Raw genomic sequence first — 115,053 nt, 5'->3', positions numbered from 1 at the left:
AGGTAGGCGAGGTGGACGAGATGACCGCACCCGTGATCGAGGTGAGCACCGCCTGGCGCGAAATCGTAACCATGTGGCAGGGATTGGACGTGCCCGAAGGCTGGCGCGCCGAGTTCGACGGAGAGAACATCACGATGTCGCCGCCACTCGCGCACCAGCACGAATTGATCGCGGACGACGTCCATTGGCAGCTGCGCCGGGCCGCTCCCGCCGGATGCGGCGCGTTTCAGCATCTCGGTGTGGAGATCATGTCGGTTGGTCGCCCGTGTGTTCCCGACCTGGTGGTGATGGCTCGGGAAGACGTGGCCACGCCGACACCGGCGCATCGGATTCTTCTCGTCGCCGAGATCACCTCCCCGAGCAATGCGAGCATCAACCGCGTCGACAAGCTGCGGGCGTACGCACACGGACCGATTCCGCTCTACCTGCTTGTCGATCGGTGGGACAAGGACGGCCCGGCGGCAACGCTGTACTCCGAGCCCGACGGCAAGGTCTATCAGCGGGTGCAACGTGTCGATTTCGGCGGCTCGGTCGTCATCCCCGATCCCTTCGGGATCGAGTTGGACACCTCAGGCTTCCCGCCGCGGTGATATTCGCCGGCATCGCCGGCCGCTCGCTCGTAGGCTCGTGAGGCGACTTCGGGAACTACGTGTTCCTTCTGTCTTGGCGTACAAGCGCTTTTGGGGTGCTTGGGGTTCGAATCCCTATCCGGGACCCGTGACCTGCCCGAAGTCGCGCGCCATCGCACCCGGGGAACTGCGTGTTCGTACAGTGCCGTTTCCGATGGGTTGGAAGCGGTCCCGGCTACGTACCGAGATCGACACCGGACCCGCGACCTGCCCCGGGTGCCCACGGGGGAGCCCATTTCGATGACCGAGACCGAGATCGTGCGCGCGCTCAGCGCCGACAACCCCGCCCGTGCCGAGGCCGCCGCCACCGTCGTGCGTTTCCTGGACGTCGCCGTGGCCGCCACCGGACGGGCCTCCTTCTACAACACCCGCGACGCGCAGCTCGCCCTCGAAGAGGACGCGCACCGCGCGATGGCCGCGCTGGACCGGCGGCTGTACGCGGGCCTGGTGTGCTCCCCCGGGGCCACCGACCGCAGCCGGCAGCTCGGCGTGTTGCACCTGCTCGGCACGCCCGCGCACGAGCACGACGGCGACGCCATCCGCGCCGCGGTCGCCGCGCTGACCGTGCCGCGCCGGCTCAAGCTGTTCGCCATGCTGACCGAGCGGCGGCTGAACAACGCGCGGGTGCGCCGACTGATCCTGCGCACCGTGCTCGGCTCCACCTCCCTGGAACTGTGGTCGGTGCGCTACCGGGACAAGCTGGCCGCCGCCCTGCGGCACGCGTGGGGTCTGCGGCTGAGCGGCATCCTGCGCGCGATCCTGACCAAGCGACTCGCCGGAGGCGAACTCGACTCGAAGGAACACCGCATCCTCGCCCGCGAGATCGACCGCTGGGCCGCCGACCGGGCCGATCCCGCCGCGGTGCGCGAGTGTGTCGCGTTCGTGCTCGGCGCCGAGGGTCCGTACACGCTGCCGCTCCCGGTCGCGTATCGGGCCGCCCGCACCGACCTGGACGCGGGCGCCGCGCTGCCGCTCGAAACCCTGGAGGGGCTGCGCGGCCGTTACCACCCGCACGAGAAGCCGGCCCGCGTCCTGGAGCTGACCGCCGCCCGGCTCACCGTCGGACAGCGGCTGGCCGGACAGCGGCAGGCCGCTCGGACGGGCGTGGCGGTCGACGTCGACCTCGACCGCTACGACGCGGTCCGGCTCTACCTGTACGCGTTCGCCGAGGGCATGACCGCCGAGGTCGCCGCCGCGCTCGACCGGCGCGCCGCGCGCACCGCGGCCGGACTCGACCTGGCCGGCCGCCGGGTCGCCCTCGTCCTGGACGGTTCCGCCTCCCTGGGCGGCGGCACCGACCAGCCGCTGCGGCCGATCGCCGCCGTGCTCGCCCTGCGCGACGCACTGCGGGCGGCGGCGGGCACCTGCCACGACGTGTGGATCGGCGGCGTCCCGGACGGCCGGCTGGTCCACCCCGCCGGCCCGACCGCCGCCGCCGAAGCCCTGGTCGCCGCGCTGCGTACCGGCGCGGAGCTGATCGTGGTGGTCGGCGACGGCTACGAGAACGCGCCCGCCGGCCGGTTCGCCCAGGTGCTCGACGCGGCGCGCACCCTCGGCGTCGCGGTGCCGGTGGTCCAGCTCTCCCCCGTCCTGGCCGCCGAGGCGGGCGGCCTGCGCGGCTACGCGCCGGACCTGCCGCTCGCCCCCGTCCACCGTCCCGAAGCCCTCGAACTGGCCTGGTGTCGACTGATGCTGGCCGCCGACCCGATCGCCGCCATACCCGCGCTGCTGCGCCTGGCCCACCCGGAGGTGACCGCATGACCACCCTCGCCCACGACACGCTGCCGATCGGCGACCTGCTGGCCGACTGCACCCTCGGGCGGGTGCAGAGCGTCGGTCGGATGCAGGTGCTGCCGCTGCTCGGCGACACCGTCGACGCGCCGACCGTCACCGTGCCCACCGATCTGTGGATCGGCACCAGCGGCTACGGCACGCTCACCTTCGTCAACCACAGCCCGCATGTCGCGCTGGTCCCGTGTCACCTCGCGGTGCTCGTCGAGCGCAGCGCGCAAGACCACGCGATGCCCCGGGCCGCGCTGGTCGAGCCCTCGGGCGAGCTGGCGTTCGACGCGGCGATGTGCGTGCAGCAGACCCAGCCCGGACTGATCCCGGCGGGGCCGCAGCCGCTCGCCGTGTTGCCGCTCACGCTGCGTGCCGCCGCCTCGGCGAGTGCCGACGCGGACGGGTACAGCCGGCTGTGGCCGGCCGTACAGCGGTTCAACGCCTCCGCCGGCCTCGCCGAGACCGGCAACCTGGCGCTGTTCACGAAGCACTACGCCCTCGAACTGGAGCGCTTCGTCGCCGAGTTCGAGTGCGTGCCGGACCAGGTCGGCGCGGTGGTGCTGCTCGACGGCGAGGTCGCCGGGATCGAGCGGGCGCCCTCGCGGGCGTACTGGTCGGCGATGTGGGCGCCGCTGATCCGGTTCTGCTACGGCGCGGAGGCGATCCGCCACGGCCTGCACGACCCGGGCGACCCGCCGCCGAGTCGGACCGTCCTGACCCTGCCCGGCGGCGACGGCGCGGCGGTCGGCGACCCGTACGACGTGCTCGCCGAGGCACTGCGGGCCGCCGACGCCGAGGAGCAGCGGCGGGCCGAGGCGGCCCTGGGCGCCGGCGCCGACCAGGTGGTGACCACGACCCGGGAGGTCGCCCACGCCGGGGTCACCGTGGGTCGGGCCGAGGGCGAGGGCTGGGTCGGCGCGTACGCGGTATGCGCCGACCGGCCGATCTACACGTCCTTGACCGCGCGCTCGTTCGGCGGCTGAGCCGAGGTCAGCGCGCCGAGCGGGGCGATCACGGTGCCGGCCCGCTCGCAGACCCAGTGCGGGTCCTCGCCGAGTTCGGGTTCGAGGTAGAGCGGGTGGTCGTCGTGCAGCGGGCACGGCGGCCACACCCGGCCCTGCTCGGCAAGCGCCTCCTGCACGTCCTGGCCGATCAGGCCGGGCACGTAGGCGGCGCCGTCGGGCCACTGCTCGACCCACCACTTGCGCTCGACCAGGGCGTGCTCGACGACGGTCACCGTCTCGGGGGTCTCGGCGCCGTGCGTGCGCAGGTCGGCCAGGACCAGGGCGCGGGCGGTCAGCAGGGCGACGTCGGTGGGATCCTTGCTCATATGCCCAGTGTGGGTGATCACGGCGGGTCCGGCGGGCGCCCGATCACGGCGGAGCCGAATGTGTACGAGAATCGAGCGCGTGGCTCTTCTCATCGATCCCCCGGCCTGGCCCGGGCGCGGGCGGCTGTGGTCGCACCTGGTCAGTGATGTCTCGCATGCCGAACTGCACGAGTTCGCGCGCGAACTCGGCGCGCCGGAACGCGCGTTCGACCGGGACCACTACGACGTGCCGGCCGATCTGTACGCCCGCGCGCTGGAGCGGGGAGCCGAGCCGGTCTCCAGCCGGGAGCTGGTGGTCCGGCTGACCCGCGCGGGGTTGCGGCGGCGCAAGCGGTACAGCCCGCGCTGACCCCAGGCCGGGCGCGCCGCGGGTCCCGGGCGCCGAGCCGGGGCTCGGGACGGGATCCGGCGGGCCGGGTTCAGGACTGCTGGCGCGGGATGCTGCCTTCCAGGCGCTCCAGTTCGGCACGCATGTTGAAGCGGGCCGCCTCCTCGTAGCGCGCCGCGCCCAGGCGGGTGTGGAACAGCCGGGGCAGCGACATCAGGTCGCGCAGTACGGCGGCCCGGGCGGCGCGGAACGCCTCGTCCGGGACGAACGCGTACTCCTCGCGCACCGCCGCGGTGTACGCCTCGTAGCGCTCCCGGTCGGCGGCCAGGATGGCCAGGTCGGCATCGCACAACACGTGGGCGTTGTGGTCGTGCTCGCCGGGCGCGTGCTCGGCGGTCACCCGGACCAGGCGCGCCGTCTCGGCCACCAGGGCCGGCGCCACGCCCGCCTCGCGCAGCCCGCGCTCGGCGAGCCGCGCGCTGCGCTCCTCGTTGTCCGCCCGGGCCGGATCGTAGACCGCGTCGTGGAACCACGCGGCGAGCATGACCGCGTCGGCGTCGTCGGCCTCGTAGGCCAGTTCGCCGATCAGGTCGAGCACGGTGCGCAAATGGTCGGTGTCGTGATAGCGGCGGTGCGGCTCGGCGTAGCGCGCCAGCAGGCTCTCGACGACGGCGCCGGCTTCGGCGTGCTCACCGACGAGCCGGGCCCACTGGTCCCGCAGCGTCACGGTCGCGGACTCCTGGATGCGTTCCACTTGGCCAGCATGGCAGAACGAGCGAGCGAAGCCGACCACCAACCGGTTCGACACACGCGGTTCACTCGTTTTGTTGGGCGCTTCGCGCCGGCTCGCGAGGCACCGCTTTTCTGCTCCCCCGCTTCGCTCCTCCGCAGAAAAGCGGCCCCTCGCTCGGGGCTGGGTGCCCCTCCGCTTCGCTCCGGGTCACCCAGCCCAAGTTCTGCGGCTCCGCCGCTCTCCGCGCTTCGCGCGTCGATCTCCAGGGTCGGCCCGGGGCGTGGGCGCTGACGCGCCACGGGGTGGGCGGGTCGGGGGCCTGTGTGCCGGCGGGAGGCGGCGGGCGGCGGTTCCGGGCGTGGGGGGTGGGGGGTGGGGGTGGGGCTATGGAGTTGTCAGGGGGGTGGGCAAGGGGGCTGCGTGTAGGACGATCAGGCCGGAGACCGCGCGGGTGAGTACCACGTAGAGGCGGCGCAGGCCCTGGGCTTCGGCGGCGACGATTTCGGCCGGTTCGGTGACCGCTACATGGTCGAACTCCAGGCCCTTGGCGAGCGATGCCGGGACCACGCTGATTCGGGCCGTGTCGATGTCGTCGTCCGTGCCCAGGACGCGGTGTGCGACGTCGGTCGCCCGCAGGGCTGCGGCGACCTCGGGGACCCGTGCGTCCGCGCAGATCAGGCCGATCGAGCCCTCGTGGTCGAGCAGTTGGACGGCCGCCTCGGCGGACCGCGCGGCCAACTCGTCCGGCTCGACCGCGCGCAGTTCCAGGGCGCCCGCCGCCTGCCGGACCGAGGACGCCGGCGCCAGGCCGGGGGCGATCAGCGGCAGCAACCGGCTCGCGAACTCCAGGATCTGCAGCGGCACCCGAAAGCCCCGGGTCAGTTCCTCGATCCTGGCTCCCTCGTGTCCGAGGTGGCGCAGCGTCTCGGCCCAGCCGGGGGTGGCCCACGGGGTGGTGCCCTGCGCGATGTCGCCGAGCACGGTGGCCGAGCCGGTGGGGCAGCGCCGGCCGACCGCGCGCAGCTGCATCGGGGACAGGTCCTGCGCCTCGTCGATCACCACGTGCCCGTAGCCGCCGGTGCGGTGGAGCAGGTCGGCGGTCTCGTCCACGAGCACCGCGTCGGCCACGGTCCAGCGCGCGGCGCCCGCCGAGCGCGGGGGTTTGGCCCAGCCGATAGCGGCCTGTTCGTCGGCGGTCAGGATGCCGTCCGCGCAGGCGGCCAGGAACGCGGGTTCGCTCAGCAGCCGGAAGACCAGCTTGAGCGGGTCCACCGCCGGCCAGATCGTATCCACCGCCGCCTTGACCGGCCGGCTGCGCGCGACCGCGTCCTGCACCCGGTCGTCGGGGGATTCGCCGCGCTCCTCCATCTTGGTCAACAACGCGTGCGCCATCCGCTGCCGGAGCATGTCGCGCGCGGCGCCGTAGCGCACGTCGCGCCCGCGCAGCGCGGTGACCAGTTCCTCGACCTCGTACACCGCGAGCCGCCAGGTGCGCGAGTCGCGGACCACGGCCACCGACTCGCGCGGTTCGCTCAGGCCGGACCAGACCGCGCGGCGCAGCACCTCGGCCATCCGCGCGTCACCCTTGATCGTGCCGGGCACCGCCTCGTCGAGGGCCCGGACCTTGATCTTGGAGGTGCGGGTGACCAGGTCCTCGACGGTGGTCTGGCCGACCTCGACCTCGCCGAGCGCGGGCAGTACCTGCTGGATGTAGTCGAGGAAGGAGCGGTTCGGGCCGACCACGAGGGTGCCGCTGCGGGCGAGGCGGTCGCGGTAGGCGTAGAGCAGCCAGGCCACGCGGTGCAGGCCGACGGCGGTCTTGCCGGTGCCGGGCGCGCCCTGGACGCAGAGCGTGTGGCCGAGGTCGGAGCGTACGATCTCGTCCTGCTCGGGCTGGATGGTGGCGACGATGTCGCGCATCGGGCCGACGCGGGGACGCTCGATCTCGGCCGCGAGGATCCCACTGGCGCTCTCCGCCTCGTCGGGGTCGGTCAGGTGCTCGTCCTCGAACGCGGTCAGCTCGCCGGCGGTCCAGCCGAACCGGCGGCGCAGGTCGACGCCCAGCGGATCGGCCCGGTTGGCCCGGTAGAACGACCGCGACAGCGGGGCGCGCCAGTCCACCACCATCGGGTCGCCGAGTTCGTCGTGCACGTGCCGGCGGCCGATCCAGAACGACTCGACGGCCTTGTCCGGGTCGGCGGTGACCTCGATCGGCTCGACACCCTCGACGCCGTCGGCGAAGCGGCCGTCGATCCGGCCGAAGAACAGCGGGGATCCGGCGTGGTCGCCGAGCGCGGCGAGCCGCTTGGCGATCAGGTGCCGGGCGGTCTCGGTGGCGACGGCGGTGGCGCCGACGTCGCGCAGGTCCAGTGCCTCGGTCTCCTCGCGCATGCGGCGCAGGGCGGCGCGGGAGGCGTCCAGGTAGGCCCGTTCGACGGCGAGCGCGTCGGCGCCGGGGTTCGCCTCTGCCCGGTCGGCGGTCGGGGTGGGGTCGGGGACGGCGGCGGGCGCGGACATGACTGTCTCCGATTCGTGGCGCTGACATATCGGAGCCCGGCCGGGCTCGGTGGCCCGTCCTGGTGCGCCCCTGCGAGGGCACGGGCCGGCTGCCCGATTCGGGTGGCGGCCCGCGCGGCCCACCGGTGCCGGGCACCGATCACGGCTCCCGATCACTGCACTGGGTGGGACAGCGGAATCAGCGAGCCTAGGCCAGTCGGGCTCTGCCATCAACTCCCTTTGTCGGGCCATGCTCGGTGTCCCCGGGTGCGCGCTTCCCGCTGTTCCGGGTGTGCAATTCGGGCAAGTCCCGCAGGGGTCGGGGGACTTGCGTGTGGGAGGGGACGGTGGTGCACGGATGAGGGCGTGGCGGACGTGGACGACGCGCGCGGCGAGATCGATGCTTCTGGTGGCGCTGGTGGCGGGCGTCGCGCTGGGCCCGGCGCCCGCGAGCGGCGGTCGCGGCGGCCGGACCACGACGGGGTTCGAGCGTCGCGGCGGCCTGTCCTGGACCACCCCGGCGGAGGAGCGGGATCTCCTGCGCGAGCTGATCGCGGCGGCGCCGGGCCCCGATCGTGCCGGGTGGGCGCCGGCGCGGGTGACGGTGACCCGGGTGGGCGGCAGCGCGCGCGGCCGGGACGTGGAGCTGATCACGGTGTCCGGGGCGCGTACGGTGCCCGAGCCGATCCGGGTGTTGTTCGTCTGCGGCCAGCACGGTGACGAGCCGGCCGGCCGCGAGGCGTGCCTGAAGCTGGTCCGGGACCTGGCCGACGACCGCTCGGCCGCCGGTCGCCGACTCCTGGAGCGGGTCACCGTTTTGGTGCTGCCCACGCCCAACCCCGACGGCCTGGCGGCGGGCACCCGGGCGACGGCCGAGGGGGTGGACCTCAACCGCGACCACTTGGCGGTGGCCTCGCCCGAGGCGCGGGCCGTCCGTCGGGTGCTGCGCGAGACGCGTCCGCACATCGTGCACGACCTGCACGAGTTCGACACGCCGGCGGACGCCTACGTCGCGCCGACCCTGTACCTGTGGCCGCGCAATCTCAACGTGGACCCCGAACTGCGCGGACTGGCCACAGAGTTGGCGCGCGATCGCATCGGTTCGGCGCTGCGCGCGGCGGGGTGGGCGTCGGACGTGTACAGCGTGGACCCGACGGGTCGCCGACTCGGCGGCGACGGGGACGAACGCCTGCTGCGCAACGCGGCGGCCCTCGACCACGCGGTCGCGGTCCTGGTCGAGGTCGACGCCAACCCCACGTCGGCCCTGGAGCGGGCCGACGCGGCCCTGCTCCACCGTCGTCGGGTGGGGGCGCACCTGGTGGCCGCCCGCGCCACGCTCCGCATGGCGGCCGAACGCGGCGAGGCCATCGCGTCGGCGGTCCGCGCCTCGCGCGCCCGATCCGAGCACGGCCCGGAGCGGGTCTACCTGGACGGCGCAGACAACCTGCCCGCGACCTGGGCGGCGCCGCTCGAACCACCCTGCGCCTACCGCCTGACCCCGGCCCAATACGCGACGGCGCGCGCGACGCTGACCGAACACGGGATCCGGGTCTCCCCGGACCTGAGCGTGCGTACGGCCCAACCGGAGGGCGTGAAGGCCACGTTGCTGCTCGACCCGAGGGCCCGCTTCGCGATCGTGGACGGTACACCGGAGACGTGCGGGGAGGGGGATGCGTAAAGGGGGCTCTACCGGCCCTCCACCGCGTCGGCGAGCGCGCCGAGCAGTTCGGCGATTCCCTCCGGGCCGGCCACGACCAGGTCGGCGCGTTCGGCGAGGGCGTGCACCTCGGCCGAGCCGCTGCACACGGTGAGCCCGGCCACGCCCTGTCCGCGCAGGTCCTCGACGGCCTCGAAGGCGGCGATGTCCCCGAGGTCGTCCCCGGCGAACAACACCGTCGCGGCCCGGCGTTCGGCGAGGAAGCCGGTCAGCGCGCGCCCCTTGTCCATCCCCCGTGGGCGCAACTCCAGTACGTAGCGACCGGGTTCGACGACCAGGTCGTGCCGCTTCGCCAGTTCGCCGAGCGGGCCGCGCAGCAGGTCGAGGGTGGCCTGCGGGTCCGGGGCGCGGCGGGTGTGCACGGCGAGCGCGCTGCCCTTGTCCTCGGTCCACGTGGTGCTCCACGCGTCGAGCGAGCGCAGCAGGTCGGGCAGTTCGAGCCGCACCTCGTGCACCCCACGCGGCGGCTCCGGGGCGCTGACCCGACCGGTCGCCGCGTCCCAGCGCTCCAGGCCGTAGTGGCCGAGCACGACGAGGTTCTCCAGTCCGGCGACCCCGCGAAAACGGCCGTACTCCACCGCGACCGCGGCGGGCCGCCCGGTGACGATCACCACCGCGGCCAGATGCGGGGTCAGTCGGGACAGCGCCAGGACCGCGCGCGTATCGGCGCGGGCATGCTCCGGATCGTCGACGATCGGGGCGAGCGTGCCGTCGAAATCGAGCGCGACGACCGCCTGGGCGGGTGCGTCGAGCAGCGCGGCGAGGCCGACCCGGCCGGCCGGCGTGGTGGGTTCGGGCAGCGTGGGCCGGTTCGAGGTCATGCCGTCAAACCTAACCCGCCGGCGAAGTGCGACGCGGATTCCCGGCCACGCGGCCGGGCCGGCCCGCTTGGGCACCGTGCTCCCTACGAGCCCCGCGGGCACCACTTTCCTCCCGCGCCCCTTCGCTACCGCGTGGTCAGCGACCCCAACATCCGATCCGCCAACGGGACCACCTGGTCGTCGACCACGATCACCGTCAGCCGGTGCCGCGGGATGCCGGCGAAGGCGGGCTTGACGCGGCTGATGCCCGGGAGGTCGGCGGCCAGGGCTCGGGCCTGGGGCGCCAAGTCGGCGGGATGGTAGACGGTGGTCGCCGGGACGGCGCCGCGGAAGGTGTCGGTTCCGGTCACCTCCCAGCCGGCCGCCTCCAGGCGGCGGGCCATGCGCTTGGCCAGTGCCGGGACCTTGGTCTGGTCGAGCAGGACGACCTTGCCTCGGCTTCCCCGCGGGACCGGGGGCGCGTGGGCGGGCGGTACCGGGCGGGCGGACGCGGGCGCGGGGACCGAGGCGGGCGCTGCCGCCGGAGTGTGCCGGCCCGCCCGACCCGCCGCCACCCGCGTCGCGGGTTCCTCCCCGGCGATGGCGAGCGCGCCCGCCAGGGCCAGGGCCGCCAGTACGGCCACCGGCACGATCAGGCTTCGCCGGGACCGGGTCGGCCCGGGCGAGTCGTCGACCCGCAGGCCGCCGATCAGGTCGCGCCCGGACTCGTCGCGCCTGGACTCCTCCTCGGCCTCCCCGGGGGCGGCCTGCTCCGGGTCGGGTGCTCCGGCGTCCTCGTTGGTCCAGATCAGGCCGTAGCGGCCGAAGCCGTCGAAGACGTCGTACTCGTCCTTGCGGCGCGTGAACACCCGGGCCTCTCAGTGCCCGGTACGACGCACGGTGGAGCGGGCCTGCTGGCGGGCCTCGCGCAGCCGACGCAGCCGCTGGACCAGCATCGGGTCGTGTTCGAGCGCCTCGGGCCGGTCGAGCAGGGTGTTCAGTACCTGGAAGTAGCGGGTCGCGGAGAAGCCGAAGCGGTCGCGCACGGCACGTTCCTTGGCGCCGGCGTGCTTCCACCACTGGCGCTCGAATTCGAGGATGTCCCGGTCCCGCTCGGACAGGCCGCCGGCCGGGGTCGCGTCGGGTGCGGTCGCCGCGGCGCCCTGCCCGGGAATCACCGGCGGCTCCGGCCGCACGTCGTGCTCCTCACCCATCGGTCTTCCCTTCGGTGCCTCGGGCGGGCCCGTCGACCCGCTCTCGGGCATTGTGCCCGCCGATACCGACGCAGGACCGCACCGGCACGGTGATTCGCCGGAAAAGCCCACGAATCACCCGCGAGAGGCGGCCGTCCGGTTGGCCTATATGCTCCGCCGCATGTCTACTTTTGCCGTCCATGTCCCCGCCGCCGAACTCGAAGCCGACCCGCTCGACCCGGCGCAGATCGTCTCCGGCACGCCCGAGGTCTCGGGCAAGGTCCTGTGGGAGTCCGAGGACGGCAGGCAGATCCGCGGCATCTGGCAGATCACCCCCGGCGTGGTGACCGACACCGAGGCCAACGAGCTGTTCGTGGTGGTCTCCGGCCGCGCCACGATCGAGATCCGCGGCGGCGCGACCATCGAGGTCGGCCCCGGCGACGCGTGCGTGCTCCAGGAGGGCGACGAGACGGTGTGGACCGTGCACGAGACGCTGCGCAAGGCGTACCACATCACCCTGCCGTAACCGCCCCGCCCGGACCCGCGCCCGAACACGCCGAAGCCCACAGGCCCCCGAGACCTGTGGGCTTCGCGTCGTCCGGGGTCGACCACGACCGCCCGAAACGACCGGGCGACCGCATTCGACCTACTTCACCGACCCCGCCGTCAACCCCGACACGACGTGCTTCTCGATGTACGCGAACAGGATCACCACCGGCACGATCGCCACCACCGACCCGGCGAACAGGTACTGCCATTCGACCCGGTAGGCGCCGAGGAAGCTGTTGATCCCGACCGTCAACGGCTGCTTGTCCGGAGTGGTCACCAAGACCAGCGCGACGGTGAACTCGTTCCACGCCGCGATGAAGGTGAAGATGACCGCGGTGACGATGCCCGGCATCGCCAGCGGCAGCGTGACCCGACGCAGTGCCCCGAGACGGGAGGCACCGTCGATCATCGCGGCCTCTTCCAGCTCGACCGGGATCGCGCTGAAGTAGGCGGTCAGGATCCACACCGAGAAGGCCAGGTTGAACGCGCCGTTGACCAGCACGAGCGCCCAGTACGAGTCGAGCAGATCCAGGATGTAGAACTCGCGGTACAGGCCCACCAGGAGCGAGGTCGGCTGGAACATCTGGGTGACCAGTACCAGCATCAGGAAGACGCCCCGGCCGCGGAACCGTTTGCGCGCGGTGTAGTAGGCCGCGGGCAGCGAGACCACCAGCACGAGCAGCGTCGACATGCCCGCGACCAGCAACGAGACCTTGAGGTTGTCGCCGAGCGTGGACTTGTCCCAGACGTCGACGAAGTTGGCCCACTCGAACTTCGACGGCACGTAGCCGTCGCTGGTCAACTCGTCCTTCGGCCGCAGGGCGGTGATCGCCATCTCGATGTACGGCGCCACGAACACGATCGCGATCACCCACGCGAGCGCGCCGAACCACAGCTGCTTTTGGCTGTACTTCGAGCCCCCGAGTACGGGCTTCCCGCGCCTGCTCCCCTTGCCGCCGGCCACGCCCGCGGGTCCTTGCGGAGCGCCGGCGTCCGGCTCGGCGGTCACGACGGTGCTCATCGGTCGGTCTCCTTGTTCCCACGGCTGACGACGAGGAAGAACGCGACCAGGATGATGATCATCGCGAAGTTGGCCACGGACATCGCCGCGCTCTCGCCGATGTCCGACGCCTTGAGCTGATACATGAACACCGTGGTCGTCGCGGTCTCGTAGCCCGGACCACCGTTGGTCATCGCCCAGATGATCGGGAACGAGTTGAACACGTTGATCAGGTTGATCACGACCGCGACCAGGATCGCGGGCTTGAGCAGCGGCAGGGTGATCGACAGGTAGGTGCGCCACGTGGACGCGCCGTCGATCCGGGCCGCCTCGTACACCTCACCGGGCACCGTCTGCAGCCCCGCGAGCAGGGTGTAGGTGGTGAACGGCAGCGAGACGAAGACGGCGACCGCCATCATCCACGGCATCGCGGTGGACGGCCTGCCCAGCCAGTCCTTGCCCGCGTCCATCAGGTGCAGGTCGACCATCAGCGTGTTGATCACGCCGTGGGTCTCGTGCAGCATCCACTTGAACACGACGGCGGTCATGAAGACCGACGCCGCCCACGGCACGATCATCGCCCAGCGGGCGAAGCGTCGGCCCGGGAAGTGCTGGTTGAACAGCTGGGCCAGGAACAGCGACAACACGAGCGTGATGGCGACCACCACCAGCACCCAGACCACGGTGTTCCACAACACGGCCACGAAGTCCGGTTCGTCGAACAGCTTGGTGTAGTTGTCGGTGCCGTTGGGTCCCACCACGATGCCGGTGCGGCGGATGCGCTGGAAGGAGCTCCAGACCATCACGACCACGGGCCACAGGACCACGAGACCGATCAGGAGGACGGCCGGGCCGATCCACGGCAGCGGGGCGAGCGCCTTCTTGACTCTGGTGCCCACGGAAGGCGCTCTGCGTACGGCGGTTTCGGCCACGGGGCCGTCCTCCTCGTTCGGTGCGCGGACTTGTCCGGTGAGGCGTCAGCTCTTCTGCTGGGCGACGGCCGACTCGGCTTCCTTCTGGAGCTGGTCGAGCACGTCCTTGGGGGACTTCCCGGAGACCGCGCTGCCGAGCTGCTCCTTGATCTTGGGCGAGAGCACGTCCCACGCGACGTCGTTGAGCGGGTAGAACTTCGCCTTCGGCAGCAGGTCGATGTACGGCTTGAGACCGGCGTTGGCGGGGTTGGCCGTCATCTTGGCCATCACCGACTTGGTCACCGGCGGGAAGCTGTACTGCTCCTGGAACTTGATCTGCTGCTCGGTGCTGAACGCGTGGTCCACGAACGCCTTGATCTGGTCCTTGTGGCCGTTCTTCTTGAACGCCATCATCCAGTCGCAGACACCCAGCGTCTCGTTCAGCGGGCCGGTCTTGCCCGGGATGGGCGCCGTCGCGTACTTGAGGTTCGGGTAGTCCTTCTTCAGCGTGGCGATCATGGTGGGGTTGCTGTTCACCATGCCGACGCTGCCACCGTAGAAGTCGGTGTAGACGTCCTTGCGGTTCTTGGTGCCGGGGTTGGACTCGGTCAGTCCGGTCTTGACCAGGTTGTCGTTGACCCAGTTCAGCGCCTCGACGTTGGCCGGGCTGTTGACCGTGTACTTGCCGTTGGTCTGGTAGCCGCCGCCGTTGCCGAGCGCCCAGTTCATGAACTCGCCCTGGGCCTCCTCCTTGCCGAGCGGCAGGCCGAAGGGGGTCGCCACACCGGCGGCCTTGAGCTTGGTCGCGGCGGCCTTGAGCTCGTCCCAGGTCTTCGGCGGCTCGGTGATGCCGGCCTTGGTGAACAGATCCGTGTTGTAGATCAATTGCCGGGTGCTGGAGGTGAAGGGAATGCCGTACTGCTTGCCCTTCACGGTCGCGGCCGGGGTGAAGGACTCCACGAAGTCGGCCTTGGTGTCGGGCGACATGATGTCGTCGACCGGGTAGAGCAGGTCGTCGACGACCTTGTCCGCATAACCGCCGGTCTGCAGCAGGTCGGGCATCTCGTTGTTCTGGACCATGGTCGCGACCTGCTTGTCGATGTCATCCCAGTTGATGACCTGCAGGTTCACCTTGATCCCGGGGTACTTCGCGTTGAAGCTCGAAATCACCCCGTTCCAATACTTCTGCATGCTGCCGTCGCCGCTGCCGTAGTCCGCCACGACCAACTTGATCGTGCCGTCCTTCGGGGCGCCGGCGGGAGCGCCGGGCGCGGAGGCGCCGGGGGTCGCCCCCTTGCTGTCGTCGCTGTCGTCGTCCGACCCACCACACGCTGACAGAAGCAGTGCGGCCGACAGTCCTGTCGCCGCCAATGCCATCTGGTGCCGCTTCATCGCAGAACCGCCTTCATGCCTTCGGGAAAACAGGACCGTTGGGCAGGGTTTCGTGGCACTAAACCCCATGCGTGCACATGCGCAAAACTGTTCGCAACACGGATTTGGAGAAAACTCTTGAGCAGCATCGAGCATTTTGCGGACTCGCCGTGTCGGCAGTCAACACCTCGCCGGAAGAAAGGTCTACACCAATCCTGCGATTGGTTGGAGAGGTCGCGGCAGTTTGCCGGGCAATTCGTTACCCGTCCGGGCGCGGATGCGGAGAACCGGCGCGGAGGACGCCTATTGGATCTTGAAGTGGTCCATCGACGCTTCTTCGAATGATCCATTCCGGTTGTGCACGAATTTTGCATCGCGCAGGCCGGAGGGTTGGTTGGAGAAACGATTCGGCAGCACTGACAGGCGGCAATGCCCGGAGTTTCGGCCGGAATTTGGTGAGTCTCGGACCTGAACGACCCGAACAACCCCAACGGGCCCGAACGGACCCGAAGGACCCGCGGGTCAGACCCGGATGACCCGCACGCCCGCGTCCACGAACGCCGCGGTGGCCTCCTCGGGGGCGGCGGTGTCGGTCACGAGCACGCCGACCCGGTCCAGCGGGCAGATCCGGGCGAACGCGCGGCGGCCCAGCTTGGACGAGTCGGCGGCCACCACGACCCGACCGGCGCCGGCGGCCATCAACTGGTTGATGCTCGCCTCGCCCTCGTGGTGCGCGCTCGCGCCGTGCTCGACGTCGATCGCGTCGACGCCCAGGATGGCCACGTCCAGGGCCACCTCGCGCAGGATCCCGGTGGCGAGCGGGCCGATCAGCTCGTACGACTGCGGGCGCGCCACCCCGCCGGTGAGCACGATCTTCACGTGTCGCCGCACGGCGAGTTCGCCCGCGATGTTGAGCGCGTTGGTAACGATGGTGAACGCCTGCGCGTTCGAGTCGCCCTCGGTGTACAGATCGGCCCGGGCCACCAGCGCGCGGGCCACCTCGGTCATCGTGGTGCCACCGTTGATCCCGACCGTCTCCCCCGGCTTGACCAGGGCCGCCACCGCCTGCGCGATGCGCTGCTTCTCGGACGCGTGTCGGGCGGTCTTGTAGCGCAGCGGCAGGTCGTAGGAGACCGCGTGCGCGACCGCGCCGCCCCGGGTGCGGGTCAACATCTGCTGCTGCGCGAGCTGGTCCAGGTCGCGGCGGATCGTGGCGGGCGAGACGTCCAGCTCCGAGGCCACGTCCTCGACCTCCAGCCGGCCGTGCTTGGCCAGCAATTCGAGGAGTGCACCCCACCGCTCGTAACGACTCACTCGCGACCTCCCGCCAGGTCCGACAGCCCGCCCGACTCGTGTCGGATCGTTGCGACCATCCTCCCCGGCCACCCGCGCGTCACGCGTCGGGGGTTTCGGTGAGGTTGCGCTCACTCAACGATGCTGTTGCATGTTCATGTTTTCAACTGCTATCCAGTGAGCACAAACGCGCATTCTCGGATCCACCCGCCCTCGGGCCGACAATCTGCCCCATCTACCAGACTTGAGACGCCGATGCCGCACGTGAACATCACGCCGTCCGACCTGTCCGGCGCGGACTGCGTCGTCGCACTCGACGTCGGCGGCACCGACATCAAGGGCGGCGTCGTGGACGCGAACGGCGGCCTGGTCTACTCCGAGCGGCGCCCGACCGGACGCACCGACGGCCCCAACGCGGTGGTCGCGGGGATCGTCGACTTCGCCGAGGCACTGCGCGATCGCGCGGTCGAACTCGGAGGGGTGCCGCGCGCGGCGGGTGTGGTGGTGCCGGGCATCGTGGACGACGCGGCGGGCGTCGCGGTGTGGTCGGCCAGCATCCAGTGGCGCGAGGTGCCGCTGCGCTCGCTGGTCGCCGACCGGCTGGGGCTACCGGCGGCTTTGAGCCACGACGTGCGTACCGGCGCGCTCGCCGAGGGCCGGTTGGGCGCGGGGCGCGACTGCGACAATTTCCTGTTCGTGGCGATCGGCACCGGGCTCGCCTCGGTGCTGGTGCTCAACGGACGCCCCTACCCGGGCGCGCACGGGCAGGCCGGCGAGATCGGGCACATCACGGTGCGCCCCGGCGGGGGTAAATGTACGTGTGGGGCGGTCGGTTGTCTGGAGGCGCACTTCTCCGGACCCGCGATCGCGCACGCGTTCGCCGAGGCCGCGCCGGGCGACGACCCGCCGCTGAGCGCGGCCCAGGTGGTCGCCCGGGTCGCCGCGGGCGACCGGGTCGCGGCCGCGGTGTGGGGTCAGGGGTTGTCCGCGTTCGCGGACGGCCTGCTCACCGGACTCGCCCTGTACGACCCGAAGTTGCTGGTCATCGGCGGCGGACTCTCGCTCGCCGGGGAGCAGTTGTTCAGCCCCTTGCGGACGCTGCTCGCCGAGCGCGCCGTGGTCCAACACGTGCCGCCGCTGGTCACCGCGGCACTCGGAGACGAGGCCGGTTGCCGAGGCGCCGGACTGATCGCGTGGGACACCTTGGAGGTGCGCGGGTGACGGTGCTCGGCAATGCGCGCGTGGTGCTGCCCTCCGGGGTGGTCGACGGCGCTTCGGTGCACGTGGTGGGTGAACGGATCGCCTTCGCCGGCCCCGGTCGGCCGAACGGCTCGGAACCGGTGGTCGACCTCGCGGGCGGCTGGATCGTGCCCGGTTTCGTGGACATGCACGTGCACGGCGGCGGGGGTGGTTCGTACACCTCCGGCGATCCCGACGAGGCGCTGCGGGTGGCCGAATTCCATCGCTCGCACGGGACCACGACCACGGTCGCCAGCCTGGTCACCGCGTCCCCGGCGGACCTGCTGCGGATCGTGACCACGCTTTCCCCGCTCGTGCACGACGGCCTGCTGGCGGGGCTGCACCTGGAGGGCCCCTATCTGAGTGCGGCCCGCTGCGGCGCGCACGACCCGACCCAGTTGCGCGCGCCGGATCGGGACGAGGTCGGCACGCTGCTCAAGGTGGCGAACGGCGCGATTCGCATGGTCACCCTGGCCCCGGAGCTGCCGGGCGGGGTCGACCTGGTGCGCCGGCTCGCCGACGAGGGGGTGATCGCGGCGGTCGGGCACACCGACGGCACGCACCGGCAGACCCACGCGGCGCTGGCCGCGGGCGCGAGTGTGGCCACCCACCTGTTCAACGCGATGCGCAGCGTGCACCACCGCGAGCCGGGGCCGGTCACCGCGCTGCTCCAGGACAGCGACGCGGTGGTCGAGTTGATCAACGACGGCGTGCACCTGCACCCCAGCGTGGTCAACCTGGCGTACGCGAGCGCGGGCCCGGACCGGGTCGCCTTCATCACCGACGCGATGGGCGCGGCGGGCATGCCGGACGGCGTCTACCCGCTGGGCGTGATGACCGTGGACGTGGTGGACGGGGTGGCCCGGCTCGCCGGCGGCGACTCGATCGCGGGCAGCACGCTCACCCTGGACGGCGCGCTGCGCAACGGTGTCGCGGGCGGCCTGCCGATCGCCGACGTGGTGCGCTCGCTCTCGGCCACGCCCGCGCGGGCGCTCGGCCTGGCCGACCGGATCGGCGCCCTTGAGCCGGGCAAGCAGGCCGACCTGGTGGTCCTGGACGACGCGCTCCAGGTGCGCGCGGTGATGGTCGCGGGCGCGTGGGTGGACGAGCGCCGACCCTGATCGGGGCGATCCGGCCGCCGCGGGCGATGCCCGGGGCGGCCGGCGCTCAGGTCGGCGGGTAGCGCCGGGTCCAGCTCGTGTCCCCCGCCTCGGGGCCGTGCAGCGTGGTGCCCTGGGTCATCTCCATCGCGAAGTCGTCGGCCAGTTGCAGGATCGCACCGCGGCCCTCGAGTTCGGCGACCAGGTCGGCGGGCAGCACGGTGTCGCCGTGCATCGCGCCGAGCAGGTTGCCGCAGATCGACCCGGTCGAGTCGCTGTCCCCGCCGTGGTTGACCGCGAGCAGCAGTCCGGTGCGCATGTCGGGGGCCACCAGGGCGCAGTACAACCCGATCGACAGCGCCTCCTCGGCGGTCCAGCCCTGGCCCAGCTCCTCGACCCGCTCGGCCGAGGGCACCCCTGCGCGCACCGCGGTCAGCGCCGCCTCGATCGCCCGCGCCGTCTCGGCGTGCTCCGGACGGGACTTCACCAGCTCCAGGGCGATCCGTACGCCCTCCTCCAACGGCGCGCCCTGCATGACCGCGTGCACGATCACCGCGAACGCGCCCGCCGCGAGGTAGCCGGTGGGGTGTCCGTGGGTCAACACCGCGCATTCCACGGCGAGTTGGAAGACCAGTTCGGGCCGCCAGCCGACCAGCAGGCCGAACGGCGCGGAGCGCATGACCGCGCCGCAGCCCTTGGAGTCGGGGTTCTTGGGCCGCTCCAGCGTGCCCATCACGCTCTCGTCCTCCAGCCCGCGCAGGCACGCGGACCCGGGCGCGCGCGAGCTGTACAGCCACTCCTCGCGGACCAGCCAGCCCTCGTCCTTGCGCTCGTCGGGGCCCCATTCGCTCTGGGTGGCCTTCCAGCGCAGGTAGGCGCCGTGCAGGTCGGTCGGCGGATGCCAGGCCCCGGTGTCCCGGCGCACGTGCGCGCGGATCAGCCCCTCCACCGTGAACAGGGTCATCTGCGTGTCGTCGGTGATCGCGCCGCGTCGGTGGTACGCCGTCACGTAGCCGGCGACCCCGTCGGGTCCGTGCTGTTCGCGGATTTCCGCGAGACTCAGGAACTCGATCCCGGCACCGAGCGCGTCCCCGATCGCGCCGCCGACGAGAGCGCCCCGTACACGTGCCCGAAAGTCCTGCAAACGGTCTCTGGACCACAGTGCGGCCATGTGTGTTCTCCCTCCCCCGAAGCCCCACCGCAGCGTACCGGCGCGGGCCCGCCGGGGGGTCGCACACGCATCCGAGAGCACGTCGCCGGTGCCCGACCGCTCCTGCCCGGATGATCGTGGGGCGGGATAGGCTGCCGTTCCGAGGTGCAGGGCCTCGACGATTCCGATGGCCGCTACCCCGGCCCGATCGATCTCGGCACCCGGCTTGCCTCGCTGCTCGAGTCAGTCGATCCGGAAGTCGGCGCAGCCCTCCCGGATCCCATCGAACGGAACCGCTTGGTGGACGTCATGTCGGACCATCCCGCGCACGGCGCGGCGCTCTCTCCCGCGTCCGGATCCGCAGCCGGCCCGCGTGCGAGCGGCGACCGATCCGAACGCCGGGCGCGGACGATCATCGCCGAGCTGTGCTGTGCGGCGGTGGTGGCGATCGCGACGAGTCTGCCGATCCAGTACCTGGTCACCCACGCCGGGATGCCCAAGCCCAGGGTCATGATCGGGCCGGACAAGTCGGAGACGCTGTCCAAGTCGCTGATCCCGATCGAGTACGCGGCGCTCGGCGCCGCCGTGCTGCTCGGCCTGGTCGCGTTCCTGGTCGTGCGCGCCCGCGGCCGAGGACTCCTGGGGACCGTACTGTCCTGGATCCTGGTCACCGCGCTGCCCACGCTCGTGCTGGCGCTGCCGCTGTACGCGACGAAGTGGTACTACGGCGGGCTCGCGGGCGACAACTCCTTCCGCAGTCAGTACCTGACCCGGATGACCGACTCCCCGCGGCTGTCCGACATGAACTACGAGAACACCCCGCCGCTCTACCCCACCGGCTGGTTCTGGCTCGGCGGACGCTTCGCGAATCTGTTCGGCCTGGCCGGCTGGGAGGCGTACAAGCCGTTCACGATCCTGACCGCGGGGGTCACGGCCGCACTGGCGTTCACGTTGTGGAGCGCCATCGTCTCGCGCCGGATGGCCGTGGCGCTGAGCACTACGACCACGTTGGTGGGCCTGTCCGGGGCGTCGCCCGCGGTCAACGAGGGCTATGCCTGGGTGATCACCGGGCTGACCCCGCCGGTGATCGTCGCCGTCGCGTACATGCTGGCCCGGGGCACCCGGGACGAGCGCCCGGGTCGGCGCCCGAACAACCTCGCGGTGTTGCTCGGGATCGGCGTCTTCCTCGGCCTCTCCGCGCTCTTCTACACCCTGATCACCGGCTTCCTCACGTTGGTGATCGTGGGGTCGGCCGTCGTGGGGCTGCTGATCGCGCGCAAGCGGGAGGCCCACGACCCCGGCGCGGCTCCGTCCGGGTACACCCTGGGGACGGTGCTCGGCCGACTGCTCCCGATCGCGGGGGCGGCGGCGGTGCTCATCCTCCCGGTGTGGGTGCCGTATCTGCTCAAGTCGTTCGACCTCGGCATGCCCAAGAACGCGGCGCAGCACTACCTCTTCCCGGAGGGCGCGGCGTTCGCCACCCCGATGCTGGAGTTCACCCCCATCGGGGTGTTGTGCCTGATCGGCCTGGTCTGGCTGCTGTGGGCGGTCGGGTCGGGGGACATCATCGCGCGCGGGCTCGTGATCGGCGTCGCCGCTTGTTACGTGTGGTCGGTCCTGTCGTTCGTGGCGGGCGTCGCCGAGACCACCCTGCTGACCTTCCGGATGACCCCGATCCTCGAACTGTGCCTGGCCTGTGGCGGGGTGTTCGGGCTCGCCGCGGCGCTCGGGGCGCTCCGCCGCCGGGCGATGGAGCCCAGGATCGCGCGTACCGCGCTCGCCGTGGTCACCGTGCTCGCGGTGGCGTCGGGCGTGGTGGTGGCGCAGCAGTTCGTACGCTCCGACCACGGCTCGTTGGACCAGGCCCTCGGCGAGCCCTACCCGGACGGCAAGGGGCCGCGGATCCGGGACGAACCGGCGACCGGGGACACGCTGGCGGCGCTGGAGTTGGACGGCAAGTTGTTCAAGGCCATCTCGGCCGGCACCAAGCACAAGGCGCCCAACAAGACGATCCTGCTCACCGACAACTATCGGCTTCTCGCGATCAAGCCGTACTGGGGCTTCCTGGCCTATACGCCGCAATACTCGAACCCGCTGGGCGAGTTGGAGGCGCGGCAGAAGGAGGTCGCCCGCTGGGCCGCCGCCGGGTCGGCGCAGGATCTGGTCGAGCGCATGAAGGCGAGTCCGTGGCGGGCCCCGGACGCGATGCTCCTGCGCGCGCAGCCGGACGGGTATCACGCGACGATGGTCGTCGACTCGTTCCCGATGTCGCCGGAGAACCAGCAGCGCGACGTGGTTTTCCGCAAGCAGCTCCTGGACCCCAAGGTGTTCAACCTCGCCGTCGTCGGGCCGTACACCGTCGTGACGCTGCGCTGATCCGTCGGCTGCGTCCGCCCGCCGGCCCTCCCGGGGAAGGGGAGTCGGCGGGCGGACGTACGCGTGCTCAGCCCAGGATCGGCAGCATGATCCGGTCGACGTCCTCGTCGTGGCGGCGCGCGACGGCCTGCCGCTCGGCGTCCACCTCGCCGTAGGTGGTGGTGCGCTGCCGGGCGCGGCGGCCGAGCGAGGCGGCCATCGCCTCCAGTTCGGCGATCGACTTCTTCGAGCCGTTGTCGGCGCCGGCCATCCGGGAGATGGTCTCCTCCATGAGCGTGCCGCCCATGTCGTTGGCGCCGCCTTCGAGCATCAGGTTGGTGCCCTCGACGCCGAGCTTGACCCAGCTGGTCTGGATGTTGTCGATCTTGCCGTGCAGCAGGATGCGGGCCATCGCGTGCACGGCCCGGTTGTCCCGCAGGGTCGGGCCGGGGCGGGCGATGCCGGCCAGGTACACCGGCGCGTTCGTGTGCACGAAGGGCAGCGTGACGAACTCGGTGAAGCCACCGGTCTCGTCCTGGATCCGGCCGAGCAAGCGCAGGTGGCCGAGCCAGTGCGCGGGAGTGTCCACGTGGCCGTACATCATCGTCGAGGAGCTGCGGATGCCCAGTTCGTGCGCCGTCTTGACCACCTCGACCCAGGTCGCGGCGGGCAGCTTGCCCTTGGTCAGGATCCAGCGCACGTCGTCGTCCAGGATCTCGGCGGCGGTGCCGGGGATGGTGTCCAGGCCCGCCTCCTTGGCTGCGGTCAGCCAGTCGCGGATGGACATCCCGGTGCGGGTCGCGCCGTTGACCACCTCCATCGGCGAGAAGGCGTGCACGTGCATCCCCGGGACCCGCTTCTTGACCTCGCGGGCGATGTCGAAGTAGGCGGTGCCGGGCAGGTCGGGGTGGATGCCGCCCTGCATGCAGACCTCGGTCGCGCCGACCGCCCACGCCTGTTCGGCCCGCTCGCCCACCTGGTCCAGGGAGAGGGTGTACGCGTCGGCGTCGGTGCGCCGCTGGGCGAACGCGCAGAACCGGCAGCCGGTGTAGCAGACGTTGGTGAAGTTGATGTTGCGGTTGACGATGTAGGTGATCTCGTCGCCGTTCACCTCGCGTCGCAAGTCGTCGGCGATCCGGGCGAGTTCATCCATGGCGGGGCCGTCGCAGTGGAACAGCGCGAGGGCTTGGTCGTCGGTCAGCCGGGTCGGGTCGGCGGCGGCCTGGGCCAGTGCCTCGCGCACCTCCGAGTCGAGCCGGACCACCGCCCCGGTGGGGCCGGCGGCGACCTGCTCGCGCAGCGCGTCCCAGTCGCCGTAGACGTTGTCGAAGTCGTCGCGCCGGTCGGTGGTGCGGCCGGTGGTGTCGATCGTCTCGTGCAGGTCGGTGCGGCCTGACGCGGCGGCGAAGATGTCCTCGGGTTCCTGCCAGGGCAGGCCCTCGGGATTGCGGCCCTCGATTGCGAGACCGGTCTCCGGGTCGGACAGCGCGCGCACGTGCGGCAACACCCGGGGGTCCACCCACGGTTCGCCGCGCAGGATCACCTCGGGGTACACGTTCAGCCGCTCGTGCAGCGTGAAGCCCGCCTCGGCGGTGCGCGCCGCCAGGAACTCGATCTGCGGCCAGGCGAGTTCGGGATTGACGTGGTCGGGCGTGAGCGGCGAGACCCCGCCCCAGTCGTCGATGCCGGCCGCGATCATCCGCGCGTACTCGTCGCCGATCAGGTTCGGCGGCGCCTGGACGCGCATCTTCGGCCCGAGCACGATCCGCGAGACGGCGATCGCGGCGGCCAACTCGACCAGGTCGGCGTCGGGGGTGGCGCGCATCGCGGTGTCCGGCTTGGCGCGGAAGTTCTGCAGGATGACTTCCTGGATCGAGCCGTACTGCCGGGCGATCCTGCGCATCGCGAAGATCGACTCGGCCCGCTCGGTCATCGTCTCGCCGATGCCGATCAGCAGGCCGGTGGTGAACGGCACGTTGGAACGCCCGGCGTCCTCCAACACCCGCAGCCGCACGGCCGGTTCCTTGTCGGGCGAGCCGTAGTGCGGGCCGGAGGGCTCGGACCACAGCCGGGTCGCGGTGGTCTCCAGCATCATCCCCATCGACGCGCTGACCGGCTTGAGTCGTTGGAAGTCGGTCCAGGAGAGCACCCCGGGGTTCAGGTGCGGCAGCAGGCCGGTCTCCTCCAGGACCCGGATCGACATCGCCCGCACATAGGCGAGCGTGTCGTCGTATCCGTGCGCGTCCAGCCACTCGCGGGCCTCGGGCCAGCGGTCCTCGGGCCGGTCGCCGAGGGTGAACAGGGCTTCCTTGCAGCCGAGCGCGGCGCCGTCGCGGGCGATCTTGAGCACCTCGTCGGGGCTGAGGAACATCCCGTGGCCCTCGCGCCGGAGCTTGCCCGGGACGGTCACGAAGGTGCAGTAGTTGCAGCGGTCCCGACACAGCCGGGTGAGCGGGATGAACACCTTGCGGCTGTAGGTGATCACCCCGGCGCGGCCGACCGCCTCCAGACCGGCGTCGCGCACACGCGCGGCCGAGGCGCACAGGTCGGCCAGATCGGCGTCGCGGGCGTGCAGGAGCACGGCCGCCTCGGAGACGTCGAGCATGACCCCGTCGCGGGCGCGTCGCAGCGCGCGCCGCATCGAACTCTCGGTGGGACGTCCCTCGTTGGGAGTCGGGGTCATGCGACACCTCGCTGTCGTCGCTGCTGCGCGGGTTGGATCGGCGGACCGAGACGTGCTCCGCCCCACCGACATCCGGGAGCCGAGCCGACGTCGCCCCCGAAAGAACCAAGCGTAGGCGGCCCCGATCCATGCCCATCCCGACTCGTGTCGCACGTCACGTGGCGGGCGGCGTCCGCGCCGACAGCGCGTCGACCGGGGCCGGCGCGGACCCATTCGGGTGACCCCGGGACAGCTCGGTCGTTGAACCATGCGAACCGGACAAGGAACGAGCGTCTGCGGGAGGGTGTGGATGTCCCAGGCCGTGATCGACATCGATATCGCCGACTACAGTGAATGGCGGGCCGGGTTCGCCCGCGTCACGCCGATCGGAAGGGAGCCTGCGATGCCGACCGCCGAGTCCGAATACAGCACCCCCGTCATGCCCCGCCCAGAGCGCACCATCGAGGGGCTGCGGCGAGCAATCACGCTGCTCGCTCCACATTGGCTCCCGGAGATGGACCGCTCCCAACGCGAGGCCACCGCCACCGCACTGAAGATCAACCGCCTCGACCCCCTGCGCGCATGGCTCCGTCACTGGGCCGCGGTCGTCGAGATCGAACGCCACCCCGATCTCGCGTTCCGCTACCACCGCGCCGAGCAGGTCGACACCATCAGCGACGATGCCGAGGTGCGCGCCCGAGGTGTTCGGGTCGCCGAAGACCTGATGCGCGCCGCGTACGCGGCAGTCGAGACGTGAGCTGGAGCTGGGAATACCACCCCGATGAGCAGACCGTCGTCGGCGGAGCTCCCGAGGCGTTCATAGCCCAGGTCGAAACCAGAGCCGAGGAAATCGTCAGAGCCGCCGAGGCGCTCTACCTCGACGGCACCACGTACCAGGGACCGAATCCCCCGATGGGCACCGCCTATCCGGAAAGTGGCATGTTCCGCTACTTGATCGTCGTCCGTAGCGAAAGCGTCCTTGTGCTACAGGTGACCTACCTGCCCGCCTGACCACCACACCCGTCGTCTCCGGCCGTGGAGCGGCGGCGTACGGGAGGACCCCCGTACGCCGCCGGGTCTCGGGGCGGTCAGACCGAGACCGTGACCGTGTCCTTGCCGCTGCGGAGCAGGGTGCCGTTGGCGGCGCCGGTGGTCCGGCCGTCTCGGATGGTTTCGACGCCGTTGACGCGGACGCTGACCACGCCGGTGGATTCGCTCGTCAGGCGCGGGCTGTCGCCGGGCAGGTCGTGCATCAGGCGGGCCGGGCCGGAGCCGACCGTGGCCGGGTCGAACAGGACCAGGTCGGCGTGGAAGCCCTCGGCGATCCGGCCGCGGTCCTTGAGGCCGAAGAGTTCGGCGGGCTCGGTGGTGAGCATCTGCACCGCGCGCTCCAGCGAGACCAGCTTGCGCCCGCGCAGCATGTCGCCGAGGAAGCGGGTGGTGTAGGTCGCGCCGCACATGCGGTCCAGGTGCGCGCCGGCGTCCGAGCCGCCCAGGATCACGTGCTCGTTGTCCCACACCTGCTGCCGCAGATCCCACGACGCCTGGTCGTTGTCGGTGGGCATCGGCCACAACACCGTGCGCAGGTCGTCGTTGATGCAGATCTCGATCAGCGTCCAGAAGTCGTCCTGGCCGCGCTCCTTGGCGATGTCGGCGACCACCCGGCCGGACAGGCCCTCGTTCGCCTCGGAGTAGGTGTCGCCGATCACGTAGCGGCCGAAGTCGGCCAGTCGGCGAAAGACGCCCGCCTCGGGGCTGTCCGCGTTGCGCAACATCTCGGCGCGTACGTCGGCGTCGCGCAGCTTGGCGATCCGCTCGGGCACCGGCAGGGACAGGATCGGGCCCCAGCCCGGGATCAGGTTGAGCGCGCAGTAGGTCAGGAACGACATGTTCATCGGGACCAGGACCGGCATGGTCAGGATCACGATCCGCCCGCCCGCCTCCTTGGCCTTCTCCGACGCGTAGATCTGCCGGGGGGCGCGGTCGGGCGCGGCCGAGTCGACGGTGAGCACGTTCCAGTTCATCGGGCGGCCGGCAGTGGTGGTCATCTTGACCAGCAGGTCGATCTCGTCGTCGGAGAACTTGTCCAGACAGCCGGCCACGATGACTTCGAGCTGGGTGCCCTCGTGCTTGCCGACCTCCTCGCACAGCGCCAGGATCTCGGCGGGCGTGGCGTGCCGCGAGGGCACCGGGTTGCCGTCGCCGTCGGTGTGGTTGGACTGGCCGGTGGAGAAGCCGAGCGCGCCGGCCTCCATCGCCTTGCCCAGTTCCGCCACCATGGCCGCGATTTGCTCGGGCGTGGCCTCCTTGCCGACCGAGTCGGCGCCCATCACGTAGCGGCGGATCGCACAGTGGCCGGCCATGAAGCCCGCGTTCACCGCGATCCGGCCCTCCAGCTTGTCCAGGTACTGGGCGAAGGTCTCCCAGCTCCAGTCCACGCCGTTCTCCAGCGCGGGCAGCGCCATGCCCTCGACCTTGGCCATCATCCGGCGCGTGTAGTCGGCGTCCTCGGCCTTGAGGGGCGCGAGGGTGAAGCCGCAGTTGCCGCCGATGATCGTGGTCACGCCGTGGTTGACCGAGGGGGTGGCGTACGGGTCCCAGTGCAGCTGGGCGTCGTAGTGGGTGTGCGGGTCGACGAAGCCGGGGGCCAGGACCAGGCCCTCGGCGTTCTCGGTGCTCGCGGCTTCCTCGGTGATGCCGCCGGCGGGGGTGACCGCGACGATGCGACCGTCCCTGATGCCCACGTCACCCAGGAAGGACGGCGCGCCCGTCCCGTCGACGACGGTGGCTCCGGTGATGACGTGGTCCAGCATGGCGAAGCTCCTCTGCCCTCGGTGTTGCTGCCCTCGGTGGTGCCTGCGCACGCGGCCGGCGCACCGCGTCCGCACGCGTGATCCGGCCGCCCCACGAAGCTGATGGTACGTCAGATATTCGGGGTCACCAGGGGTCCGCACGGGATGAGACGGGGCTCACCCGGGATATGCCACAGCGGCATATCCCGATGCTCCGAAAACGACGTCAGAAGAGCTTCACGCCGGCCATCCAGCCGCCGTCGACGACGATGTGGGTGCCGGTCATATAGGAACTGTCGGGCCCGGTGAGGTACAGCGCCGCGGCGGCGATCTCGTCGGGTTCGCCGATGCGGGCCAGAGGTATGCCGCCGAAGACCTCGCTCACCGGGTCCGGCTCGCCCGGCGCGGGCGGCCGGGTGGGCAGGCCCTCGATGTCCCCCGGATTGGTCATCGGGGTACGGACACCGCCCGGGCAGATCGCGTTGACCCGGATGTGCGGGGCGGCCTCCAGGGCGGCCACCCGGGTCATCGCCAGGACCGCGCCCTTGGTCGAGGCGTACGCGACCAGGCCCTCCATGCCGGCCAGGCCCGCGTAGGAGGCGATGTTCACGATCGTGCCCGGCCCGCCCGCCGCGCGCATCGCGGGCAGCGCCGACTTCATGCCCAGGAACGTGCCGAGCTGGTTCACCTCGACGATCCGCAGATATGCCTCCCGGGACATCTCCTCGATCGGCTCGAAGGCCAGGATCCCGGCGTTGTTGACCAGTCCGTCGAGCCGGCCGAACGCGGCGACGGCGGCCTCCACCGCCCGCCGCCAGTCGTCCTCGTTCGACACGTCCAGGTGCACGTAGCGCGCCGCGTCGCCGATCTCCTTCGCCGCCGCCTCGCCCGCCTCGTCCAGGATGTCGCCGAGGACCACCCGCGCGCCCTCGGCCGCGAACAGGCGGGCCTCGGCCACGCCCTGTCCGCGTGCCGCGCCGGTGATCAGGACCACCCTGCCGTCCAGCTTGCCCATGCGAAGACCTTTCGGAGAAGGGGACTGATGGTGCGTCAGGACAGGTGCGGAGCCACCTCGGCGGCGAACCGGGCGATCTGGTCCAGCAGTTCGGCCAGGTCCCGGCTGCGGAAGCGGACCTGGATCTGGTTCGCGCCCTGCTCCCCGTACCAGCGCAGCGACTCGGCGATCTTGTCCGCGCCGCCGGTGAGGGTGTGTGCGCCGACGTCCCAGCCGGCCTCGCCGACGTAGATCATCTCGGTGATCGCGCCGATGTCCAGGCGCTCGTCCGCGCGGCCGAACTCCTCGCGGTAGCGCCGCAGTTCGGCCAGCTGTGCCGGGTAGGTCTCGCGCGGGCTGCCCTGCGGCAGCCAGCCGTCGCCGTACTTGGCCACCCGCTTGAGCGCGGCGCCGGCCGAGCCGCCGATCCAGATCGGCGGGCGGGGGGTCTGCACCGGACGCGGCCGGGCGCCCATGTCGTCCACCCGCCAGTGCTGCCCCGCGAAGGTCACGTATTCCTCGCGCAGCGCCAGGTCGAGCAGTTCCAGTGCCTCGTTCAGCGCCTTGCCCCGGGTCTTGAAGTCGACCCCGAGCATCTCGAACTCGGCCTCGACGTGGCCCGCGCCGGCGCCGACGATGGCGCGGCCCTTCGAGATCCGGTCCAGCGTGGCGAACGCCTTGGCGGACATCATCGGGTGCCGGTAGGCGAGCACCGACACGTGACTGATCAGCCGGATCCGCTCGGTGACGCCGGCCAGCCAGCCGAGCGTGGTCATCGTGTCCCACCACTCGGTGCCCATCGCGCCGGCGTGGCTGCGCGGGATCGCGGTGTGGTCGCAGACCGCGATGTAGGCGAAGCCGGCCCGGTCGCAGGCGCGGGCGAGCGCGGCGAGTTCGTCGGGTCCGGCGCCGTCCTCCCAGGCTTCCGCGTACAGCCGGCTCTGCGACTGGATGGGCAGCTGCATGCCGACGTGCAGGGTGCCCGGGGGCAGGATCGCGGCCATGGGAGTGCCTCCGAAGGTGCGAGAGGAGTCGAGCGGGGGCTCGGGGAAACAGGTCGGGCGAGATCGACGGACATCGATGGACTGTGCCGAACGCGTGTCACATACTCCGATCTAACGGGTCGTCAGACAAGGCCGAAAGACCGCTCCAGGAGGAACCGCACCGTGATCAACACCACCGACCCGAGCATCGACGCGGCCGAGGAGCGCATGCGCCTGGAGGTGGACGAGGGCACGGGCATCGCGTCGTTGACCCTGTGCCGGCCGGAGAAGTTGAACGCGTGGAGCTGGGAGGCGACCCGGCAGTTGGGCATCATGGCCGACCGGATCCGCTTCGACGAGCGCGTCCGGGTGGTGCTGCTGCGGGCCGAGGGGCGGGCGTTTTGCGCGGGCATCGACGTGACCGCGCCCGGCGGTGCGATCACCGGGCGCTCGGGGGCGGAGCGCACACGCAACTACTACGAGGGTCTGCGCTGGGTACACGAGCGGTTTCGCGCCTTCGCGCGGCTGCCGCAACCGGTGGTGGCGGCCGTCCAGGGCTACTGCCTGGGCTTCGGGTTCGAGTTGGCGCTGATGGCGGACATCCGGATCGCGGCGGACGATGCGCGGTTCGCGCTGCCCGAGGCGCAGATCGGGGTCGCGGTGGACGCCGGCGGCGACATCCGCATCGCCCGCGAGGCCGGCGCCGGGTGGGCCAAGCTGCTGTCGCTGACCGGGCGACGGATCGACGCGGCGCTGGCCGCGCGGCTGAACCTGGTCCAGGAGGTGGTGCCGACGGCCGACCTGGACCAGGCCGCACGGGCCGTGGCGGAGGAGATCGCGGCCAACGCGCCCCTGGCGGTACAGGGCATCAAACGCAGCATCGACACCTTCGCCGACGCGAACCTGGACGCGGCCCTGGGCCTGACCGCGATGTCGGCGGCACTGACCCTGGTATCGGACGACTCGGTGGCGGGCTACGCGGCCAAGGCCGCCCGCCGTCCGGCGCAGTTCGAGGGGAAATAGGAACCGGCCGCGATCCGTTCGGCAAACCCCTTGATGTCCGCTTTGGGCGGAAGTATTCTGAAAGAAGCCTACGGGGCGAGCGAGGGAGCTTGACCGGACAGCGCCTTCGGAGTGGTTGGCCGAGGACGGATGGTCAGGCTGAGAGGCCCGAAAGTCGAATGGACCGGAAGGCGACCCCTAGCACCTGTTCGGACAATGCCGACGCAGGGAGCCCACCTCGTAGGTTTTTGTTCGCGTGACGCTCGTGCTCGACCTCGGTCGACACGGGCGTTTTGTCGTCGCGCCACCGGCCGCTCGGCCCGAAGGGCCGGCGGCTCGGCGGCTCGGCGGGCGCGGGGTTCAGCGGCGGGTCGCCTCTTCGGCGGCCCGGGCCCGGAGTTCGAACTTCAGGACCTTGCCGCCCGGGTTGCGGGGAAGTTCGGTGACGAATTCGACCGTGCGCGGCACCTTGTAGTTGGCCATCTCGCGGCGGCAGAACGTGATGATCTCGTCGGCGGTGACCTCGGCGCCGGGACGCAGCAGCAGGTAGGCCTTGCCGACCTCGCCCATCCGCGCATCCGGGACGCCGACCACCGCGGCCTCCGAGATCGCCGGGTGCCCCGCCAGGACCGACTCGATCTCCGCCGGGTAGGCGTTGAACCCGCCGACGATGAACATGTCCTTGATCCGGTCGGTGATCCGCAGATTGCCCTGCTCGTCCAGGACGCCCACGTCGCCGGTGTGCAGCCAGCCGTCCGCGTCCACCGCCTTCGCGGTCTCCTCGACGTCCTCGAAGTAGCCCGTCATCACGTTGTATCCGCGCACCCACACCTCGCCCGACTCGCCGACCGCCGTCGGCTTGCCGTCCGCGTCCACGGTGATCACCTCGACGCCCGGGATGGCCCGGCCCGAGGTGGACGAGATGGTCTCGGCCGAGTCGCCCTGGCGGCACATCGTGGCGGTGCCGCACGACTCGGTCAGCCCGTACGCGGTCAGCACCGAGTCGAAGCCCAGCTCCTCGGCCATCCGGGTGACCAGGGACAACGGCACCGCCGCCGCCCCGGTGACCGCGAGCCGCAGCGAGGACAGGTCGTAGCCGGTCGCCCCCTCCCGCGCCACCGCGTCGAGCAGCGAGGTGTAGATGGTCGGCGCGCCCGGCAGCACGGTGACCTTCTCCTGCTGGATCAGCGCCATCGTGGCATCCGCGTCGAAGACCGCCTGCGGGATCAGCGTGGCGCCCTTGATCAGGCTCGCGATGATCCCGGCCTTGTACCCGAAGGTGTGGAAGAAGGGGCTGACCACGAGATACCGGTCGCCCTCGGTGACCCCGACCACCGAAGCCCAGGTGTCGAACACCCGCAACGTCTGGGCCTGCGTGGTCATCACGCCCTTGGGCGCGCCGGTGGTGCCGGAGGTGAAGATGATGTCGCCGGTGTCGTCCGGGGCCACGCTCGCCTTGCGGGCGTCCACCTCGGCTGCGGTGATGTGGTCGCCGCCGGTCAGGAAGTCGGCCCAGGAAACGCAGTCGTCCGGCGCGGCGTCCGCGAGTACGACCACCCGGCCCAGGTCCGGCAGGTCCGCGAACGGCCGGCCCTCGGCGGCGCCGCCCGCCGCCTGGCGCAACATCCCGACATAGGACGCGCCGAGGAAGGTGCCCGAGACGAACAGCAGCCTGGCGTGCGTCTTGGCCAGCACGTACTTGGCCTCGGCGCCCTTGTACCGGGTGTTCATCGGCACCACGACGCCGCCGGCGGTGAGCGCGCCGAGCGCGGCCACCATCCAGTCCAGCGAGTTCGGCGCCCACACGCCGACCCGGTCGCCCCTGCCGACGCCGGCCGCGATGGCGGCGGCCGCGGCGCGCCGGACGCGGTCCCGCAGTTCGGTGTAGGTGACCCGTACATTGCCGTCCACCACGGCCTCACGGTCACCGAAGCGGTCCGCCGCGCTGTCGACGAGAGCAGGAATGCTGCCCCACTCGAGGTCCCCTTGCATGATCGCTCCCGGAGAGGCCAGAGGTTGATTGAACCTGACGGTACGTCAGATCATGGCGGCGAGGGAAGCGGCATCGCGGCGATCGAGACGCACACCACCGCGAAGCGGTGGCGACCGATGATTGAAGGCTGACTATGCGCAAGTTCGAGACGCTGGGCTATGAGCAGGAGAACGGCGTCGCGTGGGTGACGCTGAACCGCCCCGACCGGCACAACGCGTTCGACATCACCATGATCGACGAGTTGCACACGTTGTGGCGGGACCTGCGGCACGACGACGAGGTGCGCTGCGTGGTGCTCACCGGCGCGGGCGACAAGGCGTTCTGCACGGGCATCGACCGCGGTGTGGACATCCCGCAGCCGTCGTCGCCGTACATGATGGACGACCCGATGCTCCGGGTCGGCCCGAAGTTCTCCGACCTGTGGAAGCCGGTGATCGTCGCGGTCAACGGGATGGCCTGCGGCGGCGCGTTCTATCTGCTGGGCGAGTGCGAGTTCGCGATCGCCGCGGAGGGGGCGACGTTCTTCGACCCGCACACCACGTACGGCATGGTCTCCGGGTTCGAGTCGATGCATCTGGCGCAGCGCATGCCGCTGGGCGAGGTCATGCGGCTGACCCTTCTCGGCAACGCCGAGCGGATGAGCGCCCAGCGGGCGTACGAGACGGGCCTGGTCTCGCAGGTGGTCCCCGCCGCGGACCTGCTCGACACCGCCCGCTGGGCCGCCGAGACCATCGCGTCCTATCCCCCACACGGCGTCCAGGGCTCGATCCGCGCGATCTGGGCGGCCCGCGACCTCACCCGCGCCCAGGCCCTGACCATGGCTCCGCACCTGATCGAACTGGGCAACCTGGACTGGTCCGAGCAGGCGGGCCTGTTCCAGGGCCGCAGCAGGGAGTTCCGGGTGCGCTGAGGCCACCACGTGCCCCCGGGGTCGTCGCTACCGCTCCGGGGACCCGCCGCGCCCGACGTCGCGCGAACGGCCGGACGAGAAGGTGCCACGAGCCGAATCGGCCGCCGCGTCGGACCACCCCGGCGCGGCCGGCCACGGATGCACGCCGAGCGCCCGCCCGTCGGGGGCGGGATCCATCGCGGGGAGCTCCCGCGAGGGCCTGGCCCGCACCCCGTCGCCGGCCGCGACGGCCCGACCGATGGCCTCCTCGAGCGCGCCGCCGGGCCGTACCCTCCGGTCGTAGGCGCGACGGGCGCGCATCTGCACCCGGCGCGGCACGGGCGCGGCCAGGCCCTTCGCCGCGACGACCGCGATGCGCGCCACGCCCGCACCGCCCGTCACGCCCGCGCTGCTCGCCGCACCCGCCCCCGAGACATCCCGCCCCCTGACCTCGCTCGCGGATCCCGGCTCGCCGCCCCCCGACACCCCGGAACCGCCGGCCCCCGCCCCCGACTTGGCCACCCCCGCAACGACGTCGACCACGTCGTCGGTGACCTCGACCGGCCTCGGCGGCTCCCAGGGCCGGACCCACGCGGGCCCCCGCGCCGGCTTCGGCGCCAAGCCGACGTGGTGCAGTTCGGCGTGCCCGAACCGCACCAGGTCCTTCGCGCGCACCACCCGCGACCCGCGCAGCACCCGGGCCTCGTTGCGCTTGGAGGCGGCGCCCGCCCACCACACCCCGTAGGCCGCGCGCAGGCTCAGGAACTCCGGATTGGCCTCCGCGCCCGGCACCGTGCGCCCGAGTTCGCCGAACATCGGCCCGAAGAAGGCGCCCGGGTAGCGCCGCCTGCCGGCACTCCACGGCCGATGCAGCGCCGGCGGCGTGCGGTTGAGCACCCACGCCTCGTCCATGAGCCGGTCCGACGGCTCGTCCAAGGGACGATCGCCGACAGAGTGATAGCGGGCGTAGCCGAACAGGGGCGGCCGTACCCCGGGAGGAACCGCCCCGGACTCGACGAATCGGTTGCCCTCGGGGATCTCGCCCCGGCGAAGCCGGCGCAGAATCGTCCGGCGGCGCTCGTACTCGTGGATCATCTGCGGCCATTCGTCGGCCGAGATCGCCCGGGCCAGGCGGGCCGCGAAGGAGGCGCGGCGGCGGAGTTCGTCCGCGCCCGAGGACGATCGCACACCGTCGCGCACGACCGGCGGGCGCAACTCGCCCGACGCGAGCCGCCGCCACATCTCGGCCTCGGTCGCGGGCGGATCGGGCTCGGCGTCGCCGCCCTCCTTCATGGTCCACAGCTTCGGCATGGCGTAGATCCCGCCGTCCGGGCCGATCCGGGGCCACCAGGTGACCGTCATCCTCGCGCGTGCCTGGACCTCGTTTGCGGTGAGCCGGTGCAGCACGCGCAGCACGCCGATGACCGCGCGGTAGACGGGGACCCGGCGGCGCATCCGGCGATACTCGACCCGGAACCGCTCGTCGCTCTCCAACCACGCGCTGCCCCGCAGCCTGCGTCCGCGCAGGTGATCGGTGACGGCGTTGGGCATGGCGACTCCTTCCGCTCCACACGGTGTCGGGAAGGTAGGGCCCTGGATCGATGGTCCCATCGGACGAATCGCGCGTCTCTCCGGGGTCGTGCCGATCCTCGCAGGTCGAGCACCGCCCCGGGAACACGAATGCCCCCGATTCGCCAGGGAACCGGGGGCGTTCGCGCGTGACGACGGCCGCCTGATGCGTCGTCAGTCCAACGGGGTGGGTCAGAACGCGGGTGTGGGCGGGGCCGGCGCGTCGCCGAGCAGGTCCGCCGCGATCCGGTCGCGGTGTACGCCCGCGTCGCCCCACGCGGTGCCCAGCGCCCAGGCGCGCTTCATGAACAGTTGCAGGTCGTGTTCCTCGGTGTAGCCGATCGCGCCGTGCACCTGGAGGCAGTTGCGGGCCGCGAGGTCGGCCGCCTCGCCCGCGTAGATCTTCGCCATCGACACGTCGCGGGCGGCCGAGGGCAGGTCGCGGGCCAGCGAGTAGGCGGCGCGCAGCACCACGGGGCGGGCGAACTCCAGTTTGATCAGCACGTTGGCCAGGTGGTGCTGGACCGACTGGTGCGAGCCGATCGGCACGCCGCGCTGGACCCGCTGCTTGGCGTACTCGACGGTGGTGTCCAGCATCCGCCGGGTCAGGCCGAGCAGTTGCGCCGCGGCGCCGAGCGCGCCCCGGTCCGCCGCCCGGGCCAGCGCGCGCTGTGTACCCGAGGCCACCAGAGTGCGTGCGGTCGGCGTGAAGTCGACCGTGAAGAGCTTGCGGCTGCGGTCGACCGAGCGCTGCGCGGTCAGCACGCAGTCGGCCGGCGTCACCACGTGCAGGTCGCCGTCGGCCAGGCCGATCACCAGGACGTCGGCGGCCGCCGCCTCGACCGCGAGGCGCTGTCCGGGCAGCAGCACGGAGGCCGCCGCCCGACCGGCCGCGATCTCGGCCAACCACCCGGCGTCGGGAGCGAACTCGGCCAGCAGACCGGCCGCGACCGCGGATTCCAGCAGCGGTTCGGGCAGCGCGGCCCGGCCGGCCTCGACCAGCACGGCAGCCAGTTCCTCGTCGCCCATGCCCAGGCCGTCGTGCTCCTCCGGAACCACGATGCCGGTCACGCCGACCTTGGCGAGTTCGACCCAGCGCGCGGAGATCGCGGTGTCGGCGGCCCACGCGGCGCGCACGTCCGCCGTGGTGCACCGGTCGGCGAGGAAGTCGCGGACCGTGTCGCGGAACAGTTCCTGGTCTTCGGTGTATGCGAGGCGCATCGTCGGGACCCTTCTACTTCGCTCGGGGCAGGCCGAGGATGCGCTCGGCGATCGTGTTGCGCTGGATCTCGTTGGTGCCGGCGTAGATCGGCCCGCCGAGCGCGAACAGGAAGCCGTCCAGCCAGCCGCCGTCGCCGTCGTCCAGCTCGCCCGCCTCGCCGAGCAGGCGCAGCGCGGTCGCGTGCAGCTCGACGTCCATCTCGGACCAGAAGACCTTGTTGATCGAGGAGTCGGCGCCGATCGCGCCGCCCGCCTGGAGCTTGGTGACCGTGCCGAAGGTGAACAGCCGGTACGCGTCCGCGTCCATCCAGGCCCGCACCACCGCGTCCCGCTCGGCCGCGCGCGGGTCGCGCCTGTACAGCTCGATCAGCCGGTTCGCGGGGGCCACGAAGCGGCCCGGGCTGCGCAGGTTGAGGCCGCGCTCGCTGCCGGTGGTGGCGATCATGATCTTCCAGCCCTCGTCCACCCCGCCGAGCACGTCGGCGTCGGGGACGAAGACGTCGTCCAGGAAGACCTCGGCGAAGCCCGGCTCGCCGTCCAGCTGCGGGATCGGCCGCACCGTCACGCCCTCGGCGGCGAGGTCGACCATGAAGTAGGTCAGGCCGCGGTGCCGCTGCGCCTGGGGGTCGGTGCGGAACAGGCCGAACAGGCGGTGCCCGTAGGTGCCGCGCGAGCTCCAGATCTTCTGGCCGCTGAGCCGCCAGCCGCCGCGCTCCTCGTCCCGCTCCGCGCGCGAGCGCACGTTGGCCAGGTCGGAACCGGCCTCGGGCTCGGACCAGCCCTGGACCCAGATCTCCTCGCCGGCGGCCATCGCGGGCAGGTAACGGTCCTGCTGCTCCCGGGTGCCGAACTCGAAGAGGGTCGGGGCGAACAGGAAGATGCCGTTCTGGCTGACCCGGCCGGGGGCGCCGGCGCGGTAGTACTCCTCCTCGAAGATCAGCCACTCCGTCAGACCCGCCTCGCGCCCGCCGTACTCCCAGGGCCAGGACACCACCGCCCAGCGCGCGTCGAAGAGCTTGCGCTCCCACGCGCGGTGGGCCATGAAGCCCTCGCGGGTGTCCATCGACGGCAGTGGCTCGGCGGGCACGTTGGCGGTCAGCCACGCGCGCGCCTCCCGGCGGAACTCCTGCTCCTGCTCGGTGAATTCGAGATCCACTGGGCGACTCCCTCGACGGGTGTGAGACCGAGGACACACAGGTCGAAACCCGGTCGGACACGGGTAGCATAACTGACGGGTCGTCAGGTTAGCTGCTGTACGCGGTGTGGCGACAGCGTGCGCGGCGTGTGATCGGACACGCGGACCGAGGCGGTCGGCCGCGGAAACAACGAGGATCAAAGGAGGCCCCAGTGGCCGAGGCATACATCGTCGACGCGGTCCGTACGCCGGTCGGTCGCAAGAAGGGCAGCCTGTCCGGGGTACATCCGGCCGACCTGGGCGCGCACGCGCTCACCGCGCTGGTCGAGCGCAGCGGCATCGACCCGGACGTGGTCGAGGACGTGGTCTTCGGCTGCGTGGACACCATCGGCCCGCAGGCGGGCGACATCGCCCGTACCGCGTGGCTCGCCGCCGGCTACAGCGAGGCGGTGCCCGGGGTCACCATCGACCGGCAGTGCGGCTCCTCGCAGCAGGCGATCCACTTCGCCGCGCAGGGTGTGCTGTCCGGCACCCAGGACGTGGTGATCGCCGGCGGCGTGCAGAACATGAACCAGATCCCCATCGGCGCGGCGATGACCTCGGCGAAGCCGCTCGGTTTCACCGACCCGTTCTCCGGCTCCAAGGGCTGGGCGGCGCGCTACGGCGACGAGCCCGTCGACCAGTTCCACGGCGCCGAGCTGATCGCGAAGCGGTGGGACATCTCCCGCGAGGAGATGGAGCACTTCGCGCTCGCGTCGCACGAGCGGGCGATCCACGCGATCGACAACGGGTGGTTCGAGAAGGAGATCGCGCCGATCGACGTGGACGGCACCGTGGTCTCGGTCGACGAGCCGCCGCGCCGGGGCACCACCCTGGAGAAGATGGCGGAGCTGAAGGTGCTGATGGAGGGCGGCCGGATGACCGCCGCAGTCGCGTCGCAGATCTCCGACGGGGCGGCGGCGCTGCTGATCGTCTCGGAGCGGGCGCTCAAGCGCCACGGCCTCACCCCGCGCGCCCGGATCCACCACATGAGCGTGCGCGGCGCGTCCCCGATCGAGATGCTGTCCGCGCCGATCCCGGCCACGGAGTACGCCTTCGCCAAGTGCGGCCTGGGCATCGACGACATCGACGCGGTCGAGATCAACGAGGCGTTCGCACCGGTGGTGCTGTCCTGGATGAAGGACATCAAGGCCCCGCACGAGAAGGTCAATCCCAACGGCGGCGCGATCGCCTTGGGCCACCCGCTCGGCGCCACCGGCGCCCGCCTGATGACCACCCTGCTGCACCACCTGGAGCGCACCGGAGGCCGCTACGGCCTGCAAACCATGTGCGAGGGCGGCGGCCAGGCCAACGTCACGATCATCGAACGCCTGGGCTGACCCCTTCGCCCGCGCGCTTCGCGGCGAACATGAAGGAGCGCGGCCACCGGGGGGAACGGTGGCCGCGCTCGCTGGGGGGAGGTGCCGGATCAGAACTGGCGCTGGTATCCCTGGCGTTCGTACGTCGGGTACTGGGCGGCCGGCTGCGGGGCGTGGACCCGCGGGACGCGGCTGGGCCACCAGTTGGCCCGGCCCAGGATGGTCATCAGCGAGGGCAGGATCACGATCCGAACCACGATCGCGTCGATCAGGACCGCGGCGGCCAGGCCGACGCCCATCTGCTTCATGTCGAGCATGCTCAGCGTGCCGAAGACCCCGAAGACCGAGACCATCACGATCGCCGCGCTGGTGATCACGCCGGCCGAGCTGGTGATGCCGCGCTCGACCGCCGCCTTGGTGGACATCCCCTGCATGGCCGCCTCGCGGATCCGGCTGACCACGAAGACGTGGTAGTCCATCGACAGGCCGAACAGGACCACGAACAGGAACAGCGGCAGCCAGGAGATGATCGCGCCGCTGGAGTGGAAGTCCAGGTACTTCTCGGCCCAGGTGTGCTGGAAGACCACGACCAGGAAGCCGAAGGAGGCCAGCGCGGAGAGCAGGTTGATCGCGATCGCGGTGAGCGCGACCACCACCGAGCGGAACGTCACCGACATCATCACGAAGGTCAGCAGCAGCACGAAGCCGATCACCAGCGGCAACTTGTCCTGCACGTGGTCGGCGAAGTCCTTGTTCAGCGCCGTCTCGCCGGAGACCGCGAACTCCGCTCCCGCCACGGTGCCGACGGTGTTCGGCAGCACGGTGTCCCGCAGTTGCTTCAGCGCCGTCTTGGCCTCCTTGGAGCTGGAGATGTGCGGCACGATCACGTCGGCCTTGAACGCGCGGCCGTCCTGGGAGACCAGCACCTCGACCGGGTCCTTGGCGAACAGCGGGTTGGTGCGGGTCTGCGCGATCGCCTTGTCCAGGGCGGCGCGGGTCTCCTTCTCCTTGCCGGCCGGGGCGAGGGCGATCAGGTTGTACGGGCTGTGCTTGCTCGGGTAGGCGTCGGTCATCCGGTCGTAGGTCTGCATCGTGGCCATCGAGCGGGGGAAGTCGTCGTCGGAGGTGTTCTGCAGCTTCATGTCGAAGGTCGGCAGGGCCAGCGCGCCGAGGGCGATCACCGACACGAGCAGAGTGGTCTTGGGGTGGTTCAGCGCCGGGCGCAGCATGGCCTTCCACACGCGCGGCTCGCGGTCCGCGCGGGCGGTCAGCCGCCACAGGATCGGCACCCGGGGCCGGTCGATCTTGTTGCCCAGCTTGGCGAGCAGCGCGGGCAGCACGGTGAGCGAGCCGACCATGGCGACCGCGACCACGATGATGCCGCCGGTGGCCAGGCTGGAGAAGATCGCGTCGTCGGCGATGTACATGCCGGCCATCGAGACGATCACCGCGATCGCGGAGACCACCACGGCGTGTCCGGAGGTGGCGGCGGCGATCTCGATCGCATCGATCCGGCCGCGGCCCTTGGCCCGCTCCTCACGCTCGCGCTTGACGTAGAAGAGCGAGTAGTCGACGCCGACCGCCATGCCCATCATCAAGATGATGCTGGACACGGTGCCCGCGTCGGGCACGAGCGTGGAGGCGAGGCCGTACAGACCGATCGAGGCACCCACCGCGGAGATGGCCAACAGCACCGGCACCGCGGCGGCGATCATCGCGCCGAACGCGACCATCAGGATGACCAACGTGATCGGCAGGCTGAACAGTTCGGCTTTGCCGAGGTCCTCGGCGATCTGGTCCTGGATGCCCTTGCCGAGCGAGGCGTCACCGATCTCCTCGACCCGCAGGTCGGGGTGTTCCTTCTGGACGCTCGCCGTCGCCTTCAGCAACGGGTCGATGTGGTCCTTGGCCTTCTCGGCGTCACCCTTCATGGTGAGCGGCACAAGGAGCGCCTTGCCGTTCGTGGCCGGGATCGGCTCGGAGACCTCGGCGACCTCGGGCAGTGCCTTCAGCTTGGTGGTGACCTCGGCCGCGATCTTGTTCGCCACGGTCCGGTCCAGCGCGCCGCTCTTCGCGGTGATCAGCACGTTCTCACTCGCCGCGCCGTCCAGGCCGTACTGCTTGGCGATCGCGTCGGCCCGGCCGGACTGGCCGGTGCGCATGTCGGCCTTGGTGGTCTTCTCGGTACCCGCCGCGCCGCCGACGACCAGGCAGACGGCGACGAACACGATCCACATGGTGATCGCCCGCCACGGGTGGGTGGCGCTCCATCGTGCGACACGAACGGTCGCCGGCTGCTTGGCCATTGTCAGGTCCCCTCTTGAATGCGCTCTGCTTCCCGCTGACAGTTCGAGTCTGTCGGCGGACGGGTCGCGGAACACTGCGCCGGGACCCCGAGCAGGGGTGGGTCCAGACCCACCCCCCGGAGCGGCGAGGGCGCCGGCGGGGCGGGGTTGTTTGTGGCGAACTCGGCCGAATACGGCCGGACATGCCGCCGGCACCGCCCACGGAGGGGCGGTGCCGGCGGTGGGGCAGCCCGAGGTCAGACCCGGGCGGCCTCCAGGTCGTACAGGATCCCGCTCGCCTGCGCGGTGATCCGGTCGATCAACTCGGCGCACGAGGGCAGGTCCTCGATCACCCCGACCACCTGGCCGGAGGCCATCACGCCCAGGTCCGGTCGGCCGTCCACCATCGCGGCCTTGAGCAGCATCGGCGTGTTGGCCGCCATCAGCACCTGCGGCCAGCTCAACCCCTGCGACTTCTTCATCGCCAGGCCCTCGCGGGCCATGTCGGTGAGCCTGGCGCCGCTGAGCTTGCGGAACCGCAGCGCGTTGGCGATCGAGCGCGGATAGCGGGCGAGCACCGAACGCTGTTCGAGCCGCTTGACGAAGTCGGTGGCCAGCACCCGGTGCGGGACGCCGTCCACTTCCTTGGACACCACCGTGCCGGTGACGTCGGTGGCGAGGTAGACGTCCTTGACCGCGTTGCCCACGGGGCTGTCCGAGGTGAGCAGGAAGCGGGTGCCCATCGCGATCGCGTCGGCGCCGTACGCGAGCGCCGCGACCAGGCCGCGCCCGTCGAAGAAGCCGCCGGCCGCGATCACCGTGACGTCGCTGCCCCGGAGCACGTCGGTGACCTGCGGCAGGAGCAGCGTGGTCGGGATCGAGCCGGTGTGGCCGCCGCCCTCGCCGCCCTGCACGATCACCCCGTCGACGCCCCACTCGGCGACCTTCTGCGCGTGCCGCTTGGCGCCGATCGAGGGCACCACCAGCATGCCGAGGTCGTGCGCCCGTGCGATCAGGTCCTTCTTCGGCGCCTGCGCGAACGACGCGACCGTGATGCCCTCGCGGCCCATCAGGTCGATCCGCTCGGCCGCGTCCGGCGCGTCCGCGCGCAGGTTGACCGCGAACGGCTTGGCGGTGCGCTTCTTCACCGCCGCGATCGCCGCGACCAACTCCTCGTAGGTCATCGTGGCCGAGGCCAGGATGCCCAGGCCGCCCGCCTCGGCGGTGGCCGCGACCAGGCTCGGGTAGGACACGTAGCCCATGCCGGTCTGCACGACCGGATACTCGACGCCGAACTTCGCGGTGAAGCCGTTCCGCAGCGCCGGGTGCAGGCCGGCAGTCCCGCTCGCGCCGAACGCCCCGCTCACGCCGGCACCTCGCGCAGGCGCATCCCGCGCGGGTCCAACACCTCGCGCACGATCCGCAGTTCCTCGTCCGAGGGCACCCGCGAGGTGGGCACCTCGGCCGGGACCACCAGTTCGAAGCCGGTCGCCGCGACCACCTCGTCGACGCTCACCCCGGGGTGCACCGACCGCAGCCGCATGACCTTGGTGTCGGTCTCGAAGTCGAGCACGCACAGGTTGGTGACGACCCGTCGGATCTCGTGGAAACGACCCGCCGAACCCGTCGCCGCGGCCCGGTCGTAGCCGACGCAGGAGACCATGTCCACCTTCGGCGTGAGCACCCGCGCCGAATGCTTGGGGATCCAGTAACTGGTGGTGTGGTTGATCGTGTTGCCCGGTCCGCCGCGCGAACCGAGCACCTGGCGCTTGGGCCTGGCCCAGTCGCCGATCGCGGAGATGTTGGCGTTGCCGTGCGCGTCGATCTGCACCGGGCCCATCATCACGTGCCGGCGCCCGGAGGCGAGCACGTCGAGCACCTGGCGGTACGGGATCCAGCCGACCACGGCGAACTCGTCGGGCTTGGCGCCCAGTCGGGCGTCGCCCTCGAAGAAGTACGACTCGCCGTTGGACAACATCAGGTCCGGCTCGAAGGTGGCGCGGGCAAGGCGGGCGCCGATGGTGGGGATGGTGCCCATCGGGCTGCCGATGATCTCGCCGTCGCCGCGGAAGCAGTCCGCGACGGCGGCCACGCACACGTCGGCGCGCGTCGCCTCGGTCAGGGTGTCGGTGCTCACTTGGCGTTCTCCTTCGCGAACTCCGCGACGGCGGCCTGATACGCCGCTTCGCTCTCGACCTTCAGGAAGCGCTGCTCGAACGCGGCCCACGCCTCGGGGTCGGCGGCGGCCGTCGCGTACGCCTTCTGGAACGCCTCATCACGCCCGTACTCCGGCGGACACTCGGTGAAGTGCGCCCCGTTCGGCGCCTCGACCACGCCGTGCGTCATGTAGCGGTGCACGGTCAGGGTGTGTACGCAGCCCGCCGCCTTGAGCAGTTCCTCGCTCGGCACCACGCGCTCCGCCGAGACGTACGCCTTCTCCGCCGCCAGGCAGAACAGGTCGTCCATGAACTGGTCCGGGCCGGTCAGCGCGGCGTTGCCGCGCTCGTCGGCGACGTTGGCGTGGATCAGCGCGACGTCCAGGTTCAGCGCGGGCATCGCGACCAACGTCTCGTCGCCGTACGGCGATTCGATCGTCTTCAGGTGCGGCGAGACGGTGAGGATGTCCGAACCCAGGCCCGCGCGGGTGGGCAGGAACGGCAGCCGCTGGGCGGCGGCGCGCAGCCCGGTGAGGAACATGCCCTCGTCGTACTCGACCGCCTCGACCAGGCCGTTCTCCCGGACGTGCCGGAAGTTGGGCTCCAGCGGGATCGAGTCGAGCGAGACGAACGCGTAGACGAGCTTGCGCGCCTTGCCGGCGCGGGCGAGCAGTCCGACGTCGGGGCCGCCGTACGAGACGACGGTCAGGTCCTTGAGGTCGGATCGCAGGATCGCCCGGACCAGGGCCATCGGCTTGCGCCGCGACCCCCACCCGCCGATCCCGACGGTCATTCCGTCGGAGAGTTGTGCGACGACCTGATCGGGCGTCATGCGCTTGTCGGCCATGGATGGTTGCTCCCGTCTCTGATGCGAGGTCCGCGTCACTTCGAGGTGTCCGCTTCGCGGCCCTCGGTGAAGGCGTCGCGCAGTTCGTCCGACACGCCGGTCAGGTTCAGCTCGAACGTGAAGCCCTGCTCGTAGCGGTACGAGCGCTTGACGTCGACCGGGTCGATGCCGTTCAGCGACGCCTTCGCGGCGCGGATCACGGTCGGGCTCTTGGCCGCGATCGTGCGGGCCACCTCGAACGCGGTCTCGACCAGCTTGTCCCGGTCGACCAGCTTGTAGATGGAGCCGTACGCGTGCAGTTCGGCCGCCGGGGCGTTCTCCGACGTGTAGACCATCTGCCGCATGCGGTGCTGCGGGACGAGCCGGGCCAGGTGGGTGGCCGCCCCGAGCGCGCCGCGGTCCACCTCGGGCAGGCCGAAGAACGCGTCGTGCGAGGCGATCACGATGTCCGCGTTGCCGACCAGGCCGATGCCGCCGCCGACGCAGAATCCGTGCACGGCGGCGATCACCGGCACCTCGCAGTCGTACACCGCGGCGAACGCGTCGTAGCAGCCCTTGTTGGCCCCCACGAGCGCGTCGAAGCCCTCGGTGTTGGACATCTCCTTGATGTCGACGCCGGCGTTGAAGCCGCGTCCCTCGGCCCGGAGCACCACGACCCGGACCTGCCGGTCGCGGCTCGCCTCGCGGAGCCGGTCCGCGAGTTCGAACCAGCCGGCGACGGTGAGCGCGTTGACGGGGGGTGCGTCGAGCACCACCTCGGCGATGCCCTCACGCACCTCGTAACGGATAGCCATGGCAACCAGATCCATTCGGCCGCGTGCGTCGGATCGGCCGGTCATGCGCCCGGTACCGGCGGGTGCGGCCGACGCGGCCGTCCGGTCGTGAGAGGCACATCACCACCCGATCTGACTGATCGTCAGATTTCTGCCACCATAGTTGACCCCGAGCGACCCACGCCAGACGAACCGAGCGTGGCGCCCACGACACCGCAGACCTCCGGGAGCCGCCATGACCTCCGCCACCGACCCGCTCGACATGGGCGGACGCGTCGTCCTCGTCACCGGCGGCGGCAAGGGCATCGGACGGGGCATCAGCGAACGTTTCCTGGCCGCCGGCGCCGACGTGGTGGTGTGTTCGCGCCAGGAGCCGGACACGCTGCCGAGCGCCGGCGGACGCAGCGCGGTGTTCACCCCGGCCGACGTGCGCGACCCCGACACCGCGTTCGCGGCGGTGGCGTTCACCGAGGAACGGTTCGGCCGACTCGACGTACTGGTGAACAACGCGGGCGGCGCGCCGCAGACCGACGCGGCCACCGCGTCGCCGCGCTTCTCCCGTGCGATCATCGAGCTGAACCTGCTCGGCCCGCTGTATTTCGCCCAGGCCGCCCACCGCTTGATGCACCGTCAGGAAACCGGCGGGGTGATCGTGAACATCTCCAGCGTGAGCGGCGTACGCCCCTCGCCGGGCACCGCGGCCTACGGCGCGGCCAAGGCCGGGATGAATTCGCTCACCCGCTCGCTCGCGGTCGAGTGGGCGCCGAAGATCCGCCTCAACTCGGTGATCGTGGGCCTGGTCCGGACCGAACAGGCCCACCTGCACTACGGGGACGAGGCCGGCGTACAGCGCGTCGCGGACACCATCCCGCTCGGACGGATGGCCGATCCGAGCGATGTGGCGGACGTATGTCTGTTCCTCGCGTCGCCGATGTCACGGTACGTCAGCGGAGCGGAACTGCTCATGCACGGCGGCGGGGAAATGCCCGCTTTCCTCCGTGCGGCGGACAGCGGTACGGATCATGCGCCCGTAAACTGACGGCATGACAGGACAAGTTCGCACCGTCGACGGCCGCGTCGCCGGGCGACGCGGACAGGCGACGCGGCAAAAGCTGCTCGACTGCCTCCGCGAGATGCTCGACACGTCTCCGTACCGGGACGTCAAGGTCATCGACGTCGCCCGTATGGCAGGCACCTCTCCCGCCACCTTCTACCAGTACTTCCAGGATGTCGAGAGCGCGATCCTGGAGATCGCCAACGACATGGCCAAGGACGGCCAGCGGCTGAAGACCCTCGCCGAGGACCAGAGCTGGGCGGGCAAGGGCGGCTACGCCGCCGCCGAGGCCCTGGCCGACGGATTCCTGGAGTTCTGGCGGGACTACGAGCCGATCCTGCGCGTCGTCGACCTCGCGTCGGCCGAGGGCGACAAGCGGTTCTACAAGGTGCGCCAGAAGATCCTCACGGCGGTCACCGGCTCGCTCACCGAGGCGATCGAGAACATGCAGGCCAAGGGCAAGGTCGGCGAGGAGGTGCACGCCAACGCCATGGCGGGCACGCTGGTCGCCATGCTGGCGGCGGTGGCCGGCCACCAGAAGGGCTTCGAATCCTGGAACATCAAGATGAAGGACGTCCGCCCGGCACTCTCCACGCTGGTCTACATGGGCGTCACAGGAAAGAAGCCCCCCACGCGGTAACCCCAGGGCCCCTCAACCGCCGGACGGGCTGACACCGGCCCGCCCGGCGCTCGAGAACCACAACCCTCGAACCCAGCCCGTCCGGCCCTTGAGGCCAACGCTCCAAACCGCAACCCACGGATCAGGGTCAAGCAACCCCAGCCCGTCCGGCACTTGAGGACAACCGGGTTCAACCACAGCCCACGGACCCGAACCGAGCAAAAACCCAGCCCGTCCGGCGCTTGAGGACAACGCTCCAAACCGCAGCCCACGGATCCGAACCAAGCAAACCCAGCCCGTCCGGCGCTTGAGGACAAGGCGAGCCGGACCCGGCTAGATCCCCGCGAGCGCCGCGATCCGCTCGCGCTGCACCCCACGCTCCCCGAGCAAGTGCGCCGAGGTGATCGCCCGCTTCAGATACAGATGGCAGTCGTACTCCCACGTGAACCCGACGCCCCCGTGCAACTGGATCATCTCCTCGGCGACATGCCGATACGCCGCAGTGGCCGTCGTCATCGCCAACGGCGCCATCACCGCCAACTCCCCCGGCGAGCCAAGCCCCGAGGCCTCCGCCTCCGTAGCCGCCCACGCCGCGTAGTACAGCGCCGAACGCGCCGTCTCGACCTCGACGTACAGATCCGCGCAGCGATGCTTGATCGCCTGAAACGACCCGATCGGCCGCCCGAACTGCACGCGCCCCTTCGTGTACTCCACGGTCGCCTCCAGGCACCGCCCCGCCCCGCCGACCGCCTCCGCGGCCACCGCGATCTCGGCCAGCGCCAGCACCCGCTCCAAGGCCGCGTCCGCGCCGACCGCGCCCAACAGCCGGGCGGGCGTGTCCGCGAAGGTCAACCGAGCCTGCTTGCGCGTCTGGTCCAGCGTCGGCAGCGCCGTGCGCGTCAACCCGGCCGCGTCGCGATCCACCGTGAACAGCGCCAGGTCGCCGCCCACCCGTCGCCCGCCCCCGCCCTTGTACGGAGTCGCTGCGCTCCCGCCCTCGACCCGCGCCCCCACCACGATCAGATCCGCGATCAGCCCGTCGATCACGTGCGTCTTGACGCCGTCCAGGCGCCACCCGCCACCGTCACCGTCGGCCCGCGCCGCCATCTCCACCGCGCGCACGTCCCGCCGCCCCGGCTCGGCCAGAGCAAGCGCCCCGAGCGTCTCGCCCGCGGCCAGGCCCGGCAGGTACTCGGCCCGCGCCGCCTCGTCGCCCGCGTGCAGGAGCGCGTACGCGGTCAGCACCGACGACGCCAGGAACGGCGAGGGAAAGAGCGCGCGGCCCATCTCCTCCAGCGCCACCACCAACTCGGTGAAGCCGAAACCGACCCCGCCGTACTGCTCCGGAATCGCGAGACCGGCCAGCCCGGTCTGCTCGCACACGCGTCGCCACACCTCGGCGTCGTAGCCGGTCTCGGTCGCCATCACCGCCCGGACGGCGGGCGAATCGCTGTGCCGATCGAACACGTCCCGGAGCGCTTTGCGAATCTCCTGCTGCTCGTCGCTGAACTCGACGTCCACGTGGCGCAACTCCTTGACACTCATGTCGCGCGGGGTCCGGGTCGGTCGCCCGGCCCGAGTTCCGGTCGGCCCCATTGACGATCCGGCAGCCCGCGAGCACCAGTATCTGACACACCGTCATACCTTTAGAACATTGCTTTCGTCACACCTCTGAAACGTCGCCTTACCCCGGGCGTGTCGTGTTGTGTGGCATACACCACCCCCCACGCCGATACTTCGCGCGCAGGCCGAAGGGACCCGTTGTGACCGTTCTCGCCCAGGTGCTTCGTGAGGCCGCCCGACGCTTTCCCGAGCGGCGGGCCCTCGTGCACGGCGGAAGCGGGTTCACCTACGGCGGCCTGGACGCGGTGACCGATCAGGTCGCGTCGGGCCTGGCCGCACGCGGTGTGCGGGCCGGGCATCTGGTCGCCCTCGTGCTCCCGTCCGGGCTCGAGTACGTGATCGCCTACACCGCCCTGGCCCGACTCGGCGCGATCACCACCGGGGTGGGACCGCGCTACACCCCCACCGAACGCGCCGCGATCCTGGAGCGCGCCGCGCCGGACCTGGTGTTGGCCGGGGAGGACCTGCTCGACGGCATCCCGGCCGGTCCCGAGGTCGTGCGCTGCGTACCGGCCGCCGACGCGGCAAACGTCTGGGCCGAGTTGCGGCTCGACACGATCCCGCCCGCGCCGCCGGTGACGGGGGATCAGGACCCGGACCTGCCCGAGACGGTCGTGTTCACCTCGGGCACCACGGGCACTCCGAAGGGAGCCCTGTTCACCTCCCGGCAGATCGCCGCGATCACCGCGATGGACACCGGCGAGCGCTGGGGCGACGGCGGCCCGCAACTGATCGCCACCGGCCTGCCACACGTCGGCTTCATGACCAAGCTCGCCGGCTACCTCAAGTCCGGCGCGACCCTGCACATCCTCGGCCGCTGGCGGGCCCAGGACGCGTTGCGCGTGGTGGCGCGCGAGCGCATCCCCTACCTCGGCGGCGTGGCCGCGCAGGTCTCCCTCCTGCTCGGCCGCCCGGAGTTCGAGCGCTACGACCTCGCCCACGTGCGCGGTCTGATCGTCGGTGGCGGGCCGTCCCCCGCCCCGCTCGTGCACGAGGCCCGGACCCGATTCGGGGCGGGCTACTCGATTCGCTACTCCTCCACCGAATCCGGGGGGTTGGGCACGCTGACCGCGTTCGACGCCCCCGACTCCGAGGCGCTGTACACGGTCGGCCGCCCCCGACCGGGCACCGAGGTGGAGATCCGCGACCCGAAGACCGGCGCGATCCGACCGGCGGGCGAGGAGGGGCAGATCTGCCTGCGATCGCCCGCCGTGATGGCGGGCTACTGGCGCGACCCCGCGGCGACCGCCGCGGCTCTCGATGCGGAGGGCAGGCTGCGTACCGGCGACCTCGGCCGGATCGACGAGGCCGGCTGCCTGCGGATCACCGGGCGGATGACGGAGATGTACATCCGCGGCGGATACAACGTGTATCCGCAGGAGGTGGAGGCGGTCCTGCTCGACCATCCCGATGTGGCCTCGGTCGCGGTGATCCCGCGACCCAGTCGGGTGATGGGCGAGATCGGGGTCGCGGTCGTGGTGTCACGTGCCGCATCCGAGCCGTCACTGGACGCGTTGCGCGAATTCGCGGCCACACGGCTGTCCGCCCACAAGCTCCCCGAGGCGATCCGCATCGTGCCGGCGCTGCCGTTGACCGGCATGGACAAAGTGGACCGCAGATCCCTGACCCAGCAGGAAAAGTCCTTCGGGGACGTTTAGTAACCGCGCGATGACCAGCAGATATCCGCAACATGTTTGACCAAGTCAGCAAATGTCCAGGTGATCGGACAGATGCGTCGGGACCGGGCCGGTGAGACAGTGGACAGCCCTGACGTCCCATCAGCAAGCTAACTGACTAACCGTCAGCTCGATTCCGGCCTCGATCGGGCTTCGATCGGATCTGGCGGCGACGAAAGATCGAAAAAGGGACGGGCGCGATGATGCTTCACGACAGCAGAGGACACCACTTCCCGGGGCACACTCGAACCAGCGTCACCGCGAACGCGGATCCGTCGGCCGAACTCGACGTGACCGGCCGACCACTCGCGCTCCGCCCCGCAGACCTGGACCGCTTCTTCCGACCCCGCACGGTGGCGGTGATCGGCGCCTCGGACACCGAGGGCCGACCCGGCGCGCGGATCACCGCACAACTGATCGCCTGGGCCGAGCGGGTCGGCGCGCGGTTGTTCCCGGTCAACCCCAAGCACGAACGCATCGCCGGCCGGCCGTGCCACGCGGACATCTCGGCGGTGCCCGAACCGGTCGACCTCGCGGTCGTCCTGGTCGGCGATCCGGCCGAGGTGCTGGAGCAACTGGCGGGCGCCGGCGTGGGTTTCGCGGTCGTGTTCGCGGCCGGTTTCGCCGAGGCGGGCAACGCCGGGGCCGAGGCCCAGGCGCGGCTGGCGCAGCTCACCTCGGGCGGTTCGTTGCGGCTGCTCGGGCCGAATACGAACCTGAACGCGTTCGAGGAGTTCCGCACCGACCTCGACGGTCCCGCGATCGCGCTGATCACCCAGAGCGGGCATCAGGGCCGACCGGTGTTCGCGGCGCAGGAGATCGGGATCCGGGTATCCCACTGGGCGCCGGTGGGCAACGAGGCCGACCTGGAGATCGCGGACTTCGTGCGGCACTTCGCCGACCAGGAGGAGGTCGGGGTGATCGCCGCCTACGTCGAGGGGTTCAAGGACGGGCGCACCTTCGCGCTGGCGGCCGACCACGCGGCGCGGCAGGGCGTACCGGTGGTGGTGGTCAAGGTCGGCCGGACCGAGACCGGCGCGCGCATGGCCCAGTCGCACACCGGCAAGCTGACCGGCGGCGACCGCACCGCTTCGGCGGTGTTCCGCCAGTATGGGGTCACCCGGGTCGACGGCCTCGACGAACTCATCGACACGTCGCAGTTGTTCGCGCGTACCCGCCCCCCGCTCGCGCAGGGTGTGTGCGTGTACTCGATCTCCGGCGGCACCGGTGCGCACATGGCCGACCTCGCCGCCGCCGAGGGCCTGGCCGTCCCGCAGTTGGAGCGGGCCACGCAGGAGAAGCTGCACGGATGGATCCCGCCGTATCTGACCGTGTCCAACCCCGTGGACAACGGCGGGCACCCGGCGGGCGACGAGCGCGGCCGGAAGATCATCGACACGATCCTGGCCGACCCGGCGATCGGCGTGCTCGTGTGTCCGATCACCGGCGCGTTCCCGCCGATGAGCGACCGGCTCGCGCAGGACCTGGTGGACGCGGCGGAGGCGACCGACAAGGTGGTCTGCGTGGTGTGGGGCTCACCGGTGGGCGACGAGGACGCCTACCGGCAGATCCTCCTCAAGTCGAACAGGGTCGTGGTCTTCCGCACCTTCGGCAACTGCGTCCGGGCCCTGCGGGCCTACTTCGACTACCACCGCTTCCGCACCCAGTACTCGTCCCCGTTCGAGGACGTGCCGCGCACCGCGTCGCCCGCCGCGGCGAAGGCGAAGCGGCTGTTGTCGTCGGGCAAGCCGCTGTCGGAGCACTCGGCGAAGCAGCTGCTGCGCACGTACGGGATCCGGGTGCCGCGCGAGCAGTTGGTCACCTCGGCCGCGGCGGCGGTGCGGGCGGCGGGGCTGATCGGCTACCCGGTGGTGATGAAGGCGTGCGGCCCGCAACTGCCGCACAAGAGCGACCTGGGACTGGTCAAACTGAGCCTGCGCTCGGCAAGCCAGGTGCGGGACGCGTACCGCGAGATCACCGACGCGGCCAAGGAGGCGGGCGCGGGACGCCTGGAGGGCGTGTTGGTCTGCCAACAGGTCGACCGCGGCGTGGAAATGGTGGTCGGCATCTCACACGACGACCTGTTCGGCCCGACGGTCTCGGTCGGCCTCGGCGGCATCTTCGTCGAGGTCTTCGACGACATCGCCATCGGCGTCCCCCCGTTCGGCGCCTACGAGGTGAAGCGCATGCTCGGCGAACTCCGCGGCCTCAAATGCCTCCAGGGCCTCCGGGGCCAACCCCCGGCCGACCTGGACGCCCTGGTCGACGTGGTCATGCGGGTACAACGCATGGCGCTGGAACTCGGCGACGAAATAGCCGAGTTGGACATCAACCCACTGATGGTCATGCCAAGAGGCGGCGGCACAGTCGCCTTGGACGCCCTCGCAGTGGCGAGATAGCCGAAGCCGAACGAACCAGCCGGCCCACCCGGCCCCGGAGCCGACCGAACGGCGCCGAGGAAACCCGAGCGAGCCAGGCGGCCTGAACGGAACCGAGCAGGCCGAACGAAGCCGACCGGCTTCGCAGGTCCAACGGCCCCGGCGGTGCCGAACGGCCACCCACCCGCAGCCTCGGCACCCTCAAGCGCCGGCCGGGCTGAACAGCCCGGCCGGCGCTTGAGGCCACCCCAACCAGACCAACGCCCAACGTCGGACACAAACCCTTCCAGCCCGGCCGGCGTTCGAGGCCACCGCTACACCAGCCCGTCCGGCGCTTGAGGACGGCCAACCACACACAGGAGCCACCATGACCACCCCCGACCAAGACCTGCTGCACAGCGTGCGCGCCGGTGTCCTGACCCTCACCCTCAACCGCCCCGCAGCCAGCAACTCCCTCACCTGGTCCCAACGCGAACTCCTGATCGAGCTCCTGGCAGAGGCCTCCGCAACGGAACAGATCCGAGCCGTAATCCTCACCGCCGCAGGCCAAAAGCACTTCTGTACTGGCATGGACCTCCGCAGCAGCCCCGGCACCAAGTCCCTCCTCGCCGAAGCCCAAGCCGAAGCCGAAGGCGCGAACACGGACGCAAACGCGAACGCGACCACCAACACCCCCCAACCCCCCACCCGCCCCACCGGCTACGCCACCCGCATGATGAAGACCGGCGTCCAACGCCTCACCAACGCCATCCTGGACTGCGAAAAGCCCGTGCTCGCAGCAATCAACGGCACCACCGCCGGCTACGGCATGAGCCTCGCCCTCGCCTGCGACCTCGTAATCGCCGCCGACTCGGCCCGCTTCATCCAGATCTTCACCCGCCGGGGCCTGGTCCCGGACGGCGGCAGCGCCTACCTCCTCCCCCGCCTGGTCGGCCCGCAGAAGGCCAAGGAGCTGATGTTCTTCGGCGACGACCTCCCCGCCGCCGAGGCACTCCGAATCGGCGTCGTGAACAAGGTCGTCCCCGCCGACGAACTCGACGCCACCGCCCGCGAATGGGCCGAGCGCCTGGCCACGGGCCCCACCCGGGCATACGCGTTCACCAAGCATCTGGTGAACCGCTCCCTCGAAAGCGACCGCACGACGGCCTTCGACGAGGAGGCCCGCATCGTCGAGGCGAACATGACCTCCCGCGACGCCAACGAGGGAGTCGCGTCGCTGATGGAGCGCCGCAAGCCGGAGTACTACGGCTGGTAATCGAACGCCGGCGGCCGGCCGAGGCGCCCACCACGGCCCGCCGACGGGCGGATGTGCCTTACGCCACAAGGCAACTGACGAGTCGTCAGATGTGACGAAAGACCCGCTCTCCTTTGATTGACGCAAGGAAATCGGGTGACGTAGCGTCACAGACCCGACGCCCCTAGACACCTGCGAGGAAGTCCATCATGGGCAAGATCGACGCAGCGAGCACGAAGCCGGCAGATCCCGCCGCGATCGCCCTGCCCGAGGGCGACGGCATCGTCGAGGCCGCCACGTTCCGACACGTCCTCGGCCACTTCGCCAGCGGCGTGACGGTGATCACCGCGCTCGACGGCGACACCCCGGTGGGCTTCGCGTGTCAGTCCTTCGCCTCGCTCTCGCTCGACCCGCCGCTGGTCACCTTCTTCGTCGCCAAGACCTCCACCACCTGGCCGCGCATCCGCCCGGCCGGACGCTTCTGCGTCAACGTGCTCGCCGAGGATCAAGAAGCCCTGTGCCGCGCCTTCGCGGTCAGCGGCGCCGACAAGTTCGCCGGCGTCTCCCACGCCCCGACGCCGACCGGATCGCCGAGGCTGGACGACGTACTGGCCTGGATCGACTGCACGCTGGAGAGCGTGGTGGACGGCGGCGACCACGAGATCGTGATCGGCCGAGTCCAGGCCCTGGACGCCCCGCGCGTGGAGTGCGCGCCGCTGCTGTTCTACAAGGGCCGCTTCGGCCACCCCAGCCGCAACGGGTAGCCACGACCCCGGACCCGGCCACGATCCCGGACCCGGGCGCGATCCGCCGGGACCGGAGTCCGAGACCGTGGCGGTGCGCGATCAGTGCGCGCCGGCTCCGGTCAGGGCCCTGACCTCGAGTTCGGCGAACTTGCGGTCGTCGTCGTCGGTACGCCGCCGACGGGCCGACAGCGCGCCGATCGCGGCGCACGCGAAGCCGACCGGGATCGAGATGATGCCCGGGTTCTCCAGCGGGATCGGCGCCGGCGTCGTACAGCTGAACAGCGCCGTGGCGTTGCCCACATCCTTGCGGTCCTTCGAGACGTCGCAATCCGACGCCTGCTTGGCCGTCAGCTGCTTGATCGCGGGCTTCGTGTCGGTGGCCCCGCCCCAGCAGATCGGGGACAACAACACCACGAGCACCGAGGTGACCAGGCCGCCGTAGATGCCGAACACGGCGCCGCGCGTGTTGAAGTTCTTCCAGAACAGCGAGAACAGGATGGCCGGCAGGTTCGCCGAGGCGGCGATCGCGAACGCCAGCGCGACCAGGAACGCCACGTTCAACTCGCGGGCGAACACCGACAGTACGATCGCGGTCGTACCGATCACCAGCGCCGAGATCCGCGCGACCCTGACCTCGTCCTTGTCGGTGGTGCGGCCCTTGCGGAAGACGTTCGCGTACAGGTCGTGCGCGAACGACGAGGACGACGCGAGGGTGAGGCCGGCCACCACGGCCAGGATGGTCGCGAAGGCCACCGCGGCGATGAAGGCCAGCATCAGCGCGCCGCCGGTGGTGCCCGCGCCGCCGCCGAGGTGTTCGGCGAGCCGGGTCGCGGCGGTGTTGCCGCTCGGGTCGGCCTTCTTGATCTCCTTGCTGCCGATCAGCGCGGCGGCGCCGAAGCCCAGGATCAGGGTCATCAGGTAGAACACCCCGATGATGGCGATCGCCCAGGTCACCGAGCGGCGCGCGACGCGGGCGTTGGGCACGGTGTAGAAGCGGACCAGGATGTGCGGCAGGCCCGCCGTACCGAGCACGAGGGCCAGACCGAGCGAGATCAGGTCGATCTTCGACCAGCCGTCGGTGGCACCGTACTTGAGCCCCGGCTGCAGGAACGACTCACCCGAACCGGACTTGCTCGCCGCCGTGCCGAGCAGGTCCGCCACGTTGAAGTCGAACTTGGCCAGCACCCACACGCACATCACGAACGCGCCCACCATCAGCAGGCCGGCCTTGACGATCTGCACCCAGGAGGTGCCCTTCATGCCGCCGACGGTGACGTACACGATCATCAGCGCGCCGACCGCCGCGATGACCGAGATCTGCGCGGCGTCGCTCTTGACGTCGAGCAGGAGCGAGACGACCGAGGCCGCGCCGACCATCTGTGCGATCAGGTAGAAGATCGACACCACGATCGTGGACACGCTCGCGGCCGTCCGCACGGGACGTTCGCGCATCCGGTTGGCGAGCACGTCGGCCATGGTGAACCGGCCGGAGTTGCGCATCGGTTCGGCGACCAGGAGCAGCGCCACCAGCCAGGCGACGAGGAAGCCGATGGAGTACAGGAACCCGTCGTAGCCGGACAGCGCCAGGATGCCCGCGATGCCGAGGAAGGACGCGGCCGACATGTAGTCGCCGCCGATCGCCAGGCCGTTCTGGAGCGAGGTGAACGAGCGGCCGCCGGCGTAGAAGTCCGCCGCCGTACGGTTCTTGCGGCTCGCCCAGAAGGTGATGCCGAGCGTCACCACGACCAGTATGGCGAACATCGCGAACGTCCAGCCCCGGTTGCTGGACTTCGCGGCGAGTTCGAGAGAAAGATTCACGCTTCGAGTTCCTCTCGCAGTTCGGTGGCGACGGGGTCGAGTCGGGTACGCGCGAATCGCGAATAGGCCCAGGCGATCAGGAACGTCGACACGAACTGGAGCAGGCCGAACACCAGGGCGACGTTGATGTGGTTCATCAGTTCCTTGGCCATGAAGTCGCGCGCGTAGGCGGACATCACCACGTACAGCAGGAACCACGCGAGGAATGCGACGGTGACCGGGAAGATGAAGGAACGTTGACGCCGTTTCAGCGCCCCGAATCTCGGATCCTGTTCCATCTCCAGATACCCGGTGCGGTCGTCGACGTATGGCACGCGCGGAGCCGGGACGGAGGCGGAGTCCGGGTCCGGCTCAAGCTCGGCGACCAGTTCGGAAGCGGGCTCGGGGGGACGATCGTGCGGATCTTCGTGCGGAGTCGGCATGGGGCGGTAGGGCTCCTCTCCAGCGGACACCCCGCGCGTGGCCCGAGGCGCCGATCGGGTACCAAACCGCGGTCCGTGGGACCTGGGGCCGCAGCGGAGCGAGTTTAGAGGCGCCGCCGGGACGCGCGGAACCTATCCGATCAACTGAAAGCGGGACTGACGGGTTACGCGGATAACCCACGAATTCCCAAGGCCCACAGAATTGAACGAACTTGACACCGATTCCCCGAACTTCGACCGAACCATCGCCCAAGTAGCCTACTCCGGAACGCCTTTGCCAATTCCGGTCACACCCGAAAGCTCTCGATCACCATCCCTCGATCCGGATCTTCCGCATCCAACCCGTCGAGCCGGCGCACCGCCGGTCACCGCCGCCGCATCCCCACCACGACCGACCTGCCGCATCCGGGCCGCGCCACCACCGCCCACACGTCGGCGACCCGATCCACGAGCAACAACCCACGCCCACCGCAGTCCCGCCATCCCGGCAAGCCGACCCGGGGCCGCCCGATCCGAACCGTCCGGCCGAAGAGGTGGGCGCGTCGTCGCCAACCGACCTCGCCGCCAGGGCTGACCACCTTCTCTGAGACCGCCGGCGGGAGTTCGGCCGGACCCCCGTCGCGCCCCTGCGGCCCGCACGTACAAAAGCTCACGTCATCCCCATAATGGGGGCACGGTTGTACGAGGTGGTTCGGGGGAGCGTCACCGCAAGGCATGGACAAGCACGCACGCGTCGGCGAAGGCATGAGCAAGCGGGAGGCCCGCCGGCTCCTCATCGCGGACTACTCCAAGGCACGGGCCGCCCGACCCGATCCCGACCTGATCGGGCGGGTCGGCCGTCCGGCGTACCGGTTCACCGGCTACACGTCCGCCGACGAGGCGCTTGCCGCGACCGCTCTGGACGGGCCCGGTCTCCACCGCCTGGGCCGGGCCTTCGTCGGCCTCGCCCAGGAGGCCCGTACATTCGACGAGACCGCCAAGCGGGAACGGGAAGCGGCTGCGAAGGCGGAGAGCGCAAAGGCACGCGGCAAGCAGAGCCGCAAGCCCGACCGGGCCCAGGCACCCGCGGACGGGAAGCGCCGCGGATTCTGGAATCGCTCCAAGCCGCGGAAGTCCGTCGACGACAGGTCCGCGGACGAGCGGTTCCAGGAGCAGCTGGAGGCTCGAACCAGGGAGAAGGTCTGGGAAGCGGTCGTGGCCCGGAACCTGGTCCCGCAGCCGCGGGTGTTCACCGGTCGGGCCGCCGACGACCGTGCCGGCTACGTCGCCGACCATCACGAGTGGCAGGCGTCCCAGGAACACCTGCGCGCGGACCTCGACGACATCACGGCCACCGCCCTCGAAGCCATGGTCGACCACTACAGCCGGGGGCGTGTCGTCCCGGGCACGGCGCATCTGGCTGACGCGGCACGGCAGTTGAGGGCGGCTGGTGTCGAGCAGCGGATCCACGCGATGCACAGCGAGACCCGTCTGCGATTGGCCGGGTGGCATGCCGTGGCCGAGGAGTTCGCGAGCACCGCCGGCGCCGCGTACGAGGACTTCAGCAGGGACGCGATCCCGAACGCGGCGGCGTCGATCAAGCTCCGGTGGAGGGATGACGTGTCGATCACCGGCGAGGCCCTGGACGAGATCGTCGGGATCGTGCAATCGCAGTGGGCTTCGCGGGCACGCGGGTTCGAGCGGGAGGCCGAGGGCTATCGCAATCAACTCGCCAGGCACGACGAGGCTTTCCCGCCCGAGGTGTTCACCCGGCTCGCCGCGGACCGCAAGACGTTCGCCGGAGGGATCCTGGAGGACCTCACGCAAGGCCGCACGGCGCCGCAAGAACCCGATCTCTTCGCCGACCGTGTCCGCCTGCTGGAGGAGCGCTCGACCACACTCCTGAACCTGGACGCCGCCTCACGGCAGCCGGGCGCCGGTGTCGAGCCCGACGTGAACGCGATCGAACCGACGGGCGCGGCCTCGGAGTGGTCCGTGGACGGCCGGGACGTGAACCGGATCGTGAGCGAGGCCGACACCGCCATCGCCGGGATCGACACCTCCCTCGCCCGCGAGGAGCAACGACAGGCCACATCCCGGTCTTCGACACCCGACGAAAAGGCCCTGAAATCGGGCGAGGCGGTCGGGCCGCAGGGCAAGGGGCCGCCGGTCGCACGGCCCGACCGTCCGGTCACCGCCGTCGGGTTCGTACCGGCGTCCGGACCGGCAGGTGACCGCCACCCCGGAGACCACCCGAAGCCCACCCCCGAGGCGGGCACTCCCGATGTAGCAAGGTCACCCGAGCACGGGCCGCATCCGGGGGCCGCCCCCCACGCCGGACAGGCACCGAAACCGGATACCCCACGGCGAACGCCGGGCGAGGGCTCCGCACCGCGAGCCACCGACCCGGCACGGGGAACGCCGCCGCCGAGCCCGCGACGCGATCGCGAATCCGGCCGGGACCCGCCCCCGAATCCTTCGCCTCCGGCACCCGGATCACCCGGAATCCCACCACACATTCCGCCTGAATCACTCCGACCCGATCGGAAAGACTCCCCGGCCGGCCGCTTTTCCCGCCACGCGCGGCCGGCCCGGCCCCGCAGGAACGGGAGCGACTGCGGACAACTCGTCGACCGTCACGCTCGCCGGCCAACGCTCCAGCTCGGCGGACTGTTCGTCGCGCACGGCCGGCACCTCGTCGAGACCCGGGGTCGCCGCTCGATCGAGGCCCTGTTCCTCCTGATCGGGCACGGAGTCGGACGCCTGCCCGATCCGAGTGAAAGGCCGGGTCGATCCCAGACAGCAGCGGCGAAACAACGAGTCGTGCACGGCCCTGCGGTCCTCCACCCCGGCCGCCGGGACCGCGTGATGATTCCGAAGTCCAACCACCGGAAGCCACCCCGCACGCGCGCGTTGACCAGGGGACGGACCCCCGACTCGCCGGGCCCGGGCATCCGGACCGGGCACCGTCCGTCACGTGGCCGGGCCGCCTGCGTTGTGGATCAGGCGTTGGAGGACCTTGAGCGTCGTGACGTAGTCCGCGTCGTCGATGCCCTCGTGGAGGGCCGCGCGGATCGCGGGGGCGTTGCGGGCGAGGTCGACGCGGGCCTGTTCGCCCGCCTCGGTGAGGAACAGGCGGTCCTCGGCGTCGCGGGTCAACCAGCCGCGCTCCACGAGTACCTCCGACTCCGCCGCCAAGTCGTCCTCGGGGCGGAGGTAGGAGGCCATCGCCACCCGCAGTTCCGGCACGGTCATCCCCGCGCCGTCGGGCGAGATGTCGTTCACCGACAGATTGCGCAGCAGCCAGAACTGCGGCTGGGTGTAGCCCTTCTCAGCCTGCCGGGCCCGGGTGTAGGCAATGAGCGCCTCGTAGGCGACACCGGTCCAGTAGGCGGCGGGCTGTCCGGCGAGTTCCGCATCGGAGATCTGCTGGGCGGTCATGGCACGTCCTCCTGGTACGTCGGTGCGAATCCTGCACTGCGTGCAGGTCATGCGGCGACCGTAGGACTTCAAGTTCACTTGAAGTCAAGCGCGCGATCGCCGCCGATGCGTCGCCGGAGACCGCCGGTCAGTTGAAGGCGTCCAGGTACACCGAGCAATCCCCCGCCGTCGGCGGCGTGTTCACCAGGGCCGTCGTGGGCCACGTCCTCGTGTCGGTGAGCGCCGAGGTCGTGCCCACCTCGGGCCGCCAGCCGTGGCGTTCGGCGAAGCGGCGGATGTTCTGCGCGCTGATGGCGTCCATCGCGACCGGGGTGGTCAGTTTCGCGTCCGCCAACACCCCCGGGACCGTGCCGCAGGGGATCCGGTACGTCAGCTGCACGAGCGTCCCGCGCATGTTCGCCCTCACGTAATAGCGCACATTCGTGGCCCCCGGCGGCAGCGTAAGTCCGGTCAGCCGCAGCGACTTGCTCAGCGATACGTCGCCGCTCCCCGGGTCGGCGCGCGAGTCGCGACCGTCGTCCGACCAGGGATGCCACAGGAACAAACGCAGCGCCCCATAGCCCAGCAGCCCGAGCACCAGCATGCCCACGCAGAAGGCACCCGCCAGGAACAGTGCGCGCCGGGCACCCCTCCTCGCCACGCCCGCCGACGTCACCCGACCAACCCCGGAGCCATGTACCACGTCGTACTGCCCACGATGTCGAAGTCGTGGGCCAAGCCCGTCTCGTTGAGTCGGGCCAGGTCGTTCTGCGGGACACCCTCGATGTCGTTTCGGTGTGCGCCGCCCTCGGGATTGCCCCAGTTGTAGCGCTTGTAGATGTCGACCCGGATCGTGCCCTCCGGATGGCCGTTGACCATCTTGAAGTCGGTGCCGACGATCCGATACTGATAGCCGTTCATCGTGTAATAGAAATCCTGCAACTCGGGCGTGACCGGTCCGTTCTCCATGTCCTGGGCCACGCTGCCGCCCTGCCACCCGGTGTCGAAATTACCACTCGGAGCATTCGACCGCATGGTGTCGTTGAGGATCTTCTGGAACGCGGGATCCGCCTTCAGGAACTCCTGCGCGTCGAACTGGACGTCCCGCCCGTCGCCTTCGAGCCAGTACTTCATGTACGAGGCCGCACGATCGTTGCCGAAATACCCGTCCTGCGCCGCGACCATGGCCATTGCCGCCAGTTCGGTCGCGCGATCCCCGGCCGTGGGATCGGTGACGTTGAATTCGCGCTTGGGGCCGGTGTCCCCCCGGAGGAGCGGCGGCTTCGTGAAGTAGGGCGGGACGAGGTTGGAGCCCCCGAAGCTCGTCGTGTTGCGATCCGGCGGGTGGTCCGCGATTTCCCGGATGCGCTTGGCGATGCTCCGGGCCGATTCGTCGTGCTGCCTTTTCAGGTCCTTGGCGGAATCGAGAATCGCGTCCAGGTCGTCTTCGGCCTGCTCCAGCGCCTTCTTCGCCTCCGCGTGCCGCGTGAGCAGGGCCTCCTGCTCCTTGCCGGACGTGGTCATCACCTCGAAGAACCGCAGATCGACGTCCGGATTCCCCTCCATCTGCTTGACCCGGGCCCGGGCCGCCACGGCTTGGGCCTCCAGTTCCGTACGCGAGCGCTGATATTCGGCGAGCAGGAACGACCATTCGCCGATGGTGCGTTCGACGCCGGACAGGGCGTCGTGCATGATCCACACCTCGGGATAGATGTGCTGCACGGCGTCGTGGCAACTGCCGCCGGCCAACCCGCTCCAGGCCCCGGGATCCCGCAGCGTCTTCTCCATCTCGGTGCGTACATTGCCCACCTGCCCCGATGCCTGGCGCACCTTCTCGGCCAGCAGCGCAAGCGCCGGCAGCAGCCCGGGCGCCGGATCGAACCGCAGCCCCGGAAACTCCTTCTCGGCCGAACTCACGCGAACGCCTCCCCGATCCGGCTCGGCGTACCCGCGGCCGTGGCCGTGACGGTAGCCCCGGTCGGCGCGGACGAGCCGTTCGGAGCGAGCGCGGATCGCAGCGTGCTCATGGACGTGGCCGTACGCTCATCGGTCACGGCGTAGGCCCGCTTGGAGTCGTCGACGGCCTTGCGGAATTCCCCGATCCGGTCCTGGAAATCCTCGACCCGCTTCGACCACTTGTCCTTGAAGTGATCACAGGCGGTGTCGAGATCCTTGTGCCCGGTACGAATCGGGCCGGTCTCGTGGAGTGCGTCGAGCGCCCATTTCGCGGCCTGGGCCGAGCCGTCGAACCCGGATATCAGTACATCCAGCCACGCAAAGTCGACAGAGAACTTTTCCGCCATCGCAATCCCCCCGGTTCGCAGCGTGGCAGAAACTATATCCCGTCTGTTGTAGAGGGCAATGAAAAACTGGGGAATCGCTCATGATCAAAAAGAAGAAGCGCGTCCCTCGACCACGAGGGACGCGCTTCGACATCACAGCGCTCACCGATGGAAGCCACCGGAACGCCGGTCGAGAAGGCCGACGTCAGAAGACGAAGACGCCTCGGGCGATCTTGCCCGCCTCGGCGTCCTCCACCGCCTTGTGGAAGTCGTCCAACGCGTAGGTCTGGGTGACCAGTTCGTCGAGCTTGAGGGCGCCGTTCCGGTACAGGTCGGCATAGCGCGCGATGTCGTACTGCGGGCGCGAGGAGCCGTAGCGGCAGCCCATGATCGACTTGTCCAGGAACATCGAGGACACGTGGAACGACGCCTCGGCGTCCGACGGCGCGACGCCCAGGATGATCGCCTGGCCGGCCCGCCCGAGCATGTCGATCGCGTTGCGGATCACCGCGACGTGCCCGACGCACTCGAACGCGTGGTCCACGCCGCCCGGGACGAGCGCCTGTACCGCCTTGACCGAGTCCTCCACGGCACGCGCGTCGACGAAGTCGGTCGCGCCGAACTCGCGCGCCACCGCCTCCTTCGCCGGGTTCGCGTCGACGGCCACGATCCGGACCGCGCCCGCGAGCTTCGCGCCCTGGATCACGTTCAGCCCGATGCCGCCGGTGCCGATCACCGCGACCGTGTCTCCGGGCTGTACCTTCGCCCGGTTGAGCACCGCGCCGACCCCCGTCAGCACCCCGCAGCCGATCAGCGCGGCGGAGGACAGCGGGATGTCCTTGGGGATCTTCACCGCCTGGACGCCCTTGACCACGATCCGCTCGGCGAACACCGACAGGCCCGCGAAGTTGTAGACCGGCTTGCCACCGCGCGTGAAGGGCTGGTTGAGCTGACCGAAGCTCTTGGCGCACATCGTCGGCCGACCCCGGTCGCACTCACGGCACGCGCCACACGAGGCCAGCGTGGACAGCGCGACGTGGTCGCCGACCTTGACGTGGGACACCAACTCGCCCACGGCCTCCACGACTCCCGCGCCCTCGTGCCCGAGCACGACCGGGGGCGGGAAGGGGATGGTGCCGTTGATCACCGAGATGTCGCTGTGGCACAGACCGGCCGCGCCGATCTTCACCAAGACCTCGTTGGCCCCGGGTGCGCGCACCTCCAGGTCGTCGACGATCGAGGCTTCCTTGCCGTCGAAAAGAACGCCCTTCACCGGTTCCTCCTCCATCGGAAATGGGCTGACGAGCCGGGGCGCTCGACGGCTGACCGACCCGACCGTCTCCGGAACCGAATTCCGAGCGCGCACGCGTACCCGCGCGGCACTCTAGCCCGGAACTGATGAGCAGTCAGCCGGTTGTGACAGTCCTCTCGTATCACCCCGAGACCACCTCTGATCAGCCCGTAATCACGCACGTGTCACCACCACACACGGTTCACCACCGGTGCCGCGACGGCGACTTCACGGGACGCCTGCCACCCCGGCGACATCGAGAATCCGATGCATCACCGCGACCGGAAGAGCGGGATTGGCCGCCGCGTCCGACAACGGACGCGGATCCCCGTCCGGATGCGGCCGGCCGGCCACCGCCCGCGCCACCACGACCCAATCCGGATCCGTCACCAACCGCGCCCGCTGCACCGGATCGACATACGGATTCCCGGCAACCGCCATCCGCACCCGACGATCGGAGTGTCCGACCATCGCCTCGACCACGTCCCGTGTCAGGTGCGCGGTCTCACCAAGCGCAAACCGGACCTCCCGTCGATCGACCGCGGTCAACGCCAGCAACACGACCCCGGCAGGCACCCCCGGATTCCGGGGCGCACCCGCAACCAGCCCGTCGACCACAACCGCCCCCATCCCCTGCCGAGCATCAGCCGGCATGCGGCGTGAGCACGACCCCCGACGCGTCCCCGTCCGGGGTGACGCGCGCCGACGCGTCGAGCGCCACCGCCAACCGAGCCGCCAAATCCGGCGTGGGCACCGTCCCGCCCAGTTCGAGCCGCGCGATCCGCCCCCGCGTCAGCTCCGCTCGGCGGGTCAACTCCGGTCCACGCGGACCCTCCCGTCCTGGTGCCGCGATCAAGCCCCCGTGTGCGGATCAATGCTCGCCCCACCGACCACGCGTGCCAAGTCCGCCGCGAGGCCCGGCGGGCTCACGCCCCCGCGACCACGAAGTGGCCTCTGCGGGGGCGGCGTTGGGCCGAGGCGGCCGCGGAGAGCAAAAAGCTTGCCGACGGGCGTCACCGGGTAACGCGTGTCCAGCACTTGCAACCGCCGAAAACTTCATACCGCACCGCACCGGTGACACCGCGCCGCGAGGGCACGGTGGTGCGGGAGTTGCCAAAGTTGCTGCTGTGTCGCCCGAATCGCGGCGCAGACGAATCGTGATCTGTCGCGCGAAATCGGCGCCCCGAGGGTGTTGACGGGCCGTCCGACACTGATCACCCTGAGTGTGGCGGTCGTTCGCGAGGGGACGACGAGGCGCCCGGGTCGTGCCCCGGGTTTCCTCGACGAAGTGGGACCGCCGCCGTTCCGGGCCTCGTCGCGGTGCCCGGAACGCACGCGGGCCCCGAGACAGGTCGATCCTGTCCGGGGCCCGCGCGCCGTGCGTTCTACGCGTGTTCGGGAAACCCGCCCGCCCGGGCCCCTACTTGATCGCCACCGGGTTCACCGGCGTCCCCACGCCCCCCACGAAGGGCTCCGGCGACGCCTCCAGGAAGAACTCGTACACGCCGTCCGCCGCGCAGTCCTCGGACAGCTCCTCCAGGTTCCAGTTCTGCCCCTGAAGCATGCCCATCTCCACCAGGTGCAGCGCGTGCACCGCCATGAAGCAGTCCTCGATCTCCGGCGGGAACACCTCGAACGTCACCGTGTCGTTGGCCACCGCCGCCACATCGCGCGCGTGGAACCATTCGGGCGTGCGCACCGACAGGCCGGGGCCGTAGAAGTACATGTCCTTCTCGCCCGCGAAGTACTGCCGGATCTGCCCGGTGCGCACCAGCACGATGTCGCCCGCGCGCACCTTGACGTTGCCGAGCTCCTCGGCCGCCTCCAGGTCCGCCGGCGTGACCGCGTACTCCGGCGCCAGCATGTCCACACCCTTGGCCCGCGCCACGTCGAGGAGCACCCCGCGCGAGACCAGCGTCTTCACGTTGTGGATGCCCAGCTTGCGCGCGCCCTCCTCGGCGGTGACCGTCTCCTTCGCCGAGTGGCCGTTGTAGAGCCGGTCGTCGTACGTCGCGTGGGTCAGCCCGTCCCAGTGCGTACCCGCCTGGATGCCCATCGTCACCGCGTCGTCGCTGGTGGCCACCGTCCCGGGACCGAAGACCTCGTGGTTGACCAGGAACGTGGTGCGCTTGGGGTTGTCCCGGCCCGGGATCATCCCGTTCTGGATGCCGTCCTCGCGCAGCTCGACGGCCAACGAGAAGCGCTTGCCGGTGCGGACACAACCGGCCGCCGCCCGGACCACGTCGTCCGTGATCAGGTTGATCGTCCCGATCTCGTCCTCCCGGCCCCAGCGGCCCCAGTTGTTCACGCGTGCGGCCAGTTCGTGGAACTCGGGGGGCAGCGACATGGGGGCCTCCTCCAGGTGGTGGTGACACGTGCCGACGGGCACGAATACCCACGGGCACATTCTCGAACGGATCCGGGAAGCGTGCGCCGTGCTGTGTGCTGCGGCACTCTACCCAGGAAAACTAACGGATCGTCAGATAATGTCGAGAGGGCGTTCTCACAGGCCGCGCACCTTGCGTACGCAAGGCCGCAAGGCCGGTGTACGCCCGCGCCCGGCGGGACCGGCGGCCCCGGCCGCACCGACCGACCCGGACGCGCCACGACCGACCCGACCTGGGCCTCGGCCCTCGATTCCCGGGGCCTACTGGCGAGGCCACCGACAAGGAGCGGACAACACATGGGTGACTTCCTCACGGGCAAGGTAATCGCGGTCACCGGCGCCGGCCGCGGCATCGGCCGGGCCGTGGCGCTCGCCGCCGCCGCGCACGGCGCCAAGGTCGTCGTGAACGACTACGGCGTCGCCATGGACGGCAGCGCGCCGACCAGCGAGGTCGCCGACGCCGTGGTGAAGGAGATCGAGGCGCTGGGCGGCGAGGCCGTCGCGGTCGCCGACTCCGTGGCCACGATGGAGGGCGGCGCGCGCATCGTGCAGGCCGGCGTCGAGAAGTGGGGCCGCATCGACGGCGTCGTCACCGTCGCGGGCAACCTGCGCGAGCGCATGCTCTTCAACATGACCGAGGACGAGTGGGACAGCGTCATCGCCACCCACCTCAAGGGCACCTTCACCGTCGTACAGGCCGCCTCCAAGGTGATGAAGACCCAGGGCTTCGGCTCGATCGTCGGCTTCACCTCCGGGGTGTACGCGCTCGGCTCGGTCGCCCAAGCGAACTACGCCGCGGCCAAGGGCGGCATCGTCTCCTTCGTGCGCTCCGCCGCGCTGGGCCTGAACAAGTACGGCGTCAACGCGAACTGCGTCGCGCCGGTGGCCCGCACCCGGATGTCCGAGGGTGTCCCGCAGACGCTCAAGGAGATCGGCGACCCCGAGGACGTCGCCGAGCTGGTGGTCTTCCTGCTCTCCGACCACGCCAAGAACATCACCGGCCAGGTGTACACGACCGCCGGCCCCAAGATCGCGCTGTGGGACCAGCCGCACGAGATCAAGACGATGTACGCGGCCAACCGCTGGACGGCCGAGGAGATCGCCGAGAAGCTGCCGACCCAGATCGGCCAGGACCCGATGCCGGTGCTCGCCCAGCTCAAGGAGTACGCGGCCGCCGCGGCGAAGAAGAAGGCCGCCGAGGCCGCCGCCGGCAACTGACGCGACCCCCGACAGGCGACGCGCGCGGGGCCGGTGTGCACCGACCCGGTCCACCGACCCCGCGCGCGCGGCCGTCGTCCCGCCCGCACGGCGAGGCGACGAGATTGGACTGGCTGTGGATTTCCGGTACAGCGCCGAAGACGAGGAGTTCCGGGCCGAGGTCCGCGCGTGGCTCCGGGAGAACCTTTCCGGTGAGTTCGCCGCAGCGGTCGGTACCGGCGGTCCCGGCAGCGAACACGAGCACTTCGAGATCCGCCGGGCGTGGGAGCTGCGCCTGGGCGAGGGCGGCTGGATCGGCCTGGCCTGGCCCCGGGAGTACGGGGGCCGCGAGGCGTCGCTGATGCAGCAGGTGATCTTCGGCGAGGAGTACGCCCGCGCCCAGGCGCCCGGCCGGGTCAACCACATGGGCGAGAACCTGCTCGGTCCGACCGTGCTGGCGTTCGGCACCGACGAGCAGAAGGCGCGCTTCCTGCCCGCCATCGCGCGCGGCGAGGAACTGTGGTGCCAGGGCTACTCCGAGCCGGGCGCCGGCTCCGACCTGTCCAACCTGCGCACCTCCGCCACGATCGACCCCGAGTCCGGCGACTGGCTGATCACCGGCCAGAAGGTGTGGACCTCGCTCGCCCACGAGGCGAACTGGTGCTTCGTACTCGCCCGCACCGATCCCGGCTCGCAGCGGCACAAGGGCATCACGTTCCTGCTCGCGCCGATGGACCAGCCGGGCATCGAGATCCGACCGATCGTGCAGCTCACCGGCACCAGCGAGTTCAACGAGGTCTTCTTCGACAAGGCCCACGCGCGCGCGGAGCACGTGGTGGGCGAGGTGGGCGCGGGCTGGGGCGTGGCGATGGGCCTGCTCGCGTTCGAGCGCGGGGTGTCCACGCTGGCCCAGCAGATCGGCTTCGAGATCGAGTTGGACAAGGTGGTCGCCGAGGCGAAGGCCAACGGCGCGATCGAGGATCCCGTCCTGCGCGACCGGCTGCTGCAGAGCTGGATCGACCTGAAGGTGCTGCGCTGCAACGCGCTGCGCACGCTCGGCTCGCCCGATCCCGGCGCGGCCTCGGTGGCCAAGTTGGTGTGGGCGGGCTGGCACCAACGCCTCGGCACGCTCGCGATGGACGTGGCCGGCGTCGAGTCCACCCTGGCCGCCGCGGCCCCGTACGAACTGTCCGAGGCGCAGCGCCTGTTCCTGTTCACCAAGTCCGACACCATCTACGGCGGGTCGAACGAGGTGCAGCGCAACATCATCGCCGAGCGCGTCCTCGGCATGCCCCGTGAACCGCGAGGAGACGCCAAGTGAGCCCCACCGCCGCCCCCACCTACGTCGAGGGCCACGGCCTGCTGACCGGCAAGACGGTCCTGATCACCGCCGCGGCGGGCACCGGGATCGGCTTCGCCGCCGCCAAGCGCGCCGCCGAGGAGGGCGCCGTGATCGCGATCAGCGACAAGCACGAGCGCCGCCTGGGCGAGGCCGCCGACGAACTCGCCAAGCTGATCGGGTCGCGGCCGTTGGCCGTGCCGTGCGACGTCACCGTCGAGGACGACGTGCAGAACCTGATCGACACGGCCGCGCGCGAACTCGGCGGCATCGACGTGCTGATCAACAACGCCGGGCTCGGCGGCGAGGCCAACCTCGTCGACATGACCGACGCGCAGTGGGACCTGGTGATGAACGTGACCCTCAACGGCACGTTCCGCTGCACCCGGGCGGCGCTGCGGCACATGCAGCCGCGTGGGAAGGGCGTGATCGTCAACAACGCCTCGGTGCTGGGCTGGCGGGCGCAGAAGGGTCAGGCGCACTACGCGGCGGCCAAGGCCGGCGTGATGGCGCTGACCCGCTGCTCGGCGGTGGAGGCGGCGGAGTTCGGGGTACGGGTCAACGCGGTCGCGCCGAGCATCGCGATGCACGCGTTCCTGGCGAAGGCGTCGTCGGAGGAACTGCTCGACGAGCTGTCCTCGCGCGAGGCGTTCGGTCGGGCCGCCGAGCCGTGGGAGGTGGCGAACGTGATGGTCTTCCTCGCCTCGGACTACTCGTCGTACATGACCGGCGAGGTCGTATCGGTCAGCTCACAGCGCGCGTAGGCCATCGCGACGGCGCGCGGAGCCCGTCGCGGCGTGGGCGCATCGCGGCGCGCGGGCTCACCGCGCGCCGCCCGTTCTTGACGCAGCGTCAGCCCCGGCACGCGCCGCCACGGGATCCGGCGCGGTGCCGCTGACGCTCCGTCAACACCCGGTCCTGGGACCGGGTATCAGCCCGCGCAGCGACCTGGCCGGGCGTCGGCGCGCGCCCGCCCAGTCGGGCCCGCGGCTGCCGCGGGCGAGGAAATCGAGGATGTCCGGCAGGAGTTCGCAGACCCGGTAGGGCGGGCCGTCGGCGTCGGTCTCGTCCGGGTCGGGACCGGTCGCGTCGTCGGGCTCGAACGCCGACCACTCGACCTCGCACCACGGGTGCTCCCGACCGCATTGCGGGCAAGCATTTCCGCTCATGTCGACCCACGATAGGTGGTCGATCGCGGACGCGCCGTAACTTTTCCGGACTTGTCCAGAACCGTTTCGTCAGCCCCGACGTGATCATGCCCATCCCGGCACCCCCGCACGCCCCGGCGCGCACGCGGGCACCGCAACCGAGCACGCGCCGACAAAACGCGAACCGCGCCGGAAACGCGCCGGAGCCGAACCGGAGCCCAACCGAATTCGTCACGCAAACGACCCGCCCCGATCCCGACGAGACGGGGCCCACACATCATTTGCCGACCGCCACTCGAAATGAACCCAGGCCGGTGTTACCTTGATCTGACTATCCGTCAGGTTCTGTGCCGGCTGCCTCACCTGCACGTACACAGGTGAGGCTGCCGGCATGGGCGCGCCCCGAAAGGCGACCCGTGGACTTCGACTTCTCCCCCGACCAGACCGCGTTCAGCGAGACGGTCGAGCGGTTTCTCGACGCCAATCCCGACCCTGAAGTGTTCGATGTCACCCGGGAGAACATGGCCCAGGTCGTCGACACCCCCGCACGCCGCGCCTACATGCGCAAGATGGCCGACCAAGGCTGGCTCGGCATCACCTGGCCCGAGGAGTGGGGCGGCCAGGACGGCGACGGGGTCTACGAATACCTGCTGAACGAAGCCCTCGCCGGGCGCGGTGGACCGCAGATCGGCAAGGGCGTCGGCATCATCGGCAAGACCCTGCTCGCGCACGGCAGCGACAAGCTCAAGGCCGAGTTCCTGCCCAAGATCCTGAACAACGAGGTCGAGTTCGCGGTCGGCTACAGCGAGCCCGAGGCCGGCTCCGACGCCGCCTCGATGAAGCTGCGCGCGGTCCGCGACGGCGAGGGCTGGCGGCTCAACGGCCAGAAGACCTGGACCACTTCCGCGCACTTCGCCGAGTGGTACTGGGTCGGCGCGCGCACCGACCCCGACGCGCCCAAGCACCACGGCATCACGCTGTTCCTGGTGCCGATGGACCACCCGGGCATCACCGTCCGGGCGATCTGGACGATGGGCGACGAGCGCACCAACGACGTCTTCTTCGACGACGTCTGGGTCTCCGACGAGTACGTGGTCGGCGAGCTGAACAAGGGCTTCCAGTACATCTCCCAGGCGCTCGACCTCGAACGCTTCACGATGTTCTCGTTCGCTCCGATCCAGCAGCGGCTGAACGTGCTGACCGAGTACGTCAAGGAGGCCACGCGCGACGACGAGCCGCTGCGCGAGGACCCGATCGTGCGCAAGCAGTTGGCCACACTCGTCACCGAGGCCGCCGTGGCGCGCCTGCTCGGGCTGCGCGTGGTGGCCGCCGCGGCCGGTGGCGGAAAACCGCCCACGGTCGAGGCGTCGGGCTACAAGCTCTACGCCACCGAGCTGTCCAAGCGGCTCGCGAACGCGTCGATGGACATCGCCTCGCCGGGCACCCAGCTGCGGGTGGGAACCGAGGACGCGCCGATGACCGGTCGCGCCGACTCGACCTACCGCTACACCGTGCTGGACACCATCGGCGGCGGCACCTCCGAGGTGCAGAAGAACATCATCGCCCGGCGCGGTCTCGGCCTTCCCAAGAACTTCTGACGGGGCCACGTCATGTCCGGAGAGTTCCTGCAAGGCGTCACCGTATTGGACCTGGCGAGCGTGGGCCCCGCCGCCCGCGCCTCGCGCTGGCTGGCGGACTACGGCGCCGACGTGATCAAGGTCGGCCCGGTCCCGGCCCGGAGCGGCGTGCAGATCGCGCCGCCCTACTACTCGTACAGCGCGCACCGGCGGATGCGGCGCGTGCTGCTCGACATGAAGGCGCCCGAGGGCCGCGAGGCGTTCCTGACCCTGGTCGAGGGCGCCGACGTGGTGATCGAGAGCTTCCGCCCGGGTGTGGTGGACCGCCTGGGCATCGGCCCGGACGCGGCCTCGGCGCGCAACCCCTCGATCGTCTACTGCTCCACGTCCGGCTTCGGTCAGGACGGCCCGTACGCCCAGCAGGCCGGGCACGACCTGAACTACCTGGGCGTGGGCGGCTTCCTGCACGTGTCCGGCCCCGGCGCGGACGGCGGACCGCCGATCCCGGGCGCGACCGTCGCGGACAGCGCGGGCGGCGGGATGCACGCGGTGATCGCGATCATGGGCGCGCTGTTCCGCCGGCAGCGCACCGGCGACGGCGCGCGCCTGGACGTCTCGGTGGCCGACGGGATGCTCGCGCTGATGGCGCTGGGCGTGGACGAGTACCTGGCCACCGGCGTCGAACCGGAGCCCCGGCACGGCATTTTGACGGGCCGTTACGCGTGCTACGACACCTACCGCGCGCGGGACGGCAAGTGGCTGGCGGTGGCCGCGATCGAGGGCCGCTTCTGGGCCAACCTGTGCCGGTTGACCGGGCTGGACAAGTGGGCGTCGCGCCAGCTCGACGACGACGCGCAGGACGCGATCCGGGCCGACCTTTCGACGGTGTTCGCCGGCCGCGACCGGGACGACTGGGTGGCCGAGCTGGCCCCCGCCGACACCTGCGTGTCGGCCGTGTCGTCCGTACCGGAACTGCTGGCCGACCCGCAGTATCTGGCCCGCGGCGCGTTCACCACCGCAACCCACCCCGCCCAGGGCGAGTTCCGCCAGGTGGGCCCGGTGCTGGCCGGTCAGCAGGCGCCGACCGAACCGTACCCGGTCCGCGAATCCGGGATCACCGACACCGACGAGCTGCTCACCTCCGCCGGGTACACCCCCGACCGGGTGGCCGAGCTTCGTGCTTCAGGAGTGGTCGCATGACGGCACAGGACACCACGCTGCCCGAGGACGTGGCGGCGCTGATCGGCAAGGTCCAGTACGAGAAGCGGGGTGACTTCCCCGCCGAGCGCGGCTACATCTGGACCTCGTGCGCGTCGGTGCAAAACGGCAATCCGCTGTTCTGGGACGACGCGGTCGCGGCGGAACTGACGGGCGGTCACATAGCCCCGCTCAGCCTGCTGTCCGCGTGGGCCCGCCCGCACTACTGGGCGCCCGGCGCGGAGGGTGAGCAACTGTCCCTCCAGGTGCACTTCGACCTCAAGATCCGCTTCGAACTGCCCGAGGCGATCATGACCGACAACACCAACGTGTTCTACGAACCGGTGCGCCTGGGCGACATCGTGACGTCGCGTCAGGTACTCCGGTCGGTCAGCCCGGAAAAGCGCACCAAGCTCGGGATCGGCCGCTTCTGGGTGATCGACGTCGAGTACCACAACCAGGACGGCGCCCTGCTCGGCACCGAGTCCTACACCGGCTACGGCTACCGGCGGGAGGCCACCGCATGAGCGACCTGACCCTGGACCGGTTGGCCAAGGGCGACGCACTGCCGACCTTCGGCGTGGACGTCACCGCGACCACGGTCATCCTGGGCGCGTTGGCCAGCCGCGACTGGCGGCCGATGCACCACGATCACAAATTCGCGGTCGAGCGCCAAGGTGTGCAGGACATCTTCCTGAACACCCCGAACCAGGCCGCCTGGTTCGAGCGCTACCTCAACGACTGGACCGGCCCGAAGGGCCGGATCGGCCGGATGGTGTTCCGGATGACCAAGCCGGTCTTCCCCGGCGACCACATGCTGCTCACCGGCACGGTGGACGACGTCTGCGTGGACGAGACCGGCTGCGGCTGGGTCCGGGCCGAGATCTCGCTGACCGTCGACGGCGCGGTCCGCACCACGGCCACCGCGCGAATCGCGTTGCCCACCACCCCCGACGACAACCCGTGGGACCGGCGCGGCGAGCGCTGGAAGCCCTAGAGGAGACGCGCGATGGACCTCGATTTCACCCAGGAACAGGACATCCTCCGGGAGACCGTGCGCGGCCTGACGGCCCGGCACGCCGACCTCACCGTCGTTCGCGAGCTGGAGAACGACCCGGTCGGCTACCCCGAGGACTTCTGGAAGAAGCTCGGCGAGGCCGGCCTGACCGGTCTGACGCTGCCCGAGAAGTGGGGCGGGTCGGAGATGACCACGCTCGACGCGACCGTGGTCTACGAGGAGTTCGGCCGGTCCCTCGCGCCGACTCCGCACTTCGTCAGCTCGGTTCTTGTCGGCGGCGTGCTGGCCGCGGCCGGGTCCGACGAGCAGCGCGAGAAGTACCTGCCGGGCATCGCGGCGGGCACCACGATCGCGAGCGTGGCGTGGCTGGAGCCGGACCGCGGCTTCGGCGGCAAGGGCGTCGCGCTGGCGGCCCGCGCGGACGGCGACGGCTACCTGCTGTCCGGCACGAAGCGGCACGTCGCCTACGCGGCGGCGGCCGACGTCCTGCTCGTGCTCGCCCGCACCGGCACCGCGGGCACCCCGGGCGACCCGAACCAGGGCGTGTCGCTGTTCCTGGTCGACCCGAAGGCGGCCGGGGTCACCACGACCCAGCAGCAGACGATCGCCTCGGACACCCAATACCGAGTCGAACTCGCCGACGTGCGCGGCGAGTTGGTCGGCACGGTCGGGGCCGGCTGGCCGGTCTGGTCGGACGTCCTGCACGACGGCCTGATCCTGCTCGCCGCCCAAGCGGTCGGCGGCGCCAAGCGCGCCCTGGAGATCACCGTCGAATACGCCAAGCACCGCAAGCAGTTCGACAAGCCGCTCGGCGCCTTCCAGGCGATCGCGCACAACCTGGCCGACGCCTCGACCGCCGTCGACGGCGCCGAGACCCTGGTCTGGGAGGCCGCCTGGTCCCGCGACAAGGGCCGCGACACCGCCCGCCTGGCCCCGATGGCCAAGCTCTTCGCCGCCCGCACCTACCGCGAGGTCACGGACCTGGCGGTACACGTCCACGGCGGAATGGGCTTCACTCTGGAATGCGACGTGCAGCTGTACTTCCGCCGCGCCAAGTCCCTGCAACTCAACTGGTGGGACGACCGCTACCTGGAGGATCTCATCGCGGCGGACGTGCTCGACAAGGGCTGAGCGCACCGACGACGACCGGGCCGAGGGCGACCGGGCCGGGGGCGACTCCCGCAGGTGCGGGGGTCGCCCCCGTTCGGTTTTCCAGCCCTGCGTGAACCATCACGCGGGTCTTGTCCGTCGCGCCGCGCGAACGCCCGTGCCGCATACGCCTATCGGACGGTCGGGGGCTTCAGGTCGATCGGCGTGTCGAGCTCGGTGATGTCGGTGGTCAGGTGGGTGATCGGGGTGCGCTGCGTCCAGCGGCGGAGGTATCCGCCGTCGCCCGGTGTGAAATAGGCGATCAGCGTGCCGCTTTGCACGCCGAAACAGCGCACACCGTCGATCTTGACGGGCTCCACGATGGTCAATGCCTCCGGATGGGCGGCCTGTTCGTAGAGCGACTGGGCAAAGGTCGGTATCGCGGCGACTTCCCCACTAGACATGGACGGGTGCTCGGGATCCACGGCGTAGCGCTCCCACGGACCGTAGCCCCTACGGCTGAACAGGTCCGCACCGATCACGATCTCCTCGATCGCGAAGTCGCCCTCCCGGAGGCTGGTGCGATTGCCCTTGCCCGTGACCATCCGCAGGTCCATCACGGTCGGCGAACCGTCGTCGCTCTCGGCGGTCTTGACCATGTGCAGCGACGAGGCCGAGCGCACCCGCTCGATCCCGGTACGCACAATCCGAGTCACGTCGGCGGACGACGCGGTCTGCCCCGCGGCGGGGACGACCTCGGCAGCCACACTCGGAGCCGCCGTGCCCCGAACCGACGGGGCCTTCTCAGCGGCACACCCGGCAACGACCAACGCAACGGCACCCACGACGGGCACCATGAACAGGCGCAACGATTCCTCCATGAAGGCAACGCGCGTCGACTACGCGCGCGTTGAGCCTACGACCTGCGCGTTCTACCGCTTGCGGCACCGGCACACGGGGGTCGCCCCAGCACGCATCACCCGCCGGCCCCGTCCGCCCGCCCGCATCAAGACGCGGGCAGGGTGGTATTGGTGGTCAAGTCGACCCCTCCAGCGAGCCTTCCCGGGGGGCCGGGCCTTCCCGGCGGGCGTTGCGCTTGTGGCTGCGGCTGGCCGGTGCGGGGCTGGTCCGGGTCGGTGGTGGGCCGCCGCCGGCGTGCGGGGCTCCAAGACTGGGGGCTTTTGGCGAGACGGGTGTGTTGGTCGGCGCAAAAGCACCCGACGGCGGCGGGCGGGGAGGCTGGTCGGGTTGGGTTCGCCGGGCGCGCGTTCCCGAGTGGGCCGGGTGTTCTCGGCGCGCGTTGCACCTGTGGTGGCGTGGGCTGGTGCGGGGGCGGTCAGAGTCGTCGAGCAGGCCGCCGCCGGCGTGCGGGGCTCCGAGACTGGCGGCTTTTGGCGAGGCGGGTGTGTTGGTCGGCGAAAAAGCACCCGACGGCGGCGGGCGGGGTGGGGGCTCGGGTCGGGTTCGCCGGGCATGCGTTCCCGAGTGGGCCGGGCGTTTCCGGCGCGCGTTGCGCCTTGGGTTGCAGGTGGCCGGTGCGGGGCTGGTCAGAGTCGGTGATGGGCCGCCGCCGGCGTGCGGGGCTCCGAGACTTCGAGGCCCCGACGAGACGGGCGCGTTGGTCGGCGAAAAGCGGCCGGCAGCGGCGGGGGGGGAGACGGGTCGGGTCGAGTTCGCCGGGCGTGCGTTCCCGGGTGGGCCGGGTTCTTCCGGCGCGCGTCACGCCTTTGGCCGCCGATGGCCGGTGCGGGGCCGGCCAGAGCCGGTGATGGGCCGCCGCCGGCGTGCGGGGCTCTGAGACCCGGGCTCCCGGCGAGGCGGGTGTGTTGCTCGGCGGAAACCGGCTGGCAGCGGCGGACAGGGAGGCTGGTCGGGTCGGGTTCGCCGGGCATGCGTTCCCGAGTGGGTCGGGTGTTCTCGGCGCGCGTTGCACCTGTGGTGGCGTGGGCTGGTGCGGGGGCGGTCAGAGTCGTCGAGCAGGCCGCCGCCGGCGTGCGGGGCTCCGAGACGTGGGGTTCCCGACGAGGCGGGCGTGTTGCTCGGCGGAAAAGCGGCCTGCTGCGGCGGGCAGGGAGGGCGCTTGGGTCGGGTTCGCCGGGCATGCGTTCCCGAGTGGGTCAGGTGCTCCGGGCGCGTTTGGAGGGGAGTTGGGATCCGAAACCGGATCGCGATGGGTGGTTGTGGGCTTCGAGCTTCGGTGACCTGCGGTTTTGCGGGGTCGGGGCGGAAAGTCGGGCGTCGAGTGCCGGTTTCGTGCACTCCGACACCCTCAACGCCGCTGTAGAGACCAAAAGCGCCCAGTCGCCGCCGACTTCGAGCGCCGCGACCACAGGCCGTTGAGAAGACCGAAAGTGCCCAGTGGGCGCCGAAACCGGATCCCGAAGCGTCTCAAACGCCCCTCCCTCGCACTGACCTGCGGTTTTCTCTCACGTCGAGGCCACGGCACCCCACGCCGTCCGGCTTCGTGAACTCCCGCCCTCACAAACCAAGCGCACATCGAAATGTCCCTCCCCGACCCGCTCGGGAAGGCTCGCCGGCGGATTCGACCCGAGGGCTCTCCCCCCGCCGCTGCCAGCCGGTTTCCGCCGAGCAACACACCCGTCTCGTCGGGAGCCCGGGTCTTGGAGCCCCGCACGCCGGCGGCGGCCCATCACCGGCTCTGGCCGGCCCCGCACCGGCCATCGGCGGCCAAAGGCGTGACGCGCGCCGGAAGAACCCGGCCCACCCGGGAACGCACGCCCGGCGAACTCGACCCGGCCCGTCTCCCCCCGCCGCTGCCGGCCGCTTTTCGCCGACCAACGCGCCCGTCTCGTCGGGAGCCCGGGTCTTGGAGCCCCGCACGCCGGCGGCGGCCCATCACCGACTCTGACCGGCCCCGCACCGGCCACCCGCAACCACAAGCGCAACAACCGCCGGAAGCACCCGACCCATCCGGGAACGCATGCCCGGCAAACCCGACCCGAGCGCCCTCCCTGCCCGCCGCTGCCGGCCGCTTTTTCGCCGAGCAACACGCCCGTCTCGCCGGAAGCCGGAGTCTTGGAGCCACGCACGCCGGCGGCGGCCCACCATCGGCCCTGACCCACCCCGCACCAGCCACCCGCAACCACAAGCGCAACGCCCGCCGGAAGAACCCGGCCCACTCGGGAACGCACGGCGAACCCAACCCGAGCACCCACTCCGCCCGCCGCCGCCGGGTGCTTTTATGCCGACCACCACGCTCGTCTCACCGGAAACCCCAGGTCCCGGAGCCCCACACGCCGGCGGCGGCCCACCCCACGTGCCGGACCGGCCCCGTGCCAGCCCCCGGGACCGAAGCGCAACGCCCACCGGGAACACCCCACTCACTCGGAAGGCAGCCGACGCACCCAGCCCAGCCCCTCCGCTACTGGTGCCTTTCCCGTGGCAGCACCCGCATCTGGCCGAGAGCCCAGGCATCTGACCCGGACCGCCGGTGATTTCGCCTCCGGCCCATGCAGTGGCGGAGCGCAGCGGATCCCGGACCCCAGGAGGCGCGCCCGAAGCTCAGCTCCGGGGTGTCGGCGGCTTCGAGTCACACGCGAAGACCGCCGAATCGTCGGCCGCTCCCTCGACACACGCAGACTCCTACTGGCTCCGCGACGACTTTCACCAGAACACGCCACGCAACCGCGCAGTCGGCATTCTGTCCGCCATGCCTACTTGAGATGGTCGAGAAACGCAGCCCACACACTTCCGCTGAAGCCGATCGCAGGCCCTGCGAGGATTTTCGAGTCTCGGATTGCGACAACCGAAGCTGCCGACGCCGCCTCGACGCATGCCCCGTCGTCTTGGCTGTACGTAGACTTGCGCCACCTCAGCGACCACGCTTGGTCAATCACGGGTTCCCCAATACTCGACATAAACATCAATCATCTTGCGTGACTGATCTGCATCCAACCCCGCATGCCGCAGGCGTTGAATCACGCGCCGCGCCCGTGAGACGAAGAGATCGTCCGTGGTAATCGAGCGGGTGACCACGGCGCCCTGCTCCACAAGCGCGGCTCGCGAGGGGCGATCAGGACGACGTCCACCAACGCCTTCGAACAGGGTAAATGTGCTCGCCAAGGCTGCGTCAACGGCAGTGGAGAACGGGATCACGATCACGTCCACCCTCGGCCATCGAGCCACCACCGCAAGATGCTGCATCTGTTGGTGCATCAACTGTGGACTGCCGGCCTGCGTTCGAAGAGCCGCCTCGGTAAAGATCGCATTCAACAACAATGGCGACTCTCCCCGCAGACGCTCCTGGCGCTTGAGACGTACTGCGACCAAGTCTTCGACCCGCTCCGCACTCCCAGCGTACGTACGCTGGGTGATCGCGCGGGCGTAACGCTCGGTTTGCAACAGCCCCGGCAGACCGTTGATCTGGACTTCCGTGACGGACTCGGCCTCGTCTTCGAGCTTGATGTACTCAACGTAGCTGGCGGGCAGCAAATCGACGTACGCATCCGACCAGTGCTCGGTGCGCTCCTGTTCGGCCAGTACGTTCTGCGTCAGCTGTAGCGCTCGGGCTCGCTGCTCGCCCGATGTGCCGTAGCCATCAAGCAGCTTCTCGATCTCCTCGATCGACCCGGGCGGTCGCTGACCATTCTCGATCCGGCTCAGCACCGGCGCCGAGAGGTCGGCGCGGGGTGCGGCGACCCGCAACGACAAGCCGGAGTCGACGCGCAACTCCCTGAGGAGCGACGCGAGATCAAGTTGATCGTCTGTTGCGTAGCCCATCGTCCTCCTTCGATCTCGGGACAGTCTCCTACGTCGTGCAGCGATCCACGACCGATTCACCCGATCGTGTTTCGCGAATAAGTTGACGCGTTTCACGAAACAGACGACAGTATTCATGGTCACTCTAGGCGTTCAACCGACGACCGAGTGGCGATCAAGATCTGTGCCAAGGCAGGGCAAGGGACACATCCCACCCGGGTTCGTTGTTCCGCTGCTTCCGACGCCCACCGCCTGCGCACTCCGGCGTGATCTCGGGAGCCGCCGTGCAACGCAACGCCCTGAAACAGGATTTCCCCCTCGTCGAACCATCCGTAGGAGCCGTGCGCCATCGTGTGCGGAGCTTCTGCGCTGCCATCGGATGCCCGGCACACGCCGTCGACGCGGCTCGGCTCATTGCCAGTGAGTTGGCCACCAATGCGGTTCGGCATGCTCAAGGGCGGGCCTCCCGGGCCGAGTTCACGCTAATAGTGACCCTCGACGGCGGGAAGCTCGACATCGCGGTGTGGGACTACTACCCCTCACCGTGCCCATCCCTCTCGAACCTCGCGGACATCCCGGCGGAGGCCCAGTGCGGCCGGGGGCTGGCCATGGTGTGTGCGGACGCCGCCGGGTTCACCTGGACCCGCACACCCGTCGGCAAGCTCGTCTCCGCCTGGATCCACGTAGGCGAAACAACGACCCGCCGCCCGGATCCGACGCAGGTTCACCTCTTCTGACAACAACCGCCGGCGACCGCGCACCAAGCCGGCCGGCGCCGGCCACTCACGCACAACGCGCCCACGGGATCGGGCTCACTCCCCCGGCGGGAGAAGGGCAGTCCCGGCACGTCCCGGCATGCCATGGCCATGCCAATGCGCCCCAACTCCCACACCACCAAAGGCGATTCCTCATGCAATACCTGCTGAAGCCCCCATGGGTGGAAGCCGACCACGCCCGTGTCCGCAATCCCTACGCCCCCTACCTCGTCGCCGCCGGCGTGACCTTCGACGTCATCGAGGTGAGCGAGACCCTCGGCCGGTCCGCCCTCGACGTCCTGCGTGCCCGCCACATCACCCCGGGCCCGATCATCCTCGACCGGCGATACCGCCGCCTCGGCTTCCTCATCCCACCCGCACCCCCCGACGCCATGCCGCCACGCGAGCGCGGGTGCGGCCCCCGCCATCACGGTCGAGGCTGCTGGATCACCATCCCCCGCCCGAACTCCCAACCCACCGACGCCCTCGTCTGGCTCGTCCCACCCCTCGACCAAGAACAGGCCCCCTGCACGCTGCCCGAAGTCCGCAGCGCGATCCGAGCCGCAGCCCAGAGCCTCGGATTCCGCGCCGACCCGGCAAACCCATCCCCTCCGGAGCCCCCGTCGTGATCATCACCCCCGCCCGACGAGACCCCACACGAACCGTCACGCACATCACCCTCGAACTCACCACCCCATGCCGACCGCCATGCCCCGTCGACCACGCCCTCATGCCGCCGGAGACCTGGTGTCGGATCATCACCGAGGCGGTCGAACTCGGCGCCGACTCGGTGCGATTCGCCGGCGGCGAGCCCACCGCCCACCCCGCGTTCACCGAGGTCCTGTGCCACACGATCCGGGCCCGCCCGGACATCGAGGTCGTCACCGATCTCATCCACGTCACCCGCTGCCACTGGACCCTGTTCACCCACGAACGAGTCCGCCTCGCCACCCGCTGGTACTCCGACGCCCCCGTCCAACGCGAGGCCATCACCCACCGGTCCGGCAGCCACATCCGTACCCGCACCAACATCGTCACCGCGCTCGGCCTGCACATCCCTCTGCGCGTCGACATCGTCGAAACCGTCCCCGACCAGCGCATCGGCGCCGCCCGAGCCGAACTCCTCCTCCTCGGCGTCCCCCCGGACCACATCGCCGTCGACCGCCGGCGATCCGGCATCGGCCGACCCAACCCGCCGCGCCTGGCCGCGACTTATCCGACGATCCTCACCAACGGCGACGTCGCCACCGGCCCGATCCCCCACCGGCTGATCACCGGCAACGTCCTACGCCACCCACTCGGCGAAATCCTCGCCACACCCGCGACATCCATCCCGGAACCCTGACCAACCATCACCGCGCAGACGGAGAGGACAGCGCGATCGATCAACCCCCGACGCGAGCGGTCGCCAGGTCCGCGAGGATGCCGTCAACCGTCCCGTCGGGGGTCAGATCGGAGGTGTCCAACCACAACCCCAGCCGTGGGGTGTCCCGGCGCAGGGCCCCGTCGAGGGCATCCACCGTCCAGGGCCCGCCGTAGCCGGTCTTGTCACGGCCGGCCTCCCGTCCCGTCACCGCTTCCCGGCTCGGGGCAAGGACGACGACGTACAGGGGCCGCGTGGCCACGGCGTCCACGAACGCGGTGAGGTGTTCGCCGAGCACCACGTCTTGGACGACCACGGTCCACCCGGCCCGGGCGTACATGTCCGCGACCGCCGCGGAAGCCCCGTGCCGCAGCCGCAGTTGCTCCGTCGCCTCGGCGGTCGGCCGAGGCGTCACCTCCTCCCGGCCCGACACGATCATCCGCCGGAAGGTGTCGCCGCGCAGATGTACGGACCGCGGCAGCCGCTCGGCCAACAGCTGGGCAACCGTGGACTTCCCGGCCGCCATGACACCCGTGACGAGCACAATCGCCGAATCCAGCTCCCGCACCGCAGACCCCCTCGCAGTGAGCCTTCGTCCGGATCTCCCAAAAGCCCGGCCGAGCCCGACGCCGTACGCAACTCTCGCCGACCCCCCGAGCGTTCGCCGGTTCAGCCGCCCGCAGCGCCCTCGGCGCCCGCCACCGGGCGATTCAACCGCCAAACCACGTCGATCCCGGTCCCCGACGGAGCCACCGGCGGCGTCCCCGGTTCCCGCCGGATCTCGGTGAAGCCCAACCGCCGCGGTATCGCCTCACTCGCGGCGTTGGCCACGTCGTGCGTGATCTCCACGTACTCCAACTCCGGCAGGGTGAAAGTCTCTTCGACGAGCGCAGCGGTCGCCCTCGTGGCAAGACCCTTGCCGGTGGCGGCGGGGTGCAGCCAGTAACCCATACGTCGGCCCTGCGGTTCGGGCGCACGGTAGGTCTGGCACATGCCCACGGGAGTGCCGTCCCGGGTGATCGCGTAGTTGTACACGTCACCGTTCGCCCAGCCCTTCTCGAACCGTTCGAGCAGCTTGCGGGTGTACTCCTCGCTGTGCTGAGCCACCCACGGCTCCCAGGGGCGAAGGTGGTCCACGGATTCATCGATCAACGTGAACGCCGCGGCGAAGTCCTCCTGCGCCCGCCAACGTCGCAGGACGAAGTCTCCACATTCGATGATCTGCCTCGGTTGCGCCATGAACGCCATGATCGTTTGCCCAACGCCGCTCCGCAACGAGCGTCCTCCGGCCACCGCATGGACGTACATCCGCAGCGGCGGACGACCGCCGCTCACGGTTCGACGTCCGGACGACCCGCGGTCGCGGAAGGCGACGTAGCCCGCTCGACCCCGGCGGAGCCGCCCGTCACCTCACCGGACCTGATAGCGCAGCAGCGCAACCCCGCTCCCGAAGACCCGGCTCTCCACCAGCCGCAGGTCGGTCTTCTCGTCCGTGGGCCGGAACATCGGCTTCCCGCGGCCGATCAGCACCGGGTGCACGTACACCGTGTACTCGTCGATCAGGCCCAACCGCTGGAACGTGGCCGCCAGGTCCGCACCGCCCACCACCATGTCGCCGCCCGGCTCCGCCTTGAGCGCCATGATCTCCTCGGGAACCACGTCCCGTTTGGTCGTGGTGTTCCAGTCGGTCCACTCGCGGGTCCGGGAGAAGACGATCTTCGGCATGTCCCGCCAGATCCCGGCGAACTCCAGCATCGGCCCGACGCTCTCCGGACCGGCGTCCGCCGTCGGCCAGAAGTCGGCCATCAACTCGTGCACGACCCGCCCCTGCAGAAAGGCGCTCATCTTCCGCAGTCGCTCGTTGAAGTGTTCGTGCAACTCGTCGTCGACCGCACTCCAATCGATCTCCCGATTCGGCCCCTCCATGAACCCGTCGAGGGTCACCGACTGCCAGTACACGATCTTCCGCATCGCACACCTCATCGAACTCGTCGCGGACCGAACCACACCGCACCGCACACGGCACGGCCACCCTCCCAGGCGCCGACGACATCACCGGGCCACCCACCCGCCCGACCACTCACCCACCCGACCGAAGTGGGCACAGGATGTCGGGTCCGCCCCATCGCCCCCTCCCTAGCGTTGTCGATGCAAGGAAGAAGGCAGAACAGAAGGGAAGAAGGAACCCGCAGTGCTGGAGCAGCTGAACCAGGCCCTGGACCACATCGAGTCGCACCTCGACCAGGATCTCGACGTGGCCGAGTTGGCGCGGATCGCCATGACGTCGGAGTACCACCTCCGCCGCCTGTTCTCCGCGCTGGCCGGGATGCCGCTGTCGGAGTACATCCGACGCCGACGGCTCACCCTGGCAGCCGCCGAGGTCCTGGCCGGCGAGCCCACCCTGCTGGAGGTCGCGGTCCGCCACGGCTACTCCTCGGGCGAGGCCTTCGCCCGCGCGTTCCGCGCCATGCACGGCGTGGGCCCGGGCGAAGCCCGGCGTACCGGTGCGGTGCTCAGCGCACAGCCGCGGATGTCCTTCCGACTCGTCATCGATGGGAGCAGCAGCATGCGATATCGGATCGTGCACAAGGACGCGTTCCGCGTGGTCGGCAAGAGGGCCAGGGTCCCGCTCGTCCACGAGGGCGTGAACCAGGCGATCGCCGAGTTCGTCGGGGGCATCGACCGGGAGACGACCGCCCGCATCAAGGCCCTCTCCGACCAGGACCCGGACGGGATCGTCGCGGTCACCGACGACCTCGACCCCAGCCGCGCCGAGGGCACCGAACTCGACTACTACCACGGCGTCGTGACGAGCCATCAGGTTCCCGACAGCGCCGACGGTCCCGACGACCCCGACGCCCTCGACACCCTGGCCGTCCCGGCCGGCACCTGGGCCGTCTTCGAGAACTCCGGCCCGTACCCGCAGGCCCTCCAATACCTGTGGCGCGACATCTTCACCCAATGGTTCCCGTCCAACCCGTACCGCAGCCGCCCGGGCCCGGAAATCCTCCGCGTCCGCCCCACCGCAGACGGCACCCGAGCCGACGCGTCCCTGTGGATCCCGGTGGAACCCACCGCGTCCTGACCCGAGTTCGGCAGTACCGCAGGGCAAGTCAACGACCGACCACGTCCCGAACGACCCGCCGCCCCGCCACGCCGATCAACACAGTCGGCGTGGCGGGGCGCGTCGTTGGTGGGCCACGGTGCCGAGGGACGTCCGGAATTCGGAGTCCGTGGCCTCGGGCGCCAATGGACGAACACTGCGGCAGGAGCCGACTCGGCAATCGCCTCAGTAGCCGACAGTGAACCGCCGCTGGACAAAACGAGGCATCTCCGCCTCGTCCACCAGCGCAACCGCCGCGTCCTCCGCCGAGATCCGGCTCCGGCCGTCGGCGTCCAGCACCGGCTGGTCACCGCCGATGCGGAAGCGACCGGTGCGCTCGCCGGGGCCGATCTGCTCGGCGGGGCTGAAGTAGGTCCAGAGCCGGTTCGAGGCGCGCAGGACGTTCAGCGCCTCCCGGTGGCCGCGTACGGCGGCGGCGTACCCGCGAGGCAGGCCCAGTTCGTCGAGCGATGCGCGGATCAGCTCATCATGGTCGGCGCGGACGACGCCCGGCTCGATCTCCAGGCTGCCGGCGCCACCGATCACGATCAGTCGGACGCGGGTGTAACTCTCCAGGGCCTTGAGCAGGGCCCGGGCGGCGGTCGCATAGACGGTCGGGTCCGCGATCGAGCGCTCGACGGTGTCCGCGAAGTCCTTCGCCGCGTTTCCGGGCTGGAAGCCGCTGACCAGGACGTCCAGGCCCGGCAGGACGGCGGCGATGCTCGTGGCGTCCAGTACGTCGACGCTCGCCCAATCGAGGTTTTCCCGCGGGTCGGTGATCGCGGAGGCATCCCGGCTGAACGCCGTGACGCGGTGTCCGCGCTGAAGAGCCTCGGTGACGACCCGACTGCCGATCGTGCCGGTGGCTCCGATAACGCCGATATGCATGGTTCCCCCTGGTTTCAGAACGTGTTCATGCCGGATGCACGACGCAAAGTCGGACGGACCCGCATCTCACGCCGCGCAAAAACTATACGCCGTGCAGTTTATGCACAGCAATCAGCACAGTGACGCTGTACAGTGAACACGTGGCAGGCACCCGAAGCACCGGACGACGCGAGCGACTGCGCGTCGAGACGATCGCCGAAATCAAGCGCACGGCGCTGGAGTTGATGGGCTCGGGCGGCCCCGACGCGATCACCCTGCGGGCGATCGCCCGCGAGATGGGCATGACCGCCAACGCCATCTACGGCTACTTCGCCACCCGCGACGACCTGGTCACGGCGCTCATCGCGGACGTCTACACCGCGCTCGCCGACGCCGTCGACGCCGCGTGGGCCGCCTCCGCGCAGGACGCCCCCACGCAGCGGATCCGCGCCTGGGCGCACGCCTTCCGCGACTGGGCGCTGGCCAACCCCGAGGGCTTCCGGCTGATCTACGGCGACCCCGTCCCCGGCTATCGGGCCCCCGACGGCGGCGCCGCGCCGGACGCGGCCCGGCGGGTCTGCGTCGGCATCGCCGCGCTGGCGGACACGGCCTGGGACGGCGCCGAACGAGCCTATGGCGACAGCGACTTCGGCTGGGACGACTTCGACCCCGGCCTGCTCGACAAGGTCCGCCCGGCGTTCCCCGCGCTACCGCCGGCCGGGGTGGCCCTGGCGCTGCGGATCTGGGGACACCTGCACGGCTTGGTCGCCTTGGAGGTCTACGGCCACCTGCGCGCGCAGACTCATTCGCCGGACAAGCTCTTCCGCGCCGAACTCACCCAGTTGATCGCATCGTTGAATCTCGGCGCCGCGCCCTCCGACAACGCCTAGCCCCCCGACAGCGCTTCGACATCCGCGCACGTCGGCGCTCCTCGGCGCCGGGGATGACGACCGTGCCCCTTCCGCGCACGCATCGGCCCGGTCGCGGTCGTCAAACGCCGTAACCGCCGTCCACGTCCAGCTTCTGGCCGCTGATGAAGCCCGCGCGGTCGGAGGCCAGGAAGCACACCGCCTCGGCGATGTCCGTCGCGCTCCCGAAGCGTCGCAGCGGGATGTTCCGGCGGGCCACGTCGAGCGCGCGGTCGTCGAGGTCGCCGCTGTCGATCAGCCGCGCGGCCATGCCGTCGGTAAGCATGCCGGGCCCGACGCAGTTGGCGCGCACCCCGAAGCGGCCCTCCTCGGCCGCGATGCCGCGCACGATGGCCTCGACCGCGCTCTTCGTACAGGACGACAGGCCGTCCCGCACCGGGAATCGGCTGGTGGCCGCCGTGGTGACCGCGACCAGGCTGCCGTTGCCCGCCGCGCGCAGATGCGGCAGCGACGGGTGTACCAGGTTGAAGAACGCCGCGGCGTCGCCGTCCAGTTGCTCGCGGTACTGCGCCGGGGTGACCCGACTCAGATGCAACATCGGTACGTGCGGCCCGGCCGCGTACACCACCGTGTGCACCCCGCCGAACTCCGCCGCCGCCTCCGCCACGAACATCGCCACCGCGTCCGCGTCGGTCAAATCGACCCGCCACGCACGAGCCCGCCGCCCGAACCCGACCCGGGCCTCCTCGGCCACGGCCTCGGTCACCGCCGCCCCGTTGCGATAGGTGACCGCCAAATCCGCCCCCCGCTCGGCGAACATGCGGCAGATCGCGGCCCCGATCCCACCCCCGGCCCCAACGACCACGACCGCCCCCGCCCGGCTCCCGAAGTCGCGCTCCATGACTGGCTCCCTAGCTGCCGAGCTGATCTGACGACCAGTCAGGAATATCCCCGGCCCCGCGAACTGTCAACGGACCGCCGCCCTGATCAGCACAAACGACGACTGCCATACTGAGCCGGCCGCACCCCACCCACCACCTCCCGCAAAGGTTCGTGCATTGGTACGTGTTCGCCCGCACCGGATGGTCGGCCCGCTCGTGATCACCCTCCTGGCCGCCGTGACGGCGTGCGCGAGTCCCGCTGAGGAGCTGGCCGACGCCTCCTCCGTGAAGCCGCGCACCGTGACCGTCCCGAGCCCGAGCACACCCGAGGCCGAGGCCGACGCCGGCACCGGCGGCGCCTTGTCGAAGGCGGAGCTCAAGCGGGTGCTGCTGAAGAAGACGGACATGCCGGAGGGTTGGCAGCTCGACGTCGACTCCGACCGCGACGACGACAAACCGCCGGCCATGTCGGACGACTGCGATCGGCTGGCCGCACAGAGCAATCCGACGTCCGGGATCTATCAGGTCCTCGCGAAGGCATCGATCATCACCCACGATCCTGCCCCCGGCGGCAAGGCATACGCGATTCTCGGCTCCGGCCTGACCTCCCTGTCGGCCGACGACGCGAAAAAGGTCATCCCCTCCGCCCGCGACCTGCTTCCACGATGCGTGAACCGGCACGTGACGAAGGACGGCTTGTCCGGCCTTCTCACCTACCGGGCCTTCGACTTTCCCCACCTCGGTGACGAGACCCTGGCCTTCGAGGCCACCTCACGCACCGACACGGGGCAGGCCTGGGTGCACTCGATCGTCCTGGTACGTGTGGGCACCACCCTGATCCGCATCACGCGCGTCAACCTCACCGGCACCACGCCACAACACCCGGACGAAGCACTGGTCCGGAAGCAGGTCGAGCAGGTTGTCGCCGGTCCGAACAAAGCCGGCTGACCCCCGGGCCGCTCCGCCTCCGCCCGACCCCGCATCCAGCACTCCGTCGCCGGGCAGGAGCTGCTGGCCGCGCACTTCCCGGCGGGCCGGAGCCGCCCGGTCCGCATCGTCGCCGACGCCGCGTCGGCGGACGCCGTCACCCACACCCTGCGTGCGGTCCCCGGCATCGGCACACCCGGCGCACCGCACCGCTCCGCTCCACCGACGGCACGCTGGTCGAGATCCGAGCCGTCCTGGACGTACCCCCGGACAGCGACGCCGCCGTCGACCGGCTGTCCGCGATCAAGGCCGCCGTACACGCCGTCCCGAACGCCCACGCCCTCGTCGGCGGCCCCACCGCAACCGGCTTGGACAAGGCGGCGGCCCAGGCGCACGACCGGCGCACGGTCATCCCGTTGGTGGTCGGCGTCGTATTCCTGATCCTGGTTCTGCTCCTGCGCGTCCTGGTCGCGCCGCTGCTCCTGATGGCGACCGTACTGCTGTCCTACCTCGCCGCCCTCGGCCTGAGTTGGCAACTCTTCCGCCAAGTCCTGGACTTCCCGGCGATGGACGTACAGATCATGCTGGTCGGCTTCCTGTTCCTGGTCGCGCTGGGCGCCGACTACAACATCTTCCTGATCCATCGCATCCGCGAGGAGGCCCGAACCCACGCCCACGAATCGGCCGTGTTGAGCGGCCTGACCGCCACCGGCGGCGTGATCACCGGCGCCGGCGCGGTCCTGGCCGCCACCTTCGCCGCACTCACCGGCGCGCCCCAGGTCGCCTTCATCCAGATCGGCGCCCTGGTCGCCCTCGGCGTACTGATCGACACCTTCCTGGTCCGCTCGATCCTGGTCCCGGCACTGGCCCTGGACACCGGCCGCGCCTTTTGGTGGCCGACCCGCCGCCGCCCGAAGACCGCGGACCCGCGCGAAGATCCCGTAGCGTAGTCCGCGCCGGACACACAGCGACCGGCAACGACACCGCGATCAGCGGGTGTTCCACACCGGGAGGCCAAACCGATGGCGTTGCCACCGTCCGAAGCCCACTCGCCCGACGACCCGATCCGCGTCCTCGACGTGACCACCGACGACTACCGCCGAGCCTTCGAGCTCTTCCTCGCCGGCTCGGACGAGAAAGCCGTCACCCACGCCCACCTGCTCGCCCTGGTCGAACGACTGCCTCGGCGCTCGGTGTTCCTCGATATCGGGGCGGGCTCCGGGGCGACCACGCGGTACCTGGGCAGCCACTTCGAGCGCACCATCGCCATCGAACCCAGCAAGTACATGCGCGACGCCCTCCGCCTCACCTACCCGGAGGCGGAGGTGCTGAGCGACCCCGTCGAGACGGCCGAGCCGCCCGCCCTCGCCGACTTCGCGCTGTGCTCGCACATGTTCTATTTCCTGCCGGAGTCGCAGTATCTGCCCACGGTGCGCCGGCTGCTCGACTGGGTCCGCCCGGGCGGCGAACTGGTCCTCGTCCTACAGAACCCCGACAACGAATGCATGCGCCTGGTAAGGCACTTCTACGACATCCGCTTCGACTTGTCACCGACGGCAAAGGCACTCGGAACCGGCCACGAGGACCTGGTCGAGTCCTGCACCCTGGAAACCCTCCCGGTCCGCTTCCACGCCGACAACCTGCCGGACACCCTCGCGGTAGCCGAGTTCATGGCCAACGTCCCGGACCTGGCCGAACGACCCACCCGCCCCACCCGCCGGGACCTCGAAACCTACGTCACCACCCACTTCGCCGACCCAACCGGCACCGGCTACACCATCCACCACGACCATGACATCATCCGAATCAAACGCCCCGAAACTCCATAAAACCCCAACCCCCCGGCCGGCGTTCGAGCCCAACCGGCCCGGTCACCCGGTGAGCCCAACCAGCCCAGCCAAAACACACGCCCCCACACCCCGGCCGGTACTTGAGCCCTATTCAGCCCGGCCGGCGCTTGAGGCCACCCAACACAACCCAAACCCAACGCCGGCCAAACACCCCAACAGCCCGCGGCCACCCGCACCCACGAACCCCCACAGCCCGGCCGGCGCATGAGGCCAATCAGCCCGGCCGGCGTTTGAGGCCACCCAACACAACCTGAGCCCAACGCCGGCCCCACCGCTAAAGAGTCGCAGCCAACGCCGCCTCGTTCTCCTCCGCCGCTCCGAACTGCGTCGCATGCACCCACGACCGCTTCACATACAGATGCACGTCCACCTCCCAGGTGAACCCCATCCCCCCATACACCTGCGTGGCGTCCTTCCCATTCCGCGTAGCCGCGTCGTCCCCCATCACCTTCGCCGTCAACACCGCGACCTCGACATCCCCCACCGCCGGGTCATCCAATGTCACCGCCGCCGCGTACACCGCCGCCCGAGCGATCTCGGTCCGCACCAGCATGTCCGCACACAGGTGCTTGACCGCCTGGAACCCCCCGATCACCCGACCGAACTGCTCACGCTCCTTCGCATACTGCGTAGCCAACTCGGTGAGCCGCCCCGCAATGCCCAACTGCAGCGCAGCCGTGAGCACCGCCCCGACCCGCCGCCACTCCTGCGCGACCCGCGCATCGGCCACCACCTCGCCGGCCGGCAGCTCGTCCACCGCCGTCACCGGCGTGAACGGATCCACCGGATGCGCGACCGGCGCCCCCCGCATCGACGCCGGATCCACCCGCCGGATGCCCTCGTCCGTCAGCACCAACAAACAATCCAGCGCGTCCAGATGCTCGACCAGCAGCGGCCACGAGTCGCCCTCGATCAGCCCGACCACCACGTCACCCGCAGCGGCCTCCTCGCCCAACCGCCCCGGCAGCGACGCGGCCAGATGCGTGGCCACCAGCGGCCCGGGCAACAACACCCGCCCGGCCTCCTCGTACACCAGCGCCGCCTCGGCCACCCCGAGTCCGACCCCGCCCGCCTCCTCGGCGATCCGCAGCGAGAAGAACCCGGTCTCGGCCAGTTCCCGCCACAGCGCACGGTCCACCATGCCGGGCACCGGCGCGCTGTCCACCAGCGCCCTCATCCGCTCCCGGTCGAACCGTCCCTCGCAGAACTCCCGTACCCCGGACCGCAGATCGCGCTGGTCCTCGCTCAGCTGGAAATCCATGTCCCGACCACCTTCTCGCTCAGCCCCGGCCGAAATCCCACGACCCCGCTCACCGTTCCTTCGGCAGACCGAGGATGCGCTCGCCCACGATGTTGCGCTGGATCTGCGACGTACCCGCCGCGATCGTGTACGACAGCGACGACAGCCGCTCGTCCATCAGCGTCGCGCCCGGCAGTCCCGCGACGTCGTCCACCGCCAGGGCGGCCCGCCCGAGCAGCCGGTGCGCGAGTTCGTACACCTTCTGCTTCGTCTCGGAGAACCGCAGCTTGAACACCGAGCCGCCGACCCCGGGCACCCCGGACCGCTGCGCCTCGGAGACGTTCCACTTGGTCAGCGCCCACAGCGCCTCGAACTCGGCTGTCAGATGGCCCAGTTCACGCCGCAACGCGACATCGTCCCAGGCGGTGGCCTGACGCCGGGTCACCTTCTTGGCCAGCGCCGCCAGTTCGCGCAACAGCCGCTGACACGCCACCACTTCGCTGACGAACGCGGTGCCGCGCTCGAACGACAGGGTGACCATGGTGACCCGCCAGCCGTCGTTCTCCTCGCCCACCCGGTTGGCCACCGGCACCCGTACGTCGTCGAAGAACACCTCGGCGAACTCCGAGGTCCCCATCACCGTTTCCAACGGCCGGATGGTGATCCCCGGCGTGTCCATCGGCACGATCAACCAGGTGATGCCCTTGTGCTTGGGCGCGTCCGGGTCGGTGCGCACCAACATCTCGCAGTAGTCCGCCACTTCGGCGTGCGAGGTCCAGATCTTCGAACCGTTGACCACGTAGTCGTCGCCGTCCCGCACCGCCCGGGTACGCAGCGAGGCGAGGTCGCTGCCCGCTCCCGGCTCGGAGAAGCCCTGGCACCACACGTCATCGCCGCGCAGGATCCCCGGCAGATACCGCCGCCGCTGCTCGTCGGTGCCGGCCGCGTCGATCGTCGGCCCCGCGTGCAGCAGGCCGACGAAGTTCGCCCCCACGTAGGGCGCGCCGGCCCGCTCGGTCTCCTCCAGGAAGATCAGATGCTCGGTGGGCGTGGCGCCCTTGCCGCCGGCCTCCACCGACCAGTGCAGACCCGCGTATCCGGCGTCGAACAACAACCGCTGCCACGCCGTGTCGTAGGCGCGCCGCCCGGGCCAGTCGTTGCGATCGGGCTTGGGTGGCAGCAACGGGATGGCCTGATCGAGCCACGCGCGCAATTCCGCGCGAAAGCCCTCCTCGGCCTCGGTGTACCGCAGGTCCATGGTCGTCGACTCCCTGTCGAACTGGGAACGGGCAAACGAAAAAGCGAACGAAGGCGGCCGAACCGAGGCGTCCGACCGCAGCGACCCGACCGAAGCGACCCGCCGCATCGACCCGACCGCAGCGGCCCGACCGCAGCGGCCTCGCCGAACTCAGGCCCCGTACACGGGAGTCGGCGCCGGCGCCTCGTCGAGCAGCTTCGCCACCACCGGCCCCAACTCGGCCGGCTCCCACCGCCGGCCCGCCGTGGCCTCGGGACCGTGCTGCCATCCGGTCGCGACGGAGACCTTGTCCCCCTCGACCTCGAAGACCCGCCCCGTCACCTCCCGCGACAGGGTCGAGCCGAGCCACACCACCAGCGGCGACACGTTCGCCGGGTCGTAGAAGTCGAAGCCGCCGTCCTCGGGCTTGCGCACCAGGTCCGGCATGGCCTCCTCGGTCATCCGGGTGCGCGCGGCCGGCGCGATCGCGTTGGCCGTCACCCCGTAGCGGCCCATCTCCACCGCGGCGATCTGGGTCAGGCAGGTGATCCCGGCCTTGGCCGCCGCGTAGTTGCCCTGTCCGACCGAGCCCATCAGCCCCGCGCCCGAGGTGGTGTTGATCAGCCGCGCGTCGACCTCGGCGCCCGCCTTCGCCTGGGCCCGCCAGTACGCGCCGGCGTGCCGCATCACCGCGAAGTGCCCCTTGAGGTGCACCCGGATGACCGCGTCGAACTCGTCCTCGCCCAGCGAGACCAGCATGCGGTCACGCAGGAAGCCCGCGTTGTTGACCACCACGTCCAGCCGGCCGAACGTGTCGATGGCGGTCCGCACCAGACGCTCGGCGCCCGCCCAGTCGGCGACGTCGTCCGCGTTGACCACCGCCTTGCCGCCCAGCGCCTCGATGTCGGCCACGACCTGCTGGGCCGGGCCGAGCGAACGCCCGTCGCCCTGGCGCGAGGCACCGATGTCGTTGACCACCACGTGCGCGCCCTCGCGGGCGAATGCCAGCGCGTGCTCGCGCCCGATACCGCCGCCGGCACCGGTGACGATGACGACGCGCCCCTCGCAGATCCCACTCATTCCAGGCCCCTCAGGTGTAGAAGACCGACGCCGTACCGAGGACCGACCCACGTCGAATACCTCGGAAGCGGCCCGCCGAGAAATTCGACGAGCCGCCCCCTACCACCGCACCGCGAGCCACTGCCATGACCACGCGGCACGTCCGTACCGAAGAACCGAACCGACCCGACCCGACCCAAACCGGCCGAAGTGACCGCAGCACCCGCACCTCCCCGCAGCGACCCACAGCAGCCCGCAGCAGCCCGCAGCAGCCCGCAGCGATCAGATGCCTCAAGCCCCCGCCGCACCCACCCGATCCCGATCGAAATCGAGATCGAGCATCCGAATCGCATTACCCCGGATGATCTTGTAAACGGTCTCCGCCCCCAGCCCCGCCAGATGCTCCTCGGCGATCTTCTTCGTGTGCGGCCACGTGGAGTCGACGTGCGGGTAGTCGGTCTCGAACGTGACGTTGTCCTCGCCGATCACATCGAGCGAGTTGACCCCGTGCCGGTCCCGGAAGAAGCAGGCGAACATGTTCCGCCGGAAGTAGTACGACGGCGCCTCGGGCAACACCTCGCCGGTGACCGCCCAGGCCCGGTGCTCCAGCCACACGTCGTCCATGCGCTCCAGGGCGTACGGGATCCAGCCCATCTGCCCCTCGGAGTAGGCCAGCTTGATCTTCGGAAACCGCGCCGGGATGCCCGCGAAGATGAAGTCGGCCATCGAGGCCATCGCGTTGTTGAAGCTCAGCGACGCCTGGACCGCCGCCGGCGCGTCCGGCGAGGCGGCCGGCATCGTCGAGGACGAGCCGATGTGCATGTTGATCGTCACGCCCAGATCGGCGCAGGTCTCGAAGAACGGGTCCCAGTAGCCGGTGTGGATGCTGGGCAGGCCGAGGAAGGCCGGGATCTCCGAGAAGCACACGGCGGTGACCCCGCGCGCCCGATTGCGCTTGATCTCCTCGACGGCGAGCTGCACGTCCCACAGCGGGATGATGATCAGCGGGATGAGCCGCCCGCCGGAGTCGCCGCACCACTCCTCGACCATCCAGTCGTTGTAGGCGCGCACGCACGCGAGCGCGACCTCCTTGTCCGCGGCCTCCGAGAAGGTCTGGCCGCAGAACCGCGGGAAGGTCGGGAAGCACAGCGAGGCCTCGACATGGTTGACGTCCATGTCCTTCAGCCGCTCGGCCGGGTCATACAGTCCGGGGCGCATCTCGCCGCGCGTGATGCCCTCGAGGGTCATCTCGTCCCGGCTGAAGCCGACGGCGGCGATGTTGCGCTTGTACGGGAAGCGCAGGTCCTCGTAGAACCACCAGTCGGCCGGTGGGCCGTTGGGATCGGTGGTGATCTTGTAACTCGCCCCGGTGTACTCCAGCTGACCGATGCCCGTGGTGACCGGCTTCGGGCCGCGCTCGTGGTACTTCTTCGGCAACCAGCGCTCGAACAGGTGTGCCGGCTCGATGACATGGTCATCGACGCTGATGATCTTCGGCAGTTCGCCGAAGGAGTTTCCGGACTGCGTGGCAGCCTGCCCGGGCTGGTTGGTGCTCATCGGCCCCTCCCGCTCACTAAATCTGATGGACCGTCAGATTTAGCGTAATCTCTGGGCGGAGGGAACCACAAGCTGACTCAACGTCAGGAGAATCACGGATGGCCCTGCGTCTCGAAGAACTGATCGACCCCGGACACACCGCGTTGATCACCCAGGAATGCCAGAACGGAGTGATCGGCACGCAGGCGGTGTTCCCCGCGCTGACCGCGCACACCGGGGGGCTGATTCCGGCCGTCGATCGACTCGCCAAGGCCGCCCGCCGGGCCCAAGTCCCGGTCGTGCACTGCCTGGCGGTACGCCGCCCGGACGGCCGGGGCGCCAACGCCAACGCCCGGATGTTCGGCGCCGCGGCCAAGGCGCCGGTGCTCCTGGCCCCCGGCTCGGATGCCGCCGCGGTGGCCGACGGGATCACCGTGCACCCCTCCGACCTGGTGCTTTCCCGCTACCACGGACTCGGCCCGATGGCCGACACCGGACTCGCCGCCGTGCTGCGGAACCTGGGCGTGCGTACCGTCGTGGGCGTCGGCGTCTCGCTCAACGTCGGCATGCTCAACTTCGCGATGGACGCGGTGAACGCGGGATTCCAATTCGTCGTACCGCGCGAGGCGGTGGCCGGATTCCCTCCCGAATACGCCGAGGCCGTACTCGCCAACACCTTCAACGCGATCGCGACGATCACCACGGTCGACGCCGTACTGGCCGCCTGGGCCTGACCCCTGATGCCCCGTCACCAATCCGGTGACGGGGCATCAGCAGCGGTTCGGGGTGGCCTGAAAGGCCGAATCGGCGGTCAGCGCCGGGGCGTCCAGGGCTTCTTGTCGTACTGCTCGCGCAGCTTGAACTTCAACACCTTGCGCAGCGTCTCGTTCCGCGGCAGCGCGTCGACCAGTTCCAATTGCTCCGGGATCTTCTGCGTCATCAGCCCGGCCTCGCGCAGGTAGCCGACCATCTCGGTGAATTCCAGGTCGGATTCACCCGGTTGGCGCTCCACCACGGCGCAGACCCGCTCTCCGCGCTCGCGGTCGACCAGGCCGATCACCGCCGCGTCGGCGACCTTCGGGTGGGCGAACAGCAGGTCCTCGATCTCGCGCGCGGAGATGTTCTCCCCCTTGCGGATGATCACGTCCTTGAGCCGACCGGTCAGCGAGAGGTGCCCGTCGGCGCGCAGTCGGCCCAGGTCGCCGGTGCGGAAGAAGCCGTCCTCGTCGAACGCGTCGGCGGTCAGCGCGGGGTCGGTGTACCCCTTGAACACCATCGGCCCGCGCAGCCGGACCTCGCCCTCCTCGCCGGTGTCCGCGACGGAGCCGTCCGCCCGCGCGATGCGCACCTCGATGCCGCTGACCGGCTTGCCCTCGGTGTACGAGCGCTGGTCCTCGGAGTCGTACGGTCCGCCCTGGGCGATCATCGGCGACTCGGTCATCCCGTACCCGTGGCACAGGATCGCCCGCATCTCGTCGCGCACCTCACCGACCAGCTCCGGCGGCTTGGGCGCGCCGCCGCCGGAGACGATCCGCAGGGTCGGGATGATCTTCTCGCCGGGCTGCTTGCGCTGCTCGTTCAGGAACGCGACATAGAACGCGGTCGAGCCGCCGACCATGGTGACGCCGAGCCGCTTGTACACCGGCACCACGCCCGCCGGGTCGAAGTTCTCCACGATCACCGCCGGGAAGCCCGAGGCGAGCACGGTGACGATGTAGTCCGGGCCCGCGATGTGCGCGTACGGGAACGCGATCGAGCCGATGTCGCTCGGCGACATGTCCAGCGCGACGGCCAGCCCCTTGCCGCCCGCGAGCAGCGTCGAGTCGCTGTGCTGGACGCCCTTCGGGTCGGACGTGGTCCCGGAGGTGTAGTAGAGCCAGCGCACCTCGTCGCCGTCGGTCGGCGCGGGCGGCAGGTCGGCCGGGTCGCCCTCGGGCAGCTCGTCGTAGGCGACCATGACGCGCGGCGCCGGGCTCAGCTCCTTGGCCAGCGCCTCGCCCATGCCGACGAAGTCGAAGCCCTTCCACTCGCGCGGACACAGGAAGAACTCGGCCCCGGTCTGCCGCAGACAGAACCCGACCTCCTTCTCCCGGTAGAACGGGATGATCGGGTTCTGCACCGCGCCGAGCCGGGCGAGCGCGAACGAGACCACGATGGACTCGATCCGCGTGGTCAACTGCCAGGTCACACGGGTCCCGGCGGTGACGCCGAGCGCGTGGAAGCCCGCGGCCACGCGCTCGGCCCACGCCTTGAACCCACCGAAGGTGACCCTGCGGTCCTCCGGGTCGAGCAGCATGGGTACATCGGGAGACGCCGCCGCGCGGCGCTCCACCAGCTCCCAGAGAGTGGTGGCGTCGTAGATCGGGTCAGACACGTGTCCTCCGCGCGGAAAGCCGGGGCCGGGGTACGTCGCCGGGGCATGGCGAAGCGGAAGCCCCGGGGCATTGACCTGACGGTACGTCAGAAGCTTTGCGGGAAGAAAGACTTCGCGTGGTCACGCGGATCACAACCGGATCTCGGCGACCTTGATCGCATACTGGCGAAGCAAGGCCGTACTGCCTAACCTGGGGCGATACCGCCAACCCCGGGGGCACGATGTCACCCTTCCGCCGGGAGCGCCCACCGGTGTGCCTGGGCCCGCTCGCGAGCCTCCCCGAAGGCGTCCCGACCCGAGTCGGCACCAGCCCCCCGGTCGCGATCCTGCGCCACGGCGACACGGTCCACGTCTTCGAGGACCGCTGCCCCCACGCCGGCGCCATCCTCTCCAGAGGCACCCTGACCAACGAACACCTCACCTGCCCGGCCCACAAGGCCACCTTCGAAATAGCCACAGGCCGCTCCCTCGGCCCGGTCCCATGCCGCCCACTACGCACATACAAGTCCTGGACCGAAAACAACCTCGTCTACCACTCCCCATCCCCCCGCCCCACCAAAAAATCCAACGCCTCCCCCTGCCCCAACCACCCCTGACCCCAACGGCCGCCAAGGTGCCCCCCACGCCCTGCAAAGCCCCCAAGCCAAGGCCACCCAAGCCAAGCGATGCGCAACCAGCCACAAACCCGATCAGCCCGGCGCACGCTCAAAGCCCATCCACGACACAGCCCAACCCGCCCAGCCCCGCCGGCGTCGGGACCGCCCCACCCAAGCAACACCCAACCGACCAAGAGCCCATCAACCCGGCCCGCCGCTCGAATCCGATGCACCACACCGGCCAACCCCGCACAGCCCAGCCGGCGCTTGAGGCCACCCAAGCCAAGCAATGCGCAACGGGCCAAGAACCCCATCAACTCGGCCGGTGCTCGAAGCCGACGCACCACACCAACCCCACCCAACCCGGCCGGCGTTCGAAACCGCCTCAGCCAAGCAATGCGCAGCCGGCCCAAAACCTGATCAGCCCGGCTGCCGTTTGAGGCCGATGCACCACACCGGCCAACCCCACTCAGCCCGGCCGGCGCTTGAGGCCACCCCACCCAAGCAATGCGCAACCGGCCAAGAGCCCCATCAGCCCGGCCGGCGCTTGAGGCCCAGGGGGCCGGACCGGCTCGCGCAGGAGAGCCGTCGGCCAAGCCGGGTTCACCCCGCAAAGGCCCCGCAGCCCCTGGCCCATGCCCCCGAGAGGTCCGCCCCCGGCGGAAACCGACCCGCCAACTCCAGCGAGACCATCCCGTGCGCAAACCCCCACACGGCCCGCGCAGCGTCGTGATCGCCCCCCACCGCCCGCATCAACGGCGCCGCCGCCCGCTCCTCCAGCCCCGACGGCAACGCGGCACGATCCAACGGTTGCCCACTCATCAACCGATACAGATACGGATGCGCAAGCGCGTAGGCCCGATACGCCCCCGCCAACGCCGTGATCCGCTCCAGCCGCGAACCCCCCGCCGCCGACCCCGCCGAGCCCGCCGACCCGGCCGACGCCGCCTCCGCGGCCTCCAACACCTCCGCCATTTCCGCCATCGCCTGCGCGATCAACGCGCTCTCCACCGCAGACTTGTCCGCGAAGTGCTTGTACAACGACGGCGCCTTGATCCCGATCCGCTCCGCGATCCGCCGCATCGACACCGCCTCCGGCCCCTCCCCCTCCAGGAGTTCCCGCGCGGCGGCCACGATCTCCCGCGCCCGACCGCCGACCGGAGGAGCGGAAACGTACGAAACGTCAGACATGCTTACGGAACCCTTCGGGAGTGCGCAGTCCGTACCCGGCGGCACGGTCCATCGCGATGTGGGTGAGCCAGCCGAGGCCGGCGGTGAACAGCGGCGGCCACTCGATCGGCCCGGCGGAGTAGCCGACCAGCACGATCAGCGGGACCCAGGCCCGATGCAACGCGTTGTAGAACGGCACCGCACGCGCCTGCAACCGACCCCGCTCGTGCGTGCCGTCCCGCAGCGCGTCGCCGGCTCCGACGAACATGGTCAGGTCGGGCAGTATGAAGAAGACCAACGCCGCCGCAGAAGTGGCGAAACCATACTTCACGCCCTCGAACACCGCGAACGCCGCCAAAAACAGCGCCAGTACGCCCCACGCGCCGCGCCGCGTCCACCGAAGCGCCGCCGAACCGCGGATTCCCGTGCCCACGATGGTGCTCATGCCGCCTCCGCCCGCCTGTGGCTAACGACGTTAGCCGCCTGCGTCCATCATCCGGCTAACACCATTAGCCGTCAAGTCCGGACGACATCCCCACCCATCAAGAGCGCCGCAAGCCCACCGACCCGATCCCGATCCCCAAAGCGAACACAACCCCGACCACAAACCCGAAAACCGCCCACTCCACCACCCCACTCACCCACAACCCATCCACCACCGGACGTACCCACCCACCCGCCCGAACCGACTCGCCGTCCCCACCCGGCACACCGACCTCCCCCCGCACCCCGGCATCCACGGCCGACGCAACAAACGGCCGCCGCCCCGACGCCGCCCTCTCCCGCGAAGCAACCACCCGCCGCCCCGACCCGAACGGCCGATCCACCACAGAACGCCCGGCCCCGTCCCCCGAACCACCCGAGCCCCCACCACCCGAGTCCACCGCCGAACCGCCACGCTCAACCGGCCAACCGACCTCTCCCCCACCCCCGCCTCCCACCGACCCCACACCCACCTGCAACGCAGCCGGCCTCACCCCCGGCACCTTCGCCCCCGGCAGCCCCGACCCCGACGGCCTCGGCTCCAACGGCCTCACCCCCACCGGCTTCGTCATCACCGGCCGCACCCCCGCCGACCCCACCACCCCCAACACCGGCGGCTTCGGCGCAGGCGGTTTCGGGGGCTTGGTCGCCGGCGGCCGAGGCGGTCGCGGATGCGCCGGTTTCGTCGGCGGCTTACCCACGCCCTCGACGCGCACCCCCGCCCCGCCGTCACCCCGACCCCGGCCACCGCCCGCACCCGCCGGCGCGTACCCGACGCCCATCCACCCGACCCGCACCCCACACCCCGCCCCGCCCGAACCCCCACCGGCCTCGACCACGACGCCTGCCCGCCGCCCACACCCCTCGGCCCCCGCCGAACCGCAGCCCCCGACGACCGGCACGCACACACACGCCACCACCAGGAATCGCGCCACAACCCGAGAGTCGGCCATGGCGCAAGGTTGACCCGCCCCACCGACCCACCCCGAACGAACCCCCGGAAATCCCACATACGAGTGACCCACCGGCCCAAGCCAACGGCCCGCCCCACCAGTCCAACCGAACCGGCCCGCCCCACCGGCCCAGCCCCAGCGGTCCGCCCCCAGCCCAGCCCCACCGATCCGACCCACCCACATCGGCCGGCCACCTCACCCACCCACGTCAGCCGGCCACGCCCCCCAACACCCCCCGCACCGCCGCCGCAAACGCCCGCGGATGCGTCAGATTGCCGTTGTGCCCACCCGGAAAAACCGCCGCCGCAACCCCGACGACCCCCTCCAGCGCCACCGCACACCGCCGCGTGAACACCCGCCGCCGCGTGCTCGCCCCCACCCCGGGGATGATGCGCGTCGCCGAAGAGCGCACCAGATCCGGCGACAGCACGTCCTCCACCACCGCCGGAAACTCCCGCCCGATGAAGAAATCGAAGTTCGCCACCCGCCGCGCGCTCATCGGCTGCGCGGTCAGATCCGGCTCACGCTCCTCCACACCCGGCTCGATGCCCAGGTGAGCCGTGATCGCAGGAAACGCACCGCCCATCCCGGCCCGCGCATGCACCTCCCGGATCGCGCTCAACTCACCCCGATGCGCGTCGCGTTCCGCATCGGAGAGCAACCACGGCGCGACCGGCTCGTGGGCGATCAACGTGTGCAGCAGCTCCGGCCGGGTCGCCGCCACCCGCAGCCCGATCAACCCGCCCATGCTGAGCCCCAGCATCGTCGCCGGCCCATCGGCGACCTCGCCCAACAACCGCGCCACGTCGTCGGCGTGGTCCCCGATGCTCACCGGCGCCGCCGGATCGGCCAAGGTACTCCGGGAAAGCCCACGCCGGTCATACGTCACCACGGTGTGGTCGGCCACCAGCCGATCGACCATGTCCACACTGCGCCCGGCGTCCCCCTCGCCGCTCTCTCCGATCAGCAACAGCGGCCCGGATCCCCGCACTTCGTAGTACAGCTCCGCGCCCGGCACGGACAAAACAGCACCAGCAGTCGCGGCCACGAGAATTCCCCCGGAAAGTCGTCGCGGGCGGCACCGATCCGCCACCCACCCATGACCACAACCTAATCCATCACATTAGATACATCAACATTGATACATCTTTTCCGATGTACTATCTGCTCATGACGTCCCCCACCCCAATGTCCCCCATGACCCCCGTCGACCTCTTCCTCCTCGGCCGCACCCTCATGAAGATCGGCGAAGACGCCCTACCCGCCCCCAAGGTCGGCACCGACCCTCACCCCGGCAGCGTGCGCCCGATCCTGATCGCCCTGAGCGACATCACCGCCCACCCCGACAGCGCCATCGGCGAGATCGCCCGCCGCACCGGCCTCCCGCAAAGCCAGGTCTCCACCGCCGTGGCCCGCCTCAAGGAAACCGGTTCGATCGAAACCACCCAGGACCCCACCGACCGCCGCCGCCTCCTGGTCCGCACGGCCGCGACCCCGTCCGCCAGGGTCGCCGAAGTCCGCGCCGCCGGCATCGAGGACGCCCTCACCCGTGCCCTCGCCACCACCGACGAACAGGTCCTCGCCCAGGTCACCGCAGCCCTGGCCGTCCTGGCCCGCCACCTACCCCCGGCGGCCCTGACCCGCCTGCGCCCCTGACCCCGACTCAGCGCGCGGTGATCTCCGGACCGATCGTGAAGCCCTTCAACGCGCCGCTGGGAATGGCGACCGGCGTCCCCTGTTCGACGTGAAGGGTGGATCCGTAGTCGCCCTTCCGGAAGTCGGGATCCGCGAGCACGGTCACCGTCCCGGAGCCGTCGAAGTCGTCGATGATGACGTAGATCTCGATTCCGGCACGCGCATATGCACGGCGTTTGCGCCGACGATCGCGATCACTGGCCTCGCTCCCCGGAGACACGACCTCCGCGACCAGCACCACTCCGGAAACATCCACGCCCAGACCGTCGGCGTCGGGCGCCTCGTCCAAGTCGTCGGGCGCGACGAAAAGATCCGGGATGTAGACCTTGCGGCCGTCCAGGACATTGCCGTCCTGGAAGGCGGACAGCACATCGGTTTCGAGGTGCCGATCCAAGGCACGCCGTAGCCGGTTGGCGATCATGGCGTGCCGACGGGAGCCCGTGGGAGACACCTCGATGGCTCCTTCGATGATCTCGGCGCGGAGTCCCTTGGGCAGCGTCAACGCCTTCCAGGCCCGCCACAGAAGCTCATCGAGGTCACCGGACGGTGAAGTAGTCACCGTCGGCTCATGCGTCGCAATCGCCATCGGGAAACACCTCCTCACCCCAGTGTGGGTCACGGTCGCCGGTAGCGGACAGGTTCTCGCCAACCCTACGAGTCACCCGAGTCGCGCTAACGCTCCCCGGCCACCCAGCACCCGAACGAGTGATCCCCTACCGCACCCGCCGCGCCACCTCGGTAGCCCAGTACGTCAAAATCGACGCCGCCCCCGCGCGCTTGATCGACGTCAGCGTCTCCAGGATCACCCGGTCCCGATCGATCCAGCCGTTCGCCGCCGCCGCCTCGACCATCGCGTACTCGCCGCTGACCTGGTACGCCGCCACCGGCACGTGCACCTCGTCCGCGATCCGCCGCACCACGTCCAGGTACGACATCGCCGGCTTGACCATCACCAGGTCCGCGCCCTCGGCCACATCCAGCAGCACCTCGCGCACCGACTCGTCGGAGTTGGCCGCGTCCTGCTGGTACGTCATCCGGTCGCCCTGCAGCGTCGACTCGACCGCCTCGCGGAACGGGCCGAAGAAGCCCGACGCGTACTTCGCGCTGTAGGCCAGGATCGCCACGTCCAGGTACCCGGCGTCGTCCAACGCCCGCCGGATCACCCCGACCTGACCGTCCATCATCCCGCTCGGCCCGACCATGTGCACACCCGCGTCGGCCTGCACCACGGCCATCCGCGCGTACGCCTCAAGGGTCGCGTCGTTGTCCACCGAGCCGTCGGCCGCCAACACGCCGCAGTGCCCGTGGTCGGTGAACTCGTCCAGGCACAGGTCGGACATCACCACGGTGTCCGCGCCCACCTCGGCCACCACGTCGCGGATCGCGACCTGGAGCACCCCCTCGGGGTCGAACCCGGCCGAGCCGACCGCGTCCTTGACCGACGGGATGCCGAACAGCATCAACCCGCCGACGCCCGCCGCGACCGCGTCGTGCGCGGCCTTGCGCAGCGAGTCGCGGGTGTGCTGGACCACGCCCGGCATCGACGAGATCGGCACCGGCTCGCTCGCGCCCTCGCGCACGAACAGCGGCAGGATCAGGTCGGCGGGATGCAGCCGGGTCTCCGCGACCAGCCGGCGCATCGCCGGGGACGTGCGCAACCGCCGAGGACGGTGCGCGGGAAACCCTGACGATGCGTCAGCCTGGTACGACATGAGCCAATCGGCCTTTCTCACCGATCCGCCGAAACCACCACAGCCGGCGGATTCACCACGATTACCGCACTTACCACTTACTTGGCCTTGCGCCGCGATCCCGGCCGCCGCTCACTCGGCCGGGTGACCGGGTCGCCCGCCTCGATCATCGCGGCCCGTCGCGCCGTACCGAACTCCGCCAACGCCTCGGCCAGGGCGGACACCGACGGCTCGGGCGCCAGCACGTCCACGCGCAGCCCGTGCTCCTCGGCGGTCTTCGCCGTGGCCGAGCCGATACACGCGATCACCGTCACCGCGTGCGGCTTGCCCGCGATGCCGACCAGGTTGCGCACCGTCGAGGACGACGTGAACAGGACCGCGTCGAAGCCGCCGCCCTTGATCGCCTCGCGGGTGTCCGCCGGCGGCGGCGCCGCGCGCACCGTGCGGTACGCCGTGACGTCGTCGACCTCCCAGCCCAGCTCGACCAGACCGGCCACCAGGGTCTCGGTGGCGATGTCGGCGCGCGGCAGGAACACCCGATCGATCGGGTCGAAGACCGGGTCGTACGGCGGCCAGTCCTCCAGCAACCCCGCGGCCGACTGCTCGCCCGAGGGCACCAGGTCGGGCTTGACGCCGAACTCGACCAGCGCCCGCGCGGTCGCCTCGCCCACGGCCGCCACCTTGATGCCCGCGAAGGCACGCGCGTCCAGGCCGTAGTCCTCGAACCGCTCGCGCACCGCGCGCACGGCGTTGACCGACGTGAACGCGATCCACTCGTAGCGGCCGGTCACCAGGCCCTTGATCGCCCGCTCCATCTGCTGCGGCGTGCGCGGGGGCTCGACCGCGATGGTCGGCACCTCGTGCGGCACCGCGCCGTACGAGCGCAGCTGCTCGGAGAGCGTGACCGCCTGCTCCTTGGTCCGCGGGACCAGCACCTTCCACCCGAACAGCGGTTTGGTCTCGAACCACGACAGAGTGTCGCGTTGCGCGACCACCTCGCCGACGACCACGACGGCCGGCAGCGTGATCTTCGCGGCCCGCACGTCCGAGGCGACCTGGGCGAGCGTGCTCACCAGGGTGCGCTGCTCGGTGGTGGTGCCGTTGATCGTGACCGCGACCGGCGTGGCCGGCTTGCGCCCGCCCGCGACCAGCTCCTGGGCGATCTCGGCGATCGAGTCCAGCGCGCCGCGCAGCACCAGGGTGCCCTCGACGGAGCCGACCGTGGCCCAGTCGATCGTGCCTTCGGCCATGTCCAGCACACGCACGCCGCCGCTGCCCTTGGTCGGGTGCAGCGGGATACCCGCGTAGGTGGGCACGGCCGTGCTGACCGGCACACCCGGCACGACCTCGAAGACGATCTTCGCCTTCGCGACCGCGGTGACCTCGTCGATGACCGACTGGTCCACGCAGGGGTCGCCGGCCACGGCCCGGACCACCTGCCTGCCCGATCGCGCGGCGGCCACCACGACCTTGGCCCGGGCCACGGCGGACAGGAGTTCCCCGTCGTCGCCGGTCACCGGGTCCAGGACCTCGACCCCGCTCTTGCAGTGGAACAGGACCTGGCGCAGCGTCGCCTCGTCGGCGACCACCACGTCGGCCTCTGCCAGCACCTCGATGGCCCGCAGTGTGAGCAGTCGCGGGTCGCCGGGACCGGCACCCACGAAGGTCACGATGCCGCTGGGCTTCTTCTTCGCTCTGGGGCTCAAGGGACGCGCTCCCCCATCAAACCGGAGGCCCCTCGGGCGAGGAGTTCGGTCGCGAGTTCGCGCCCGATCTTCTCCGCCTCGTCGAGGGTTCCGGTGGCGGACAACCGTACGCTGTCGGTGCCGTCGACATTCGCGACTACGGCCCGCAGGTACAGCTCGGTGACCTGCTCGCCTTCGGCGACCTCGCAGAGGGCGCCGACCGGAGCCGAACATCCGGCTTCGAGGACGGCGAGCAGCGTGCGCTCTGCCAGTACGGCGGCTCGGGTGTCCGAGTCGTCCAAACCGGCGAGCAGTTCGACGAGGGCGGCATCGTGTGCCGCGCACTCGACGGCCAATGCCCCTTGACCGGGGGCAGGCAGCATGTGGAGCGGATCGAAGGTCTCGGTGACCTCCTCCGCACGGCCCAGGCGGCCGAGGCCGGCCCTGGCCAAAACGACGCCGTCGAGCTTGCCCGAGCGTACGTAGCCGACTCGGGTGTCGACGTTGCCGCGGATCGGCAGGATCTCGTGGCCGAGGCCGAGCAGTCGCAACTGCGCGGCGCGGCGCGGCGAGCCGGTCCCGATCCGGGATCCGGCCGGCAACTCGGCCAGCGCGAGCCCGTCCCGGGCCACCAGCACGTCGCGCGGATCGTGCCGCTGCGGGACGGCCGCGAGGGTGATGCCCTCGGGCTTGCCCGTGGGCAGATCCTTGAGCGAGTGCACGACGAAGTCGACCTCGCCGGCGTGCAGCGCGTCGCGCAGCGCGTTGACGAACACGCCCGTGCCGCCGATCTGGGTCAGGTGCTCGCGCGAGACGTCGCCCTGGGTGGTGATCTCCACCAGTTCGACGGCGCGGCCGGTCAAGCGCGTGACGGCCTGGGCGACATGACCCGACTGGGCCATCGCCAGGGCGCTTCGCCTGGTGCCCAGTCGCAACGGTGCCTCGGTCACGCCACACCTTCCACGCTGTCGGGGGTGTCGGCCCGGCGGACCACCTCGGGGGTGCCCGGGTCGAGATCGAACAACATCCGCAGCGCGTCGGCGTACGACGAGCCGGCGGGCTCGCCGGCCAACTGCTTGACCCGCACGGTCGGCGCGTGCAGCAGCTTGTCCACCACGCGCCGTACGGTCTGCTCGACCTCGGCGCGCACCCGCTCGTCCATCTCCGGCACCCGGCCGACCAGCCGCTCCAGCTCGGCCCGGACCACGTCCGAGCCCATGCTGCGCAGCGCGACCACGGTCGGCGCGACCTGCTGCGCCTGCCGCGCGGTCGCGAACGCCGCGACCTCCTCGCAGACGATCTTGCGCACCAGTTCCACGTCGGCCTCGCCGGCCGTACCGGCGGAGACCTCGGCGAGCAGTTCCAGGTCGATCAGCACCACACCGTCGAGCTCGCGCACGCCGGGGTCGATGTCGCGCGGCAGCGCCAGGTCGATCAGCACCAACGGCTGCTCGACCCCACGCTCGCGCCGCGCGGCGAGCACGGCCTCGATCTCGTCCCGACCGATCACCAGCCCGGCCGCGCCGGTGCAGGAGACCACCAGGTCCACCGAGCCCAGCGCCTCCGGCAGCGCCGACATCGGCACCGCGCGGCCCGAGACCGCCTCGGCCAGGTGTTCGGCACGCGCGTAGGTACGGTTCGCGACCACGATGTGGCCCACGCCCTCGCGGTGCAGCGTCTTGGCGGCCAGCGCGCTCATCGAGCCGGCGCCCACCACCAGCGCCCGGCTTCCGCCGATCGGGCCCATCGACAACTCGGCCTGGGCCAGCCCGACGGTCATCAGCGACCGGCCGGCCTGGTCGATCCCGGTCTCGGCGTGGGCCCGCTTGCCGACCCGCAGCGCCTGCTGGGTCAACTCGTTCAGGACCCGCCCGGCGGTGCCTTGGGTCTGCGCGAGCGCGAGCGCGGCCTTTATCTGGCCGAGGATCTGCCCCTCGCCGACCACCATCGAGTCGAGCCCGCAGGCGACCGAGAACAGGTGCTGGACCGCGCGGTCCTCGTAGTGCACGTACAGGCACGGGGTCAGCTCGGACACCGGCACCCCGGTGTGCCGCGACAGCAGGTTGCCCAGTTCGGTGACGCCACCGTGGAAGCGGTCCACGTCCGCGTAGATCTCGACCCGGTTGCAGGTCGACAGCAGCACCGCCTCGCCGACCGGCTCGGCCGCCACCAGGTCGTGCAGAAGCGCCTCCTGGGCCGTCCCGGTCACCGAGACCCGCTCCAGGAGACCGACCTCGGCCGTTCGGTGGCTGAGGCCGACCGCCAGGACACTCATGGTGTCTTCCTACCGTTGATCGCCGTGTTCGCGGGCGCGATACCCGTGCGACAGCCGGTCACGCGGGCATCACCTCGGGGAGGTCGCCGCGTTCCCCGGGCTTCGAGGGTCGCGCCGGGACCGGCCCCGCGACGGGGTCGAGACCGGACTTGCGCTGTTCGTGGAAGGCCAGGATCTGCAACTCGATGGACAGATCCACCTTGCGCACGTCCACCCCTTCGGGCACCGAGAGCACGGTGGGCGCGAAGTTCAGGATGCTCGTGATGCCGGCGGCGACCAGTCGATCGGCCACCTCCTGCGCGGCCGGTGCCGGCGTGGTGATCACGCCGATCGACACGTGGTCCTCGCGCACGATCTGCTCGAGGTCGTCCATGTGCCGCACCGCCATGCCCGCGATCCGCTGCCCGGTGACCGCCCGATCGGCGTCCAGCAGGGCCGCGACCCGGAAGCCGCGCGAGGCGAACCCGCCGTAGTTGGCGAGGGCGTGACCCAGATTTCCTATGCCGATGATGGCGACCGGCCAGTCTTGGGTGAGCCCGAGTTCACGCGAGATTTGGTACACGAGATACTCGACGTCGTAACCGACCCCGCGGGTGCCGTAGGAGCCGAGATACGACAGGTCCTTGCGCAGCTTCGCCGAATTCACCCCGGCGGCAGCGGCGAGTTCCTCGGACGAGACCGTGGGAACACCCCGCTCCGACAGCGCACTGAGCGCCCGGAGGTACAGCGGAAGCCGCGCCACCGTCGCCTCGGGGATGCCACGTCCCCGCTGCGCCGGTCGCTCGGTACGCCCTGTAGCCACGCTGCTCCTGTGGGTGGGACCTGGGATTTCGATTGCCAGGTTAGGCTTTTGTGAACGTACGCACAAAGTAGGTGTCCGATTTGCGCGCCTGTCGTGATGCTCGTCACGCCTTGGTTCCGAAGTCGGGCGTGAACTCGATCACATGAGGTGACTCGAGCATGGCCCGTGCGTAGTCGTGGTGACCGATCGCATCCGCCTCCCCACCGTACGTGTCGGCGATTCGTCCCCCGGTCGGCCCCCTCCTCCGGCGAACGACCGGCCCCGACCGCATCGGATCGACGCGGACCGGCCTCGGACCGACTCAGCCGCCGAGCGCCTTGCGCAGCCGCCGCTCGTCGACCCGCCAGAAGTCGTGCTGTTTCCCGTCCACCAGGGTCACCGGGATCTGCTCCCAGTACCTGTGCTGGAGGTCCGCGTCCTGCGTGATGTCGACTTCGGTCCAGGTCGCCCCCAGTTCCGCGGTCACGCGTTCGATCACGACCCGGGCGTCGTCACACAGGTGACAGCCGGGCTTGCTCAACAGCGTCACGGAGCGGGTCGCGGCGTCGGGGCGGCGGCGGAAAGGATTCACGTCCTCGATTGTCACCCCACCGCGGGCCCACCGGGAGACAACCTCCCGGCCCGAGCCGGAGGCCGCGCTTCACCGATGGGGCGCGCACCCGCAAGACCGGCGCCACACGAGCGCAATACGGGCCTACTAGGCTCGACGCCATGGTTTTCTTGCGCCGGCGACCGAGGACCGAGAACAACCACGACAACGCCGTGCGGGCGGGCGAGGCGGCGGCGGCCGCGGCGCAGGCGAGCGCCCCGGCGCGCGCCCCGGGCGAGGCCGATGCGCCCGCCCGGATCGGTGCCGCGTTCTTCGACCTGGACAACACCGTCATGCAGGGCGCGTCGATCTTCCATCTGGCCCGGGGCCTGTACGCCCGCCGGTTCCTGACCACCCGCGACATAGCCCGGTTCGGCTGGCAGCAGGCCAGGTTCCGGCTCGGCGGGGAGCACATGGGGCACGTGGGCGACGCGCAGGAGAGCGCGCTGTCGTTCGCCAAGGGGCACACGGTCGAGGAGATCCGGGTGATCGGCGAGGAGATCTTCGACGAGTGCATGGCGGACAAGGTCTGGCCGGGCACCCGGGCGCTGGCCCAGATGCACCTGGACGCGGGCCGCCAGGTCTGGCTGGTCACCGCCGCGCCGATCGAGATCGCCGACACCATCGCCGGCCGACTGGGCCTGACCGGCGCGCTCGGCACCGTGCCCGAGACCCGCGCCGGCGTGTACACCGGCCGCCTGGTCGGCGAACTGCTGCACGGCGAGGCCAAGGCCGAGGCGGTCCGCGCGCTCGCCGCCCGCGAAGGGCTGAACCTGAGCGACTGCTCGGCCTACAGCGACTCGGCCAACGACATACCGATGTTGACCCTGGTGGGCGATCCCTGCGCGGTCAATCCGGACGCCCGACTGCGCCGCCACGCCCGGGCGCACGGGTGGCGCGTGAAGGACTACCGCACCGGGCGCAAGGCCGCCCGGATCGGCCTGCCGGCCGCCGCCGGGATCGGCGCCGTCGCGGGCGCGGTGGCCGCCGGAACCGCCGTTCGGCGGCGGGTGCCGACCCGGATCTGAGCACCCCGTCCCGGCCCCGCACACCCCCCGCGACCTGCGGCGAGGGGGTCCATTCGGGCTGCCCCGCGCCGCCCGACGAGCGGCGAGTTGTCCGCATATAGCACAGCTGACACGCGACAACCCGACAAACACGCAAAGAGCACACATCAGCGGTCGATCCCGGTAGCTTCACAACGCCGATGGGCACACTTGGTATCCCTTCCTTTACTAAGCGTTATTCTCGATCGGCGCACAGCGGTATCCAAGTTCCCTACTATGGGTGATCGATTCCGCACCGAACGTAATTACCGCTGAAGCAACAGGGAGTCCCGTGCACCGAATCGTCCGGGTTGACGTGTCCGGGCTGGCGACACTGCGTGCGGCGGTGTGCGCGAGCTTTGCCCCCCCGTCCGTCGGTTTCGCCGCCACAGCCGGTTACGGCGCCGGTGTCTGTCGCGCGAGTTCGGCCGGGCCCGTGGGCCTCGCCCTCGCGGCGCGCGCCGGCACCACCGAACCGACCCGTCCCACCCGAGGCTCCGGCTACACCCGGGGCCCGGGTCCGGACGGCGAGGCCCGCCGCATCATGGCCCTCGTCGAACTCGCCCAGGACGGCGACGGCGACGCGTTCGCCCAGCTCTACGACAACTACTTCGACACCGTCTACCGGTACATCTACTACCGGGTCGGCGGTCGCGCCGTCGCCGAGGACCTGACCAGCGAGACCTTCCTGCGCGCGCTGCGCCGGATCGGCACCTTCACCTGGCAGGGTCGCGACTTCGGCGCGTGGCTGGTGACCATCGCGCGCAACCTGGTCGCCGACCACTTCAAGTCCAGCCGGTTCCGCCTGGAGGTCACCACCGGGGAGATGCTCGACGCCAACGAGGTCGAGTCCAGCCCCGAGGACTGCGTCCTCGAATCGTTGTCCAACGCGGCCCTGCTCGACGCCGTGCACAAGCTCAACCCCCAGCAGCAGGAATGCGTGACCCTGCGCTTCCTGCAGGGTCTATCGGTCGCGGAGACCGCACAGATCATGGGTAAGAACGAGGGGGCGATCAAGACGTTGCAGTACCGCGCCGTACGGACGCTCGCCCGTCTCCTGCCCGAGGACGTGCGGTGAATCACACTTCCGTAACCTTCGGGGTCCGCGGCTCGTTCTTCCCGATAGCGACCCCCTTCGGGGATCGTTGCGGCGGGGAGCCGCCCTGTGGCCCCCGACCCGGAGACTTCCCTGGACGGACATCCGGGGAGAGGAGGTGCGGCCTGTGAGCATTGCGGCCCTGGATCGGCGACCCGCGAGCGCCTTCGCGCGAGCCCTCGACGAGAACGACCGCGACAACCGATCGGCGGAGCCACTGCCCGCGCTGGTCCCGCTGCTGCGGACCGCCGAGATGCTGCGCGAGCGGTCCTCGGCGGCACCCGTACCGAGCGCGGACTTTCGCACCGCGCTCCGGCAACGGTTGCTGGACGAGGCCGCGGCGCTGCCCGCGACCGAGGGCGCGGCCACCGTGCCGGCACCGCGCGGCGCGCATCGCCGTCGCGAGTCGCAGGCCCCGCCGCGCACCGTGCGCTGGCGGCGGCGGGCGGCGATCGCCGGCGCGTTCGTGGTGGTCACCGGCGGCGGTCTCGGCGGGGTGGCCTACGCCAGCTCCGACGCGCTGCCCGGCGACCTGACCTACGGCGTCAAGCGCACGGTCGAAGACTTCAAGATCTCGCTCGCGGACAACGACCACGAACGCGGCGAGCGTTACCTGCAACAGGCCGACACCCGGATGGGCGAGGCCGAACGGCTGCTCAGGCGGGCCGGGCGGAGCCCCGACAAGGACACCGTGCGGCATCTGCGGCAGGTGCTCGACGACTGGCGCGAGGAGGCCGACAAGGGCCGCGCGCTGCTCACCGACCACTTCCGCAAGAGCGGCAGCGACGGGTCGATGCGCAACCTGGCCGACTTCGCCCGCTCCGGCAACGAGCGCATGGAGCGGATCGGCGACCGACTCCCGCCGGAGCTGCACTCCGAGCGGGACCGGGTCCGCACGCTGCTCACCGCGATCAACGAGCAGGTCGCCCCGATCGCGGGCACTCCCGACCGAAGTTCGGCCAAGCCCGGCACCGCTGGGCACACCGACGGCGCACCGGCCGCGCCCGGTACCGCCCCGGGCGGCGCACCGGGCACCGGCGGCCTGCCGCTCGTCCCGAGGCTCCCGGGCCTGGGCGGCGGCGCGACCAACGGCGCACCGTCGCAGGGCGGCTCGACCACGACGGGCGGTGCCGCACCGCCACAGCAGCCACAGCAGGACGGCGGCCTGCTGCCGGGGCTGAACATCCCGCTGCTCGGCGGCGCTCCGGCACAAAGCCCCTCCGACCGGTCCGACGGCTCCGGGGGCACCCCGGCGCCGGCGAAGACGCCCAAGGGCCAGATCCTCCCGCCCCTGCTGCCCGGCCTGCCGGGCATCGGGCTCAACCTGCTCGGCCCCGCCGAGGAGGAGCCACACAGCTGACCGAGCCGGTGGGCAACACCGAAGGCGGCGCGCGGACCACCGTCCACGCGCCGCCTTCGTGTTCCGGGTTCCGGAACCCGATCCATCGGAACCCGATCTAGAAGAAGACCGACCGCCGCTGCATCAGCAGCCGATAGATCGTGTGCTGGATGGTCTCGCGCACCTCGTCGGTCAGGTTGAACACGACCATCGGGTCGTCCGCCGCCTCCTCCGGATACGCGTCGGTGTGGATCGGCGCACCGAACTCGATCCGCCACCGCGTCGGCAGCGGCACCAGCCCGAGCGGGCCGAGCAGCGGGAAGGTCGGGGTGATCGGGAAGTAGGGCAGATTGAGCAGGCGCGCGAGAGTGCGCGCGTTGCCGACCATCGGGTAGATCTCCTCCGCGCCCACGATCGAGCACGGCACGATCGGCACCCCGGTGCGCAGCGCCGCGGACACGAAGCCGCCGCGCCCGAAGCGCTGGAGCTTGTACCGCTCGGCGAACGGCTTGCCCAGGCCCTTGTAGCCCTCGGGCCACACGCCGACCAACTCGCCCTTGCCGAGCAGCCGTTCGGCGTCGGCGTGGCAGGCGAGGGTGTGTCCGCTCTTGCGCGCCACCGAGCCCACCAGCGGCAGCTGGAAGACCAGGTCGGCGGCGAGCAGCCGCAGATTGCGCCGGGCGGGGTGGTGGTCGTGCACCGCCACCTGCGTCATCAGCGCGTCCACCGGCAGCGTGCCGGAGTGGTTGGCCACGATCAGCGCACCGCCCTCGGCCGGAATGTGCTCCAGGCCGCTGACCTCGATCCGGAAGTACTGCTCGTAGACCACCCGCAGCGCGGCCATCAGCTTGTCGTTGAGTTCGGGATCGAAGCCGAACTCGTCCACCTCGTACTCACCGGTGATCCGGCGGCGCAGGAAGGCCAGTCCGTCGGCGGCCCGATCCTCCCAACCCGGTCCGGCCACGCCGTCGAGGAGTCCGGCGGCGGCACCGCCCACCACCCCGCCGATCGTGCCCGCGAGCGACCCGAACAACGAGCGCCCGGATCCCGGCGCGCGCCGGGGCCCGGCCTCGGCCGAGGCGGCGTCCGCGTCCGCCGGGGCCGTCTCGGCCGATCCCGGCTCGGCCGGCCGCGCGGATTCCGCCCGCTTTCGTCCCGGTCGCGCCTCGATCGATCGCACCGGCACCTCACCTTCTACCGGCTCGGGCACCCGGACCGCACGCGCGGACCGGGTGGGCCGACGCCCCGACCGGGGCGCGGGCGGGCGCGCTCCGGAAGTGGCGCCGTCGAAGGGAATGATGCGGGCCTCACCCATCGGGGTTCCTCCTGGTGAGCAGCAGGTCGGCGAGTCGATCGGGCACCTGGGCCAAGCGCCTCGGGTCGAGCAGGCCGGTCGAACGACGACCCTCGGCATAGTCGGCGAACGTCTCGGCCGTGCTCCTGGCCGCGACGAAGCCCAATTTCTCCCGGGCCCGCGCGGGGTCCACCACGCGCCCGTGGGTGAGCAGGCGCACCTGCTCGGCGGACAGGTGCACCGAACCCGCGCGCCGCAAACCCTGGTTGACCAGACCCACCGCCGCCGCCGGGAACGGCACCACCGGTCGGCCCAATCGGCGCGCGGCCTGGGACAGGAACAGCACACCCTCGGCGGCGATGTTGTACGTGCCGGGCCGATCGGCGAGCATCGCGATCCGCAGCGCCTCGCGCAGGTCGTCCTCGTGCACGAACTGCAGGCGCGGATCGTAGCCGAGCAGCGTGGGCAACAGCGGCAGCGCGAAGTAGGCACCCATCGGCGAGTCGGTACGCGGCCCCAGCAGCGGCGCGAACCGCAACACGGTCACGGCGACATCCGGCCGGCGCCGGGCGAAGCCGCGCACGTAGCCCTCTATCTCGACGGCGTCCTTGGCCCACCCGGCCGAGGGCTGCACGCGCGGTTCGGTGTCCTCGGCGAACAGCGCGGGGTCGCGCGGCGAACCGCCGTAGACGGCGGTGGTCGAGCGCACCACCAGACGGCGGATCGACGGCGCCTTCTGGCACGCGGCGAGCAGCTGCATGGTGCCGATGACGTTGGTCTCCTTGATCGAGACCGCGCCGCCCCGAATCGGCGGCAACTCGCTGGGACTCAGGTGCACCACGGTGTCCACCGCGGCCGAGGCGACCACCTTGGCGATCATCGGGTTGCGAATATCGGCGAGCACGAAGTCCACACCGGCCGGCTCCGAAGCGGGCGCCACCATGTCGACCCCGATCACCCGGTCGACATCGGGCTCATCGCGAATCATCCGCACAAACCCGGCCCCAGGATCACCGGCAACCCCGGTAACCAGGACGACACGCCCCATCCTGCGTCCTCCCCAACCCGACCCGGCTCGCACCAAATCCACGACACACTCGGACCCCTACGGTAGGCGCACCCCGAGCCACCAGCTCCCAACGTAACCGTACGCACGCCCCACCAACCCCCACCGGCCCACCCATTAACAAGCCATTCACAAACCGGCCGGGGCACGGACTCGGAGCATGCGGAAAGCGCCGGCCCGGGGCGCGGGGCGGGAGCACGTGCTCGAAGCGTAGGCCGAGGACGCGGGCTCGGAGCGCGGGGCCGGGACGCGGGCGCGGGCGCGGAGCGTGCGGAAAGCGCCGGCCCGGGGCGCGGGGCGGGAGCACGTGCTCGAAGCGTAGGCCGAGGACGCGGGCTCGGAGCGCGGGGCCGGGACGCGGGCGC

The 115,053-nt window shown here is 70.7% G+C and carries 104 protein-coding genes; 42 read left to right on the top strand and 62 right to left on the bottom strand.

Annotated features, from left to right (window positions below; translation table 11 throughout):
- The first annotated feature begins 20 nt into the window (after positions 1-20).
- The 3 genes from ACH4XV_RS26900 to ACH4XV_RS26890 all read left to right on the top strand — a co-directional run bounded on the left by ACH4XV_RS26900 (position 21) and on the right by ACH4XV_RS26890 (position 3,394).
- Positions 21-590, top strand: a complete 570-nt coding sequence (locus tag ACH4XV_RS26900) for a Uma2 family endonuclease (RefSeq protein WP_395794448.1) — start codon at positions 21-23, stop codon at positions 588-590.
- A 279-nt stretch (positions 591-869) separates the two neighbouring features.
- Complete coding sequence (locus ACH4XV_RS26895) at positions 870-2,390, top strand: hypothetical protein (RefSeq protein ID WP_395794060.1); 1,521 nt, start codon at positions 870-872, stop codon at positions 2,388-2,390.
- Complete coding sequence (locus ACH4XV_RS26890; protein WP_395794058.1) at positions 2,387-3,394, top strand: ARPP-1 family domain-containing protein; 1,008 nt, start codon at positions 2,387-2,389, stop codon at positions 3,392-3,394. The genes ACH4XV_RS26895 and ACH4XV_RS26890 overlap by 4 nt, the downstream gene beginning before the upstream one ends.
- Here ACH4XV_RS26890 and ACH4XV_RS26885 read toward each other — a convergent pair.
- Positions 3,358-3,741, bottom strand: coding sequence for a hypothetical protein (locus ACH4XV_RS26885; RefSeq protein WP_395794056.1), 384 nt, complete (start codon positions 3,739-3,741; stop codon positions 3,358-3,360). The two genes, ACH4XV_RS26890 and ACH4XV_RS26885, sit on opposite strands and share 37 nt — an antisense overlap.
- A gap of 79 nt (positions 3,742-3,820) precedes the next feature.
- Between ACH4XV_RS26885 and ACH4XV_RS26880 the strand changes: the two genes are divergently transcribed.
- A complete protein-coding gene (locus ACH4XV_RS26880) occupies positions 3,821-4,090 on the top strand; it encodes a DUF4031 domain-containing protein (RefSeq protein WP_126640748.1) in 270 nt (89 codons plus the stop codon).
- A gap of 70 nt (positions 4,091-4,160) precedes the next feature.
- Here ACH4XV_RS26880 and ACH4XV_RS26875 read toward each other — a convergent pair whose 3' ends face one another.
- On the bottom strand, positions 4,161-4,823 hold the full coding sequence (locus ACH4XV_RS26875) for a metal-dependent phosphohydrolase (RefSeq protein WP_379999322.1): 663 nt from the start codon (positions 4,821-4,823) through the stop codon (positions 4,161-4,163).
- Positions 4,824-5,186: 363 nt separating this feature from the next.
- Positions 5,187-7,319, bottom strand: a complete 2,133-nt coding sequence (locus ACH4XV_RS26870; RefSeq protein ID WP_395794053.1) for a HelD family protein — start codon at positions 7,317-7,319, stop codon at positions 5,187-5,189.
- Positions 7,320-7,698: 379 nt separating this feature from the next.
- Between ACH4XV_RS26870 and ACH4XV_RS26865 the strand changes: the two genes are divergently transcribed.
- On the top strand, positions 7,699-8,976 hold the full coding sequence (locus ACH4XV_RS26865) for a M14 family metallocarboxypeptidase (RefSeq protein WP_395794051.1): 1,278 nt from the start codon (positions 7,699-7,701) through the stop codon (positions 8,974-8,976).
- 8 nt (positions 8,977-8,984) lie between these two features.
- Here ACH4XV_RS26865 and otsB read toward each other — a convergent pair whose 3' ends face one another.
- From otsB to ACH4XV_RS26850, 3 genes are all read right to left on the bottom strand, one after another.
- The gene (otsB, locus tag ACH4XV_RS26860; protein WP_395794049.1) at positions 8,985-9,836 is read right to left on the bottom strand and encodes a trehalose-phosphatase; all 852 of its coding nucleotides are present in this window, start codon (positions 9,834-9,836) and stop codon (positions 8,985-8,987) included.
- A gap of 125 nt (positions 9,837-9,961) precedes the next feature.
- Positions 9,962-10,684 (bottom strand): LytR C-terminal domain-containing protein, encoded by a 723-nt coding sequence (locus ACH4XV_RS26855; RefSeq protein ID WP_395794047.1) that lies wholly within the window; start codon positions 10,682-10,684, stop codon positions 9,962-9,964.
- 9 nt (positions 10,685-10,693) lie between these two features.
- On the bottom strand, positions 10,694-11,029 hold the full coding sequence (locus ACH4XV_RS26850; RefSeq protein WP_379999310.1) for a DUF3263 domain-containing protein: 336 nt from the start codon (positions 11,027-11,029) through the stop codon (positions 10,694-10,696).
- Between the two features lie 160 nt (positions 11,030-11,189).
- Between ACH4XV_RS26850 and ACH4XV_RS26845 the strand changes: the two genes are divergently transcribed.
- Entirely contained in the window at positions 11,190-11,534 is a 345-nt protein-coding gene (locus ACH4XV_RS26845) for a cupin domain-containing protein (RefSeq protein ID WP_395794045.1), read from the top strand.
- Positions 11,535-11,654: 120 nt separating this feature from the next.
- On the opposite strand, the gene ACH4XV_RS26840 is transcribed toward ACH4XV_RS26845, so the two are convergent.
- From ACH4XV_RS26840 to ACH4XV_RS26825, 4 genes are all read right to left on the bottom strand, one after another.
- Positions 11,655-12,578 (bottom strand): carbohydrate ABC transporter permease, encoded by a 924-nt coding sequence (locus ACH4XV_RS26840; protein WP_379999306.1) that lies wholly within the window; start codon positions 12,576-12,578, stop codon positions 11,655-11,657.
- Positions 12,575-13,456 carry a carbohydrate ABC transporter permease gene (locus tag ACH4XV_RS26835; RefSeq protein ID WP_379999304.1) on the bottom strand — a complete coding sequence of 294 codons (882 nt, stop codon included), beginning with the start codon at positions 13,454-13,456 and terminating at the stop codon, positions 12,575-12,577. The genes ACH4XV_RS26840 and ACH4XV_RS26835 overlap by 4 nt, the downstream gene beginning before the upstream one ends.
- 78 nt (positions 13,457-13,534) lie before the next feature.
- Entirely contained in the window at positions 13,535-14,860 is a 1,326-nt protein-coding gene (locus tag ACH4XV_RS26830; protein ID WP_395794042.1) for an extracellular solute-binding protein, read from the bottom strand.
- Positions 14,861-15,361: 501 nt separating this feature from the next.
- Positions 15,362-16,153: a DeoR/GlpR family DNA-binding transcription regulator gene (locus ACH4XV_RS26825; RefSeq protein ID WP_379999300.1), complete on the bottom strand. Its 792-nt coding sequence runs from the start codon at positions 16,151-16,153 to the stop codon at positions 15,362-15,364.
- Positions 16,154-16,396: 243 nt separating this feature from the next.
- Between ACH4XV_RS26825 and ACH4XV_RS26820 the strand changes: the two genes are divergently transcribed.
- Positions 16,397-17,353, top strand: a complete 957-nt coding sequence (locus ACH4XV_RS26820; protein ID WP_395794040.1) for an ROK family protein — start codon at positions 16,397-16,399, stop codon at positions 17,351-17,353.
- Positions 17,350-18,492: an N-acetylglucosamine-6-phosphate deacetylase gene (gene nagA / locus ACH4XV_RS26815; RefSeq protein WP_395794038.1), complete on the top strand. Its 1,143-nt coding sequence runs from the start codon at positions 17,350-17,352 to the stop codon at positions 18,490-18,492. Before ACH4XV_RS26820 ends, nagA begins: the two co-directional genes overlap by 4 nt.
- 46 nt (positions 18,493-18,538) lie before the next feature.
- Here the strand turns inward: nagA and ACH4XV_RS26810 are convergent, their stop codons facing one another.
- The gene (locus tag ACH4XV_RS26810; RefSeq protein WP_395794036.1) at positions 18,539-19,642 is read right to left on the bottom strand and encodes an ADP-ribosylglycohydrolase family protein; all 1,104 of its coding nucleotides are present in this window, start codon (positions 19,640-19,642) and stop codon (positions 18,539-18,541) included.
- A 288-nt stretch (positions 19,643-19,930) separates the two neighbouring features.
- On the opposite strand from ACH4XV_RS26810, the gene ACH4XV_RS26805 reads away from it, so the two are divergent.
- A complete protein-coding gene (locus ACH4XV_RS26805) occupies positions 19,931-21,997 on the top strand; it encodes an arabinofuranosyltransferase (protein WP_395794034.1) in 2,067 nt (688 codons plus the stop codon).
- Positions 21,998-22,064: 67 nt separating this feature from the next.
- Here ACH4XV_RS26805 and ACH4XV_RS26800 read toward each other — a convergent pair whose 3' ends face one another.
- On the bottom strand, positions 22,065-24,659 hold the full coding sequence (locus ACH4XV_RS26800) for a bifunctional FO biosynthesis protein CofGH (protein WP_395794032.1): 2,595 nt from the start codon (positions 24,657-24,659) through the stop codon (positions 22,065-22,067).
- A 301-nt stretch (positions 24,660-24,960) separates the two neighbouring features.
- Between ACH4XV_RS26800 and ACH4XV_RS26795 the strand changes: the two genes are divergently transcribed.
- Positions 24,961-25,395: a hypothetical protein gene (locus tag ACH4XV_RS26795; protein ID WP_395794030.1), complete on the top strand. Its 435-nt coding sequence runs from the start codon at positions 24,961-24,963 to the stop codon at positions 25,393-25,395.
- A complete protein-coding gene (locus ACH4XV_RS26790) occupies positions 25,392-25,649 on the top strand; it encodes a hypothetical protein (RefSeq protein WP_395794028.1) in 258 nt (85 codons plus the stop codon). Before ACH4XV_RS26795 ends, ACH4XV_RS26790 begins: the two co-directional genes overlap by 4 nt.
- Positions 25,650-25,726: 77 nt before the next feature.
- Here ACH4XV_RS26790 and ACH4XV_RS26785 read toward each other — a convergent pair whose 3' ends face one another.
- The 3 genes from ACH4XV_RS26785 to ACH4XV_RS26775 form a co-directional block, all read right to left on the bottom strand.
- Positions 25,727-27,502, bottom strand: coding sequence for an amidohydrolase family protein (locus tag ACH4XV_RS26785; protein WP_395794026.1), 1,776 nt, complete (start codon positions 27,500-27,502; stop codon positions 25,727-25,729).
- Positions 27,503-27,656: 154 nt separating this feature from the next.
- The gene (locus ACH4XV_RS26780) at positions 27,657-28,445 is read right to left on the bottom strand and encodes a glucose 1-dehydrogenase (protein WP_395794024.1); all 789 of its coding nucleotides are present in this window, start codon (positions 28,443-28,445) and stop codon (positions 27,657-27,659) included.
- Positions 28,446-28,480: 35 nt separating this feature from the next.
- Entirely contained in the window at positions 28,481-29,428 is a 948-nt protein-coding gene (locus ACH4XV_RS26775; protein ID WP_395794023.1) for a TIGR03619 family F420-dependent LLM class oxidoreductase, read from the bottom strand.
- Positions 29,429-29,590: 162 nt separating this feature from the next.
- Here ACH4XV_RS26775 and ACH4XV_RS26770 point away from each other — a divergent pair, with 162 nt between their 5' ends.
- Complete coding sequence (locus ACH4XV_RS26770) at positions 29,591-30,430, top strand: enoyl-CoA hydratase/isomerase family protein (protein ID WP_395794021.1); 840 nt, start codon at positions 29,591-29,593, stop codon at positions 30,428-30,430.
- 339 nt (positions 30,431-30,769) lie between these two features.
- Here ACH4XV_RS26770 and ACH4XV_RS26765 read toward each other — a convergent pair whose 3' ends face one another.
- Entirely contained in the window at positions 30,770-32,401 is a 1,632-nt protein-coding gene (locus tag ACH4XV_RS26765; RefSeq protein WP_395794019.1) for a FadD3 family acyl-CoA ligase, read from the bottom strand.
- 134 nt (positions 32,402-32,535) lie between these two features.
- Here ACH4XV_RS26765 and ACH4XV_RS26760 point away from each other — a divergent pair, with 134 nt between their 5' ends.
- Entirely contained in the window at positions 32,536-33,312 is a 777-nt protein-coding gene (locus ACH4XV_RS26760; RefSeq protein WP_395794017.1) for an enoyl-CoA hydratase/isomerase family protein, read from the top strand.
- 27 nt (positions 33,313-33,339) lie between these two features.
- Here ACH4XV_RS26760 and ACH4XV_RS26755 read toward each other — a convergent pair whose 3' ends face one another.
- The 3 genes from ACH4XV_RS26755 to ACH4XV_RS26745 form a co-directional block, all read right to left on the bottom strand.
- The gene (locus tag ACH4XV_RS26755; protein ID WP_395794015.1) at positions 33,340-34,842 is read right to left on the bottom strand and encodes a hypothetical protein; all 1,503 of its coding nucleotides are present in this window, start codon (positions 34,840-34,842) and stop codon (positions 33,340-33,342) included.
- Between the two features lie 210 nt (positions 34,843-35,052).
- The gene (locus ACH4XV_RS26750; protein ID WP_395794013.1) at positions 35,053-36,081 is read right to left on the bottom strand and encodes an acyl-CoA dehydrogenase family protein; all 1,029 of its coding nucleotides are present in this window, start codon (positions 36,079-36,081) and stop codon (positions 35,053-35,055) included.
- A gap of 13 nt (positions 36,082-36,094) precedes the next feature.
- Positions 36,095-37,237, bottom strand: coding sequence for an acyl-CoA dehydrogenase family protein (locus ACH4XV_RS26745; RefSeq protein WP_395794011.1), 1,143 nt, complete (start codon positions 37,235-37,237; stop codon positions 36,095-36,097).
- Between the two features lie 191 nt (positions 37,238-37,428).
- Between ACH4XV_RS26745 and ACH4XV_RS26740 the strand changes: the two genes are divergently transcribed.
- Positions 37,429-38,595: an acetyl-CoA C-acetyltransferase gene (locus ACH4XV_RS26740; RefSeq protein WP_395794009.1), complete on the top strand. Its 1,167-nt coding sequence runs from the start codon at positions 37,429-37,431 to the stop codon at positions 38,593-38,595.
- 89 nt (positions 38,596-38,684) lie between these two features.
- Here the strand turns inward: ACH4XV_RS26740 and ACH4XV_RS26735 are convergent, their stop codons facing one another.
- From ACH4XV_RS26735 to ACH4XV_RS26715, 5 genes are all read right to left on the bottom strand, one after another.
- On the bottom strand, positions 38,685-40,880 hold the full coding sequence (locus ACH4XV_RS26735) for an MMPL family transporter (RefSeq protein WP_395794007.1): 2,196 nt from the start codon (positions 40,878-40,880) through the stop codon (positions 38,685-38,687).
- Between the two features lie 236 nt (positions 40,881-41,116).
- Positions 41,117-42,226 carry an NAD(P)H-dependent flavin oxidoreductase gene (locus ACH4XV_RS26730; protein WP_395794005.1) on the bottom strand — a complete coding sequence of 370 codons (1,110 nt, stop codon included), beginning with the start codon at positions 42,224-42,226 and terminating at the stop codon, positions 41,117-41,119.
- A complete protein-coding gene (locus ACH4XV_RS26725; RefSeq protein ID WP_395794003.1) occupies positions 42,223-42,996 on the bottom strand; it encodes a CoA-transferase subunit beta in 774 nt (257 codons plus the stop codon). Before ACH4XV_RS26725 ends, ACH4XV_RS26730 begins: the two co-directional genes overlap by 4 nt.
- Positions 42,993-43,862 carry a CoA transferase subunit A gene (locus tag ACH4XV_RS26720; RefSeq protein WP_395794001.1) on the bottom strand — a complete coding sequence of 290 codons (870 nt, stop codon included), beginning with the start codon at positions 43,860-43,862 and terminating at the stop codon, positions 42,993-42,995. The genes ACH4XV_RS26725 and ACH4XV_RS26720 overlap by 4 nt, the downstream gene beginning before the upstream one ends.
- A gap of 35 nt (positions 43,863-43,897) precedes the next feature.
- Entirely contained in the window at positions 43,898-44,656 is a 759-nt protein-coding gene (locus ACH4XV_RS26715; protein WP_379999262.1) for an enoyl-CoA hydratase family protein, read from the bottom strand.
- A 214-nt stretch (positions 44,657-44,870) separates the two neighbouring features.
- Between ACH4XV_RS26715 and ACH4XV_RS26710 the strand changes: the two genes are divergently transcribed.
- Together ACH4XV_RS26710 and ACH4XV_RS26705 are read left to right on the top strand one after the other, a co-directional pair.
- Positions 44,871-45,674 (top strand): SDR family oxidoreductase, encoded by an 804-nt coding sequence (locus ACH4XV_RS26710; protein ID WP_395793999.1) that lies wholly within the window; start codon positions 44,871-44,873, stop codon positions 45,672-45,674.
- 4 nt (positions 45,675-45,678) lie between these two features.
- On the top strand, positions 45,679-46,329 hold the full coding sequence (locus ACH4XV_RS26705; protein WP_078976670.1) for a TetR/AcrR family transcriptional regulator: 651 nt from the start codon (positions 45,679-45,681) through the stop codon (positions 46,327-46,329).
- Between the two features lie 312 nt (positions 46,330-46,641).
- Here the strand turns inward: ACH4XV_RS26705 and ACH4XV_RS26700 are convergent, their stop codons facing one another.
- Positions 46,642-47,853, bottom strand: a complete 1,212-nt coding sequence (locus ACH4XV_RS26700) for an acyl-CoA dehydrogenase family protein (protein ID WP_395793997.1) — start codon at positions 47,851-47,853, stop codon at positions 46,642-46,644.
- 218 nt (positions 47,854-48,071) lie between these two features.
- On the opposite strand from ACH4XV_RS26700, the gene ACH4XV_RS26695 reads away from it, so the two are divergent.
- The 4 genes from ACH4XV_RS26695 to ACH4XV_RS26680 all read left to right on the top strand — a co-directional run bounded on the left by ACH4XV_RS26695 (position 48,072) and on the right by ACH4XV_RS26680 (position 53,983).
- Positions 48,072-49,589: a class I adenylate-forming enzyme family protein gene (locus ACH4XV_RS26695; RefSeq protein WP_395793995.1), complete on the top strand. Its 1,518-nt coding sequence runs from the start codon at positions 48,072-48,074 to the stop codon at positions 49,587-49,589.
- Positions 49,590-49,810: 221 nt separating this feature from the next.
- On the top strand, positions 49,811-52,006 hold the full coding sequence (locus tag ACH4XV_RS26690; protein WP_395794446.1) for an acetate--CoA ligase family protein: 2,196 nt from the start codon (positions 49,811-49,813) through the stop codon (positions 52,004-52,006).
- A 346-nt stretch (positions 52,007-52,352) separates the two neighbouring features.
- Positions 52,353-53,240, top strand: coding sequence for an enoyl-CoA hydratase/isomerase family protein (locus ACH4XV_RS26685; protein WP_395793993.1), 888 nt, complete (start codon positions 52,353-52,355; stop codon positions 53,238-53,240).
- 188 nt (positions 53,241-53,428) lie between these two features.
- The gene (locus tag ACH4XV_RS26680) at positions 53,429-53,983 is read left to right on the top strand and encodes a flavin reductase family protein (RefSeq protein WP_395793991.1); all 555 of its coding nucleotides are present in this window, start codon (positions 53,429-53,431) and stop codon (positions 53,981-53,983) included.
- A gap of 81 nt (positions 53,984-54,064) precedes the next feature.
- Here the strand turns inward: ACH4XV_RS26680 and ACH4XV_RS26675 are convergent, their stop codons facing one another.
- The 11 genes from ACH4XV_RS26675 to ACH4XV_RS26625 all read right to left on the bottom strand — a co-directional run bounded on the left by ACH4XV_RS26675 (position 54,065) and on the right by ACH4XV_RS26625 (position 65,524).
- Entirely contained in the window at positions 54,065-55,726 is a 1,662-nt protein-coding gene (locus ACH4XV_RS26675) for a cation acetate symporter (protein ID WP_395794444.1), read from the bottom strand.
- A gap of 53 nt (positions 55,727-55,779) precedes the next feature.
- Positions 55,780-56,205, bottom strand: a complete 426-nt coding sequence (locus tag ACH4XV_RS26670) for a DUF485 domain-containing protein (RefSeq protein WP_395793989.1) — start codon at positions 56,203-56,205, stop codon at positions 55,780-55,782.
- Between the two features lie 702 nt (positions 56,206-56,907).
- Entirely contained in the window at positions 56,908-58,011 is a 1,104-nt protein-coding gene (locus tag ACH4XV_RS26665; RefSeq protein WP_395793987.1) for a hypothetical protein, read from the bottom strand.
- Between the two features lie 1,146 nt (positions 58,012-59,157).
- Positions 59,158-59,625, bottom strand: a complete 468-nt coding sequence (locus ACH4XV_RS26660; protein WP_395793985.1) for a MarR family transcriptional regulator — start codon at positions 59,623-59,625, stop codon at positions 59,158-59,160.
- A gap of 127 nt (positions 59,626-59,752) precedes the next feature.
- Positions 59,753-60,265, bottom strand: a complete 513-nt coding sequence (locus ACH4XV_RS26655) for a hypothetical protein (protein ID WP_395793983.1) — start codon at positions 60,263-60,265, stop codon at positions 59,753-59,755.
- Between the two features lie 11 nt (positions 60,266-60,276).
- On the bottom strand, positions 60,277-61,521 hold the full coding sequence (locus tag ACH4XV_RS26650) for a hypothetical protein (RefSeq protein ID WP_395793981.1): 1,245 nt from the start codon (positions 61,519-61,521) through the stop codon (positions 60,277-60,279).
- Complete coding sequence (locus tag ACH4XV_RS26645; RefSeq protein ID WP_395793979.1) at positions 61,518-61,907, bottom strand: hypothetical protein; 390 nt, start codon at positions 61,905-61,907, stop codon at positions 61,518-61,520. Before ACH4XV_RS26645 ends, ACH4XV_RS26650 begins: the two co-directional genes overlap by 4 nt.
- Before the next feature lie 184 nt (positions 61,908-62,091).
- On the bottom strand, positions 62,092-63,159 hold the full coding sequence (locus tag ACH4XV_RS26640) for a Zn-dependent alcohol dehydrogenase (RefSeq protein WP_395793977.1): 1,068 nt from the start codon (positions 63,157-63,159) through the stop codon (positions 62,092-62,094).
- 246 nt (positions 63,160-63,405) lie between these two features.
- The gene (locus ACH4XV_RS26635; protein ID WP_395793975.1) at positions 63,406-63,753 is read right to left on the bottom strand and encodes a hypothetical protein; all 348 of its coding nucleotides are present in this window, start codon (positions 63,751-63,753) and stop codon (positions 63,406-63,408) included.
- A 67-nt stretch (positions 63,754-63,820) separates the two neighbouring features.
- A complete protein-coding gene (locus tag ACH4XV_RS26630) occupies positions 63,821-63,991 on the bottom strand; it encodes a hypothetical protein (protein WP_395793973.1) in 171 nt (56 codons plus the stop codon).
- A 606-nt stretch (positions 63,992-64,597) separates the two neighbouring features.
- Positions 64,598-65,524, bottom strand: a complete 927-nt coding sequence (locus tag ACH4XV_RS26625; RefSeq protein WP_395793971.1) for a cyclase family protein — start codon at positions 65,522-65,524, stop codon at positions 64,598-64,600.
- 336 nt (positions 65,525-65,860) lie between these two features.
- Between ACH4XV_RS26625 and ACH4XV_RS26620 the strand changes: the two genes are divergently transcribed.
- The 3 genes from ACH4XV_RS26620 (at position 65,861) to ACH4XV_RS26610 (ending at position 68,863) form a co-directional block, all read left to right on the top strand.
- Complete coding sequence (locus tag ACH4XV_RS26620) at positions 65,861-66,781, top strand: SDR family oxidoreductase (RefSeq protein ID WP_395793969.1); 921 nt, start codon at positions 65,861-65,863, stop codon at positions 66,779-66,781.
- Positions 66,782-66,896: 115 nt separating this feature from the next.
- Positions 66,897-68,081 carry an acyl-CoA dehydrogenase family protein gene (locus ACH4XV_RS26615; protein WP_395793967.1) on the top strand — a complete coding sequence of 395 codons (1,185 nt, stop codon included), beginning with the start codon at positions 66,897-66,899 and terminating at the stop codon, positions 68,079-68,081.
- Positions 68,078-68,863, top strand: a complete 786-nt coding sequence (locus ACH4XV_RS26610; RefSeq protein ID WP_379999213.1) for an SDR family oxidoreductase — start codon at positions 68,078-68,080, stop codon at positions 68,861-68,863. The genes ACH4XV_RS26615 and ACH4XV_RS26610 overlap by 4 nt, the downstream gene beginning before the upstream one ends.
- A gap of 141 nt (positions 68,864-69,004) precedes the next feature.
- On the opposite strand, the gene ACH4XV_RS26605 is transcribed toward ACH4XV_RS26610, so the two are convergent.
- The gene (locus tag ACH4XV_RS26605; RefSeq protein WP_395793964.1) at positions 69,005-69,268 is read right to left on the bottom strand and encodes a hypothetical protein; all 264 of its coding nucleotides are present in this window, start codon (positions 69,266-69,268) and stop codon (positions 69,005-69,007) included.
- Positions 69,269-69,663: 395 nt separating this feature from the next.
- Between ACH4XV_RS26605 and ACH4XV_RS26600 the strand changes: the two genes are divergently transcribed.
- Genes ACH4XV_RS26600 through ACH4XV_RS26580 form a run of 5 tightly spaced genes read left to right on the top strand, consistent with a single transcriptional unit; the run spans position 69,664 to position 74,170 of the window.
- Positions 69,664-70,845: an acyl-CoA dehydrogenase family protein gene (locus tag ACH4XV_RS26600; protein WP_380035095.1), complete on the top strand. Its 1,182-nt coding sequence runs from the start codon at positions 69,664-69,666 to the stop codon at positions 70,843-70,845.
- 12 nt (positions 70,846-70,857) lie between these two features.
- Positions 70,858-72,024: a CaiB/BaiF CoA transferase family protein gene (locus tag ACH4XV_RS26595; RefSeq protein ID WP_395793962.1), complete on the top strand. Its 1,167-nt coding sequence runs from the start codon at positions 70,858-70,860 to the stop codon at positions 72,022-72,024.
- The gene (locus ACH4XV_RS26590) at positions 72,021-72,548 is read left to right on the top strand and encodes a MaoC family dehydratase N-terminal domain-containing protein (protein ID WP_126639322.1); all 528 of its coding nucleotides are present in this window, start codon (positions 72,021-72,023) and stop codon (positions 72,546-72,548) included. Before ACH4XV_RS26595 ends, ACH4XV_RS26590 begins: the two co-directional genes overlap by 4 nt.
- Positions 72,545-73,018 (top strand): hypothetical protein, encoded by a 474-nt coding sequence (locus ACH4XV_RS26585; protein ID WP_395793960.1) that lies wholly within the window; start codon positions 72,545-72,547, stop codon positions 73,016-73,018. The genes ACH4XV_RS26590 and ACH4XV_RS26585 overlap by 4 nt, the downstream gene beginning before the upstream one ends.
- A gap of 12 nt (positions 73,019-73,030) precedes the next feature.
- A complete protein-coding gene (locus ACH4XV_RS26580; RefSeq protein WP_395793958.1) occupies positions 73,031-74,170 on the top strand; it encodes an acyl-CoA dehydrogenase family protein in 1,140 nt (379 codons plus the stop codon).
- Between the two features lie 149 nt (positions 74,171-74,319).
- Here the strand turns inward: ACH4XV_RS26580 and ACH4XV_RS26575 are convergent, their stop codons facing one another.
- From ACH4XV_RS26575 to ACH4XV_RS26565, 3 genes are all read right to left on the bottom strand, one after another.
- On the bottom strand, positions 74,320-74,895 hold the full coding sequence (locus tag ACH4XV_RS26575) for a hypothetical protein (protein ID WP_395793956.1): 576 nt from the start codon (positions 74,893-74,895) through the stop codon (positions 74,320-74,322).
- 2,907 nt (positions 74,896-77,802) lie between these two features.
- A complete protein-coding gene (locus ACH4XV_RS26570) occupies positions 77,803-78,006 on the bottom strand; it encodes a DUF397 domain-containing protein (RefSeq protein WP_395793954.1) in 204 nt (67 codons plus the stop codon).
- Positions 77,978-78,868, bottom strand: a complete 891-nt coding sequence (locus ACH4XV_RS26565) for a helix-turn-helix domain-containing protein (RefSeq protein WP_395793952.1) — start codon at positions 78,866-78,868, stop codon at positions 77,978-77,980. The genes ACH4XV_RS26570 and ACH4XV_RS26565 overlap by 29 nt, the downstream gene beginning before the upstream one ends.
- A 263-nt stretch (positions 78,869-79,131) precedes the next feature.
- On the opposite strand from ACH4XV_RS26565, the gene ACH4XV_RS26560 reads away from it, so the two are divergent.
- The 3 genes from ACH4XV_RS26560 to ACH4XV_RS26550 all read left to right on the top strand — a co-directional run bounded on the left by ACH4XV_RS26560 (position 79,132) and on the right by ACH4XV_RS26550 (position 80,947).
- Complete coding sequence (locus ACH4XV_RS26560) at positions 79,132-79,584, top strand: ATP-binding protein (RefSeq protein ID WP_395793950.1); 453 nt, start codon at positions 79,132-79,134, stop codon at positions 79,582-79,584.
- 173 nt (positions 79,585-79,757) lie between these two features.
- Complete coding sequence (locus tag ACH4XV_RS26555; protein WP_395793948.1) at positions 79,758-80,231, top strand: hypothetical protein; 474 nt, start codon at positions 79,758-79,760, stop codon at positions 80,229-80,231.
- Positions 80,228-80,947, top strand: a complete 720-nt coding sequence (locus ACH4XV_RS26550) for a hypothetical protein (protein WP_395793946.1) — start codon at positions 80,228-80,230, stop codon at positions 80,945-80,947. The genes ACH4XV_RS26555 and ACH4XV_RS26550 overlap by 4 nt, the downstream gene beginning before the upstream one ends.
- 40 nt (positions 80,948-80,987) lie before the next feature.
- Here ACH4XV_RS26550 and ACH4XV_RS26545 read toward each other — a convergent pair whose 3' ends face one another.
- The 3 genes from ACH4XV_RS26545 to ACH4XV_RS26535 form a co-directional block, all read right to left on the bottom strand.
- On the bottom strand, positions 80,988-81,533 hold the full coding sequence (locus ACH4XV_RS26545; protein ID WP_395793944.1) for an AAA family ATPase: 546 nt from the start codon (positions 81,531-81,533) through the stop codon (positions 80,988-80,990).
- 101 nt (positions 81,534-81,634) lie between these two features.
- Positions 81,635-82,204: a GNAT family N-acetyltransferase gene (locus ACH4XV_RS26540; RefSeq protein WP_395793942.1), complete on the bottom strand. Its 570-nt coding sequence runs from the start codon at positions 82,202-82,204 to the stop codon at positions 81,635-81,637.
- 171 nt (positions 82,205-82,375) lie between these two features.
- The gene (locus tag ACH4XV_RS26535; RefSeq protein WP_395793940.1) at positions 82,376-82,936 is read right to left on the bottom strand and encodes a dihydrofolate reductase family protein; all 561 of its coding nucleotides are present in this window, start codon (positions 82,934-82,936) and stop codon (positions 82,376-82,378) included.
- 220 nt (positions 82,937-83,156) lie between these two features.
- Here ACH4XV_RS26535 and ACH4XV_RS26530 point away from each other — a divergent pair, with 220 nt between their 5' ends.
- A complete protein-coding gene (locus ACH4XV_RS26530; RefSeq protein WP_395793938.1) occupies positions 83,157-84,050 on the top strand; it encodes a GyrI-like domain-containing protein in 894 nt (297 codons plus the stop codon).
- Positions 84,051-84,254: 204 nt separating this feature from the next.
- On the opposite strand, the gene ACH4XV_RS26525 is transcribed toward ACH4XV_RS26530, so the two are convergent.
- Complete coding sequence (locus tag ACH4XV_RS26525) at positions 84,255-84,956, bottom strand: NAD(P)-dependent oxidoreductase (protein ID WP_395793936.1); 702 nt, start codon at positions 84,954-84,956, stop codon at positions 84,255-84,257.
- A 140-nt stretch (positions 84,957-85,096) separates the two neighbouring features.
- On the opposite strand from ACH4XV_RS26525, the gene ACH4XV_RS26520 reads away from it, so the two are divergent.
- On the top strand, positions 85,097-85,825 hold the full coding sequence (locus ACH4XV_RS26520; protein ID WP_395793934.1) for a TetR/AcrR family transcriptional regulator: 729 nt from the start codon (positions 85,097-85,099) through the stop codon (positions 85,823-85,825).
- A 100-nt stretch (positions 85,826-85,925) separates the two neighbouring features.
- Here ACH4XV_RS26520 and ACH4XV_RS26515 read toward each other — a convergent pair whose 3' ends face one another.
- Positions 85,926-86,705 (bottom strand): SDR family NAD(P)-dependent oxidoreductase, encoded by a 780-nt coding sequence (locus tag ACH4XV_RS26515; protein ID WP_395793932.1) that lies wholly within the window; start codon positions 86,703-86,705, stop codon positions 85,926-85,928.
- 157 nt (positions 86,706-86,862) lie between these two features.
- Here ACH4XV_RS26515 and ACH4XV_RS26510 point away from each other — a divergent pair, with 157 nt between their 5' ends.
- The 3 genes from ACH4XV_RS26510 (at position 86,863) to ACH4XV_RS26500 (ending at position 89,441) form a co-directional block, all read left to right on the top strand.
- Positions 86,863-87,633, top strand: coding sequence for a hypothetical protein (locus ACH4XV_RS26510; RefSeq protein WP_395793930.1), 771 nt, complete (start codon positions 86,863-86,865; stop codon positions 87,631-87,633).
- Entirely contained in the window at positions 87,630-88,562 is a 933-nt protein-coding gene (locus ACH4XV_RS26505; protein WP_395794442.1) for an MMPL family transporter, read from the top strand. Before ACH4XV_RS26510 ends, ACH4XV_RS26505 begins: the two co-directional genes overlap by 4 nt.
- A 72-nt stretch (positions 88,563-88,634) precedes the next feature.
- Positions 88,635-89,441 (top strand): class I SAM-dependent methyltransferase, encoded by an 807-nt coding sequence (locus ACH4XV_RS26500; protein WP_395793929.1) that lies wholly within the window; start codon positions 88,635-88,637, stop codon positions 89,439-89,441.
- A gap of 295 nt (positions 89,442-89,736) precedes the next feature.
- Here ACH4XV_RS26500 and ACH4XV_RS26495 read toward each other — a convergent pair whose 3' ends face one another.
- The 4 genes from ACH4XV_RS26495 to ACH4XV_RS26480 all read right to left on the bottom strand — a co-directional run bounded on the left by ACH4XV_RS26495 (position 89,737) and on the right by ACH4XV_RS26480 (position 94,555).
- The gene (locus tag ACH4XV_RS26495) at positions 89,737-90,723 is read right to left on the bottom strand and encodes an acyl-CoA dehydrogenase family protein (RefSeq protein WP_395793927.1); all 987 of its coding nucleotides are present in this window, start codon (positions 90,721-90,723) and stop codon (positions 89,737-89,739) included.
- 49 nt (positions 90,724-90,772) lie between these two features.
- Positions 90,773-91,960, bottom strand: a complete 1,188-nt coding sequence (locus ACH4XV_RS26490; RefSeq protein ID WP_379999165.1) for an acyl-CoA dehydrogenase — start codon at positions 91,958-91,960, stop codon at positions 90,773-90,775.
- 150 nt (positions 91,961-92,110) lie between these two features.
- Complete coding sequence (locus ACH4XV_RS26485) at positions 92,111-93,019, bottom strand: SDR family oxidoreductase (RefSeq protein WP_395793925.1); 909 nt, start codon at positions 93,017-93,019, stop codon at positions 92,111-92,113.
- Between the two features lie 270 nt (positions 93,020-93,289).
- Positions 93,290-94,555 carry an amidohydrolase family protein gene (locus ACH4XV_RS26480; RefSeq protein ID WP_395793923.1) on the bottom strand — a complete coding sequence of 422 codons (1,266 nt, stop codon included), beginning with the start codon at positions 94,553-94,555 and terminating at the stop codon, positions 93,290-93,292.
- A gap of 98 nt (positions 94,556-94,653) precedes the next feature.
- Between ACH4XV_RS26480 and ACH4XV_RS26475 the strand changes: the two genes are divergently transcribed.
- Positions 94,654-95,268: an isochorismatase family protein gene (locus ACH4XV_RS26475; RefSeq protein WP_395793921.1), complete on the top strand. Its 615-nt coding sequence runs from the start codon at positions 94,654-94,656 to the stop codon at positions 95,266-95,268.
- 77 nt (positions 95,269-95,345) lie between these two features.
- Here ACH4XV_RS26475 and ACH4XV_RS26470 read toward each other — a convergent pair whose 3' ends face one another.
- Complete coding sequence (locus ACH4XV_RS26470; RefSeq protein WP_395793919.1) at positions 95,346-96,908, bottom strand: class I adenylate-forming enzyme family protein; 1,563 nt, start codon at positions 96,906-96,908, stop codon at positions 95,346-95,348.
- 221 nt (positions 96,909-97,129) lie between these two features.
- Here ACH4XV_RS26470 and ACH4XV_RS26465 point away from each other — a divergent pair, with 221 nt between their 5' ends.
- Entirely contained in the window at positions 97,130-97,504 is a 375-nt protein-coding gene (locus tag ACH4XV_RS26465) for a Rieske (2Fe-2S) protein (protein ID WP_395793917.1), read from the top strand.
- A gap of 603 nt (positions 97,505-98,107) precedes the next feature.
- Here ACH4XV_RS26465 and ACH4XV_RS26460 read toward each other — a convergent pair.
- The 3 genes from ACH4XV_RS26460 to ACH4XV_RS26450 all read right to left on the bottom strand — a co-directional run bounded on the left by ACH4XV_RS26460 (position 98,108) and on the right by ACH4XV_RS26450 (position 101,128).
- A complete protein-coding gene (locus ACH4XV_RS26460) occupies positions 98,108-98,695 on the bottom strand; it encodes a TetR/AcrR family transcriptional regulator (RefSeq protein WP_395793915.1) in 588 nt (195 codons plus the stop codon).
- Complete coding sequence (locus ACH4XV_RS26455; RefSeq protein WP_395793913.1) at positions 98,688-99,119, bottom strand: DUF4260 family protein; 432 nt, start codon at positions 99,117-99,119, stop codon at positions 98,688-98,690. The genes ACH4XV_RS26460 and ACH4XV_RS26455 overlap by 8 nt, the downstream gene beginning before the upstream one ends.
- A gap of 1,199 nt (positions 99,120-100,318) precedes the next feature.
- Positions 100,319-101,128: an alpha/beta fold hydrolase gene (locus tag ACH4XV_RS26450; protein WP_395793911.1), complete on the bottom strand. Its 810-nt coding sequence runs from the start codon at positions 101,126-101,128 to the stop codon at positions 100,319-100,321.
- Between the two features lie 179 nt (positions 101,129-101,307).
- On the opposite strand from ACH4XV_RS26450, the gene ACH4XV_RS26445 reads away from it, so the two are divergent.
- A complete protein-coding gene (locus ACH4XV_RS26445) occupies positions 101,308-101,766 on the top strand; it encodes a MarR family transcriptional regulator (RefSeq protein WP_395793909.1) in 459 nt (152 codons plus the stop codon).
- 7 nt (positions 101,767-101,773) lie between these two features.
- Here ACH4XV_RS26445 and ACH4XV_RS26440 read toward each other — a convergent pair whose 3' ends face one another.
- From ACH4XV_RS26440 to ACH4XV_RS26410, 7 genes are all read right to left on the bottom strand, one after another.
- Positions 101,774-102,391, bottom strand: a complete 618-nt coding sequence (locus tag ACH4XV_RS26440) for a Uma2 family endonuclease (RefSeq protein ID WP_395793907.1) — start codon at positions 102,389-102,391, stop codon at positions 101,774-101,776.
- Positions 102,392-102,518: 127 nt separating this feature from the next.
- Positions 102,519-103,517 carry a porphobilinogen synthase gene (gene hemB / locus ACH4XV_RS26435; RefSeq protein ID WP_395793905.1) on the bottom strand — a complete coding sequence of 333 codons (999 nt, stop codon included), beginning with the start codon at positions 103,515-103,517 and terminating at the stop codon, positions 102,519-102,521.
- Between the two features lie 77 nt (positions 103,518-103,594).
- The gene (locus ACH4XV_RS26430) at positions 103,595-105,202 is read right to left on the bottom strand and encodes a bifunctional uroporphyrinogen-III C-methyltransferase/uroporphyrinogen-III synthase (RefSeq protein ID WP_078976627.1); all 1,608 of its coding nucleotides are present in this window, start codon (positions 105,200-105,202) and stop codon (positions 103,595-103,597) included.
- Positions 105,199-106,131, bottom strand: a complete 933-nt coding sequence (gene hemC / locus ACH4XV_RS26425) for a hydroxymethylbilane synthase (RefSeq protein ID WP_395793903.1) — start codon at positions 106,129-106,131, stop codon at positions 105,199-105,201. Before hemC ends, ACH4XV_RS26430 begins: the two co-directional genes overlap by 4 nt.
- Complete coding sequence (locus ACH4XV_RS26420; protein ID WP_395793901.1) at positions 106,128-107,456, bottom strand: glutamyl-tRNA reductase; 1,329 nt, start codon at positions 107,454-107,456, stop codon at positions 106,128-106,130. Before ACH4XV_RS26420 ends, hemC begins: the two co-directional genes overlap by 4 nt.
- A 58-nt stretch (positions 107,457-107,514) precedes the next feature.
- Positions 107,515-108,258: a redox-sensing transcriptional repressor Rex gene (locus tag ACH4XV_RS26415; RefSeq protein WP_078976624.1), complete on the bottom strand. Its 744-nt coding sequence runs from the start codon at positions 108,256-108,258 to the stop codon at positions 107,515-107,517.
- Between the two features lie 301 nt (positions 108,259-108,559).
- Positions 108,560-108,829 carry a glutaredoxin family protein gene (locus ACH4XV_RS26410; RefSeq protein WP_395793899.1) on the bottom strand — a complete coding sequence of 90 codons (270 nt, stop codon included), beginning with the start codon at positions 108,827-108,829 and terminating at the stop codon, positions 108,560-108,562.
- 140 nt (positions 108,830-108,969) lie between these two features.
- Here ACH4XV_RS26410 and ACH4XV_RS26405 point away from each other — a divergent pair, with 140 nt between their 5' ends.
- The 3 genes from ACH4XV_RS26405 (at position 108,970) to ACH4XV_RS26395 (ending at position 112,349) form a co-directional block, all read left to right on the top strand.
- Positions 108,970-109,875 (top strand): HAD family hydrolase, encoded by a 906-nt coding sequence (locus ACH4XV_RS26405; RefSeq protein WP_395793897.1) that lies wholly within the window; start codon positions 108,970-108,972, stop codon positions 109,873-109,875.
- A gap of 310 nt (positions 109,876-110,185) precedes the next feature.
- Positions 110,186-110,971, top strand: coding sequence for an ECF subfamily RNA polymerase sigma factor, BldN family (locus ACH4XV_RS26400; protein WP_395793895.1), 786 nt, complete (start codon positions 110,186-110,188; stop codon positions 110,969-110,971).
- Between the two features lie 145 nt (positions 110,972-111,116).
- Positions 111,117-112,349, top strand: a complete 1,233-nt coding sequence (locus tag ACH4XV_RS26395) for a DUF5667 domain-containing protein (RefSeq protein ID WP_395793893.1) — start codon at positions 111,117-111,119, stop codon at positions 112,347-112,349.
- 97 nt (positions 112,350-112,446) lie between these two features.
- Here the strand turns inward: ACH4XV_RS26395 and ACH4XV_RS26390 are convergent, their stop codons facing one another.
- On the bottom strand, positions 112,447-113,643 hold the full coding sequence (locus ACH4XV_RS26390) for a lysophospholipid acyltransferase family protein (protein ID WP_395793891.1): 1,197 nt from the start codon (positions 113,641-113,643) through the stop codon (positions 112,447-112,449).
- On the bottom strand, positions 113,636-114,670 hold the full coding sequence (locus ACH4XV_RS26385) for an NAD-dependent epimerase/dehydratase family protein (RefSeq protein ID WP_395793889.1): 1,035 nt from the start codon (positions 114,668-114,670) through the stop codon (positions 113,636-113,638). Before ACH4XV_RS26385 ends, ACH4XV_RS26390 begins: the two co-directional genes overlap by 8 nt.
- Positions 114,671-115,053: the final 383 nt, after the last annotated feature.

Source organism: Embleya sp. NPDC020630 (genome assembly GCF_044334985.1).
Lineage (GTDB): Bacteria > Actinomycetota > Actinomycetes > Streptomycetales > Streptomycetaceae > Embleya.
The sequence above is the reverse complement of the archived record's forward strand: the minus strand, read 5'-3'. Positions and strand labels throughout refer to the sequence as shown.

Bases quoted from the DNA above. Each gene is read 5' to 3' on its own strand.
- ACH4XV_RS26900 (WP_395794448.1), top strand. From the start codon at position 21: ATGACCGCACCCGTGATCGAGGTGAGCACCGCCTGGCGCGAAATCGTA.
- ACH4XV_RS26895 (WP_395794060.1), top strand. From the start codon at position 870: ATGACCGAGACCGAGATCGTGCGCGCGCTCAGCGCCGACAACCCCGCC.
- ACH4XV_RS26890 (WP_395794058.1), top strand. From the start codon at position 2,387: ATGACCACCCTCGCCCACGACACGCTGCCGATCGGCGACCTGCTGGCC.
- ACH4XV_RS26885 (WP_395794056.1), bottom strand. From the start codon at position 3,741: ATGAGCAAGGATCCCACCGACGTCGCCCTGCTGACCGCCCGCGCCCTG.
- ACH4XV_RS26870 (WP_395794053.1), bottom strand. From the start codon at position 7,319: ATGTCCGCGCCCGCCGCCGTCCCCGACCCCACCCCGACCGCCGACCGG.
- ACH4XV_RS26865 (WP_395794051.1), top strand. From the start codon at position 7,699: ATGCTTCTGGTGGCGCTGGTGGCGGGCGTCGCGCTGGGCCCGGCGCCC.
- otsB (WP_395794049.1), bottom strand. From the start codon at position 9,836: ATGACCTCGAACCGGCCCACGCTGCCCGAACCCACCACGCCGGCCGGC.
- ACH4XV_RS26850 (WP_379999310.1), bottom strand. From the start codon at position 11,029: ATGGGTGAGGAGCACGACGTGCGGCCGGAGCCGCCGGTGATTCCCGGG.
- ACH4XV_RS26845 (WP_395794045.1), top strand. From the start codon at position 11,190: ATGTCTACTTTTGCCGTCCATGTCCCCGCCGCCGAACTCGAAGCCGAC.
- ACH4XV_RS26840 (WP_379999306.1), bottom strand. From the start codon at position 12,578: ATGAGCACCGTCGTGACCGCCGAGCCGGACGCCGGCGCTCCGCAAGGA.
- ACH4XV_RS26830 (WP_395794042.1), bottom strand. From the start codon at position 14,860: ATGAAGCGGCACCAGATGGCATTGGCGGCGACAGGACTGTCGGCCGCA.
- ACH4XV_RS26810 (WP_395794036.1), bottom strand. From the start codon at position 19,642: ATGGCCGCACTGTGGTCCAGAGACCGTTTGCAGGACTTTCGGGCACGT.
- ACH4XV_RS26805 (WP_395794034.1), top strand. From the start codon at position 19,931: ATGTCGGACCATCCCGCGCACGGCGCGGCGCTCTCTCCCGCGTCCGGA.
- ACH4XV_RS26800 (WP_395794032.1), bottom strand. From the start codon at position 24,659: ATGACCCCGACTCCCAACGAGGGACGTCCCACCGAGAGTTCGATGCGG.
- ACH4XV_RS26780 (WP_395794024.1), bottom strand. From the start codon at position 28,445: ATGGGCAAGCTGGACGGCAGGGTGGTCCTGATCACCGGCGCGGCACGC.
- ACH4XV_RS26775 (WP_395794023.1), bottom strand. From the start codon at position 29,428: ATGGCCGCGATCCTGCCCCCGGGCACCCTGCACGTCGGCATGCAGCTG.
- ACH4XV_RS26765 (WP_395794019.1), bottom strand. From the start codon at position 32,401: ATGCAAGGGGACCTCGAGTGGGGCAGCATTCCTGCTCTCGTCGACAGC.
- ACH4XV_RS26760 (WP_395794017.1), top strand. From the start codon at position 32,536: ATGCGCAAGTTCGAGACGCTGGGCTATGAGCAGGAGAACGGCGTCGCG.
- ACH4XV_RS26755 (WP_395794015.1), bottom strand. From the start codon at position 34,842: ATGCCCAACGCCGTCACCGATCACCTGCGCGGACGCAGGCTGCGGGGC.
- ACH4XV_RS26750 (WP_395794013.1), bottom strand. From the start codon at position 36,081: ATGCGCCTCGCATACACCGAAGACCAGGAACTGTTCCGCGACACGGTC.
- ACH4XV_RS26735 (WP_395794007.1), bottom strand. From the start codon at position 40,880: ATGGCCAAGCAGCCGGCGACCGTTCGTGTCGCACGATGGAGCGCCACC.
- ACH4XV_RS26720 (WP_395794001.1), bottom strand. From the start codon at position 43,862: ATGGCCGACAAGCGCATGACGCCCGATCAGGTCGTCGCACAACTCTCC.
- ACH4XV_RS26715 (WP_379999262.1), bottom strand. From the start codon at position 44,656: ATGGCTATCCGTTACGAGGTGCGTGAGGGCATCGCCGAGGTGGTGCTC.
- ACH4XV_RS26710 (WP_395793999.1), top strand. From the start codon at position 44,871: ATGACCTCCGCCACCGACCCGCTCGACATGGGCGGACGCGTCGTCCTC.
- ACH4XV_RS26705 (WP_078976670.1), top strand. From the start codon at position 45,679: ATGACAGGACAAGTTCGCACCGTCGACGGCCGCGTCGCCGGGCGACGC.
- ACH4XV_RS26700 (WP_395793997.1), bottom strand. From the start codon at position 47,853: ATGAGTGTCAAGGAGTTGCGCCACGTGGACGTCGAGTTCAGCGACGAG.
- ACH4XV_RS26690 (WP_395794446.1), top strand. From the start codon at position 49,811: ATGCTTCACGACAGCAGAGGACACCACTTCCCGGGGCACACTCGAACC.
- ACH4XV_RS26685 (WP_395793993.1), top strand. From the start codon at position 52,353: ATGACCACCCCCGACCAAGACCTGCTGCACAGCGTGCGCGCCGGTGTC.
- ACH4XV_RS26680 (WP_395793991.1), top strand. From the start codon at position 53,429: ATGGGCAAGATCGACGCAGCGAGCACGAAGCCGGCAGATCCCGCCGCG.
- ACH4XV_RS26675 (WP_395794444.1), bottom strand. From the start codon at position 55,726: ATGTTCGCCATACTGGTCGTGGTGACGCTCGGCATCACCTTCTGGGCG.
- ACH4XV_RS26670 (WP_395793989.1), bottom strand. From the start codon at position 56,205: ATGCCGACTCCGCACGAAGATCCGCACGATCGTCCCCCCGAGCCCGCT.
- ACH4XV_RS26660 (WP_395793985.1), bottom strand. From the start codon at position 59,625: ATGACCGCCCAGCAGATCTCCGATGCGGAACTCGCCGGACAGCCCGCC.
- ACH4XV_RS26645 (WP_395793979.1), bottom strand. From the start codon at position 61,907: ATGGCGGAAAAGTTCTCTGTCGACTTTGCGTGGCTGGATGTACTGATA.
- ACH4XV_RS26625 (WP_395793971.1), bottom strand. From the start codon at position 65,524: ATGTCGCTGCCCCCCGAGTTCCACGAACTGGCCGCACGCGTGAACAAC.
- ACH4XV_RS26620 (WP_395793969.1), top strand. From the start codon at position 65,861: ATGGGTGACTTCCTCACGGGCAAGGTAATCGCGGTCACCGGCGCCGGC.
- ACH4XV_RS26605 (WP_395793964.1), bottom strand. From the start codon at position 69,268: ATGAGCGGAAATGCTTGCCCGCAATGCGGTCGGGAGCACCCGTGGTGC.
- ACH4XV_RS26595 (WP_395793962.1), top strand. From the start codon at position 70,858: ATGTCCGGAGAGTTCCTGCAAGGCGTCACCGTATTGGACCTGGCGAGC.
- ACH4XV_RS26590 (WP_126639322.1), top strand. From the start codon at position 72,021: ATGACGGCACAGGACACCACGCTGCCCGAGGACGTGGCGGCGCTGATC.
- ACH4XV_RS26585 (WP_395793960.1), top strand. From the start codon at position 72,545: ATGAGCGACCTGACCCTGGACCGGTTGGCCAAGGGCGACGCACTGCCG.
- ACH4XV_RS26580 (WP_395793958.1), top strand. From the start codon at position 73,031: ATGGACCTCGATTTCACCCAGGAACAGGACATCCTCCGGGAGACCGTG.
- ACH4XV_RS26570 (WP_395793954.1), bottom strand. From the start codon at position 78,006: ATGTCGAGTATTGGGGAACCCGTGATTGACCAAGCGTGGTCGCTGAGG.
- ACH4XV_RS26565 (WP_395793952.1), bottom strand. From the start codon at position 78,868: ATGGGCTACGCAACAGACGATCAACTTGATCTCGCGTCGCTCCTCAGG.
- ACH4XV_RS26555 (WP_395793948.1), top strand. From the start codon at position 79,758: ATGCAATACCTGCTGAAGCCCCCATGGGTGGAAGCCGACCACGCCCGT.
- ACH4XV_RS26540 (WP_395793942.1), bottom strand. From the start codon at position 82,204: ATGGCGCAACCGAGGCAGATCATCGAATGTGGAGACTTCGTCCTGCGA.
- ACH4XV_RS26535 (WP_395793940.1), bottom strand. From the start codon at position 82,936: ATGCGGAAGATCGTGTACTGGCAGTCGGTGACCCTCGACGGGTTCATG.
- ACH4XV_RS26525 (WP_395793936.1), bottom strand. From the start codon at position 84,956: ATGCATATCGGCGTTATCGGAGCCACCGGCACGATCGGCAGTCGGGTC.
- ACH4XV_RS26515 (WP_395793932.1), bottom strand. From the start codon at position 86,705: ATGGAGCGCGACTTCGGGAGCCGGGCGGGGGCGGTCGTGGTCGTTGGG.
- ACH4XV_RS26500 (WP_395793929.1), top strand. From the start codon at position 88,635: ATGGCGTTGCCACCGTCCGAAGCCCACTCGCCCGACGACCCGATCCGC.
- ACH4XV_RS26495 (WP_395793927.1), bottom strand. From the start codon at position 90,723: ATGGATTTCCAGCTGAGCGAGGACCAGCGCGATCTGCGGTCCGGGGTA.
- ACH4XV_RS26490 (WP_379999165.1), bottom strand. From the start codon at position 91,960: ATGGACCTGCGGTACACCGAGGCCGAGGAGGGCTTTCGCGCGGAATTG.
- ACH4XV_RS26485 (WP_395793925.1), bottom strand. From the start codon at position 93,019: ATGAGTGGGATCTGCGAGGGGCGCGTCGTCATCGTCACCGGTGCCGGC.
- ACH4XV_RS26480 (WP_395793923.1), bottom strand. From the start codon at position 94,555: ATGAGCACCAACCAGCCCGGGCAGGCTGCCACGCAGTCCGGAAACTCC.
- ACH4XV_RS26475 (WP_395793921.1), top strand. From the start codon at position 94,654: ATGGCCCTGCGTCTCGAAGAACTGATCGACCCCGGACACACCGCGTTG.
- ACH4XV_RS26465 (WP_395793917.1), top strand. From the start codon at position 97,130: ATGTCACCCTTCCGCCGGGAGCGCCCACCGGTGTGCCTGGGCCCGCTC.
- ACH4XV_RS26460 (WP_395793915.1), bottom strand. From the start codon at position 98,695: ATGTCTGACGTTTCGTACGTTTCCGCTCCTCCGGTCGGCGGTCGGGCG.
- ACH4XV_RS26455 (WP_395793913.1), bottom strand. From the start codon at position 99,119: ATGAGCACCATCGTGGGCACGGGAATCCGCGGTTCGGCGGCGCTTCGG.
- ACH4XV_RS26445 (WP_395793909.1), top strand. From the start codon at position 101,308: ATGACCCCCGTCGACCTCTTCCTCCTCGGCCGCACCCTCATGAAGATC.
- ACH4XV_RS26440 (WP_395793907.1), bottom strand. From the start codon at position 102,391: ATGGCGATTGCGACGCATGAGCCGACGGTGACTACTTCACCGTCCGGT.
- hemB (WP_395793905.1), bottom strand. From the start codon at position 103,517: ATGTCGTACCAGGCTGACGCATCGTCAGGGTTTCCCGCGCACCGTCCT.
- ACH4XV_RS26420 (WP_395793901.1), bottom strand. From the start codon at position 107,456: ATGAGTGTCCTGGCGGTCGGCCTCAGCCACCGAACGGCCGAGGTCGGT.
- ACH4XV_RS26405 (WP_395793897.1), top strand. From the start codon at position 108,970: ATGGTTTTCTTGCGCCGGCGACCGAGGACCGAGAACAACCACGACAAC.
- ACH4XV_RS26390 (WP_395793891.1), bottom strand. From the start codon at position 113,643: ATGGGTGAGGCCCGCATCATTCCCTTCGACGGCGCCACTTCCGGAGCG.
- ACH4XV_RS26385 (WP_395793889.1), bottom strand. From the start codon at position 114,670: ATGGGGCGTGTCGTCCTGGTTACCGGGGTTGCCGGTGATCCTGGGGCC.